This window comes from Chloroflexus sp. MS-CIW-1 (assembly GCF_030444705.1).
Lineage (GTDB): Bacteria > Chloroflexota > Chloroflexia > Chloroflexales > Chloroflexaceae > Chloroflexus.
Genome location: NZ_JAUBWR010000002.1, coordinates 115,344 through 230,686 on the forward strand (window position 1 = coordinate 115,344; position 115,343 = coordinate 230,686).

At 54.2% G+C, this 115,343-nt stretch carries 91 protein-coding genes, 4 tRNA genes, 1 pseudogene and 1 riboswitch (2 of these 97 cut by a window edge); of the genes and pseudogenes, 49 read left to right on the forward strand and 47 right to left on the reverse strand.

Features of this window, described 5'->3' with window-relative positions; genetic code table 11:
• The 5 genes from QTO31_RS13410 to QTO31_RS13430 all read left to right on the forward strand — a co-directional run.
• On the forward strand, nucleotides 1-185 hold the end of the coding sequence (locus QTO31_RS13410; RefSeq protein ID WP_031459600.1) for a hypothetical protein. 1,165 nt of this gene lie to the left of the window's left edge; only the last 185 of its 1,350 coding nucleotides appear in the window; its start codon lies off the left edge, out of view; it ends in the stop codon at nucleotides 183-185.
• Nucleotides 186-833: 648 nt separating this feature from the next.
• Nucleotides 834-923 (forward strand) — tRNA-Leu (locus tag QTO31_RS13415).
• A gap of 7 nt (nucleotides 924-930) precedes the next feature.
• Nucleotides 931-1,005, forward strand: a tRNA-Val gene (locus tag QTO31_RS13420).
• 19 nt (nucleotides 1,006-1,024) lie between these two features.
• A tRNA-Phe gene (locus QTO31_RS13425) sits at nucleotides 1,025-1,100 on the forward strand.
• Between the two features lie 160 nt (nucleotides 1,101-1,260).
• On the forward strand, nucleotides 1,261-1,950 hold the full coding sequence (locus tag QTO31_RS13430) for a CPBP family intramembrane glutamic endopeptidase (protein ID WP_301429562.1): 690 nt from the start codon (nucleotides 1,261-1,263) through the stop codon (nucleotides 1,948-1,950).
• 285 nt (nucleotides 1,951-2,235) lie between these two features.
• On the opposite strand, the gene QTO31_RS13435 is transcribed toward QTO31_RS13430, so the two are convergent.
• The 6 genes from QTO31_RS13435 to QTO31_RS13460 form a co-directional block, all read right to left on the reverse strand.
• Nucleotides 2,236-3,408 (reverse strand): ArsA family ATPase, encoded by a 1,173-nt coding sequence (locus tag QTO31_RS13435; RefSeq protein ID WP_031461130.1) that lies wholly within the window; start codon nucleotides 3,406-3,408, stop codon nucleotides 2,236-2,238.
• Nucleotides 3,409-3,476: 68 nt separating this feature from the next.
• On the reverse strand, nucleotides 3,477-3,863 hold the full coding sequence (locus QTO31_RS13440; RefSeq protein WP_031461129.1) for an FmdB family zinc ribbon protein: 387 nt from the start codon (nucleotides 3,861-3,863) through the stop codon (nucleotides 3,477-3,479).
• A gap of 12 nt (nucleotides 3,864-3,875) precedes the next feature.
• Nucleotides 3,876-5,186 carry a pyrimidine-nucleoside phosphorylase gene (locus QTO31_RS13445; protein ID WP_031461128.1) on the reverse strand — a complete coding sequence of 437 codons (1,311 nt, stop codon included), beginning with the start codon at nucleotides 5,184-5,186 and terminating at the stop codon, nucleotides 3,876-3,878.
• Between the two features lie 35 nt (nucleotides 5,187-5,221).
• Nucleotides 5,222-6,853 carry a bifunctional ADP-dependent NAD(P)H-hydrate dehydratase/NAD(P)H-hydrate epimerase gene (locus tag QTO31_RS13450; protein WP_031461127.1) on the reverse strand — a complete coding sequence of 544 codons (1,632 nt, stop codon included), beginning with the start codon at nucleotides 6,851-6,853 and terminating at the stop codon, nucleotides 5,222-5,224.
• 4 nt (nucleotides 6,854-6,857) lie between these two features.
• A complete protein-coding gene (acpS, locus tag QTO31_RS13455) occupies nucleotides 6,858-7,271 on the reverse strand; it encodes a holo-ACP synthase (protein ID WP_031461126.1) in 414 nt (137 codons plus the stop codon).
• Nucleotides 7,272-7,279: 8 nt separating this feature from the next.
• The gene (locus QTO31_RS13460) at nucleotides 7,280-8,683 is read right to left on the reverse strand and encodes a hypothetical protein (protein WP_301429567.1); all 1,404 of its coding nucleotides are present in this window, start codon (nucleotides 8,681-8,683) and stop codon (nucleotides 7,280-7,282) included.
• A 1,279-nt stretch (nucleotides 8,684-9,962) separates the two neighbouring features.
• Here QTO31_RS13460 and QTO31_RS13465 point away from each other — a divergent pair.
• On the forward strand, nucleotides 9,963-10,541 hold the full coding sequence (locus QTO31_RS13465) for an RNA polymerase sigma factor (RefSeq protein WP_301429569.1): 579 nt from the start codon (nucleotides 9,963-9,965) through the stop codon (nucleotides 10,539-10,541).
• A 376-nt stretch (nucleotides 10,542-10,917) separates the two neighbouring features.
• On the opposite strand, the gene QTO31_RS13470 is transcribed toward QTO31_RS13465, so the two are convergent.
• Entirely contained in the window at nucleotides 10,918-11,280 is a 363-nt protein-coding gene (locus QTO31_RS13470; protein ID WP_367620625.1) for a helix-turn-helix domain-containing protein, read from the reverse strand.
• 278 nt (nucleotides 11,281-11,558) lie between these two features.
• Between QTO31_RS13470 and QTO31_RS13475 the strand changes: the two genes are divergently transcribed.
• Entirely contained in the window at nucleotides 11,559-12,527 is a 969-nt protein-coding gene (locus QTO31_RS13475; protein WP_301430287.1) for a Uma2 family endonuclease, read from the forward strand.
• Between the two features lie 353 nt (nucleotides 12,528-12,880).
• Nucleotides 12,881-13,783 (forward strand): Uma2 family endonuclease, encoded by a 903-nt coding sequence (locus QTO31_RS13480; protein WP_301430289.1) that lies wholly within the window; start codon nucleotides 12,881-12,883, stop codon nucleotides 13,781-13,783.
• A gap of 158 nt (nucleotides 13,784-13,941) precedes the next feature.
• On the opposite strand, the gene QTO31_RS13485 is transcribed toward QTO31_RS13480, so the two are convergent.
• From QTO31_RS13485 to cfa, 3 genes are all read right to left on the reverse strand, one after another.
• On the reverse strand, nucleotides 13,942-14,124 hold the full coding sequence (locus tag QTO31_RS13485; protein ID WP_301429571.1) for a hypothetical protein: 183 nt from the start codon (nucleotides 14,122-14,124) through the stop codon (nucleotides 13,942-13,944).
• Between the two features lie 129 nt (nucleotides 14,125-14,253).
• Nucleotides 14,254-14,328 (reverse strand) — tRNA-Met (locus QTO31_RS13490).
• Between the two features lie 271 nt (nucleotides 14,329-14,599).
• The gene (gene cfa, locus QTO31_RS13495) at nucleotides 14,600-15,730 is read right to left on the reverse strand and encodes a cyclopropane fatty acyl phospholipid synthase (protein ID WP_367620647.1); all 1,131 of its coding nucleotides are present in this window, start codon (nucleotides 15,728-15,730) and stop codon (nucleotides 14,600-14,602) included.
• 212 nt (nucleotides 15,731-15,942) lie between these two features.
• Here cfa and QTO31_RS13500 point away from each other — a divergent pair, with 212 nt between their 5' ends.
• The 11 genes from QTO31_RS13500 to QTO31_RS13550 all read left to right on the forward strand — a co-directional run bounded on the left by QTO31_RS13500 (nucleotide 15,943) and on the right by QTO31_RS13550 (nucleotide 32,639).
• Nucleotides 15,943-16,413, forward strand: coding sequence for a MarR family winged helix-turn-helix transcriptional regulator (locus tag QTO31_RS13500; RefSeq protein ID WP_028459096.1), 471 nt, complete (start codon nucleotides 15,943-15,945; stop codon nucleotides 16,411-16,413).
• 84 nt (nucleotides 16,414-16,497) lie between these two features.
• Nucleotides 16,498-17,976, forward strand: a complete 1,479-nt coding sequence (locus tag QTO31_RS13505) for a ComEC/Rec2 family competence protein (protein ID WP_301429573.1) — start codon at nucleotides 16,498-16,500, stop codon at nucleotides 17,974-17,976.
• 33 nt (nucleotides 17,977-18,009) lie between these two features.
• Entirely contained in the window at nucleotides 18,010-19,899 is a 1,890-nt protein-coding gene (locus tag QTO31_RS13510) for a S9 family peptidase (protein ID WP_301429574.1), read from the forward strand.
• 1,238 nt (nucleotides 19,900-21,137) lie between these two features.
• The gene (locus QTO31_RS13515) at nucleotides 21,138-22,154 is read left to right on the forward strand and encodes a sensor histidine kinase (RefSeq protein WP_301429575.1); all 1,017 of its coding nucleotides are present in this window, start codon (nucleotides 21,138-21,140) and stop codon (nucleotides 22,152-22,154) included.
• 56 nt (nucleotides 22,155-22,210) lie between these two features.
• The gene (locus tag QTO31_RS13520) at nucleotides 22,211-22,921 is read left to right on the forward strand and encodes a response regulator (RefSeq protein ID WP_301429576.1); all 711 of its coding nucleotides are present in this window, start codon (nucleotides 22,211-22,213) and stop codon (nucleotides 22,919-22,921) included.
• A 537-nt stretch (nucleotides 22,922-23,458) separates the two neighbouring features.
• Nucleotides 23,459-24,979, forward strand: a complete 1,521-nt coding sequence (locus QTO31_RS13525) for a GAF domain-containing protein (RefSeq protein WP_301429578.1) — start codon at nucleotides 23,459-23,461, stop codon at nucleotides 24,977-24,979.
• Between the two features lie 30 nt (nucleotides 24,980-25,009).
• The gene (locus QTO31_RS13530) at nucleotides 25,010-26,281 is read left to right on the forward strand and encodes a M16 family metallopeptidase (RefSeq protein WP_301429580.1); all 1,272 of its coding nucleotides are present in this window, start codon (nucleotides 25,010-25,012) and stop codon (nucleotides 26,279-26,281) included.
• Between the two features lie 6 nt (nucleotides 26,282-26,287).
• Nucleotides 26,288-27,322: an NAD(P)/FAD-dependent oxidoreductase gene (locus QTO31_RS13535; protein ID WP_301429582.1), complete on the forward strand. Its 1,035-nt coding sequence runs from the start codon at nucleotides 26,288-26,290 to the stop codon at nucleotides 27,320-27,322.
• A 28-nt stretch (nucleotides 27,323-27,350) separates the two neighbouring features.
• Nucleotides 27,351-28,400 carry a dipeptidase gene (locus tag QTO31_RS13540; RefSeq protein WP_367620648.1) on the forward strand — a complete coding sequence of 350 codons (1,050 nt, stop codon included), beginning with the start codon at nucleotides 27,351-27,353 and terminating at the stop codon, nucleotides 28,398-28,400.
• Between the two features lie 102 nt (nucleotides 28,401-28,502).
• On the forward strand, nucleotides 28,503-31,550 hold the full coding sequence (locus QTO31_RS13545) for a S8 family serine peptidase (protein WP_301429583.1): 3,048 nt from the start codon (nucleotides 28,503-28,505) through the stop codon (nucleotides 31,548-31,550).
• A gap of 384 nt (nucleotides 31,551-31,934) precedes the next feature.
• Complete coding sequence (locus tag QTO31_RS13550; RefSeq protein ID WP_301429584.1) at nucleotides 31,935-32,639, forward strand: hypothetical protein; 705 nt, start codon at nucleotides 31,935-31,937, stop codon at nucleotides 32,637-32,639.
• A gap of 16 nt (nucleotides 32,640-32,655) precedes the next feature.
• Here QTO31_RS13550 and QTO31_RS13555 read toward each other — a convergent pair whose 3' ends face one another.
• From QTO31_RS13555 to QTO31_RS13595, 9 genes are all read right to left on the reverse strand, one after another.
• Nucleotides 32,656-33,447 (reverse strand): DsbA family protein, encoded by a 792-nt coding sequence (locus tag QTO31_RS13555; RefSeq protein ID WP_301429586.1) that lies wholly within the window; start codon nucleotides 33,445-33,447, stop codon nucleotides 32,656-32,658.
• Between the two features lie 2 nt (nucleotides 33,448-33,449).
• On the reverse strand, nucleotides 33,450-35,822 hold the full coding sequence (lon, locus tag QTO31_RS13560) for an endopeptidase La (RefSeq protein WP_301429588.1): 2,373 nt from the start codon (nucleotides 35,820-35,822) through the stop codon (nucleotides 33,450-33,452).
• A 2-nt stretch (nucleotides 35,823-35,824) separates the two neighbouring features.
• Nucleotides 35,825-36,226: an Hsp20/alpha crystallin family protein gene (locus QTO31_RS13565; protein WP_031460411.1), complete on the reverse strand. Its 402-nt coding sequence runs from the start codon at nucleotides 36,224-36,226 to the stop codon at nucleotides 35,825-35,827.
• 18 nt (nucleotides 36,227-36,244) lie between these two features.
• Nucleotides 36,245-36,505, reverse strand: coding sequence for a hypothetical protein (locus QTO31_RS13570; RefSeq protein ID WP_028459083.1), 261 nt, complete (start codon nucleotides 36,503-36,505; stop codon nucleotides 36,245-36,247).
• A gap of 51 nt (nucleotides 36,506-36,556) precedes the next feature.
• The gene (locus QTO31_RS13575; RefSeq protein ID WP_028459082.1) at nucleotides 36,557-36,874 is read right to left on the reverse strand and encodes a chaperone modulator CbpM; all 318 of its coding nucleotides are present in this window, start codon (nucleotides 36,872-36,874) and stop codon (nucleotides 36,557-36,559) included.
• 24 nt (nucleotides 36,875-36,898) lie between these two features.
• A complete protein-coding gene (locus QTO31_RS13580; RefSeq protein ID WP_301429589.1) occupies nucleotides 36,899-38,095 on the reverse strand; it encodes a S1C family serine protease in 1,197 nt (398 codons plus the stop codon).
• Nucleotides 38,096-38,124: 29 nt separating this feature from the next.
• Nucleotides 38,125-39,051, reverse strand: a complete 927-nt coding sequence (locus tag QTO31_RS13585) for a J domain-containing protein (protein WP_301429591.1) — start codon at nucleotides 39,049-39,051, stop codon at nucleotides 38,125-38,127.
• A gap of 105 nt (nucleotides 39,052-39,156) precedes the next feature.
• Nucleotides 39,157-40,338 (reverse strand): VLRF1 family aeRF1-type release factor, encoded by a 1,182-nt coding sequence (locus QTO31_RS13590; protein WP_301429592.1) that lies wholly within the window; start codon nucleotides 40,336-40,338, stop codon nucleotides 39,157-39,159.
• Between the two features lie 20 nt (nucleotides 40,339-40,358).
• Nucleotides 40,359-40,580, reverse strand: coding sequence for a DUF2905 domain-containing protein (locus QTO31_RS13595; RefSeq protein ID WP_031460415.1), 222 nt, complete (start codon nucleotides 40,578-40,580; stop codon nucleotides 40,359-40,361).
• A gap of 311 nt (nucleotides 40,581-40,891) precedes the next feature.
• Between QTO31_RS13595 and QTO31_RS13600 the strand changes: the two genes are divergently transcribed.
• From QTO31_RS13600 to QTO31_RS13620, 5 genes are all read left to right on the forward strand, one after another.
• Complete coding sequence (locus QTO31_RS13600; protein WP_031459621.1) at nucleotides 40,892-41,824, forward strand: prohibitin family protein; 933 nt, start codon at nucleotides 40,892-40,894, stop codon at nucleotides 41,822-41,824.
• A 686-nt stretch (nucleotides 41,825-42,510) separates the two neighbouring features.
• A riboswitch (cobalamin riboswitch) is annotated at nucleotides 42,511-42,654 on the forward strand.
• A 264-nt stretch (nucleotides 42,655-42,918) separates the two neighbouring features.
• On the forward strand, nucleotides 42,919-44,208 hold the full coding sequence (locus QTO31_RS13605; RefSeq protein WP_031459622.1) for an ABC transporter substrate-binding protein: 1,290 nt from the start codon (nucleotides 42,919-42,921) through the stop codon (nucleotides 44,206-44,208).
• A gap of 417 nt (nucleotides 44,209-44,625) precedes the next feature.
• Nucleotides 44,626-45,648 (forward strand): iron chelate uptake ABC transporter family permease subunit, encoded by a 1,023-nt coding sequence (locus QTO31_RS13610; protein WP_411278402.1) that lies wholly within the window; start codon nucleotides 44,626-44,628, stop codon nucleotides 45,646-45,648.
• Nucleotides 45,645-46,676, forward strand: coding sequence for an ABC transporter ATP-binding protein (locus tag QTO31_RS13615; protein ID WP_031459624.1), 1,032 nt, complete (start codon nucleotides 45,645-45,647; stop codon nucleotides 46,674-46,676). Before QTO31_RS13610 ends, QTO31_RS13615 begins: the two co-directional genes overlap by 4 nt.
• A 16-nt stretch (nucleotides 46,677-46,692) precedes the next feature.
• Nucleotides 46,693-47,265, forward strand: coding sequence for a hypothetical protein (locus QTO31_RS13620; protein ID WP_031459625.1), 573 nt, complete (start codon nucleotides 46,693-46,695; stop codon nucleotides 47,263-47,265).
• A gap of 245 nt (nucleotides 47,266-47,510) precedes the next feature.
• Here the strand turns inward: QTO31_RS13620 and QTO31_RS13625 are convergent, their stop codons facing one another.
• The 5 genes from QTO31_RS13625 to QTO31_RS13645 form a co-directional block, all read right to left on the reverse strand.
• The gene (locus QTO31_RS13625) at nucleotides 47,511-47,918 is read right to left on the reverse strand and encodes a hypothetical protein (protein ID WP_031459626.1); all 408 of its coding nucleotides are present in this window, start codon (nucleotides 47,916-47,918) and stop codon (nucleotides 47,511-47,513) included.
• Nucleotides 47,919-48,148: 230 nt separating this feature from the next.
• A complete protein-coding gene (locus tag QTO31_RS13630) occupies nucleotides 48,149-49,252 on the reverse strand; it encodes an ABC transporter ATP-binding protein (RefSeq protein ID WP_051871123.1) in 1,104 nt (367 codons plus the stop codon).
• A gap of 25 nt (nucleotides 49,253-49,277) precedes the next feature.
• A complete protein-coding gene (locus QTO31_RS13635) occupies nucleotides 49,278-50,951 on the reverse strand; it encodes an ABC transporter permease (RefSeq protein ID WP_301429596.1) in 1,674 nt (557 codons plus the stop codon).
• Nucleotides 50,952-51,058: 107 nt separating this feature from the next.
• The gene (locus QTO31_RS13640; protein WP_301429597.1) at nucleotides 51,059-52,057 is read right to left on the reverse strand and encodes a Fe(3+) ABC transporter substrate-binding protein; all 999 of its coding nucleotides are present in this window, start codon (nucleotides 52,055-52,057) and stop codon (nucleotides 51,059-51,061) included.
• A 328-nt stretch (nucleotides 52,058-52,385) separates the two neighbouring features.
• Nucleotides 52,386-53,198, reverse strand: a complete 813-nt coding sequence (locus tag QTO31_RS13645; RefSeq protein WP_301429599.1) for a YwiC-like family protein — start codon at nucleotides 53,196-53,198, stop codon at nucleotides 52,386-52,388.
• A gap of 1,147 nt (nucleotides 53,199-54,345) precedes the next feature.
• Here QTO31_RS13645 and lysS point away from each other — a divergent pair.
• The 8 genes from lysS to argC all read left to right on the forward strand — a co-directional run bounded on the left by lysS (nucleotide 54,346) and on the right by argC (nucleotide 60,782).
• Nucleotides 54,346-55,473, forward strand: a complete 1,128-nt coding sequence (gene lysS, locus QTO31_RS13650) for a homocitrate synthase (protein ID WP_301429601.1) — start codon at nucleotides 54,346-54,348, stop codon at nucleotides 55,471-55,473.
• 21 nt (nucleotides 55,474-55,494) lie between these two features.
• A complete protein-coding gene (locus QTO31_RS13655) occupies nucleotides 55,495-56,745 on the forward strand; it encodes a 3-isopropylmalate dehydratase large subunit (RefSeq protein ID WP_301429602.1) in 1,251 nt (416 codons plus the stop codon).
• A 17-nt stretch (nucleotides 56,746-56,762) separates the two neighbouring features.
• The gene (locus QTO31_RS13660) at nucleotides 56,763-57,266 is read left to right on the forward strand and encodes a homoaconitate hydratase (protein ID WP_031459633.1); all 504 of its coding nucleotides are present in this window, start codon (nucleotides 56,763-56,765) and stop codon (nucleotides 57,264-57,266) included.
• Complete coding sequence (locus tag QTO31_RS13665; protein ID WP_301429604.1) at nucleotides 57,263-58,261, forward strand: isocitrate/isopropylmalate dehydrogenase family protein; 999 nt, start codon at nucleotides 57,263-57,265, stop codon at nucleotides 58,259-58,261. The genes QTO31_RS13660 and QTO31_RS13665 overlap by 4 nt, the downstream gene beginning before the upstream one ends.
• A 14-nt stretch (nucleotides 58,262-58,275) precedes the next feature.
• The gene (lysW, locus tag QTO31_RS13670) at nucleotides 58,276-58,443 is read left to right on the forward strand and encodes a lysine biosynthesis protein LysW (protein ID WP_301429605.1); all 168 of its coding nucleotides are present in this window, start codon (nucleotides 58,276-58,278) and stop codon (nucleotides 58,441-58,443) included.
• A 30-nt stretch (nucleotides 58,444-58,473) separates the two neighbouring features.
• Entirely contained in the window at nucleotides 58,474-58,641 is a 168-nt protein-coding gene (gene lysW, locus QTO31_RS13675; protein WP_301429606.1) for a lysine biosynthesis protein LysW, read from the forward strand.
• A 62-nt stretch (nucleotides 58,642-58,703) separates the two neighbouring features.
• Entirely contained in the window at nucleotides 58,704-59,552 is an 849-nt protein-coding gene (gene lysX / locus QTO31_RS13680; RefSeq protein ID WP_301429607.1) for a lysine biosynthesis protein LysX, read from the forward strand.
• 195 nt (nucleotides 59,553-59,747) lie between these two features.
• Nucleotides 59,748-60,782 (forward strand): N-acetyl-gamma-glutamyl-phosphate reductase, encoded by a 1,035-nt coding sequence (gene argC, locus QTO31_RS13685; protein ID WP_301429608.1) that lies wholly within the window; start codon nucleotides 59,748-59,750, stop codon nucleotides 60,780-60,782.
• A 96-nt stretch (nucleotides 60,783-60,878) separates the two neighbouring features.
• Here the strand turns inward: argC and QTO31_RS13690 are convergent, their stop codons facing one another.
• Nucleotides 60,879-61,145 carry a hypothetical protein gene (locus QTO31_RS13690; RefSeq protein ID WP_031459638.1) on the reverse strand — a complete coding sequence of 89 codons (267 nt, stop codon included), beginning with the start codon at nucleotides 61,143-61,145 and terminating at the stop codon, nucleotides 60,879-60,881.
• Between the two features lie 371 nt (nucleotides 61,146-61,516).
• Here QTO31_RS13690 and trxA point away from each other — a divergent pair, with 371 nt between their 5' ends.
• Both trxA and QTO31_RS13700 read left to right on the forward strand, forming a co-directional pair.
• The gene (gene trxA / locus QTO31_RS13695; RefSeq protein WP_301429610.1) at nucleotides 61,517-62,293 is read left to right on the forward strand and encodes a thioredoxin; all 777 of its coding nucleotides are present in this window, start codon (nucleotides 61,517-61,519) and stop codon (nucleotides 62,291-62,293) included.
• Nucleotides 62,294-62,721: 428 nt separating this feature from the next.
• Nucleotides 62,722-63,156 carry a DUF3592 domain-containing protein gene (locus QTO31_RS13700; RefSeq protein WP_301429612.1) on the forward strand — a complete coding sequence of 145 codons (435 nt, stop codon included), beginning with the start codon at nucleotides 62,722-62,724 and terminating at the stop codon, nucleotides 63,154-63,156.
• A 103-nt stretch (nucleotides 63,157-63,259) separates the two neighbouring features.
• Here the strand turns inward: QTO31_RS13700 and QTO31_RS13705 are convergent, their stop codons facing one another.
• The 6 genes from QTO31_RS13705 to polA all read right to left on the reverse strand — a co-directional run bounded on the left by QTO31_RS13705 (nucleotide 63,260) and on the right by polA (nucleotide 70,659).
• Nucleotides 63,260-64,228: an SPFH domain-containing protein gene (locus tag QTO31_RS13705; RefSeq protein ID WP_301429614.1), complete on the reverse strand. Its 969-nt coding sequence runs from the start codon at nucleotides 64,226-64,228 to the stop codon at nucleotides 63,260-63,262.
• Between the two features lie 39 nt (nucleotides 64,229-64,267).
• Nucleotides 64,268-65,287 carry a glycosyltransferase family 2 protein gene (locus QTO31_RS13710; RefSeq protein ID WP_301429616.1) on the reverse strand — a complete coding sequence of 340 codons (1,020 nt, stop codon included), beginning with the start codon at nucleotides 65,285-65,287 and terminating at the stop codon, nucleotides 64,268-64,270.
• Nucleotides 65,288-65,760: 473 nt separating this feature from the next.
• On the reverse strand, nucleotides 65,761-66,435 hold the full coding sequence (locus QTO31_RS13715; protein WP_301429617.1) for a hypothetical protein: 675 nt from the start codon (nucleotides 66,433-66,435) through the stop codon (nucleotides 65,761-65,763).
• A complete protein-coding gene (locus tag QTO31_RS13720; protein WP_301429618.1) occupies nucleotides 66,432-67,244 on the reverse strand; it encodes a hypothetical protein in 813 nt (270 codons plus the stop codon). The genes QTO31_RS13715 and QTO31_RS13720 overlap by 4 nt, the downstream gene beginning before the upstream one ends.
• A gap of 159 nt (nucleotides 67,245-67,403) precedes the next feature.
• Nucleotides 67,404-67,733 carry a hypothetical protein gene (locus tag QTO31_RS13725; protein WP_301429621.1) on the reverse strand — a complete coding sequence of 110 codons (330 nt, stop codon included), beginning with the start codon at nucleotides 67,731-67,733 and terminating at the stop codon, nucleotides 67,404-67,406.
• Nucleotides 67,734-67,827: 94 nt separating this feature from the next.
• Entirely contained in the window at nucleotides 67,828-70,659 is a 2,832-nt protein-coding gene (gene polA, locus QTO31_RS13730) for a DNA polymerase I (protein WP_301429622.1), read from the reverse strand.
• 149 nt (nucleotides 70,660-70,808) lie between these two features.
• Between polA and QTO31_RS13735 the strand changes: the two genes are divergently transcribed.
• The 4 genes from QTO31_RS13735 to QTO31_RS13750 are packed head-to-tail and all read left to right on the forward strand — an operon-like array spanning nucleotide 70,809 to nucleotide 74,360.
• Nucleotides 70,809-71,867 carry a histone deacetylase gene (locus QTO31_RS13735; RefSeq protein ID WP_301429623.1) on the forward strand — a complete coding sequence of 353 codons (1,059 nt, stop codon included), beginning with the start codon at nucleotides 70,809-70,811 and terminating at the stop codon, nucleotides 71,865-71,867.
• On the forward strand, nucleotides 71,864-72,502 hold the full coding sequence (gene hisH / locus QTO31_RS13740; RefSeq protein ID WP_301429624.1) for an imidazole glycerol phosphate synthase subunit HisH: 639 nt from the start codon (nucleotides 71,864-71,866) through the stop codon (nucleotides 72,500-72,502). The genes QTO31_RS13735 and hisH overlap by 4 nt, the downstream gene beginning before the upstream one ends.
• A 2-nt stretch (nucleotides 72,503-72,504) precedes the next feature.
• Nucleotides 72,505-73,230: a 1-(5-phosphoribosyl)-5-[(5-phosphoribosylamino)methylideneamino]imidazole-4-carboxamide isomerase gene (hisA, locus tag QTO31_RS13745; RefSeq protein WP_301430292.1), complete on the forward strand. Its 726-nt coding sequence runs from the start codon at nucleotides 72,505-72,507 to the stop codon at nucleotides 73,228-73,230.
• 32 nt (nucleotides 73,231-73,262) lie between these two features.
• Complete coding sequence (locus tag QTO31_RS13750; RefSeq protein WP_301429626.1) at nucleotides 73,263-74,360, forward strand: hypothetical protein; 1,098 nt, start codon at nucleotides 73,263-73,265, stop codon at nucleotides 74,358-74,360.
• 8 nt (nucleotides 74,361-74,368) lie between these two features.
• On the opposite strand, the gene QTO31_RS13755 is transcribed toward QTO31_RS13750, so the two are convergent.
• Entirely contained in the window at nucleotides 74,369-75,400 is a 1,032-nt protein-coding gene (locus tag QTO31_RS13755; protein ID WP_301429628.1) for a methyltransferase domain-containing protein, read from the reverse strand.
• Between the two features lie 200 nt (nucleotides 75,401-75,600).
• On the opposite strand from QTO31_RS13755, the gene QTO31_RS13760 reads away from it, so the two are divergent.
• Nucleotides 75,601-76,872: a hypothetical protein gene (locus QTO31_RS13760; protein WP_301429629.1), complete on the forward strand. Its 1,272-nt coding sequence runs from the start codon at nucleotides 75,601-75,603 to the stop codon at nucleotides 76,870-76,872.
• A 773-nt stretch (nucleotides 76,873-77,645) separates the two neighbouring features.
• Here QTO31_RS13760 and QTO31_RS13765 read toward each other — a convergent pair.
• From QTO31_RS13765 to QTO31_RS13775, 3 genes are all read right to left on the reverse strand, one after another.
• Complete coding sequence (locus QTO31_RS13765) at nucleotides 77,646-79,094, reverse strand: aspartate aminotransferase family protein (RefSeq protein ID WP_301429631.1); 1,449 nt, start codon at nucleotides 79,092-79,094, stop codon at nucleotides 77,646-77,648.
• A gap of 334 nt (nucleotides 79,095-79,428) precedes the next feature.
• Nucleotides 79,429-80,133, reverse strand: coding sequence for a PIG-L deacetylase family protein (locus QTO31_RS13770; protein ID WP_031459653.1), 705 nt, complete (start codon nucleotides 80,131-80,133; stop codon nucleotides 79,429-79,431).
• A 643-nt stretch (nucleotides 80,134-80,776) separates the two neighbouring features.
• Nucleotides 80,777-84,436: an SDR family NAD(P)-dependent oxidoreductase gene (locus QTO31_RS13775; RefSeq protein ID WP_031459656.1), complete on the reverse strand. Its 3,660-nt coding sequence runs from the start codon at nucleotides 84,434-84,436 to the stop codon at nucleotides 80,777-80,779.
• A 616-nt stretch (nucleotides 84,437-85,052) separates the two neighbouring features.
• Between QTO31_RS13775 and QTO31_RS13780 the strand changes: the two genes are divergently transcribed.
• The 9 genes from QTO31_RS13780 to QTO31_RS13820 all read left to right on the forward strand — a co-directional run bounded on the left by QTO31_RS13780 (nucleotide 85,053) and on the right by QTO31_RS13820 (nucleotide 100,727).
• Entirely contained in the window at nucleotides 85,053-86,396 is a 1,344-nt protein-coding gene (locus QTO31_RS13780; RefSeq protein WP_031459657.1) for a cytochrome P450, read from the forward strand.
• Between the two features lie 30 nt (nucleotides 86,397-86,426).
• Nucleotides 86,427-87,431, forward strand: a complete 1,005-nt coding sequence (locus QTO31_RS13785) for a YgfZ/GcvT domain-containing protein (RefSeq protein ID WP_301429632.1) — start codon at nucleotides 86,427-86,429, stop codon at nucleotides 87,429-87,431.
• Nucleotides 87,428-91,408, forward strand: a complete 3,981-nt coding sequence (locus tag QTO31_RS13790; protein WP_301429634.1) for a GAF domain-containing protein — start codon at nucleotides 87,428-87,430, stop codon at nucleotides 91,406-91,408. The genes QTO31_RS13785 and QTO31_RS13790 overlap by 4 nt, the downstream gene beginning before the upstream one ends.
• A gap of 534 nt (nucleotides 91,409-91,942) precedes the next feature.
• On the forward strand, nucleotides 91,943-94,660 hold the full coding sequence (locus tag QTO31_RS13795) for a VWA domain-containing protein (protein ID WP_301429635.1): 2,718 nt from the start codon (nucleotides 91,943-91,945) through the stop codon (nucleotides 94,658-94,660).
• A gap of 58 nt (nucleotides 94,661-94,718) precedes the next feature.
• A complete protein-coding gene (locus QTO31_RS13800) occupies nucleotides 94,719-95,042 on the forward strand; it encodes an ATP-dependent Clp protease adaptor ClpS (RefSeq protein ID WP_031459661.1) in 324 nt (107 codons plus the stop codon).
• An 83-nt stretch (nucleotides 95,043-95,125) separates the two neighbouring features.
• Nucleotides 95,126-96,643 carry a serine hydrolase gene (locus QTO31_RS13805; protein ID WP_301429636.1) on the forward strand — a complete coding sequence of 506 codons (1,518 nt, stop codon included), beginning with the start codon at nucleotides 95,126-95,128 and terminating at the stop codon, nucleotides 96,641-96,643.
• Nucleotides 96,640-98,562, forward strand: a complete 1,923-nt coding sequence (locus QTO31_RS13810) for a hypothetical protein (RefSeq protein ID WP_301429637.1) — start codon at nucleotides 96,640-96,642, stop codon at nucleotides 98,560-98,562. Before QTO31_RS13805 ends, QTO31_RS13810 begins: the two co-directional genes overlap by 4 nt.
• 15 nt (nucleotides 98,563-98,577) lie before the next feature.
• Nucleotides 98,578-98,982: a hypothetical protein gene (locus tag QTO31_RS13815; RefSeq protein ID WP_301429639.1), complete on the forward strand. Its 405-nt coding sequence runs from the start codon at nucleotides 98,578-98,580 to the stop codon at nucleotides 98,980-98,982.
• A 428-nt stretch (nucleotides 98,983-99,410) separates the two neighbouring features.
• Nucleotides 99,411-100,727 carry an RtcB family protein gene (locus tag QTO31_RS13820; RefSeq protein ID WP_301429640.1) on the forward strand — a complete coding sequence of 439 codons (1,317 nt, stop codon included), beginning with the start codon at nucleotides 99,411-99,413 and terminating at the stop codon, nucleotides 100,725-100,727.
• Nucleotides 100,728-100,848: 121 nt separating this feature from the next.
• Here QTO31_RS13820 and QTO31_RS13825 read toward each other — a convergent pair whose 3' ends face one another.
• The 4 genes from QTO31_RS13825 to QTO31_RS13840 form a co-directional block, all read right to left on the reverse strand.
• A complete protein-coding gene (locus QTO31_RS13825; RefSeq protein WP_301429641.1) occupies nucleotides 100,849-101,907 on the reverse strand; it encodes a LamG domain-containing protein in 1,059 nt (352 codons plus the stop codon).
• A gap of 619 nt (nucleotides 101,908-102,526) precedes the next feature.
• The gene (locus QTO31_RS13830) at nucleotides 102,527-103,837 is read right to left on the reverse strand and encodes an NAD(P)/FAD-dependent oxidoreductase (protein ID WP_301429642.1); all 1,311 of its coding nucleotides are present in this window, start codon (nucleotides 103,835-103,837) and stop codon (nucleotides 102,527-102,529) included.
• On the reverse strand, nucleotides 103,834-104,877 hold the full coding sequence (locus QTO31_RS13835; protein WP_301429644.1) for a lysylphosphatidylglycerol synthase transmembrane domain-containing protein: 1,044 nt from the start codon (nucleotides 104,875-104,877) through the stop codon (nucleotides 103,834-103,836). Before QTO31_RS13835 ends, QTO31_RS13830 begins: the two co-directional genes overlap by 4 nt.
• A gap of 79 nt (nucleotides 104,878-104,956) precedes the next feature.
• On the reverse strand, nucleotides 104,957-105,796 hold the full coding sequence (locus QTO31_RS13840; RefSeq protein ID WP_301429645.1) for a phosphodiester glycosidase family protein: 840 nt from the start codon (nucleotides 105,794-105,796) through the stop codon (nucleotides 104,957-104,959).
• 43 nt (nucleotides 105,797-105,839) lie between these two features.
• Here QTO31_RS13840 and QTO31_RS19325 point away from each other — a divergent pair.
• Nucleotides 105,840-105,884: pseudogene (locus tag QTO31_RS19325) on the forward strand ((2Fe-2S)-binding protein); the annotation flags it as partial.
• Between the two features lie 168 nt (nucleotides 105,885-106,052).
• On the opposite strand, the gene QTO31_RS13845 reads toward QTO31_RS19325, so the two are convergent.
• The 8 genes from QTO31_RS13845 to QTO31_RS13880 form a co-directional block, all read right to left on the reverse strand.
• Nucleotides 106,053-106,520: a flavin reductase family protein gene (locus QTO31_RS13845; protein WP_031459670.1), complete on the reverse strand. Its 468-nt coding sequence runs from the start codon at nucleotides 106,518-106,520 to the stop codon at nucleotides 106,053-106,055.
• 2 nt (nucleotides 106,521-106,522) lie between these two features.
• A complete protein-coding gene (locus tag QTO31_RS13850; protein WP_301429646.1) occupies nucleotides 106,523-107,023 on the reverse strand; it encodes an acyl-CoA thioesterase in 501 nt (166 codons plus the stop codon).
• A gap of 135 nt (nucleotides 107,024-107,158) precedes the next feature.
• Nucleotides 107,159-108,298 carry an ABC transporter permease gene (locus QTO31_RS13855; protein WP_301429647.1) on the reverse strand — a complete coding sequence of 380 codons (1,140 nt, stop codon included), beginning with the start codon at nucleotides 108,296-108,298 and terminating at the stop codon, nucleotides 107,159-107,161.
• A 143-nt stretch (nucleotides 108,299-108,441) separates the two neighbouring features.
• Complete coding sequence (locus QTO31_RS13860; RefSeq protein ID WP_301429648.1) at nucleotides 108,442-109,995, reverse strand: ABC transporter ATP-binding protein; 1,554 nt, start codon at nucleotides 109,993-109,995, stop codon at nucleotides 108,442-108,444.
• 167 nt (nucleotides 109,996-110,162) lie between these two features.
• Nucleotides 110,163-111,203 carry an adenosine deaminase gene (add, locus tag QTO31_RS13865; RefSeq protein WP_301429649.1) on the reverse strand — a complete coding sequence of 347 codons (1,041 nt, stop codon included), beginning with the start codon at nucleotides 111,201-111,203 and terminating at the stop codon, nucleotides 110,163-110,165.
• 1,257 nt (nucleotides 111,204-112,460) lie between these two features.
• Nucleotides 112,461-113,543, reverse strand: a complete 1,083-nt coding sequence (gene prfA / locus QTO31_RS13870) for a peptide chain release factor 1 (protein ID WP_301429650.1) — start codon at nucleotides 113,541-113,543, stop codon at nucleotides 112,461-112,463.
• Between the two features lie 80 nt (nucleotides 113,544-113,623).
• On the reverse strand, nucleotides 113,624-113,830 hold the full coding sequence (gene rpsU / locus QTO31_RS13875; RefSeq protein WP_028459029.1) for a 30S ribosomal protein S21: 207 nt from the start codon (nucleotides 113,828-113,830) through the stop codon (nucleotides 113,624-113,626).
• Nucleotides 113,831-114,400: 570 nt separating this feature from the next.
• Nucleotides 114,401-115,343, reverse strand: partial view of an alpha-amylase family glycosyl hydrolase gene (locus QTO31_RS13880; RefSeq protein WP_301429651.1) — the 3' portion only. It continues 962 nt past the right edge of the window; only the last 943 of its 1,905 coding nucleotides appear in the window; the start codon falls outside the window, past its right edge; the stop codon is at nucleotides 114,401-114,403.

A 115,343-nucleotide genomic window follows, 5' to 3' on the forward strand; every position in this document is an offset into this window, starting at 1 on the left:
TACAAGTTCGTTTGCTGCCAAACGGTGGCTGGACAGACTGGAAGCTAGGGACAACCGATCTGAGCGCCTGGTTTGGCCCCCACGAAGGAAAACAATTTGCTTTCCGTATCCGTGCTCGAGATTGGGCGGGAAATGTGGAATCGTGGGATGAGGCAGCGACGGCCGATACTACCACACTGCCGTAGGAGACTGAACGTTACGTGCTCAGGGCGGGATTGAAACCCGCCCCAATCATGCGCAACTGGGTATCAGCGGCGAGATTAGGAGCCTATCCGAATACTCGTTCGTCGCCGTACAACCGATAAACACCATCTCCGATTAGCTGAATGCTAACGGAGTCATATGGTGGGGAAAGACTGATGTACGGACACAGCGACGCTGCACCCTGATCGATTTTCTTCTGCGGCAGGATGACTCGGATAGGCGCTAAGAGCCTTTTCCATCCATCATCACCTCACGACAGATGAACCTGGTCAGTAGGGGCGAGGTGACGCCACGTTCCTATCAGTACCCCGCCAACCAGCGCATCGACCGTGCCCACGCTGCCCACGCCGCAGCGCCGCCATCAGGTGCATTTTGTGCTCAGCATCGCAACAGAGCGGCGCTGCACTTCGACCTATCTGCTCATCTCGATAACCCATCCTAATGACTGAAATCGCCCTAAATCCCCCCCTATCAAGGGTTGGTGAGGAGACAGTCGTGCTGCTACGACATACACTGACTTCACGTGAATCGATCATTTTGCGCAAACGTGAAAACATCGAACCCACCAGAACATTCCCATCCCATTTGACAACTCGCTAGCGATTTCGTATAATAGCAAGGCGTTAAGCGCCCAGGTGGCGGAATTGGCAGACGCGCTAGGTTGAGGGCCTAGTGAGCTAACCACGCTCGTAAGGGTTCAAGTCCCTTCCTGGGCACCAGACGTTGGGGCGATTAGCTCAGCGGTAGAGCACCTCGTTTACACCGAGGGTGTCGGCGGTTCAAATCCGTCATCGCCCACCACAACGTTGTATGGCGGCTTGCCAAGATAGCTCAGTTGGTAGAGCATCGCGCTGAAAACGCGAGGGTCGCCGGTTCGAGTCCGGCTCTTGGCACCACAATGCATGATGCCCACTCGAATGATCGAGTGGGCATTGTAGTCTTCCAGTCCGCTATCGTGACCAGATTACAACGTTTGTTGTGTACCATTCTGCCACAATTGCCCTTTCGTCGCATACGATAGGTAAGCTAGCAGCTTACCGAAGCGCGGAGGTGCTTATGCGTGTACCTGCATCTGTACGTCCAACCGGATCGTTGTTCGCCGATCCCCGTATCCGTTGGGGAGGAGGATTAGTGGGAGCAGTCTGGCTCATCGGTATTCTCGGCGGGCTCACGGGCTTGACGGAATGGCCTGCACTCGTGGTTTACGTTATCGGCGGATTGGGAGTTGCCGTTATCTTAGGACGAACCCAAGGCTGGGCAACGCTAGGAGTAACGAAAGCCAACCTGCGTGGAGCAACGCTTTGGGGTGGCGGGATTGGTGTCGGGCTGATGCTCCTGGACTGGATTAACACCTTTTTCTACTATCGCGGTGGTGGTGCACCGATGGAAGCCATGGAGACCATTCTGGTTGGAATGGGCTTCCTGTACCTCTTCCCAGTGTTGGTACTGGCCGAGGAATTTCTCTGGCGTGGTGTACTGCTATTCGGTCTGCGCGATTCAGGTGTGAATGCCCATCTGACGGTTGGCTTGACAACGCTGTTTTACGCACTGAACCACCTGTTTGTAGCGCCGGTGCCACTGTTTGAACGCTGGTTGATGGTGGGAATGGCACTTCCCATTGGTGTAATCGGAGGCTATCTGGTACTACGCACCCGTAATGTTTGGGCAGCAGTGTGGTTACACGGGTTGAGTCTGGTGGCAATGGTCGCTGACATCTTTATCATTCCAGGACTGGCACGCGGATAACTCGGTCTGGTTAGAGCGCTGGTAGTACGATGACCATGTGATGTATCCACATTTTGTGGATACATGTGGATACAGGCCCAATATTTAGTATCTCGTTTGAGAGAGCAAGGTGTTGTTGCAATGACAATGACACCTGCATCATCGGTGGGGCGTAGCATAACTACACCCCACCAGCCCAGAAGGGATCTCCGCGAGTGGGTCAGTAACCCGCTGCTCCTACGGCGGCGGCAGCGATGATCGGCGAGCAATATCGTTGATCATCAAACGCGCCCTGAAACATCCCCATCAGGCAGCCACATCGCGACGGAAGATGACGCGCAATGAAGAGTCTTCAAAAAAGGCATCTTGCGCCCGTAGACGGGCCAGCGATTGGGGCAACACAATTCGGTGGCGATGCCACCCCACCGAGATAAGCAATTCATCATCACTTTGCGCTAGATGCACCTGATCCTCAGAGGCAAACGGCAGCGGGACGATCAGATCGTAGCCATAAGAGGTCTTCTCGACCCGTTGCGTCGGTCCCTGGTAGAGGAAAGTGGTCGGATCGCGATCAGCGAAGAGATGGTCGGCTAATTCATTAAGGAGTTCGGCACCGACGATCTCTTGCGAAAAATGGGGTGCCCGCAGGATTGGCAACGGCTCGAACATCTCTTCAACCAGGGGCGCGTATTGCTGCTGCATCGCACGCCATTGCGCAAAATGGGCATCAACGTCGGGAGGTAAAATCCGATTGACAATAATTGCATCGACCGCATAGCCAAACAAACTGAGGTAAGTCAGTGAGCGCTGGGCTTCGCGAATCACCATCTTTTCCAGGTTCATAACGATGCGGGCCGTGCAAATCTGGTGATTCGTCAACAACTGACGAACATCGATCAGGGCATCAATAGCCTGTTGGGCCGAGGCCAGCACGTCGTCGTCGGCAATCGGCATATCGGTGACTCGTCGTGCAACGGGTCGCACTACGCGGAGCAGCGCACGGGCAATCGGGAAGAGACGGGCGATCCACCAGCGCATCACATCAGGGAGTGACAATAAGCGCAGTGTTTCGCCGGTGGGTGCCGCATCAACGACGATCACATCATACTTCCCTTCGTCATAATGGCGCTTGATCTGGAGTAAGCTAAAAAGTTCTTCCGTACCGGGAATAACCGACAACTCCCCCTGAGCAATTGTCTCGACTCCTTGCCACGCCAGTAGATCGGCCAGATAGCGTGATACGGTACCCCAGCTTGATTCAAGCTCATGAAGGGCATTGATCTCTTGCGCCCACAAATTAGGTGCTACTTGAAGCGGCTCTGCCCGTAGATCAACACCGAGCGAGTCTCCCAACGAGTGGGCTGCATCGGTCGAGAGTACGATTGTTCGATATCCTAGTTGGGCGCAGCGGAGGGCGCTTGCCGCTGCAACACTGGTTTTGCCGACGCCGCCCTTGCCGGTGTAGAAGAGGATTCGCATACTCGACCGTTCATTCTAGGCAACTTTGCTTTATCATAGCGTTAGATTGTCTTTTATGCAAATGGTTATCAGGCCCACCCGAGATCATCGGGCTTATCGCCCGATTTCCGCACATCATCTTCATCCTTCTTCCCACTCAGCTCTTCTTCAAGCATCTGATCAACCATCTCATCCCAATCTTCACCAGCGTCTTCACCCAACTCTTTGCCCAGGCGCTTGGCCCAACGGGCAATCGAACGAGGATCACTCTCGTCCAAACCCATGAAATTTGACGGGTCGGCCAGTGACTCGAGACGTTCATCCTCGGACTTGAGAGTAGCGAAACGCGAGATTGCACGTCGCACTTCGGTATTCCCGCAACGAGGGCAGACTAAGCCGGGTGGATCGCTAAATCCACGTACCAGTTTTTGGAACTGACCATTGCAGGCTGGACAGAAGTATTCATAAATCGGCATGGCAACCCTCTATCAGATGTCACGAATAATGTCCTCGACTAGTGGTAACGATGGTGGTGGTTCATCATGAATAGTATAGGCAAAACGGATACGTTCAGCAATCTGCTCGACATCGACCTGACGGGCTGCGTGAATCGTCAGTAATGGCTCACCGGCGGCGACCTTATCACCGACTTTAGCGTGTAACACCAACCCAACCGCGTGATCGATAATATCTTCTTTACGCGACCGCCCACCGCCCAACGCATTCACAGCCAGACCCAAGACCTGGCCATCAATCGCAGAGACAAAACCGCTACGTGGAGCCGGAAACGCCACCTGCACTGGGGCAGTAGGCAGATGTTCGGGTTCATCGATCACCGATGGATCACCACCCTGGTTAATAACCATCGCTCGAAACTTCTCCCAGGCCGCGCCACTTTGCAGGGCTTCAATGAGCACCGCACGTGCAGCATCAATATCATCGCGCAAACCGGCCATGCGCACCAACTCACTCCCCAGTACCAGTGATAGTTCGACCAAATCGGATGGGCCAGAACCACGCAGTGCAGCGATGGCTTCCCGTACCTCCAGCGCATTCCCTATCGCAAAACCGAGCGGCTGCTGCATACTGCTGAGAACAGCAGTCACTTTCCGTCCGGCCTGACGCCCAATCGCAACCATCGTTCGTGCCAACTGCCGGGCATCGGCGAGCGTCTGCATGAATGCTCCGCGCCCATATTTTACGTCAAGCACAATACAATCCGCACCGGAAGCCAGTTTTTTGCTCATCACGCTGGCAGCAATCAGCGGAATCGACTCAACTGTTGCGGTCACATCGCGAAGGGCGTAAAGTTTTTTATCGGCTGGCGCCAGATCACCGCTCTGCGCAGCAACTACCAATCCCAGTTCACGGACGGCACGCCGAAACTCTGCTGCACTCAGATTGGAGCGAAAGCCAGGAATGCTCTCAAGTTTATCAATAGTACCGCCACTGAAACCGAGACCACGACCACTCATCTTTGCCACCGGCAAGCCTACCGCTGCGACCATCGGCGCCACAACGAGCGTTGTCTTATCACCGACCCCGCCGGTTGAATGCTTATCAACGGTTATCGGGGCGATGTCATGCAGATCGAGTGTATCGCCGCTATTGGCCATTGCAATGGTCAAATCGGCTGTTTCGCGGTCATCCATTCCCCGCAGTACAATAGCCATTGCGAGTGCGGCCATCTGATAATCAGGAATATCACCGGCGACGTAATGTTTGACCACCCACTCGATTTCGGCGGTGGTCAAAGGGCGGCCATCGCGCTTAGCCGCAATTATTTCCACCATTCGCATGACTACTCTTCCTTTCTGCATCCTGGCCCGGTTTCTTAACCGGAGCGTACCTCTTGTATCACTAGCGGTAAGAGCGGCAACAAATCACCGGCAATCACACCGGCATCGCCAAAAGTAGCTCGTGCTCGTGCGCCAGCCGCACCGTGTAGATAGACACCCAACGTTGCAGCAGCGAATGGTGGACAGCCTTGCGCGATCAAACCGGCAATTACTCCAGCCAATACATCACCCGATCCAGCGGTTGCCAATGCCGGATTCGCCCCATCGTGGATCATCGTTCGCCCATCTGGCGACGCGATCACCGTCGTCGCCCCTTTAAGTACAACGGTTTGCCGCCAATGTTGCGCCGCTTCTGCTGCCGTCTGAACCAGATCGGCAGGCAATTCAGCCACACCTAACAGACGCCGCATCTCACCGGGATGTGGCGTAAGAACACAACGCTCAGGTGGTAAACGTTCAAACCATTGTGACGCACCGGCAAGGATATTCAGGCCATCGGCGTCGATCACGGTATGTGGCAATTCAACCGTTTGCTGTGCCGATTCTGGGGTCATTTCACCAATGGCTACAAAGCCGACGCGGGTCCGGCTCCGAGCCTGATCAAGCCCAAACAAACGTAATACCAGCTTGCGGGTGACTTCAGCCTGTCCTAAGCCTGGGCCGATCAGCAATGCCTGATAACGAGGTAAATGTTCGGCCAGATCGTCGATTGCAGCCGGACCAATTGCCCCCCAATCACCTTCGGCGACTGGCAAAAGCGTAACTTCTGGCGGCAAGGTCGCTAGCGATAATACCGTGCGACCGGTAGCCAGAGTCACCAAACCGGCGCCAGCGCGTTGGGCGGCTGCGCATGCCAAAACCGCTGCACCGGGATAATTAATGGAACCGGCCAACACCAGGACCTTACCGAATATACCCTTATGGGCATCAGCCGGACGGGGTGGCAATAAGGCACGTGCATGCGAAGTAGTTAACAATTCGCTCATCGTCAGTGCTCGATCGAGTGCAGATAATCCGATAGGAGCCACAACAATCTTGCCCGCAAACCCACGACCGGGCCAGAGCAATAATCCACGCTTCATCAAACCGGTAGCCACAGTCAGATCGGCTCGAATAGCAACGGTAGGTATCTGTCCATCATCGGCGGCTACCCCGCTCGGTAGATCGATAGCCACTACCCGCAACTCAGGACGGCGAGTACGTGCGGCATTCACTGCCTTAATAATCGTTGCCAGATCGTTCGTTGGCGGTCTCCCGCCGGTCCCTAATAGACCATCAATCACAACAGCCGCCGTCGCCAGCGCCGAAGCAAGCTGAGAACCATCAGAATCGGCAGTCGAATATAGCTCAGGAATATTGCGGGCACGACAGGCCAGGAGATTATCATCTGCACCAGTTCTGCGCCAGATATACAGAACAACCCTAACCCCTGCATCAGCCAGATGGCGTGCCGCAACTAACGCATCGCCACCGTTATTGCCAGGACCGACAAAGACTAATACGTGTCGATCAGCCGGCAATGCAACATGTTGACGCACTGCCAGAGCGACACCGGCGCCAGCCTGTTCCATCAACGCAGCCCACGTCGTTCCCTGCGCAACAGCCGCCTCTTCTGCCGCACGCATCTGACTGGCGGTTACAACAAATGGCAATATCGTTTCACTCATACCTTCAACCTGCCCAACCAACCACGCTAGCGATAGCCAGTTCATTCGTATGCGACAGACTTACGACCAACGCTCGAATACCCAACGCGGAAGCAGTTTCAGCGGCCACCCCTGATAGCCGCAGCAGAGGGCGACCGGTAGCATCACGTATCACTTCGACTTCCTGAAACCCTGCACGTGGTTGATCGGTAACGGCCAACGCCCCCAGACCGCGCAAACCAATCCCCAGCGCTTTGGCACAGGCCTCTTTGGCCGCCCAACGCGCTGCCAGCGCTTCATAACGGATTCCCGCCGGGGCTGCGATACAATCAGCTTGTTCAGTTGCCGTATACACTCGGCACAAAAATCGCTGACCGTAACGCATCACCGCTCGACGAACACGCGCCACCTCTACCAAATCAACCCCGTGATACAGCATACACCAGCCTACTGTGTTCCTATCAGCGAAACTTCAGCCACCCGCGAGTCATAGTCGTGACCGTTGGCATAGATCTCAACACTGCGCAGATAGCGATAATCAGGTAACCAGTTTTCACCACGTAAATCGACCTGAAACCGGCTCCAGGTTGATGGCTCTACTCGCTGATAAAAGACCCCATCTGCACGCACGCGCAACGCATCATCACTGGCAGCAGTGTAGATGCACACAACTCGCTCCTCATCAGGATCGGACGGACTGCTACGACGAGCAATGATCCGAATCATGATCGGGCACTCAGTACCACGATCACCGGCTGCTGGTAATGATTGATAATCTACCCGTGCCCACAGCGAGAAGATGAGCGAGCGGAACTCGGACACGTCAATCCCTGTTCCCTGAACCCCCAACGCCTGACGAATGCTGGTGACAAAGCCGTTAGTCTGACCACCCATACGGTAAAACCAGGCCGCAGTACGAAAATCTTCAATCGGGCAAACGAGCGTATTATTCGGTGGACGACAAATCTGCGCCAACCGAAAGAAGCCGCGTTCGGGAAGAGGCAGACTCGGTGTACCCGAAACCTGCCATGTCGTTGAGCGCGGAAGGGTCGGATCATCGGTACGAGTGGTGTTATTGTACTCAATTTCGGAAAAGCGCGAAAAACCACCGTCACGGATCAATTCCCAGCGTGCCGGTACCGGCAAGCCGGGCATACCTGCTGGATCAACTTCAACCCGCTGCCCAGCCACCAGGTGGATTGGTTGACCAACCATACCTGTCACGATAGCCTGACCACTGCGTACCGCCACATCGGCCACCAGAGCAGGACGACCATCACTACGCATCACACGTCGCTCTGGTGGAGACAGTCCGATACTATAACTGCCACCAGGCAACAGTACAACCTGAGCATCACCAATCGTAACCCTTATATTCACGTTGTGAAAGGGCTGATCGGCTCGCACATCGTAGCGTACATAACCGTTAAGCTGCTCGATGGCAATTTCTAGTGTACCACTATGCCAGCGTGTCGTGCGAAGTGATGTTAGACGCACATCTGTTCCCGCCCAGAGATCGAGTTGACTCCCCTCAAACAAACGTAACGAAGCCACCTGACCATAGCCGGCATTGGGTAAAGCGCGCACTGCGTCGCCTTCATTCAACAGTTGTTGATCACGTACACCCTGAAAAATGGTACGACCGGCTGGTTGCCAGACAATGCTCTCGCTTGTGCCACGGACTACCAACGTTGCCGTCTGCGTATCAGTCGCCGTCAGATACCACTGCCAGACGCTGAACATCACGCAGGTAATGAGAGCCAGAAACAAACCAAAGAAGACGAAAAGGGTCAGCCAGGCAATCCGCAACGTGCGGCGCTGAGCGGCTAATCGGTCATCTGTGAATACCATTGATGTCTTCATATCTGCAATTATACTCGAAGCAATCAAGCGTGTGAGAAGGAGGTGATTCTGAGAGCGTGGTCAGAAACTCGTGGTTTTGATCAGGCGCTCAGCAGGAGTGTGGGCTGAAGGGGTGAGAAACTACGAGACTCATCAGACACTTGGTCTTGTGATGAGGCGCGACCATGACATCTCCAGAACGGTGAGAGGAACAGTGTTGAAAAGTTGAGGATGTAGAGCGATTTCAAGCATTGGGACGGGGTCTCGATAGGCATGGTGATCCTGTCACCGCTTTGAGGCGTAGGTCTCAGGCACAACCACCAGCGGAGCCACCATCACCCGTGCGCAGCACCCAACGCCACGAGTGCATCCCCCACTAGCGCAGGCTGATCTCCCCCTGCGCCACCGACGACCGGGCGGAACCCCCGACGGTTCAGCATTGTCGATCCGCGTGCCGACGGCTCCCATCTACCGCGTGACCACCGCCACCACCAGATCCTGCCCGACAACGGCAGTTGGCCGCGCTGCCCAGCCCAGCCCATCGACGTGCATTGGCGAACGCCCGCTTCGTCCCACGGGCACAGGAGACAGATCGGTCAGCAGCACCCACGGTTCCGCGTGGTCGGCCCTCGCTGCCATCGTCAGCGGACCCGCCATCCGCTGCGGGACGTGCGTGACGGCGCCCCTGGTGCCCTACCCATCCACGTCGCGGTCCGAGTGCCAGGCGCTGCACCGGCTGGCGTGCCTGACCGGTCGGCGCGACGGTCGACTCGCGGCGCACGCACAGGAGGACGATGTCATCCCGTCGATAGGAGGCATCTAGGCCGCGTACCACCGGTTCGCCCGTCCCGTGCGTGTCTATCCAGCAGAGCATGGCGCCGCCGCACGCACGCGGACTGACCACCGGTGGTACCCCTGCCGCAGGTGGGTCGGTGGGGGGCTAAGCCGGGGCAGTGATCCAGGCGTTCCAGGCGTCCGCCCGCGTGCGGCGCGGGCGTTCCCGACGGTGCCGGTGACGGAACCCGCCTAGGAGGTCTGGATTCTGCTGCGGCACGAGCTGTTCCGGAGACGTGCGGACAATTCCTGCTGTGATGCTCTTGCTACCAACGGATTGGTGCGCGTGGGTGGTAGCACGGAATTGCCAAGCGACCTGCCGATCCCTCCTTCCGTTCACCCCATCCCCCCGTGCGCGCAAAACTGTCGCCAAATTGTTACCGTTTTCCCCGCTTATTCCTGCTATTGTAGGTCGTATCAGGATCCGCTTCTTGAACACCGATTGGAGCACACGATGTCATCCCTGCCCCCGCACGACCTGATTGCCGCTATCCGGAATCGTGACCCCCACGCGCTGAGCTGGGTCTACGAAACCTACGGCCCACGCCTGTTCAGCTATCTCCTGCGTCGCCTCGGTGACCCCGACCTCGCCCGCGATGCCCACCACGATGTGTTTGTCCGCTTTTTGGAACGGGCCGATACCTTTGAAGACCGTGGTGTGCCGCTCATTGCCTGGCTCTTCCGCCTCGCCCGCAACCTGAGCATCGATCTGCAGCGACGCCAGGGGCGTACCATTCCATTCAGTGCGATGGTCGTGGCCGATTACAGCGCTGACGACGGCCAGACCCATCTCACCCTCTTGGCCGAGAGCCAGGCGCTGCGGATGGCGCTAGCGAGCCTGCCGCCGACCTACCGCCAGGTGCTGCTCTTGCGCTTTGAGTACCATCTTTCGTTGCCGGAGACCGCCCGCCAGCTCGGACGCACGCTGGGTGCCACCAAAGCCCTCCAGACACGCGCCGTGCAGCTCCTCCGCGAACGGATGGGCAGCGATGACCGGCCCGACGAGCGTCTCCCGTCGCCACCGATGGCGTAGCGCCGGTTCGACATCTCCGGTCACAGCACGCGAGGGGTGGTGCGCGCACCGTCCCTCCGTGGATACCATCAGGTGCTGCCCGACAGCACCCGGCAGGATTGTGGATGTGAGCACGCGGCGAGTCACTCCCGATAGCAGGTGATGGCACTGTTCCGAGGTGCGTCCTGCCTCGGAGGGATACGCCTGGAACAGGGTACACCGTCGGATGTGGTAGGGGCGGGAGCTCGATCCGCCCCAACCACAAGCGGGGGCAGGCAGGCGCTGCACGACGCACGACACCGGGATGGTCAGCGGCATCATGCGTGAACGACGCCCGTCCGTCGCTGCATCGGCAGCCGGTGGCCGCGCAACCCGCCCTCGCGGCGCCCCGCACCCATCAGCACCCCTTGATAAGCACGGCCTGTTGCAACGTCCGGCACATCTCCGGCGAGCCGTTGCTGGCAATCGGTGTCATCGTCAGCCGATAGCCAATCCCGCGCATCGTGTGCACATAGCGCGTCTGCTGCGGATCCGGCTCCAGTTTCCGGCGCAGATAGGGCATCCGGGCTTGCACCAGGCATCTGAGATCAGGGTCACGCCGATGGTACAAGTGGACCGCAAGATCGCGATACCGGCACACCATCCCGTTGTACCGTGCGAGAGACGACAGCAGCCGGGCTTCTAAGAGCCTATCCGGAATACCCTGTCGCAGAAGAAGATCGGTTGGGGCGCAGCGGCGCTGCGTCCGTCCATCGATCAGGTTTCATCCGCTGTACGGTGAGACGATTATTCGGAGCGGCGCTTCGTACCGCTCACACCGGTATGCTCCACACCCGCAATTGCCGTGTTTTTTCGTGTAACTTTTTGGCCGCTCAAACGGTTTTTATATCGAGCACCGTTTTGAGCGCCAGGAAAACACGATGAATGGAACATACCACTACCCGCTGCCCGTTGCGCTGCCACCCTCGCCCCTGCACGCTGCCCAGCGCTATGCTACAATACCGGCAGACCTACCTACCACAGCAAGGAGTAACCGTGATGACCCATCCTACCGTCACCACACCGGCGCCGCCACCGGCCGACGACCCCTTCCGCTACGGCTGGCGCTACGTCCGTCGGCCTACCCCCGACGACCCCGACCACCTCGAACCGGTGCCGCTCACCCTCGAAGATGTGTTGCATCCCGAAGAGGGAGACTTCATCGTGCACAGTGACCGCCACGAAACCGACCGGATGTACCTCACCGCAGTGCTGCGCGCTCGGCTCGAAGTGCACGGGCGGGCCATCGTGCTGAGCGACGTGCGGGTGGCGTGGGACGTGCCTGACCTGCGGCCGCACGGACCGGACGTGATGGTCATTCCGGGACTGCGCGAGCGGCGCGACTGGAGCACGTTTGACGTGGCGGAGGAGGGGGTGCGACCGGCGTTGATGATTGAAATCACCTCGCCGGAGACGCGGGAGAACGACGTGGTGTGGAAGGTGGCGCACTACGCACGGGCGGGAGTGGCGCAGTATGTGATTGTGGACAACATTGGACGGCGAGGAGAGCGGCAGCTCCGGTTGCTCGACTATCGGCTGGTGGGCGACACCTACCGGCTGCAACCGTCGGACGAGCGGGGGTGGGTGTATCTGGAGCTGGCCGACCTGTGGGTGGGGGTGGAAGGCGACCACGTGGTGTGCTACGCCGACGACGGCACGGCGTTTGGCGACTACGCGACGGTGGTACAGCAGGCGGCAGAAGCTGAGGCGCGAGCGCGAGCAGCGGAAGAACAGGCGCAGCGGGAAGCGGCAGCGCGGGCGGAGGCGGAAGCACGAGCGCGAGCAGCGGAAGAACAGGCGCAGCGGGAAGCGGCAGCGCGGGCGGAGGCGGAGGAACAAGCCCGACGCGAAGCGGCAGCGCGGGCCGAGGCGGAGGAACAGGCCCAGCGGGAAGCCGCAGCGCGGGCCGCGCTTGAATCCCGTCTGCGTGAATTGGAAGCCAAGTTGCAGCGGTTACAGGGGACGTAGGCGCAAACACCACAACCGATGCGACGACAACACGCGGAGGTGCCCAACGCAGGTGCCCCTTCGCGTTGGTGTTGCACCCGTGTCTATCTGACCGCAGTGTCCATTCCCTCGCCACTGTCGGTATCTCCGCTACACTCTGTGCCTTCCTTCGCAATTGCCGTGTTTTTTCGTGTAACTTTTTGGCCGCTCAAACGGTTTTTATATCGAGCACCGTTTTGAGCGCCAGGAAAACACGATGAATGGAACATACCACTACCCGCTGCCCGTTGCGCTGCCACCCTCGCCCCTGCACGCTGCCCAGCGCTATGCTACAATACCGGCAGACCTACCTACCACAGCAAGGAGTAACCGTGATGACCCATCCTACCGTCACCACACCGGCGCCGCCACCGGCCGACGACCCCTTCCGCTACGGCTGGCGCTACGTCCGTCGGCCTACCCCCGACGACCCCGACCACCTCGAACCGGTGCCGCTCACCCTCGAAGATGTGTTGCATCCCGAAGAGGGAGACTTCATCGTGCACAGTGACCGCCACGAAACCGACCGGATGTACCTCACCGCAGTGCTGCGCGCTCGGCTCGAAGTGCACGGGCGGGCCATCGTGCTGAGCGACGTGCGGGTGGCGTGGGACGTGCCTGACCTGCGGCCGCACGGACCGGACGTGATGGTCATTCCGGGACTGCGCGAGCGGCGCGACTGGAGCACGTTTGACGTGGCGGAGGAGGGGGTGCGACCGGCGTTGATAATTGAAATCACCTCGCCGGAGACGCGGGAGAACGACGTGGTGTGGAAGGTGGCGCACTACGCACGGGCGGGAGTGGCGCAGTATGTGATTGTGGACAACATTGGACGGCGAGGAGAGCGGCAGCTCCGGTTGCTCGACTATCGGCTGGTGGGCGACACCTACCGGCTGCAACCGTCGGACGAGCGGGGGTGGGTGTATCTGGAGCTGGCCGACCTGTGGGTGGGGGTGGAAGGCGACCACGTGGTGTGCTACGCCGACGACGGCACGGCGTTTGGCGACTACGCGACGGTGGTACAGCAGGCGGCAGAAGCTGAGGCGCGAGCGCGAGCAGCGGAAGAACAGGCGCAGCGGGAAGCGGCAGCGCGGGCCGAGGCGGAGGAACAAGCCCGACGGGAAGCGGCCGCACGGGCGGAGGCGGAGGAACAGGCCCGACGCGAAGCCGCAGCACGGGCCGCGCTTGAAGCCCGTCTGCGTGAGCTAGAGGCCGAGTTGCGGCGGTTGCGTGGATGAGCGGAATGATCAGCGATACGTACAGCAGCGCTCCCCCTATCGCGATGGACGATAAGGGGGCAACATATCCAATCCTCGGTCACCTTACGATACTTAGGATGCGGGCCAGAGGCCCGCGCACCCTGGCAAAGGGGCAACATATCTAATCCTCGGTCGCCTTACGCTACACTGACGAAGGTCTGTGTGTGCGCTGCTTCATCCAGTTCTCGAAGTGTTCCGAACCCGAGCACGTTGAAGAGCTGTCGAGACCGTACATCTTTCACATCAGAAGTCTGCGTCTGAGCATGCGGCATCTTTCCTGGCCGACGATTACCAATGGTAAGCGTGAGGTTGTCTGCCATGACGTTTGCAGGCGCTTATGCGCAAGGTATCAGAGCATCTGCCCGATATACGCGCATCAAGCATGATAAATTGTTGTGTTCTTCAAGACATAAAAAGAGCGATAGAGTATCATAACTCTATCGCTCTATTGGTAGCGGCGGCAGGATTCGAACCTGCGACCTTCGGGTTATGAGCCCGACGAGCTGCCACTGCTCCACGCCGCGTCGGCACTGAATAATATAGCAGTTTTGCTGCGTATTGTCAAGAGAGTTTTCACCAGATTCGCTACAATGTATTGTTGTGCATTCGAGAATGTTCCTGCGCGCACAAGGTTTCAACGTCGTCAGTGTTCGTTCGAGTTCACCAATATACTGTGTACAACACCGGTCACCGGAAAACGCCCGTAAGCACGATGAGGGTGGGTGCCAGACTCGCCCATTTTCTGTGCGCATAACAGAGCGAGTGCTAGACGCCCACCAGTGATAATCCAGTAAGCTACCGCACCGACCGATACCCGCCATTCACTCCACGCGGCGAAAGCACCAGTTGCCAGAGCTGACTGGCCCGCGCCATAAAGCTGCCGGCACTCATAAGCAGGTATAGTCGCCACATACGGTAAAAGCGCTCGTCGTAACGGCTTGCCAGTTGTGGCCACGCACGCTCGAAGTTGGCATGCCAGGCTTTCAAGGTGGTCACGTAGTTTACCCCGAAATTGTGCCAGTCTTCCAGTACAAAGAGACCCTCAAATGCGGCAGTAATGAGGCGCGGCGAGGGGAGCATTGAGTTCGGGAAGATGTAGCGTTCAATCCACGAGTCACGCCCTTGATAGGCAACATTCGTGCCAATCGTGTGCAACAGGAATAGACCGTCGTCGCTTAACAAGCGACGGACGACTTGCATAAATGTTCGATAGTTCCGGTAACCAACATGCTCGAACATACCAACCGAGATGATCCGATCAAATGTCCCCCTGGTCTGGCGGTAATCCTCTAATCTGATTTCAACCGGCAATCCGCAGCAACGCTCACTCGCCAGCCTGGCCTGCTCTTTCGAGACGGTGATGCCTACAACACGCACCCCGTAACGTTCCGCCAGATATTGTGCTGTTCCTCCCCAACCACAACCAATGTCGAGAACGCGCATCCCCGGTTGGAGATCGAGCTTACGGGCGATCAGGTCAAGTTTTGCTTCCTGTGCTTCATCGAGCGTGCGCGCTCCACTGTCCCAGTAGGCACAACTGTAGATCATCCTTCGGTCGAGCATGGCCTCATAGAGGTCATTTCCAATATCGTAATGTCGCTGGCCAATGACGAAGGCGTCCTTGCCACGCTGACGATTGATGAATCGACTGTCGAACCAGAGCGGAAGCTGTACGAACCAGCCAACCGCCTGTGGTGTTTGAACCTTCAGGAGCCGACAGATAAACTCATCAATCGCCGCACAATCCCACCAGCCATCCATGTAGGCTTCACCCAACCCTAATGAGCCGTGGAGCAAACAACGCAGGTATAATCGTTCATCGCGAACCTGAATATCCCAGGGCTGTGAGCCGTTGATTGTTATGCCGGCAGCATCGAGGAGCTGACGTGCATACGCACGCGCCCATTGGTGCAGACGATGGCGCATTGGTTTAGGTGCTTGCGACGCTGTACTCAGAGAAGTCAGTTCATGTTCTGTCATTGTGACATCCTCCCTACACTTACAAGACAATTGAACGTGCTTCTCAACCTTCCTTGCCACAAATTCACCTAAGATGCTACTTCATCACTTGTCACCTTCTTGAAAGAGCAGTATACTGCTTGCAAAGAAAACGGTTGCATATGTGCAGGTTTACTATTATGAAACAACACGAAGCTCGTTCTCATTTGCCACACCAGCTTATCCACGATGTCTATGTGCTGCTGGATGACGGGGATCGTCGTGCATTGGCGCATACGAACCTGACTCCACTTGAGTTTAACCTGTTGTTGCAGTTAGACCTTGAACAGGGTCAGCGACTGACCGATGTCGGAGCGAAGTTGCTATGCGTCAAGAGCACGATTACCCGTCTGGTTGATCGGCTCGAGCGTGAAGGGCTGGTACGGCGTAATCCCGACCCTGATGACCGTCGGGCACAACGATTAATCTTGACACCACGCGGAGCCGCAGTACGAGCTGAGGCGCTGGCAATGCACAATGCCGCTGTCGAACGTCGGATGAGCTTGCTCGATGAGGAGGAACAAGAGCAGTTGACGCGCCTACTTCTGAAGTTACGAGATGGGCTGGCTGCCGATCTGGCTGCGCAGCAGGCCGTTGAGACCGAATCATAGTAAGTTCTCCGCATTTGGGCGTATCCTTGCCTACCTGTAAACGGTATTTTATATAGTACCGTATGTTTAACGATAGGCAAGGATATGAAGCTCATTCAACTGGCAATCGGCTGGCTCATTGGGATAGCGCTCGCCGGATCGCTCAATCCCCCTTTTCACTGGTGGGCTGCGGCAACAGTGCTGGGGTGTGTAGTCTGTTTGTTCGACCGTAGCTTACAACGGTGGATGTCTTTGTCGGTGTTGTGTCTGCTGCTGGGTGGTCTTCGTGTTCTCGTCGCGCAACCTCTCTTTGGTCCCCAACATATCGAGCGGTGGACTGATGACTCCACGCATACCTTGATAGGATACGTGGCTGAAGAACCACGTCGTGATGATTTCGGCCAAAAAGTGGTTGTAGCCATTACGCATGCAGTTACATCAGAACAACTCTCACCGGCAGAAGGTCGAATCCTGGTACGATTCCCTCCCTATCCACAGTATTATCCGGGTGATCGTCTACAAATTGAGGGCCGTTTGAGTAGACCTGCCCTTGCCCAACGAGCAGGTGAATTCGATTATCGTGCTTACCTGGCCCGTCAGAATATCTTTGTCATCATGAACCGTCCAACCGCGATCCGGAAGCTCGATGCACCGACAGTAGACTGGGGCATCTCCGCCATCAGCCGGTTTCGCGAGCATTGTCGGCGGATCGTGTTGCGTCTTCTCCCCGAACCACAGGCAGCATTGGCAATCGGTATCCTGCTGGGGATTCAGGCTGGTTTGCCGGAAACGACTCGGAGTGCTTTTGCTGTCACCGGTACCTCGCATATTTTGGTGGTGTCGGGGTGGAATTTTAGCATCGCCGCCGCTGCACTGACAGCCCTTGCCCGTCTGTTACGATTGCCACCATGGCCGGCGTTCTGGTTGAGTCTAGCGGTCATGTGGGTCTACGCCGGATTTACCGGCGCATCGGCAGCCGTCGTGCGGGCAGCAATGATGGCCAGTCTTGCCCTGCTGGCTCGTACTGTGGAGCGTCAGAGTGAACCCTGGCGTCTCTTACTCGCTGCCTGCTGGTTGCTGACTTTGATAAATCCCTACACGTTGTGGGATTTGGGATTTCAACTGTCAGCACTGGCAACTGCCAGTCTCTTTGCATTTGGCAAGCCGGTTGATGTCTGGCTGGATCAGATGCACTGGCCGACACATCCGATCTCGGCGGCGATGCGTGAGGCGCTCGGTGCTACGCTGGCTGCCCAAGTGCTGACCCTGCCGCTTATGCTTTACCACTTCGGCAATCTCTCACTGATTGCGCCACTGGCGAACATCTTGATCGTGCCGGTCGTACCATTTGCAATGTTGCTCGGTGGTTGTGCGCTGATAGGCGGTCTGATCTGGTTACCCCTGGGCCAATGGCTGGCACTTGGGGCCTGGCTTCCGCTCAGTTGGATCAACAACGTGGCCACAATTCTCTCACAACCAGCCTGGGCCGTTATACCGTTCCCTACATTTTCACTCTGGGTTCTGGTGATCGCCTATACCGCCATTGCCGGTATATGGTGGCGCTGGCTACGCACTGTGGTATGATGAAAGAAACCGCGTCTAATAGGGGAATACGCTATGACCCAGATCGCCCCATACGGCACTTGGCGCTCGCCAATCTCGGCTGCTATGCTGGTCAGTCGGCAAGTTAGTCTGAACTGGCCGCAAATCGACGGTACTGACATCTACTGGGTTGAAGGTCGTCCCCAGGAAGGTGGACGAAACGTGCTGGTACGGCGCACAGTTGATGGCTCGATCAGCGATGTTACACCAGTTGGGATGAATATTCGCACATTAGTGCACGAGTACGGTGGACGCAGCTTCGTCGTTGATCAGGGAGAGGTCTTTTTTGTTGAGTTCAACGATCAGTGCCTTTACCGGCAACGATCTGGTGAAGCACCGGTTGCTCTTGGGACTCCAGCGGGAGTGCGCTTTGCCGAGATGCTGGTGGATCGCCAACGCAACCGACTGATTGCAGTTGCCGAAGATCATCGCGAGGGTGGCGAACCCCAAAACTACCTTGCGGCGGTTGACCTGACCAACGGTACGCTAACACCACTGCTCACCGGACGTGATTTCGTCGCTGCACCGCGCCTCAGTCCTGATGGAGCCTGGCTGGCCTGGTTGGCATGGGATCATCCCAATATGCCGTGGGATGCAGCCGAGCTATGGGTGGCACCGATCCAGACCGACGGCAGCCTTGGCGAGGCCCGCCAGCTTGCTGGTGGACCTGGTGACTCGTGTTTTCAACCTGAATGGACAACCGATGGTCATCTGTTGGTCGTATCCGAACGTACCGGCTGGTGGAATCTCTATCGCCTTGACCTTGCCGGTTATGCTACACCCCTGTACCCGCTCGAGGCTGAATTTGGTCAACCGCTCTGGCAATTAGGGATGCGCACGTATGTGCCGTTGACCGACGGTCGTGTGCTGGCCACGTTCCTCCAGCAAGGTCGCTGGTCTATGGTTGTTATTGACCGTCATGGGCAGCGCCGACCGATTGATCTACCGGTTTCGGTCGTGCATATTGTCAATGGAGCGGATCATCGGATCGTGTTTATTGGTAGTTCACCCACAACACCGACCACGCTGTTTCTCCTTAACCTCGCCGATCAAACACTTTCTCCGATTCGTCGCAGTGGTGATTTGCCGGTTGACCCAGCGTATCTGTCGTTACCAGAGATGATTAGCTTCCCCAGCACCGGCGGTCGTACTGCTTATGGCATTTTCTACCCGCCCCACAATCCCGATTTTATCGCATCAGAAGATGAACAACCACCACTCCTGGTGATGATCCACGGCGGGCCAACGGCCGCTGCTCAACCGACGCTCCGGCTCTCGATCCAATACTGGACGAGTCGCGGAATTGGTGTACTTGATGTGAACTATGGTGGTAGCACTGGATTTGGGCGTGCTTACCGCGAATTACTCAATGGGGCGTGGGGTGTGGTGGATGTCGAAGATTGTATTGCTGGCGCCCAATTTCTTGCAGCCAGCGGTCGGGCCGATCCTGACCGTCTCTTGATAACCGGTGGCAGCGCAGGTGGATTTACTGTATTGGCAGCCTTGGCCTTTCATCGTGTCTTCCGGGCTGGAGCTAGCCACTTTGGGGTTGCTGACCTGGCTGCCCTGGCACGTGACACGCACAAGTTCGAGTCGCGCTATCTCGACCGGCTGATTGGCCCGTACCCCGAGCGGGCCGACCTGTATCAGTCCAGATCACCCCTGTACCATGCTGACCAAATTACTAGTCCGGTCATTTTCTTTCAAGGGTTAGAAGATAAAGTTGTCCCGCCGTCCCAATCGGAAATGATGCACGAAGCTTTACGGTCACGAGGTATCTATACCGAGTATGTACCATTTCCTGGTGAGCAACACGGTTTTCGTAAGGCGGAACATATTATTACGGCTATCGAGCGCGAACTGGCATTCTACGGGAAGGTGCTTGGGTTCACACCGGCCTTGTAAGGGATCGGCTTAACAGAACGGTCGCCTTCCCGCCCCATCGCGGGTTATGTAGGAGGGACGGGTTCTCAACCCGCACACATCACGTGCTCCGCGACAAGCACTGCTTTCCCATCAAGAGGGGAGGGTGCTGAAGAGCTTATCCGGAATACCCTGTCGCAGAAGAAGATCGGTTGGGGTGCAGCGGTGCTGCACCCGTACATCTATCAGGTTTCATCCGCTGTACTGTGAGACAATTATTCGGATAGGCTCTAAGAGCCTGATCAAAAACCCGAATTTCTCATTTGGCACGTACCGTGTCCGTGCGACCATCGCGTGAGGAGGTTCCGACGTTCTTGCGCTCCAGCTCCCCCACGTTCCTCTCCCCGTGGAGGAGAGGAAGGGGAGCAGGGGGAAGGTGAGGAGCCAATGCCGACAACCCGCACGCGCCCGTCTACGCAAGACGGCCGGTGGGCAGGTTAGGAACCTGCCCCTACTGGTACGGGGTGGGCAGGTTGGAAACCTGCCCCTACTGGTACGGTGTGGGCAGGTTGGAAACCTGCCCCTACTGGTGCGGGGTGGGCAGGTTGGAAACCTGCCCCTACTGGTGCGGGGTGGACAGGTTGGAAACCTGCCCCTCCTGGTGCGGGAACGGGAGGGAAGGCGAGGGGGCGATGCTATCCCCCCTTCCTCTCCCCGTGGAGGAGAGGAAGGGGAGCAGGGAAAAAGTGAAGGCCGACGCCGACAACCCGCACGCGCCCGTCTACGCAAGACGGCCGGTGGGCAGGTTAGGAACCTGCCCCTACTGGTACGGCCGGGGGGCAGGTTGGAAACCTGCCCCTACGGTACGGGGTGGGCAGGTTGGAAACCTGCCCCTACTGGTGCGGGGTGGGCAGGTTGGAAACCTGCCCCTACTGGTACGGGATGGGCAGGTTGGAAACCTGCCCCTACTGGTACGGGGTGGGCAGGTTGGAAACCTGCCCCTACTGGTGCGGGGTGGGCAGGTTGGAAACCTGCCCCTACCGGTGCGGGAACGGGAGGGAAGGCGAGGGGGGCAGGGGGAAGGTGAGGGCCACCAGGCGTGCTCCGCAGCACAGGCACTGAAACCGTTGAACCCTTGTGTCAGCGCGAAGAGGAGACGTATGCGTTACCGTTCGCGCATCAAAGCAAGATGACGCTTTGATCATCTTGTGCCCCTTCATTGATGATCGGTTGCGTGCTATACTTAAACCATCAATGAGACCAGACGAGGGAGTACGGCCTTGAGCACGGAGCCAGCCGTCTTGCTTGAACGCGCTACAGCAATTGTCAACGCCCAGCTAACTGAACTTCGCCAGTTATACCAGGCTGCGCTGCAACAACAAGAGAGCCTGGTACAACGAGTACGTCTCCTTTCACGGCAACTCGATGAGGCGGTCATTCAAGAGCAATTTGCCCGTGAACGTGGTCTGTCAACTGTGGCTGCAGCAGCACGAGTTCAACAGTTGCGCAGCGAGCATACGGCGGCTGCGCAAACCGAATCTGAACTGCGCCGGGCACTGCGTCAACTCGATCAACTCATTCGCCAGATTGAGATGAGCAGTACGACCTTAACCCGTCACGCAGAGGGCATCGCAGCCGATCCCTGGGTGCAGGCTCTCCGCGCTCAAATTATTAAAGGGCGTGAAGAAGAGCGGATCCGCCTGGCGCGTGAAGTACACGACGGCCCAGCCCAGGTGCTTGCCAATGCACTGATGGGCGTCGAAGTCTGTCAGAATCTGTTGCAAGAGCAACAACTTGATCGGCTAGGCTCGATCTTAAGTCAGTTGGGTGACAGCGTGCGTGAAGGATTACGCGAAGTACGGAGCTTTATCGCCGATCTCCGTCCTGGAAAACTTGAAGAACAGGGATTGGTAGCCGCACTCCACGAATATATTCGCCGCTACCGGGATACAGTGACCAATCCTGTTCATTTTGAAGCGGATTCGATACCGAGACTCCCCCCTGAAGTCGAAATTGTCCTGTACCGTATCGTGCAGGAAGCGTTGCAAAATGCTCGCAAACACGCCCGTGGTGCGCCAGTACGAGTAACTCTGACGCTACGTAAAGACCGGCTGTATCTATCGATTCGTGATGAAGGGCCGGGCTTTGATCTCCGTGAAGTAAGTCGTCGCGCCGGTCGTGAAAGCTGGGGATTGACCAGTATGCGCGAACGCGCCGAATTGGTCGGCGCACAATTAACGGTCATCACTCGCCGGGGTGCCGGTACCGAAGTGCAGGTGACGATGCCGTTATCGTGATATTCGATTGGTAATGATGTTACCCCTTAAGGGAATGAACAGCAGAGGAGTCGCCTGTGGCAACATCGGCAAAAATAAAAGTATTGGTCATTGACGATCACCCGCTCTTTCGTCAGGGTGTCCGCTGGAGCTTAGAAAGCGCATCTGATATTGAAGTGGTGGGAGAAGCCGAGAATGGGCAGGAAGCGATCAAACTCACGGAACGGCTTTTTCCCGATGTTGTTCTCGTCGATATTAACCTCCCTGGCTTGAATGGCCTGGAAGTGGCACGAGTAATCAAGCGGCGTGAACCGCGAACCGGTATTATTGTGCTCAGTGTCTACGAAGACGATGAACAACTGTTTCAGGCGATCAAGGTCGGCGCTGCGGCTTTTACGTCAAAAGACATCAGCCCTGAAGAGCTGGTTCACATGATCCGTGAGGTCGCACGTGGTCGCTACCTGATCAATGATGCCGTACTGGCACGCCCAAATGTCGCGGCCCGCGTGTTACATCAGTTTCGCGAACTGGCCGCAACAGATGAAGAAGATGGCACGAATCTGTTCGCACCGCTTACCTCACGCGAAATTGAGATTCTCGATTGCATTGCCCGTGGCCTCTCAAATAAAGAGATTGCCAGTGAATTAAGCATTAGCGGTCAAACTGTTAAAAATCATATTACCTCGATTCTCGCTAAGCTACAGGTTAATGATCGAACAATGGCGGTGATTGTTGCGATCAAAAAGGGCTGGATTAAGATGGGGTATTCACAGTCACCAGAGGGGTAGTTGGTGAGAGTGGTGAGCGTGCCTCTGAACGATGCCTCTGTTTCGCGCCATGAAGTGGTCTTGATGGCACCTGCGCCCATCTCAGAGCACGTTATCAGGGGTAGATTGCAACCGCTCTCTCACCTTCCCCCGTCCTCAATCCCATGTGAGAGGAAAGGTGAGAAGACATAGGCGTTGCGAACGTTGAAAATCCCTGCCCCTCCGTAAGGCTTTTCAGCATTCTCAGTTTGTAGCGTGCGCTGGTGAACGTCGTTCGCACCACCACCCATCTCCGACCCACGCGATTTCCTGAACATCCGCATCCATCAGTGAGCGGACAGGAAGCTCTCGTTGATTGGAGCAACACGCTATCGGTGACGAATAGCAACCCTGCCGCTCATTTCCTTCCCCTCTTCCTGTGGGAGCGGAAGGAGAGGATGGGAAAGGTGAGAGGACGCAGATACTACAGAACACCTCACCTCTCAAAAGGCCGCTAACGCCCTGGTCGTGTTATACTACTCCACATGATGAGATAGTGACGTGCACACGAGAACCGCTATGCTGGATGCAGACAATCTTGCTGCGCTGACGGTTGCCGAATTAGTCGCGCATGTGCGTGAATTACGGCAGGCAAATGCCCAACTGCGCCGACAGTTACGTCCGATTGGGCCACCATTGGCAGCCCAGGCGTTGACGGAAGAGCTGATCCGACAGACTGCACTGCTCACGCGGCTCGGTATCGAGTTTCGAGAGGATATTGAACCAACAGCACTCGTGCAGCAGGTTCTCCAGAGCATTACTGTGCACCTGCCGGCTGATGAAGCCACCATCATTCTCGTTGGGCCTGACCAGACTCCACAACATGCGCTCACGGTCTCATTGGGTGCGCCACGCTTGTTGCCGAACGAGCGTGCTGCCGAACTCTTGGCTCACGGGAGTGCAGGTTGGGCCTTGCGCCATGGAAGCAGTGTTATCTTGCTCGATCTTGCCAATGAAACACAGCGGTTTCAGTTACGCGAAACAGGAACCGCAACCGGCTCTGTCGAACCGAGTAGTGGAAGTCTGATCGCTACACCGATCCGCCAATCAGTTGCGACTATTGGGGTGCTCACGGTCTATCGACTGGCGACACACGCTTTTGGCAGCCACGAGCTGATGTTGATCGAAAGTATCGCTGCCCAGATCGGTATAGCCATTGGTGCGGCCCGTTTCCATCAACAACACCGGCTCCGTCAGCAGCATATGTTAACGTTGATCAACTTCGGTCAGATGGCGGGTAGCGCTCAGACAGCGAGTGATGTAGCCGGGCAATGCCATCAGATTGCCAGGGATGTATTTGCTGCCCGCTGGGGCTTGCTTTTCCTGCGCTCAACATCACAGGGACAACCCGAATGGATTGCCCCCACCAATATATCTCTTGAAGCACCTGTAGCGGCAGCGGGTGGCGCCGTCAAGCTGACGGTCGAGAGTCAAAGTGTGGTTACAATGGCGCTCACCGATGAGCAAACCTGTATTGCGATACCACTCATGCACGACGGTCATGCGATTGGGGGGCTGGCTTTAGGCTACAGCGGCACCCAACTAAACCCATCGACGATTGATTGGAATCTGCTAGACTTGTTTGCCCGTCAGACAGCAACCATTTGTGTAACGCTGCAATTAGTGGCCCGCTTACGAGAACAAACCCAGTTGCTGGAAGAGCTGGTTACCGAACGTACCAACCAATTGCAGCGCTCACGTGATCTGCTCCGCATCGTCTTCGACAGCCTGCCAGAAGGGATTGCCCTCTTTGATGAGACTGAGCGGTTGGTCGCTATTAATACTGTGTTCGCCAACCAGATAGTTGGCCGTCATCCACGAGAACTGGTCGGCAAAACATACGCCCAACTGCTACGAATACTGGAACGAGCTGCACCGACAGCGATTGAATTTCTTGCCCAGCGTCAAGAGCACCAGCATCTGCGTATACGACAGGCTTTACCGGAAGGTGAACGTTCGTATCTTATCGAACGATTAGAGATTCCGCCCTCGCATGGGCAGCCTGCATCACGACTCGAACTCTGGCGTCGCGAAGTGTAACCGTTGTTTGTAAACAGACCCATACCTGCAATGCCATACTTGCACATTACACCAAACGGGATTCGTATCCTGATCGAAGAACTGCCACACACATACTCGGTCGCGATCGGTTGTTTCATCGACATCGGTGCCCGGTACGAGCCGACAGAGCTGGCCGGGGCTGCCCATTTTATCGAGCATATGCTCTTCAAGGGAACCAGGGCATACCCGACGGCACACGCTATCTCGCTGGCCATTGAAGGCGTTGGCGGCTATCTCAACGCTTCTACCAGTTATGAAACGACCGTCTTCTATGCAAAAGTTGCGGCAATTCATTTCGCCCGTGCGTTGCATGTGTTGAGCGAAATGGTCCAACGACCACTCTTTGAAGCAAGCGAGTTAGAAAAAGAACGTCGGGTGATTATCGAAGAGATTCGCGGCATTCAAGATAATCCGACTGAGGTAGTTCACGAATTACTACAACATACGATGTGGGGCGATCATCCATTTGGCCGCGATATTACCGGTAGCATTGCCACGGTCAGCGCCATCTCGCGCACTGAACTCTTACAGTTCTTCAGCCAGGGCTATCACGCTGGTAATCTGATCGTGTCAGTTGCCGGCAACGTTCATCACGAAGAGGTTATTCCGGCAATTGAACGGTCATTCGCCGATCTACCAACCGGTCAGCGGCCAACGGCCTTGGCAGCGCCACCATTACCGTCTCAGCCTAGACTCAGTTTACTACCACGCGATATTGAACAGGGGAATTTCTGCCTCGGCATGCCCGGTGTGTCGTATCACGATCCTGATCGACGGGCTGTGCAGGCGCTCGATGCGCTCCTCGGTGGTGGTATGTCGTCACGCCTCTTTCAGAAAATTCGCGAGGAGCATGGCCTGAGCTACAACATCGGTTCGTACCACAACGAGTTTGCCGATACCGGTATGTGGGTCATCTATGCCGGTGTTGAACCAGAAGCACTTCGTGATGCGGTAGCGATGACACGCACGGTACTTCACGATCTGGCAGAGCATGGTCCCACCGAACAAGAACTGGTCACTGTGAAAGAGCAACTCAAGGGAAGTTTATTACTCTCGCTTGAAGACACCTGGTCAATTGCCTCGCGCAACGCCGTCAGTCTGCTGCGTTACCAAACGGTACCGCCGGTCGAACAAATTATCGCCGAGTTCGATGCGCTGACGCTGGCCGATTTGCAACGAGCTGCACAGCGGTTGATCGGTAGCGAACAACAGTGGCTGGCGGTAGTTGGACCGTACAACGATGAGGATCAAGCCGATTTGCAAGCCTTGCTAGAAGGGTAAAGCCCCATGGTTAAGAGGGTAGCAATCGTTGGCGCCGGTGTTGCCGGATTAGCGGCTGCCCGTTCGCTGGTTGATGCTCATACCGATATTGTACCGGTTGTCTTTGAAAAGAGTCGTGGCGTTGGGGGACGAGCTGCTACCCGGCGTATCGGCGATTTCTGCTTCGACCACGGTGCGCAGTATGTTAAGGTACCAACTCCTGCCATCCGCGATTTGATCGTCGCTACTGGCGATGCGGTAACCATTGATCGTCCGGTCTGGACCTTCACTCGCTCAAATACGATTGCACCCGGCGATGTCGCTTTGGCCGATGAACAGAAATGGACCTGGCCGACCGGCATTACCCGACTGGCAAAGTATCTGGCCAGCGGGATTGATGTTCGTATAGAGACCACCGTTGCCAGCTTGAACCGTGAGGGTGACGCCTATCGCTTGTTCGCCGACGATGGTCAGGTATTAGGCAACTTTGCCGCAGTCGTGCTTACGGCGCCTGCACCACAGTCGGCAGCAATCTTGATGGCGGGCAATTTCAGCGAAGCGAACGATCTGGTCGAGGCGTTACAAGCAGTACAATACCGGCGTTCAATCAGTATCACGGTCGCCTTTCCGCAACGACCAGTAGTCCCGTGGTACGCTCTGGTCAACGTTGATCGTCAACATACGATCAGTTGGCTGGCCTGCGAACACGATAAACCAAACCGTGCTCCACCCGATCACGGCCTGTTGATCGCCCAGATGAGCGATGCCTGGGCTACAGCCCACTGGGATGAGTTGCAAAAAGGAACATACACCCTCAGCGATGCTCCATCACCGGTTATCGAGGCACTTGCTGACATCGAGTCGTTGATCGGTGATTTAGGAGCACCATACTGGATTAATGTCCAACGCTGGCGTTACGCGCTGCCCGATACTGCCACCCCCTTGCGAAGCTACGAGCGCATTGTGCTCGCGGGCGATCTGACCGGTGGACAGGGACGGGTCCATCTTGCGATTGAAAGTGGCTGGCAGGCTGCCAACCAGATTCGTGCTCTCTTGTTGTGAGGACGTGCTCATGACAACGACCATGTAGCTGCCAATCTTCGATGGACACAACGACGTGATCCTCGATCTGTATCGACCACGCCCCGGTACCGAGCGGAGCTTTTTCGAGAGTAGCCCACACGGACATCTCGACCTCCCGCGTGCCCGCAAAGGCGGATTCGGTGGTGGATTCTTTGCCATCTATGTTCCACCGCCACCTACCGCTGAGACGCCATCCGACCATTTGCCCGATCCTCCGTATCATTTGCCACTACCACCGGCCCTCAATCACTCTTACGCATTGCAAACAACCCTGGCCATGGCAGCACGCCTCTTTCGATTAACACAGGAATCCAACGGTCAGGTGCGCCTGTGTCGTACAGCCAATGCAATCCATGAATGCCTTACTAACGGTGTCATCGCAGCCGTTTTCCATATCGAGGGCGCTGAAGCGATTGGTCCCGATCTCGATGAACTAGAGGTACTCTACCAGGCCGGATTACGTTCACTAGGGCCGGTCTGGAGTCGGCCAAATATCTTTGGGTACGGCGTTCCCTTTGCCTTTCCCGCCTCACCGGACATCGGGCCGGGGCTGACTGACGCCGGTAAGGCGCTGATCAAAGCCTGTAATCAATTACGCATTCTGATTGATGTTTCTCATCTGAACGAAGCCGGTTTCTGGGACGTGGCTCGACTGAGTGATGCGCCACTGGTGGCAACCCACTCCAATGCACACGCCATCTGTCCAAGCAGTCGTAACCTTACCGATCGTCAGCTTGCTGCCATTCGTGATTCTGATGGAATGGTTGGGTTGAATTTTGCCGTCACATTTTTGCGTCCTGATGGTCATCGTGATGCCAGTATGCCAATTGACGTGATGGTTCGGCACGTGCAGTATTTGGTTGAACGGTTAGGTATAGACCGGGTCGGCTTTGGATCGGATTTCGATGGCGCCCTCATGCCGCAAGCCATTCGTGATGTGAGCGGTTTACCTGTTCTGCTACAGGCGTTAGCCGATGCAGGATTCACACCGGCTGAACTACGGAAATTGGCTTACGAGAACTGGCTGCGCGTGTTGCGCTTGACGTGGGGCGAATAGAACTTGCAGTGCACAATCTGACGGAATTGAAAGACACAAACTATCACCATTATGCTATGATGACCTCCAGCAACAACTCTCGCTGCAATCTGGATTTAGTGTATGAAACGCATCAGCCGGTTTATCTTCACCATCATCGCCTTCCTGATCAGTTTGTTGCTATTCATTCCGCCAGCAGCGGTTTATGCCGATCTACCACGTCTTAGCGTGACGCCGACCAGCCTTTCGGCTACAGTCGAGCTTGGCAGTACCACAACGCTCAACCTCACGATTACCAATACTGACAGTAATCCATCGACGATCCATCTCTACACCGGCTATCCACCACCGGCAGCCCCGGCAATGATGGCCACACCGCTCAGTATTCCGGTGCCGCTACCTCAGCAGCAGGAACCGATCGATCCTGATCTGCAAGCAGAATTGCGCCACGGCACGACACGCTTTCTCGTTTTTTTTGCCGACCGTCCTGATCTGGGACAAGCCTTTCTCATCCGTGATTGGGAAGCGCGTGGGGAGTATGTGTACCAAACGCTTACCAGCCACGCCGAACGGAGTCAACGCAGGGTGCGGGCGATGCTTGACGCCCTCGGCGTTCGCTACCAGCCACTCTGGATTGTGAATGCACTGCTGGTTGAAGGTGACGCAGCACTGGCGCAAGCACTGGCCGCTCACAGCGACGTCGCAATGCTCACCGCCGATCACGAATTGCAGATGACTCCACCGGCCACGACATCGACGGTATCCTGTTCAGCTACCTCCAACAACGTGTGCTGGAATATTGCTCGCATCGGCGCCGATCGAGTCTGGCGTGAGTTTGGTGTCACCGGTAGTGGGATCACCGTCGCCAATATTGATAGTGGGGTAAATTATACCCATCCAGCCCTTGTGAACCAGTACCGTGGCAATCTCGGCGGCGGCAATTTTGATCACAACTACAACTGGTTCGATCCGGTCGGAAACCAACCGGCGCCAGTCGACTCGGGAACTCATGGGACACACGTGATGGGCATCATGGTTGCCGATCCACCTGGTCAACCGGCTATGGGTGTTGCGCCAGGCGCACGCTGGATTGCGGCCCGTGCTTGTAGTGTGACCAATTGCAACGATAGTGATATTATTGCTGCCGCGCAATGGATGTTGGCGCCCACCGACCTCAACGGTAATAACCCGCGTCCCAGCCTGCGGCCCCACGTGCTGAACAATTCATGGGCGTTCGACACGGGCGGCAATCAGGTGTATAGCGGGTATGCCACTGCCTGGCAGGCAGCCGGTATCTTCGTTGTATTTGCCGCTGGCAATATCAATAATAACTTCACCGGCTGTAGTTCAGTTGCTTCACCCGGTGACTATCCGAACGTCGTTGCAGTGGGCGCTACCGGTCAAGATGATCTCGTAACATACTTTAGTCGGATCGGCCCGACCATCAATAACCGGATCAAGCCCGATCTGGTTGCCCCTGGCGCTGGCATCGTTGCTACCGTTTCAAGCTCGAGTCTCTACGGTTCACTCTCTGGCACTTCGATGGCCGCACCACATGTAGCCGGTGCAGTGGCCTTACTCTGGGCAGCAAAACCGCAACTGATCGGCGATTACGATGCGACGTATGCCCTGCTTACCGGCAACGCCCTGCCTATCACCGGAGATAGTCGATACATGGGTTCAGCGCACAGCAACTGCCAACCTACGACTGTGCCAAACAACATCTACGGGTATGGCCGCCTTGACATCTTTAAGGCTGTCGCTGCTGCTCGGGTGACAGTACCGTGGCTGGTTTTACCATCTTCATCATCACCAACGTTGGCCAGCAACGGGAGTCTAGATATCGAGATTACGCTCGATGCCCGCCGCGTAGCAGGTTCAGGTAGATATACTGCCCGACTACTCATATACGACAACGATCTCACGAATCCGCCACTGGTGGTACCAATCACGATGACTGTGCCGAGTCGTGCAACCCATGCAACGATCAGCGGAACAGTGACTGATAGTGAGACGGGTAACCCGCTGCGCGGTACTGTAACGACTGCACATGGCCTGACCGTAACAACCAATGCAACCGGATTCTACAGTATGACAGTACCTGGCGGCGTGACGCAGAACCTGACGATAAGCGCCAGTGGTTTTGCGCCGTACATGCAATCGATCACACCAGCCGCAGGGAGTTCAGTGACGCTTAATGCAGCCCTTGATCCGTTACGGCCCAGGTTGACCGTTGTCCAAGACCTGCTGACCGCAACGGTTGATTTCAATCAGACTGCACCGATCACGTTGCCACTGCGCAACGATGGTAATCTTCCACTCAGTTACACGCTCCAGATTGATCCAGAGCCATACGGCGTCTGGCGAAGTGATGAGCCGGATGGGCCGGTTGGCGGCTGGATCGATCCACCACTTGATGCTCAGGTGCTGAATCTGTTTGATGATGGAACCAGTTCAGGGATAGATCTTGGTTTTGATTTCCCCTTTGGCGGCACGTATTATCGCACGATGTACATTAGCGCGAACGGGATCATTGCCTTTGCCCCGTTTAGTAACTCGACCGTTTACTTTGAACCTAGATGTCTACCCTTGGCCGAAACCACTGCACCAGCCATTGTGCCTCTGCATGTCGATTTCAATAGTGCAGAAGGTGGTCAGATCAACATTGCGCGCATCAGCACCGGTGCGCTTATTACATGGGATAACGTGCCCATCTACGGCACGAACCGTAGGCTGAGTGTGCAGGCACTGCTACAACCGAACGGTATTATTCGCTTCCATTATCGCAACGTTGCCAACCTGCAAAAGAATGACATGGGGGCCATTGGTCTACAGTTAGGAGAAGTGACGCAATCAATTGCTTGCGACATTGCCGGTACCAATCAATTACCACTGACACTCACCGATGGTCTGGTCATCGAGTTGCGACCACAAATCAACCCGCAGGTCTGGTTGAGCATTAGCTCAGCCAGTAGTGGGAATATCAATGTCGGCGAACAGGTGAATGTCCAACTCTCGAGTCGCTGGATTGGGCCACTGTATGCTACACAGCAAGCGAGACTCCGTATCATCAGTAATGATCCGCAGCGCCCGGTAACAGTTGCGCGGATTCGTCTGAACGAGGGTAATCCGGCACCGTATCAGATCATACTGCCAATTATTTATCGGTAATCTGCAACATAACGCTGGTGAATCCAGTCTAAGTGTTTGAGGTATGTTCCTGGTTGCTTAAAGGGGGCGGGCTGCTGGCCTACCTCCGACGATGCGAGGGAGAACTCATCACGCGCTGCATCAACACAATACACCATCGGAGCAGGGTACACCTACTGCCCCCTCTTGCATCCGCCATCCTCACTGCTAGAGAGGGAAACACGTTGAAACCCCCTCCTTTCAGCCGCAGCAGAGCCGGTCTGAAGAGGTAAGATGGTTTCAGAATCGTACAATCAACGACCATAGGGCAAGAGGTCACCTCGACTGCTATACCGGCATATACGTGTTTCTGAGAGAAGCGCACCAGATATGTGAGGACGTAAGATTCGTTTATCTGAATTCGCTATGAACAAACACCAGGATGAGGTCTTTGCGCCGATTGATACCGATCATGTGCTTGAGCGCGTGGCAGGCGGCAACGAGACAGAGGTGTATCGAAGTGACGATTATCGCTTTGTCGTCAAGCTCAAAGGCGAGATGGGGAGTCGCGATGTAGCGGCAGCGCTCGCTGCTGCTCGGCAGATGAAGCAGGCTGCACGACGTTTTGCCGCGTGTCTCGGTGCAGAGCACTCTATCCCCACTTTTTTCATCCTTAGTCGTGACCGGGCTGGTTTCGTACACGTGTTGACAATTCAACCTTACCTTCATAGCGCACAGGTCTTGGCTAACGTAGATTGGAAAGCTGTTCCTCGTGATCAACGGCGTCAGATAGGTCATGACCTGCGACAGATCATCAAACGCGCTATCGGCTGCCTGTTTCGCACTGGTCACTTACCCGATCTCTACGGGCGAGTGAGTACAAACCCCGAAGAACGGCGACAGCGTAAGCAGCTCCGCTACTTACCCGAACGGCTATGGAGTTTTCTCGTCAAGCGTACAATTCTGCGTTCGCAAAACTTAATGCTTACTAACGAGCAACTACCGCGCCTTGTGTTAATCGACTACGATGAAGTTCGACGTCACGCATTGTATCGAGTAATCTACTTCCTGACCCGCCTGGTGCTCTTCATACGCGATCTTGTCATTATCTGGTGGCAATTAGAGCGTTGATCTGTAGAGACGATGGTCAACGCAAATACGAATTGGCAGCAAGCTGCAAGAATTCACGCCAACGTTCAATCGGTTGGGCACCGGCAAGCAGTTGGTTATTGATGAAGAAGACCGGTGTACCGAAGATATGCAGCTCGTGCGCCTCGCTTACATGACGGGCAATCACTTCTTGAGTGGAGGGACGTGCGATACAATCTTGCAATTCTGCGCGATCAAGACCTAGCTCAGCCGCGATGGTCATAATCTGGCGACGCGCATTGACTACATCACCGTACCAAACATCACCGGCAGCGAAGAGGGCATCGTGCATCGTCCAATAGGCCCCTTGTTCGCCAGCACAGATCGCAGCCAACGCCGCCAACTCTCCTTGCGGGCTTGTTACCGGGAACTGTTTGACAACGTAGAATACCTGTCCACTCGTAACGAATTCGTCGACCAGATGGCGAAAGGTAAACTGGTGATGGCGACGGCAAAAGGAGCAACCAAAATCCGTAAACTCAACGATGGTGATCAGTGCATCAGGATCGCCAAGTATCGCATAGGGTTCGGCGCTCAGACCGAGCTGCGCCATCGCAGCAGTGATGACTCCCGCTGTCGAAATAACTGCTGTTGGTACTGGGGTTGCGGTAAAGGTAGGGATTGGGTTTTCGGCCAGTCGTATAATCCTTGAGGTAGGAGTGACTTTAAGGAGGGGTTCAGGAGTCACTGTTGGGAGGCGCGGAATGGTAGGTGGCGGCGGTACCGGCGCCGCCGCTGTACAGCCGATCAGCCAGATCAAGATGCTCAATACAATCCATCGCTGATGCACGATTACTCACTCACTGCTTGCGGGGCAACAACCAGACCCAACTCGCGCAGAACCTCGTCCATGTGCTTCACCAGCACAATCTCTAGTTGCTCTTTGGCCTCAGCAGGAACTTCGCGGAGATCGATTTCATTCTCTTTCGGTAACAGTACCTTCCGCACTCCGGCCCGCTGAGCCGCTAGCAGCTTCTCTTTCACCCCACCGATGGGTAAGATCTTACCACGAAGCGTTACTTCACCGGTCATTGCGATCCGTTTATCAACTTCACGCCCAGTCAGAGCCGAAATCAGCGCACTCGCCATCGTAATTCCGGCTGAAGGCCCATCTTTCGGTACAGCTCCGGCAGGAACGTGAATGTGAATATCACGCTTCTGAAAGATTTCTGGGTCAATCCCCAATTCGTGCGCACGCGAACGCGCATACGTTACCGCCGCCCGGGCCGATTCCTTCATCACATCACCCAATTGACCGGTGAGGATCAATTGCCCATTGCCCGGGATCACGCTCACTTCAACAAAGAGCACATCACCGCCGGTGGGTGTCCAGGCCAGACCGGTAACTACGCCGACCTCATTTTCGCCAAGGATCGTTTCGCTACGGAAGCGCGGCGGTCCTAGCAGCTCATCGAGATCGGAGGCATCAATCTGATCTGGTAACTCCTGACCGCTAGCCAGCCGGGTCGCCATTTTTCGATAAATTGCTCCAATCCGGCGTTCCAGATCACGCACGCCTGCCTCGTGGGTATACTCACGAATCAGACGTTGTAAAGCGGCATCGGTCAATACCGGTCCCCGATCAACCATGCCCTGTTCCTTCCGTTGACGTGGTATCAGATAACGGCGGGCAATCTCGGTCTTCTCTTGCTCGGTATAACCAGCCAGATCGAGTAATTCCATCCGATCAAGCAGCGCAGGCGGGATGGTATCGGCCCGGTTTGCCGTACAAACGAAGAGCACTTTGCTCAAATCAAACGGAACGTCGAGATAGCGATCAACAAAAGCGACATTTTGCTCAGGATCAAGCACTTCGAGCAATGCCGCTGCCGGATCGCCCTGGAAGCCAATACTAAGCTTGTCAACCTCATCAAGCAGCAAAACCGGATTGTTGCTCCCAGCGCGACTCAAGCCTTGGATGATACGACCGGGTAACGCACCGATGTAGGTTCGTCGATGGCCGCGAATTTCGGCCTCATCGCGTACACCGCCAAGGGCAACCCGCACGAACTTACGACCGAGCGCACGGGCAATCGAGGCGCCGAGGCTCGTCTTCCCAACACCGGGCGGCCCAACGAAGCATAAAATCGGACCACGGGCTTCGCCGCCTTGCCCTTCTTCCTGGCGAAGCTTACGCACCGCCAGATATTCGACAATGCGCTCTTTGATGCGCTCAAGATCGAAATGGTCCTCATCAAGTATCTGTCGAGCCTGGACAATATCAAGATTGTCTTCAGTGCTGGTGTGCCACGGCAAATCGAGTAACCAATCGAGATACGTCCGTGCGACCGTATATTCAGCCGCACCGGGTGGCATCCGTTCCAGACGCGACAATTCACGCTCAGCTTCCTGGCGCGCCTCAGCCGGAAGATTGGCCTCTTCGATACGACGCCGCAACTCGGCGATCTCGGCGGCGTGATCATCGGTCTCGCCCAATTCACGCTTAATCGCTTCGAGTTGTTGGCGTAACACATATTCACGTTGATTCTTCGAGACCTCTTCCTGCGCTTTACGCCCAATCAGCAGAATCTCCCGTTCGCGTTCGAGGAAGCGCAAGACCAGTTGCAGTCGCTCGGAGACATCGAAAGTATCAAGCACCGTCTGCTGGTCATCAAGACTCAAATTAAGATTGGCAGCGATCAGATCGGCCAGCATTCCAGGATGCGGTGCATTCGCGGCCGCAATAGCTAGCTCATCGGGTAGATTTGGGCTCTGTTCGACGATCTGCTGGAAGCCAACCAGTGCCGCCCGTGCCAGGCCAGCCGTCTCAATCGAGACATCAACCGGGTCGATAGCAACAGTGATTCGGGCCTGCGGATACGGTTTGGTTGTGATCCACTGCCGTACCTGAATCCGAGCCTGACCCTGCAACAGCAGTTGCACGCCACCCTGTGGGAGGCGCATCATCCGCACGATCAGCGCGGCGGTACCGGTCGAAGCCAGCATTGCCGGTTCAAACTCGGCCCCAGTTTGAACCCGACGAAAGACGCCGATGATCTTTGTTGAGAGCGCTGCTTCATCGACTAAACGCACCCAGGCATCACCACTGACCACTAACGGCAAGAACATGCCTGGGAAAAGCACAGCATTGTTTATCGGTAATACCGGCAATACTTCCGGAATATCCGGTATCGGTAAACGTTGAGGAGAGGCACTTTCGCTCACGATTATTCTCCCTCCAGCACTGGAATAACGACCTGGCGCAGGGTATGTCTGGCAAAGGGCAACCGAATCTCGAGCAGACCGTGAAAGGAACGAGCACTGCTCTGTTCGGGATCAACGGCATGCTCGAATGGTATCTCAAACTGAAACATCCCGGCAGCAATCTCCATTCGGTGCAATCGCCGTAGGCCGGGCGGCAGCGTGAGCTGGCGTACCCCGGCGATTCGCACCCGTTCGGGATAGGCTTCAATCTGCACCGTGGTCGGATCAACACCGGCAAGCTCGATAACCAGGATGATCTCGCGATCAGTCTCGAAGATATTGAGCGGCGGCGACCATGGTCGTATGTCGAACTGAGCATACGGTAGTCGGGTACGTAAAATACGAATATACGATGAGTCGCTCATTGGTTACATCCTTTTCTGCTACGCCTCGATGATAAACGAGCGCTTGAAGAGCTCGTACCGACGTTTAACCTGTCGCACCCGCCAGCCCAGCACCAGTAATACGCTACCAATAGCGATGAAAAAGGCCGCAGCCAGCAGCGCTAAAAGTTCAGGCCAGATGATCACTGCAATCCCCAGAGCGATTAAGGCTAAGCCCTGCGAGAGGTAGAACCACCAGAGCGCCGATAGTTCGGCGGTGAGATAATCGAATGGTCGAAAATCGATAGAATAGACCGGCATAATACACCTCCTAACGGTATATGTTCACGTCAGCCTGTCCAACCCGATCACTTATTCGTACCAATCAGCATCAACCCAGTTCATATCGGGTTGCAGAGCACGTCGGTAAGCCAGTTCCGCACGGAGACGGGCAATTTCGCGTTGCATTGCCAGCATACGGCGACGCATATGCAAAATGACATCAACGGCATCCGACGGTACCCCTAAATCATCGATCAAACGGCGGATCAAACGCAATTCGGCAAACTCTGCCGCCGGCAACTCAGGGATTGGATGAATATACCCGAGATCAACGAGATGCTGCAAAACCGGTACCGGCAAACCCACTGTCAGCGCCAGGTCTTCTAAACTCCTCCGTCGCACCAGCATAGGCGGCGTCTCCTTTATCATTTATCATTGCAACTCAGCCAACGTGACCGGCAACACCTGCTCGCGACCATCACGCAACACCTTGACCTGCACCGTCTCGCCAACTTGGGTTTGCGTTTCGAGATAGACGATTAAATCCTGGCTGGTCGTTATTGGCTGATTGTTAATAGCGACAATGACGTCACCCCCAAGTGGCAGACTGACATTGCCTACCCGAGCCAGACGGTCAGGTCCGCGTAATCCAGCCCGTGCTGCCGGTCCATTCGCAACCAATTCAGCGATCAACAAACCCTGGTCAGGTAATTGCACACCGGCCCGTCTGAACAAGGCAGCCCGCTGAGGCGTCAACTCAATCACCCGCACCCCTAACGATGGATGTGGATAACGACCGTCTCGGATCAAGACCGGCACAACTCGTTGGACAGTACGTGCTGAGATGGCAAATCCAATACCAGCATTAGCGCCACTCGGACTCAGAATAGCCGAATTGACACCTATCACCTGTCCGGTGAGATTGAGCAACGGGCCGCCTGAATTACCAGGATTGATCGCGACATCAGATTGAATAACTTCGCCGATGAAGCGTTGGTTAGGGCTTTCAATGACTCGCCCCAATGCACTGACAATACCGAAGGTAAGAGTGCGTTCCAAACCAAACGGATTGCCGATTGCCAACACAAATTGACCTACGTACACTTGGGTAGAATCACCGATTGGCAAGGGACGGATCGACCCGGCGGGCAGATCAACTTTGATCACCGCCAGATCGTTTGATGGATCACTGCCAACAATCTGGGCGGGAACAGTCTGCCCATCGGCCAGGGTAACCTGTAGTTCATCGGCATCGGCAATCACGTGATAGTTCGTCACAATATGGCCTTGAGTATCGTAGAAAAAACCTGAACCGCTACCCTGACGTGGGATCGGATTGAAGAAGAAATCATAACTGACCGAGCGACTAGTGATATTCACCACGCTCGATCCGGCTTCACGATACACGTCTGCAATTCGAGCCTCAAGGTCGGTCACGGACAGCGGGATCACCGTTGGCCCAACAGTTGGCGCTATCTGCATCGCCGGCGTCGGCGATGGTGAAACTGCAACAGCCGTCGGACGATTGCCAACCAATGCAGCCCAAACAAACGCACCGGCAATCACAGCCAGGAGCGCCAGTTCGAGTAACAGCATGATCCACCGTCCGCGTCCCGATTGACGTTCCATAGAAACCTCTTGTTTAGTGATACAACGTTCTAACGCCTACGACGACGTACCAGATCACGGAGTGTTGCTAGCTCGTCCTCGCTTAGCGGTTCAGGCAAGACCAATTTCACCCGCACAAAGAGATCACCCCGCTCTGACGGATTGTCGAGACGTGGCATGCCCTTACCGCGCAGCCGGAACACCCGGTCAGCCTGGGTTAACGGTGGTATCTTGAGCGTCACGGTCCCATCAATCGTCGGTACCCGCACTTCACCACCCACCGCAGCAGTGAAGGCGTCAACTTCAACTACTGATCGCAGATCATCACCATCACGTTCAAACTGCGGATGCGGCGCCACTTCAACGATCAGGTAGAGATCACCATCAGGTCCACCACCGATACCAGGCGCGCCCTGACCACTCAGACGCACACGGGTACCGGTTTGCACCCCACGCGGAATGCGCGCCTCGATCCGCCGGTTACCGACCTGAAGGGAGCGAGTTGTCCCCGAAAAAGCCTCTTCCAGGGTGATAGTGACCGGAACTTCGAGATCGCGTCCACGCGCACTTCGGCTCGTCCGCCGAAATTGTGGTTGACCGAAAATCGAACTGAAGAAGTCGGAGAAGGGACTGTCGGCGCCAAACAAGTCTTCGAGATCTTCTGGCGACACATTGTAGGTATAGACTTGTTGACCAGGCGCCGCCTGCCACTGGCTCCAGTTGAAATCACCGCGGCCACCGCTGCGCTGCCAGCGCTGATAGTACGACCGCAGCTCGTCGTACTTTCGCCGCCGCTCAGGATCACTCAGCGCCTGATAGGCCTCATTTATTTCTTTAAAGCGCTCCTCAGCCTTTTTGTCACCCGGATTGACATCAGGATGGTACTGCCGCGCCAGCTTGCGATAGGCTTGTTTAATCGCTTGTTCATCAGCATCCGGGCTAAGGCCTAAGATTGCGTAGTAATCCTTGAATTCCATAGTTTCCCACACACGTGATGTTGTAAGATAGCGATGTTACCCGTGTGAGGCACGGATGACCTCTTGACGACCGGTATAACGTCTTACCGGCACATACTGGTACACTTACCAGCGGAAGATTCCGGCCAGACCGTTAAAATCGCGCATCAGCCGCTCTTGAGCAGCACCGGTCACAAACTCTAACCGGGTAGCAAAGGCGGCACAGGCATCGACCAACACATCACGAAGGGCAACCGGTTGCGGATCGCTATCAGGGGCCAGTAAAACGGCCTGTTCACGACTGGCAGCCAATAGCCCTTCAGGGGTCATCCAGACCTGTGCGTCTAGATACCAGGGTGCAATCAGCAGACTCAAGCGACCCTCCTGCAACGCATTCAGAGTTGGATCAACTCCCCACACACCCGGTTGGCGCACAACCTGTTCGAGCAGAGATTGCTCGTGGGTCTGTTCAACCTGTTCTAATACCGGCATGACTTTGGCGAGCACATGAGCCGGTGCTGCATCGGGATGCGGCAGATCGGCAACATGCGCCACAATCATCTGTCGAACAGAACGGGGCAACAGATCGGCAAACTGTTTGGTTGCCTCTTCACGACCAAGTAATACCAGGCGGCGCACCCGCAGATGATCAAGTGCACGTTCAGTTAACTCGGCTAGACGTTGCAGGTAGCGTACCGCAATGTTCTCCATTCGTCGGGCAAATCGGTCGCGATTCCCCATTGCCTGGGCACGCAATGCCTCCCGCAGCCGTCGTGGATCGAACTGTGTTAATTGCTGCCAGAGATCGGACTCAACACTGCGGAACACATCAGTGTGCTCAACGATCTCGCCGAGGAAGACTTCAAAGAAGCGCCAGCCTTCGCCACGCAACCAGACAACGGCAGTGTGCTCGTACTGATCGAGAGCATAGATCAGCGGCGAAATATACGGCTCGCCCCAGCGCGCCTCAACCCGTCCGTTCCGCACATCAACCAAAGGTAAATTGATATGGAGCGGTAACCTCGTTACCGCAACGGTGGTGCTCTTGCGTTCGGCAGCAGGCGCTGCGGCAAACAGCGCCAGCGTGCGCGCCTCCGGCGCAATTTCAGCCTCAAGCGCTGTCAGCACCGCCTGTTCAATCTCTGCCGGTGCTGCGAGTGCCTTTACTGCGTTACGTGCACGCAAAACCCACGCTCGCCGTTCGTTTTCGGGCCTGGTTGGATCAACCTCAACGTACAGCGACAGCACTGGTGGCTGCAATTCACTTAACTCTGCGCGGAGCTGTTGCACTGCTTCCCGATCGATCATACACACTTCCTTTCTGACAATCATCGCCACCAGCGGGCAATCACGTTGGCGATGATCGTCAATATCAGACTCACGACTAACATGGTGCCAAGCGGAATGAAAATCGTCAGGTTGTCGCGTTCGATCAGAATATCACCAGGCAGGCGACCCAACCATGGCAAACGTCCGGCAGCCATCATGACTAGCCCGATCACAACCAGCAGGATACCAACGCCAATTAACCAGCGGCCAATTTCCGTCATACGTACACCTCGATACGGGCACTGAAACAGCCCTTTTCTATCTGCTTGCTATTATGATGGCACGGTATTAGCTGCTGATCAACAGCTTGCTAACAATGTATTAGAATGTCTTTGTAGCAATGACTATGTTTCCCCATCGTCATGATACTCGATCTGAGCAGCGCCGCACCGGATACACCTGAAGAAACCCATTGCAACATGTGGAATTCATCCCCGATGATAGAGCAGCTTTATGAGGTATACTGCATGTAGGAACTTATTTCCTTATCTGTACAGGGTGAGACACTTGTTGAAATAGAAAGTGCAGAACGATGAACCAAAGACGTCAATCTTTTCCTACGCCGACCATGAGCGGATGGTCAATGTCAGCAATATTCTCCATCATTATCCTGGGGATGGTCGCAGTCTTTATTGTGATCAATTCGGTAACGACCATTGAAGCCGGTACCAGAGGTGTACTGAAGACATTCGGCGAAATTACCGGTGTGCTCAACGAAGGGCTTCACTTTCGCCCACCGTTTATTACCTCCGTCACCATCGTGGAAGTACGCACCCAGCGCTATGAGTCCAATTCAAGCGCAGCTTCACGTGACCTGCAAACCGTAACCACCCAGGTGGTCATCAACTACCGGCCTGACGCCAGCCAGGTTGATCGACTGGTACGCGAGATCGGTGTAGACTACGAACGCCGCGTGGTTGATCCCGCCATTCAGGAGGCGCTCAAAGCAGCAACAGCACGCTTTACGGCTGAAGAACTGATCACCCGTCGTCCTGAAGTGTCAGATTTGATCCTAAACATTTTGAGTGAACGCCTAACACCCCGTGGGGTCATCGTTGAAAGTGTCTCGATCACCGACTTCAATTTCAGTCCTGAGTTTGCCCGTGCTATCGAAGCGAAGCAGGTTGCCGAGCAAGACGCACTACGGGCCGCACGCGAGCTTGAACGGGCGCGGATCGAGGCCCAACAGCAAGTCGCTCGTGCTGAAGCTGAGGCAAAGGCTCGCCTCGAAATTGCTCGCGCTGAAGCCGAATCGCTCCGCCTGCTCGGTGAAGTCGTTTCTCCGCAATTGCTCCAATTGCGCTTTATCGAACGCTGGGATGGTGTCTTGCCGCGCTTGGTAAGTGGCGATAATGGCCTGTTGACCATGCTGAGCATTCCAAGCGACGGTATGCTAGGTGATACACCGGCGGCAACCAGACCACGCGATGGTGAGCCGGTGACCGGAACTGCAGGTGGTGAGTAGAGTTGAAGACCGTTTCGTTGGAATGGGTAAATACGGCTGCACTTTGTCATCGATCTGGTGCAATCCCACCTTGAGATGGAGAGGTACGGTATCTCGTGCCTCTCCCTAGTAGTGACACTGCGTGCGGTACATCGTTGTTGAGACGACGGATTCTGCAACACAGAGACACGGAAAATACAGAGATGAATGAAACACCAATGATGAGCCGTCATCGCTCACTGTCACGATTTCCAAATGAGAACGTCTCACACGTGTGCAGAATGACTTACCCCGATAATGGCCATCGGTTCTGAAAAACACGCTGACCAGGGCCTTTCAAGGTCTTCATCTTTTGGTATCACGAGAGCCACTTCGCTGTAACCGAATGGGGAGACATGCACGATGCATGTCATCCATGCGCGAGACGATCCCCGACTCGCGCGATTGCCCTTGGAGCGCGGGCCTCCGGCCTGCATCCTCCGGCGTGAAGCTGAAATCCGTCGTTTATCCCATCAACAAGCCATCAGGAGCGGGTTCCAATCCCACCTCACCCTCCCCCTTCCGCTCCCACAAAGGGAGCGGAAGGGGGTTGGGGAGAAGGTGAGGGGTGTTAGGCGCACGTCGCCGCACAACGTTGAAAACCCCTACACGCTGACAGGGAACAGTTGCAAAATCGTGTCAGTTGTGCTAGTATATGGGCAATATTGACAAGCTTATATCGTCGCGGTGACCCGTAGGCCCGGATGCCAGGGCGTAAAGGTGGAAGCTGGTGCAAGTCCAGCGCTGTGCCGCAACTGTAACCGGTTCTAATACCGGAAGCCAGGATGCCTGCCGCGATGCGATGATGTTCGGCCCTTCTCGAGCTAAGGAGGAGAACATGCCTGCCGTAGTTTACCCCACTGAACGGGCAGTGTTTATATCCCCAGCTCTCGGAAGAGACTGGGGATGTTTTGTTGATGGTTATCATCAACAGCACCATCTGCCCACTACGCCAATTTCCGACAAACAATAGTGACTATTCGTTGAGCAGATCGCTCGTTCCCAGTACCCGATAGCATTTTCTGCTAGCGGCGAAGGATCTCTTGCATTATTTTTTGCATTTTTGGAGGAAAACTATGTATCGTTTAGCACATTACATGCTTTCGTTTTTCTTCGTCATCTTCTTTATTGGGTGTGGAAATCAGACTGCGACCAGACCTGTGCCAACCGCTGTTCCAACAACGGCATTAGGAGCTATAGGTACACCAATCCCGACTGCTGTACCTACGGCTACTCCAGACATGCTCACACCACCGCTTACCAACCTTACCGATGAGTGTGTTACTGAGTTCGATCCGGAAGTCGATTACTTCCCAGAGAAAGTTACTCTGGAAGAGGCAACTGGTTGGAAGATTGAGTATTTCAACCATTACAAGATCATCACTGTGCTCAATCCGTGGCGCGACGCTGATGTTCAATTCCGGTATGTCCTGCTTCAGTGCGGCACTCCGCCACCTGATCTAAAAGATAATACGCTACTGATCGAAATTCCGGTACAGCGTGTGGTGGCAATGTCAACCACACAACTGCCCCATCTCGACGAACTTGGCCTGCTTGATAGGTTAGTCGGTGTCGATAGCTTCCTGTACATCAACAACGAGACCGTGCGTCAGAAGATCGCTGCCGGAGAGCTGGTGGAAATCGGGAGTGGAGGCCAGGTGAATGTTGAACAAGCTCTCGATCTCAATCCCGATCTGATCATGACGTATGGGGTTGGTAATCCTGAGTTCGACGCCCATCCTAAGTTACTCGAGGCTGGTCTAAAGGTTGTCTTGAACAGCGAATACATGGAAAGCACACCGCTCGGTCGCGCTGAATGGATTAAATTCACCGCAGCATTCTTCAACCAGGAAATGGCAGCCAATAAAGCCTACGCCGCTATCGCTAACCGCTATCGCGAGATAGCCGCTAAAGCCCGCGAAGTAGCCAACAAACCTACTGTCTTTGCTAATGCTCCGTTTCGGGGAACATGGTATATGCCCGGTGGTAAAAGCTATGTGGCCCAACTTCTAGCCGATGCCGGTGCAACCTACCTCTGGGCTGACGATACATCGAGCGGAAGTCAACCACTGAGCTTTGAAGAGGTTTTTGAACGCGCCCAGAATGCCGATTTCTGGCTGAACCCTGGTAGTGCGAAGAGTTTGAGCGAATTGCAGCAAATAGACGAACGCTTTTCGCAGTTTACCGCCTTTCAGAAAGGCAACGTCTTCAACAACAACAAGCGATTGAACGAGAACGGCGGCAATGATTATTGGGAAACCGGTGTTACTAACCCTCATCTCATTCTGGCCGACTTGATCAAGATATTGCACCCAGAATTACTACCTGATCACGAACTCTTCTTTTACCAACAGCTTGCACCATAGAGGACGGTATGACTAAACCCCATATGAACCCATATTCTCGCCATATCTTTATCTGTACTGGACACTATTGCGATCCAGACGGCAAAGCAGCACAATTGTACTCACAATTAGCCCACCTGCTTGGGCCGTTAGGGGATTACCAGAATCCGAACAGAGTCAAGCGGGGCACGACGCCGTGTCTTGGTGTCTGCTCCGCCGGTCCTATTGTCGTGGTATACCCTGAAGGCATCTGGTACCACCACGTTGACCAAGTAGTAATTAGACGAATTATTCATGAACATCTGATACATAATAGCCCTGTGGAAGAATATATTTTTCATCGGTTAAAACGATAACTTCAATCAGTACGAAAATTGTATGGGGAAAATATTCGCTACCACAAACAAATCATCTGTACATTTACACCAACACCTACAGATGGTTATCCTCATCGTCATGTCTGGTATTACTCTAGTGAGTTTCTTATTAAGCCTCAGTGCAGGATCAGTACCCATTCCATTGGAACAGGTTCTAACAATCCTCTTCCACAAGGAAGCTGAACGAGCGACGTGGGTAACGATCATATACGACTTTCGCATACCTAAAGCACTCACCGCGGCGCTAGCCGGAGCCGCACTCGGCGTGAGCGGCCTACAAATGCAAACCCTCTTCCGCAACCCGCTAGCCGATCCATTTATTCTTGGCATCAGTTCAGGGGCCAGCCTTGGGGTTGCCATCGTTGTGTTAAGCGTTGGTACTGCCAACACAAGTTTGTTGGCTGTTACCGGACTGTTGAGTAATATTAGCCTGGTAGTCGCCGCCAGTTTCGGTGCCGGTATCGTGATGATTCTTGTTATCTTTATAGCTCAACAAGTGCGGAGCAGCATTACTCTTCTTATCTTAGGGCTTATGATCAGTTATGTTACCAGTGCTGTGGTAAGTCTGCTGTTGTACTTTAGTATTGCCGAGCGCATTCATGCATACATTGCCTGGAGCTTTGGCAATTTCGGTGGTGTAACCTGGAGTCAACTGTGGGTTCTAGGGCCAACCATCGGTATTGGGTTGTTCTTGGCTTTCCTTCTGACCAAAGCTCTTAATGCGTTACTGCTCGGTGAGACATACGCACGCAGTATGGGTATGAACATCCAAATGACTAGAAGTGGGATTGTCCTGAGCAGTGCCGTACTTGCTGGAGCAGTAACCGCCTTTTGTGGTCCAATAGCTTTTCTTGGGGTTGCGGTGCCTCACCTCTGTCGAGCACTGCTGCGAACGTCAGATCATAATGTGCTGATCCCGGCATGTATATGGGTTGGAGCAACGACAGCCCTTGTCGGCGATCTGATAGCTCAAGCACCAGGGTTTAGTATTGTCCTCCCCTTAAATGCCATTACATCGCTCGTTGGGGCGCCTATTGTCATCTGGGTTATCCTCCAGCGGTATCGGGGAACCTTTAGCTTATGAACGAACCAGTTTTAACCACTGAGAACTTGCGCATTGGTTACTCTGGCAGAGGCGGGGTACGGCGTATCATTGCCGATCACCTCAATTTAACGCTTCGTAGCGGTGAAGTTGTTTGCTTAATGGGACCAAACGGCGTCGGTAAATCAACCCTCCTACGAACCCTGATCGGTATGCAACCGCCATTAGCCGGACGAGTGTTCCTTGATAAGACTGATCTGGCGACGCTCAAACCGCGTGAGATTGCTCGCCGGATTAGTGTTGTTCTCACCGAACGCATTGAGGTTGGTCAGCTTTCGGTGTACAACCTAGTTGCCCTTGGGCGCTATCCATACACGAATTGGTTTGGGCGATTAACACCTCACGATGAAGCAATCGTGCAAACGGCAATTGCAGCGACTCAGGCAGAACACCTCGCTAGACGCTATATCCACGAATTGAGTGACGGTGAACGGCAACGAGTCATGGTAGCACGTGCCCTGGCTCAAGAGCCGCAGGTTATGGTGCTCGATGAACCAACCGCTTTCCTCGATCTGTCACACCGGGTAGCGATGATGCAACTCCTACGCAGACTGGCCCACGACACGCAACGAGCCGTCATTCTTTCAACCCACGATCTTGATCTCGCTTTACGTAGTGCCGATATAGTATGGTTGATGACAACTGATGGTACGGTATATTCCGGTGCACCAGAAGATCTTGTGTTGAGCGGAGCATTTGAAAAGGCTTTCGCCAATTGCGAGATTACCTTTGATCGCTATCACGGCCAATTTCGCTTTCACTATTCTTCAGTGCATCGGGCAACACTTCTTGGTGAAGGTCTTATTCGCAAATGGACATCTCATGCGCTTGAACGAATCGGATATCTGACTAGTTCAACAGATAATCCGACAGCGCTACGTATTACCATTAGTGGCACTGAACAACAACCTTGCTGGCATATCCAGGCGAAAGGACATCCCGAACGATGTGTGTATTCACTTCACGATCTCGTGACACTGGTACGCGAAATGTCGCCGAGTGGCAACTGACAGGAGGTTATTTTTTATGACAACACCATCCTCTTATATCGTTGAAGAACCAGGGAATGGGACACTCGAAATCTTTCCACTCGAACCAGAAGAGTCAGTACTTACCACGCTGATGACCGAACTGTTTCGTGATCATTGGGACAAGATATATTTTGGTCCACTTATTCAGGGTTCAGTATTCGAGATCAAAGTTACTCAGCCACCACAGCGAATTGGTATGCTCGATGGGTACCTGACCGTTGATTTCGGAGTCTGGCACTTTCATCTGTGCATCGGTGAGCATAAAGGCAGCAAGCAGAAACCTGTCGATCCGGAACTTGCCCGCCATCGGCGAACAGGACGAGCTGAATTTTACCGTCGGCTAAACCCTGATGGAACGGTAGGCAGTTGGGGATTACGGCTATTCAATGGTAAGGGTGAGAACCAGATTTATATCTTCTTCCCCAATCCATTTCTCACCGACGACATGAAGTTCCGCAAGGAGCCTGACTGGTCACGACTGGCATTGTGGGATGATTTACGTCAGCGATATTTAGGACTACCACCCGATCCAAAAGACCGCAGTGGGAAGACGATGTACCATGACTAAGCGCAGGGTTAAGAGCACCTGAAAGACGTTCCTTTTCGCCGTCATTGCGCATCTCTGGCTTTCGTGCCGATGTAAGCAAAGTGGAATCTTGCTGAGCTGTTGCCTGACTATACGCCTTGGCGTGTACTGCCCACAGCCTTAGGTGGCGATCATCTTTACCCAACCTTCTTCGCCCACAAAGTGGAAGAGCAGGAAAAACACCACATAGACATCCTCATCATCTCTTCATTCCGCCAACGAAGACCTCAATTCCGCCATTCAGGACGTGGCAGAACACAAGTCACCGGACGACTCGATTCTAGGGTATGACTCAGCGGCGTTAACGGTTCAGGGCCAAAAAGTTTCAAACGGGCTGCAGCGTGCCAGAGAAGAGCAGCCAGATCGTACAGATCACTTTGGCTCAAATGCACACCTATCTCGCGGTACCAGAGCTGCAATGAGCCATCAAGCCGCCGGACAATGCAAAATGGTTCGCTCCGCGCCTCTTCGAAGTCTGGCTTCCAACACTGAATCAGCGCGAGCAGAGGGAGCAGCTCGGCTGGATGCAGAAAGAGCGCCGCCCGTGCCCAATAGAGATGGATTGTTCCATGCTCGCACTGAGCGATGATGCGGTTGGCGCTATCGCGAGCCAGGATAGTCAACTTATGACACATCGTCTTCTCCTTCCAATTGTCTAGCTTAAACAGAGATTAGGCCGACAGCATTACTTGTTGGTTGAATCGCTATATCTTGCCGCAATCATAGTTCACACTCCGGTAAGCATTCCCGCTTTTGCAAAAATCCCGTACCATCCGACCAATACACTACACTGCGGTCGGCTGCGCAATAGAGAAATGAAGATAAGTTTTATGACTTGCGAAAAGATTTAAATTGCTGCTTTCGGTCAATAAACAAAATGATGATCAGCTATTCTCGAACCTTTAGCGGACATGGATCGGTTGTTCGGAAAACAAACCAGATCGTGACCTGGCCGTAACTCAACCCGTACTCGCGTACCAGGTGCATAGACAGACGTATGCGGCATCAGGCTGTAGACAGTATGGCCTGACGGTAAAGCGATCTGATACATACAGTGCATCCCTTGAAAACCAGCACGAACGATATACGCCGTACCTTCCTCGTCTGGATACACCGACAGATCATCGGGACGAACCAGGATATTCACTTCAGAACCCGGAGCAAGCGAGAGACGTTGCGATAAAAAGCCAAGCTCGGTTTCCAATCCAGCAGACGTTACGTGACCCGAAATAAATGCCGTATAGCCGAAAAACTCGGCAACGAAGTAGGTCGCAGGCTGGTGAAAAACTTGCTCAGGTGTACCTACCTGCTCGATCTGACCCTGGTTCATAACAGCCACTCGGTCGCCCAGCAGGAGAGCCTCTTCCTGATCGTGGGTAACGAAGAAGGTCGTAATGTTGATGCCTTTCAGCAGACGCTGGATATGTTCGCGCATTGTTGTGCGTAACCCAGCATCCAGGTTTGAAAAAGGCTCATCGAGCAGCAGGATATCGGGTCGCGGTGCCAGCGCACGGGCCAAAGCCACCCGCTGTCGTTCACCACCAGACAACTCATGAGGGTAGCGGTCTGCCAGATGAGCAAGTTGTACCATATCAAGCATTTCGTACACACGCTGTCTGACATCTGCTTTAGACCAGCGGTGAAGGCCAAAAGCTACATTTTTGGCAATCGTCATGTGTGGGAAGAGTGCATAATCCTGGAATACCAGTCCCACGCGACGTTTTTCTGGTGGCACGAAGACGCCGTTCCCACTTACAATCCGGTTCTGTATCGTAATGCTTCCTTCGTCTTGCACGTCTAAACCCGCAACCAGACGAAGCAGCGTCGTCTTGCCACAACCACTCGGCCCGACAATGACAAGGAATTCACCCTGTGACACCTCTAAAGAGATGTCGTTCACCGCTACAATGCTGCCATACCGGCGGGTGACATGGTGTAATTGAAGTCCGGGTTCGGTGCTACGAAGCATCGGAATATCTCCTCTAGCCAAATCTCTAGTGTGCCCTGAAGCGCAGGGTTGCCGACCGAATAAGAATTCCCACCACCAGCAAGTCTGTAACAACAATCGTTAACGCCGGTAAAGCCGCTTCGCCCCACAAAGACTCAGCGACATTCTGCCATATCCAGAGAGCCAGTGTATCGTATCCAAAAGGCCGCAGCAGCAGGGTGATGGGAAGTTCCTTCATTACATCAACAAAGACGAGTACCGCACCGGTCAACATACCTGTCCGGATAAGGGGCAGATGAATGCGAAACAATACGCGCACCGGACTAGCGCCCAACGTGCGTGCCGCTGCTTCAATACTGGGTGAGACTTTCTCTAGACTGGCCTCGACGCTAGAATAAGCGACGGCCATAAAGCGAACGACATACGCATAGATGAGACCGGTTATCGAGCCTGTAAAAATTAATCCTGGGAGAACTCCCCACCATTGATACGTAAGATCGTTCAACGTGTGGTCTAGCCAGGCCAGGGGGATAAGAACGCCCAACCCGATTACTGCACCAGGAATAGCATAACCAAGCATTGCACCACGTGCAGCTAGGCGGGTGATTGGAGAGCGGCTCAGGTGGACACCGTATGCCAACAACACTGCCACTAACACAGAGATAGCGGCGCCGGTTCCAGCCAACATGAGCGTAGCGCGTGCATGCCGCCAGTAAACGGCCAGCAAACCTTCGGGCATTCGCTGCTGCAACTCGTAAACGCTCCACAGTATTAACTGCGAAATAGGGAGCAAGAATGCAGTTGCCAACACGAAGAAGCATAGCAGCGTTGCCATCAGAGCACGCCAACCTGTTAACGGAACTTTCACAAGACCGTGGCCGCGTGAACCCTCTTGAACATATCGGGCACGCCCACGAGTCAGGCGTTCGAGAAGCAATGCTGCGAAGGCGAATAACAGCAGTACTGCGGCTGATTGCAGTGCCGCATCCCGATCCATCATGCCGTGCCAGATCCGAAAAATACCATCACTCAAGGTAGGGAAATTCAGAAAGCGCACTGTTCCCACATCGGTCAGCGCTTCCATTAACACCAGTGAAAGCCCGGCAACCAACGATGGTCTTGCCATCGGAAGGACAACCCGGAAAAAGGCTTGCAGACGGGTGGCGCCAAGTGTACGAGCAACCTCAAACGTTCCCAATGCATGTTCATGAAATGCCGCACGAGTGAGCAAGTAAACGTATGGATAGAGAGTCAGGCTCATCACAAATACGGCACCGCCGCCCGATCGAATAGATGGAAACCACACACTACTGCCGAACCAGTCACGCAGCGCTTTTTGCACTGGGCCAGTATAGTCGAATGTCGCCATGAAAACAAACGCCAGCACATACGAAGGCACCGCCATTGGCAACATTAATGCCCAGTCAAACAATCGTTGACCGGGAAAGCGGTACGCAGTTACCAACCAGGCAAGACCGGTTCCCAACAGCACTGTACCAGTCCCCACCCCAACGAGGAGGATCACGGTGTTGGTCAGAAATTCTGCCAGCCGCGTCGCCCAGAGATGTTGCCATACATCAGGCGCCGGTAACAGAAGCATCCGCAGGATGATCGCGATAGGCAAAAGTGCCAGACCGGCAATCAATAACGCGATGATACTCCAACGATCTAGCGAAGGGAAAGACCAACTTGTTGCCAGCTGTTTTTGTCTGATCAGCATAATAAAGATACACCTACGACCGTAATATACCTGAGAATCAACGGGAGAGCCGGTGTACCGTCACTCCCGTTGATTCGCGAGGAAACGTCTACCGGATATTGACCAACTTACTGATAACCAGCCTCATTCATAAGTTTGACTGCATCAGCCTGCAAACTTCCGATCTCACTTATCTGAACAGTGTCACGCTTGAACTCACCCCAGCTCTTGATAAGTTCGTGCGGTGTCACAGCAGGGTTAGCCGGATACTCGAAATTACTATCAGCAAACAGCCGCTGACCGCGCTCGGTGCTTAACCACTCGAGCAAACGAATCGCATTCTCTGGATGACGAGCATACGTTGTTACCCCAGCGCCGCTTGCATTCACATGCACGCCCCGATCATCCTGATTAGCCCAAAGGAGCTTCACCGGGAAGTTAGCGTCCTTATCGAGGAGACGGGCGAGATAATAATGGTTGACCACACCAACATCACACCCTCCTGCCGCAATTGCCTCGAGAATTTTCGTGTCGCTGTCAATGTATTCTTTGCTATTCTTCGCCCAACCTGACACAATTTCCTTCGCCTTATCGTAGCCATGGTGGACGATCAGGCTGGCCACGAGCGACTGGGTATACGACTTGGTAGAAGGACGCCAGCAGATGCGACCTGCCCATTTTGAATCGGCTAGCGATTCGTAGGTAGAGATTTCTGCCGGATTGACTCGATCGGGATGGTAGGCGATAGTTCGTATTCGCAAGGAGAGAGCATACCATTGGTTGCTTGGATCCTGCAAGTAATCAGGGATATTGCTCTCTAGCACGTCTGAATTAATCGGGCGTAAGAGACCCTCTTGCCCAGCCAACCAGAGATTTGCCGCATCAACAGTGAACAGCACATCAGCAGGGGTGAAACGTCCCTCGGCCTTCAAACGCTCACGTAGCTCTGCATCGCTACCAAACGTAAATCGGACTTCAATGCCTGTTTCCTTCGTAAATTCGGCAAATGCCGTTTCCATCTGACCATAATGACGGGCAGAGTATACGTAGACAATTGGCTCCTCCACCGGAACTTCAACCGTCTCGCGCACAACAACCGTTTCCCGAACTGGAACTTCTTGAGTCACAACAACAGTCTCGCGGACAGTCTGTGTTGCGCTCTGGTTTGTACAGGCTCCCAGAGAGAGCAAAAGAAGCATCACACCGATAAAGGTAAGTCCGACTGTTTTCCTTCGTATGGAGAGCATGTGTTTCCTCCCTACTTATAAGAACCTCATTGACGAGGTTAGCATACACTAATAAATCAAGTTTGTCAACTAAATACCTATAAAAATAAAACCGACATCCCCCAGTAACCGACGGTATCCTGTATTGGTTCCTTGTCAGCGTCTTGTGCTTTTAATCATCACTACAGAAGAGTCAGCGGAGGGGAAGCATCGCTACAACTGATTGTTATCACACGCCAAACCTGATCCCAGTCACCGTCACCAGGCTTACGACCAACTCTTGCACACCAACCAGTGGTGTTGGTGTGGCAAGACTATGCGGCAACAATCCTAACCAGCACCGTACTATCAAGAAAGCAAAAACGAGTGGAACTGGCCAGCTTACCCAACCCATTAGCAAAAATCCAATAACGACGACTAGCATCACACTATGGATCAGAAGAGCCGGTGTACGTTGAGCCGGTTGGTTGCGCGCCAATCGCAAACGAACGCGCACGTAAATGATTGCAGCAACCGTTTGCATTGCCAGCAGCAACCAGATGAAGAGTGCTGGCAATAGCGACCAGCCGGCAGCCATGACAATAGCTGACACTAAAGCACTCATTGCAACCGAACCGCACAATTCGGCAGCCAACTGACGGCTTTGTTTTCGCAGATCGTAATACAATAGACCGATGGCAAAAGGGATCGCTAGTACAATTGGTTGCCAGAAGGGAGCTATCGCTTGCCAGAAGGCCATCACACTCGCAACGAGGGCAATCACACTGTAGCCGAGCAAAAATCGCTCTGCCCATGCCGTTCTCAGGTAGCGCTTGCCCTGCCGATAGTCACTCACGACGAGCTTGAGCGGTTGACGAACAAGGAAGATACCCAGTGCGGCAAGACTCAACCAGAACCCGGCTGGTGATGGGGCTAACCACAATCCCAACAGTATCGGTGCACCTAACATCCCCCAGCCGCCGTGTTCAACCGGTAAAGCAACGAGCCGCAGACGTACCGATGCTGATGGCGCCGCAGTAGTATTGTTGTGAGGCATACGCATAAGATACCTGCGTCAATCGTGATCTATCGTGTGCCGCGTGAACATAGTAAGCGTATCCCACTTCGGTGTGTGCTAGCAGGTTTAGCGCCTATCCAGAATACCCTATCGCAGAAGAAGATCGGGTTGGGGCACAGCGGCGCTGTGCCCGTGCATGTATCAGGTTTCATCCGCCGTACTGTGAGACGATTATTCAAGTTATGAGAAGAATGCTTCCGAACAATCAGGTTTAACATACGACTTGACGAAAACAGACCGTGACACGGTAAGGAACCAAAACATCAGATGGGCGATGTCGCCACTGCGAACCGGCTAACATTGTGCGCAAGTATATGCTAATATAAAAAATTTGTCAACATAAATCTTTCTAAATTCAAGAGTGTATTCATACCATTTCGTTATAAAAGACATCACCGCGGCGCTATGAACGTCTGTCTGAAAAACTATTTTCATCCCTACCCGGCTGTGTTGACACCAAGAGATGGCGAGTCGTGCCGATCATAGCCATCACCGCAGGGTACGAGCGGGTTCCGATTGCTACGCACCACGCAACCTGAGCTGGCTACGCACACGGCTGGGAAAACTGCAAGAATCGTTGTGAGGGTATGAAAGACACTCTATCAAAAACTGAGAGCGTGACCAGAAACTCGTGGTTTTGATCAGGCGCTCAGCAGGCTGGTGCCACCCTCACCTTCCCCCTAGCCCCTCTGTCTCTCACACGAGGCGAGGAAGGGGGGACGTGGGATGACTGATGTTGGCCCCTCTCACGCAATGGTTGCGCGGGCACGGTATGTTCCCAATTCCGGGTTTTTGCTCAGGCTCTGAGGACATTGAACAGCCATCTCTTCGACATACCACACTTGACACAACCCCCGACTCCTGGTATAGTCGTAGCGCTATGAGTGACGTAACCTTTTTCACCAAGCAGAGCAAGCGTGCAAAAAAGCCGGACGAAAGGTCTGGTTAGCTACGCTTGTCTGCTGTGCGTAAGAGACAAGACCCGGCTCACCAGACCAACGGTGCGCCGGGTCAATGGTTTGTATGGAGGGAACTATGAAACGGTACGTAACTGTCAGCCCAGTCGCTTACACGCCACGCTATTGCCGACCAGAACTCTTTGGCTCATGTCAAGTGAGAGAGGTGCTCCGCTATGTCACTGCCTGAGCGCTTATTTTTCGTTGATACGACTTTGCGCGAAGGCGAGCAATTCGCCAGCGCTCGTTTTACCTCAGCCCAACGCCTGGCTATCGCCGAAATGCTTGATGCCTTTGGCGTCGAGTATATTGAACTCACTTCCCCCGCTGCATCACCACAAAGTGCTCGCGATCTGGCAACGATTGCCCGGCATGGCTTCCGTGCTCGTATCCTCACCCACATCCGCTGTCACATGGCTGATGCCCGGCTTGCCGTTGAACACGGCGCTCAGGGTGCGAACCTGCTGTTTGCCACGTCTGAACCTTTACGCGCAGTCAGTCACGGTCGCAGCCTGAGCGAAATTCTGGCTGAAGCTGAACAAGTGATTACGTACCTCCGTGATCACGATGTTGAGGTGCGCTTTTCGTGTGAAGATAGCTTTCGCACCGACCTCGCTGACCTAATCCGTATTTACCGCGCAGTCGAAACAATGGGTGTACAACGTATTGGCCTTGCCGATACAGTAGGGATTGCCACTCCACGTCAGGTCTACGATGTCGTTCGTGCGGTGCGCGCTGAAGTGACATGCGACATCGAGTTTCACGGTCATAACGATAGCGGTTGCGCCATTGCTAATACCTTTACAGCGTATGAAGCCGGTGCTACGCATCTCGATGTCACCGTGCTCGGTATCGGTGAGCGTAACGGGATCGCCAGTTTGAGCGGCATGATTGCCCGGATCGCAAGCATCGATCCGGCCCGTGTCCAACGATACCGCCTCGATCTCCTGCCCAAAATCGACGAGACGGTAGCGACGATGCTCGGCATCGAGATTCCGTTTAACCAGTGCATTACCAGCCCCACTGCGTTCCACCATAAGGCCGGTATGCACACCAAAGCCGTGCTGGCCGATCCGCGTAGCTATGAAGTGCTCGATCCAAATCTATTTGGTCGCCAACGCACGATTGCGATTGCCCATCGGTTGGTGGGCTGGCATGCAGTAGCTGAACGTGCCCGCGAATTAGGGATTACGCTCAGTGAAGCACAGGCGCGTGCTGCTGCGGCCCGTATCAAGGCACTTGGTGATGAACACGACCTCGATGGCGCGATGATCGATGAGATTCTGTACAGCTACGCCGAGTAAACGTAAACGGAGGATACATATATGCCAACAATGAGTGAGCAGATTTTAAGCCGTGTCGCCGGAAGACCGGTACGTGCTGGCGATGTGGTGACGGCAAATGTCGATCTGGTGATGGTTCACGATAGTCTTGCCCCGGGGATCATTCGCATCTTGCACAATGAATTGGGAGCCGACCGGGTATGGGACGCTCAACGGGTAGCTGTTGTGATCGACCACGTTGCCCCGGCGGCCAGTGTCCAGACAGCCGAGAAGCAGCAAGAGGTGCGACGCTGGGTTCGTGCTCAGGGTATTCCGAACCTGTTTGATGTCGGTCGCGGCATTTCGCATCCAGTGTTAGTGGAAGAGGGCCTGGCTCAACCAGGGATGCTCATTTTGGGTAGTGACAGTCACAGTACTGCCTACGGTTGTATCGGCGCATTCGGTACTGGTATGGGCAGTACCGATATTGCCCTGGCGCTTGCGACCGGTAAGACCTGGCTACGAGTTCCTGAAACAATTGTAGTGCGCGCTCACGGAACGTTTGGCTTTGGAGTCGGTCCCAAAGACCTGGCGCTCCGCGCTGCCCGTATCTTACGCGCTGACGGAGCAACGTATGCTGCAATTGAGTGGCACGGTGTCGAGCATTTAAGTGTGATGGAGCGAATGACACTGGCGACCCTTTCGATTGAAATGGGGGCGAAAGCGGGCATTGTGCCACCTACTGGTTTAAATGTGACCGGCCCGCTTGTCCCGACAGTCGATGCTGACGCTCAGTATCAAGAGGTGGTCGACATCGATCTAAGCCGACTCGAGCCACAGGTTTCGGCGCCGCATTATGTTGACAATGTTGTCGATCTGAGCGATCTGGGGCAGGTAGCCGTTGATGTCGTCTATCTTGGCACCTGCACCAACGGTCACTATGAAGACATGGCTGTTGCTGCCCAGATTTTAGCCGGACGTCGGCTGGCCCCTGGAGTGCGGATGATTGTCGTCCCGGCCAGTGCCCAGGCATTACAACGTGCCGCGTCTGACGGCACCCTTGCCACGCTGCTGGCGGCAGGGGCAACCATCGGAACACCGGGATGCGGTGCGTGTATCGGTCGCCACATGGGTGTGCTAGCTCCCGGTGAGGTGTGTGTCTTTACAGGTAATCGCAACTTCCGGGGGCGAATGGGTAGCCCTGAAGCGCAGATTTATCTGGCATCACCGGCAGTGGCCGCTGCAACTGCGCTTACCGGTTATTTGACCGATCCACGCACGGTGATGGATAGGTCGCCGGCTGTCGCTCATTAAAGAAAGAGAGGTATCCAATGGCTCGTGTCTGGCTTTTTGGCTCCGATGTAAATACCGACCAGATTGTTCCCGGTCGCTATGCGCCGTATATGCTCAAAGACGAGAGTGAATTGCGTCGGTATCCGTTTATCGAACATCGCCCCGATTTTGCTCCCAATGTACGCCCTGGTGATATTATCGTCGCCGGAAAAAATTTCGGTTGCGGTAGCTCGCGCGAATACGCACCTTTGGCCCTCCGTATGGTCGGCATTGGCGCGATTATCGCCCCGCTCTTTGCGCGCATTTTCTTCCGCAACGCGCTGAATCTCGGCATTCCTTGTTTTACCGCCGATTTAACCGGCGAACTCGCCGATGGTGATGAGGTCGAACTCGATCTGGAGCAAGGTCACATCACAACGGCTGATGGGAGAGTGATCCATTTGCCGCCACCACCACTCTTTCTGCGTGAAGTCTGGGCGGCTGGCGGCATTGTCCCCTTCTACCGTCAGTATGGTCGCTTCCCCGGAGAGGTCGTGCAATGAACATCTGCGTCATTCCTGGTGATGGGATCGGCCCGGAAGTGATGGCCGTTGCAACAGATGCTCTTCGGCGGTTAGCCCCCGACCTGACGCTCGTTGAAGCCGAAGCCGGATGGGGTGTTTTTCAGCGCACCGGAACGGCACTCCCTGAGACCACGCTCGCGATAGCCCGTCAGGCAACGGCAATCCTCTTTGGCGCCGTCGCTTCACCTAGCTATCCGGTACCTGGTTACCGCAGTCCCATCGTCGAATTACGTCGCACCCTCGATCTCTACGCGAATATCCGACCTACCACTGGCCCAGGGGTTGATCTGGTCATCGTGCGCGAAAATACCGAAGACCTGTACAGTGGCCGGGAACGACTCGAAGACGACGGCAATACCGCTATCGCTGAACGAGTCATTACCCGCAATGCATCGGCCCGTATTGTTCGTACCGCCTGCGAACTGGCCCGCACACGCCAGACGACCGGTCATCCCGGCAAAGTGACTATCGTCCATAAAGCCAATGTGCTGCGAGTCAGTGATGGTCTGTTCCGCACCGTAGCGTTTGAGATCGCTGCCGACTACCCTGAACTGAGCTTTGAAGAACGACTGGTTGATGTGGCAGCGATGCAACTGGCAGCCCAACCACAACGCTTTGATGTCATCGTCACCACAAACCTGTTTGGCGATATTCTGTCGGATATTGCCTGCATTCACGGCGGTGGTTTGGGTGTTGCCGCCAGCAGCAACCTTGGTCAAGATCGGGCACTCTTTGAACCGGTACACGGTGCAGCACCCGACATTGCCGGACGCGGAATTGCCAATCCAACCGCAGCTCTCAACTGTGTGGTGATGTTGCTCGATTGGCTCAATCGGCCACAAGCTGCCGATCACCTGCAGCGAGCGATCGCTGCCGTGGCTACCGCAGGAATTTGTACCCCTGATGTTGGTGGTGAGGCTACCACCCGTGAAGTTGCTGATGCCATTCTTGAACAGTTGACGATCCAACCCTGAAAGGAGAACTTGCAATGCATGCCGAATGCCCTGAATGTGTCGCACTCATCACTCTGCCGGCCAACACCCTTGAGAGCGAGATCATTGCCTGCCCTGATTGTGGTGCTGAGCTAGAGGTTATCAGTCTCAGTCCACCGACCCTTGCCCTGGCGCCTGAGGTCGAAGAGGATTGGGGTGAGTAAGCACATAGAGAATTGAAAGGAGCAACCCCTATGCATGCCGAATGCCCGGAATGTGGCGCCCAGATTGCTCTACCCGATGGTACGCTCACCAACGAAATCATTGCCTGTCCTGATTGCGGCGCCGAACTGGAAGTTGTGAGTCTCGATCCACCGACCCTTGTCCTGGCGCCTGAGGTCGAAGAGGATTGGGGTGAGTAGAGCCAACAGATAGAGCGGAGCTGCAACTATCGGCTCCGCCCGTTTCAAGGGAGAAACCAACTATGCGCATTGCCGTCCTTTGTTCGCGCATTCGCGCCGAAGAAAAACTGCTCTTCCAGGAGCTTGAACGTCGTGGTCTCGATTATGTCAAAATTGATGACCGCGAGCAGGTTTTTGACCTGCACACAACCACCTATCCGTTTGACGTCATTCTCGAACGGTGTATCCAGCATAGTCGTGCACTCTATATGCTCAAAATCTTCAACGATGCTGGGATACCGACTGTTAATACCTACCACGTTGCCCTCACCTGTGGCGACAAATTTCTCACTACGCAGGCCCTTATTCACGCCGGTGTACCCACACCACGCTGTTTGCTAGCCTTTACGCCAGAAAGTGCGCTGGAAGCAATTGAACAGCTCGGATACCCGGTGGTGCTCAAACCGGTTATTGGCTCGTGGGGGCGAATGGTGAGTAAAATCAACGACCGGGATGCGGCTGAAGCAATCTTAGAGCACCGTGATGTCCTGGGAAACTATCAGCACTCTATCTTCTACATTCAACAGTACATCAACAAACCGGGGCGCGATATTCGTAGTTTCGTGATCGGCGACGAGTGCATTGCGGCAATCTACCGTACCAGCCCACACTGGATCACGAACACAGCGCGCGGTGGAGTTGCAACAAACTGCCCGGTAACCCCTGAGCTGGCCGATATTAGCGTGCGCGCCGCGCATGCCGTTGGAGGCGGTGTGCTCGCTATCGATATTCTGGAAACACCTGAAGGAGAATTACTGGTTAACGAAGTAAACTACACGATGGAGTTTCGGAATAGCATCGACACAACTGGCGTTGACATTCCGGCCCGTATTATCGACTATGTCCTTGATGTTGGGCGTGGTCGTAGGTAGATGAGCAATCGTTCTACAGCCACACTCAATGCCACCATACTGGTAGGGGCGGGTTTCCAGCCCGCCCAGACATCACAAGATGTATTTTGGAGAAAGGCTGTAAAATCTTGTCGGCACAGGCAGGGACGGGTGCTAAACGTATCCCCGCCAGCTAGCATATCTTAAACGTCTCTCTTTTTTCTTACGAGGCAAGCAATGACACTGCGCGTAAGCATTGTAGGCGCGAGCGGTTATGTAGGCGGTGAACTCCTGCGTCTCTTGCTCGATCATCCTCATGTCTCAATTCTCCAGGCCACGAGTGCCCGGAATGCAGGACGTTATCTGTATCAGGTACACCCAAACCTACGTGGGCGTACTAACCTTCAGTTTGTTCACCCCGATCAACTGCAACCGTGCGATCTGCTTTTCTTAGCCCTTCCCCACGGCGAAGCCGCCCAGTCAATAGAACGATACGCCAGCCTGGCTGAACGAATCATTGATTGTTCGGCAGACTTTCGCCTACGTGATCCGGCGGTCTACCAGCAATGGTACGGGAGTGCGCATCCGGCGCCAGAGTGGCTTGAGCGCTTTGTGTACGGCCTCCCAGAAGTAAACCGACAGGCCCTCACCGGTGCTCGCTATGCCAGTGGTGTTGGCTGTAACGCCACTGCCACCAACCTCGCCCTTTTACCGCTGGTTCAGGCCGATCTTATCGATCGGGATCGGCCCATCATTGCCGACGTCAAGGTCGGTTCATCGGAAGGCGGCGCAACCGTCAGTGAAGCTAGCCATCACCCAGAACGATCCGGCGCTGTGCGCTCCTTTGCACCAGTCGGTCATCGTCATCAGGCCGAAATCGAACAGGTAACCGGTTTGCGCAACGTGCATCTATCAATCACTGCCATTGAGCTGGTTCGTGGTGCGCTGGCGACCGTGCACGTCTTCGCCAGCCGCGATCTGAGCGAGAAGGATCTCTGGCAAGCCTACCGTGCCTTTGCGCGCGAACAACCGTTCATCCGCATCGTGAAAGAGCGACAAGGCATTTATCGCTACCCTGAACCAAAAATTGTGGCCGGGACCAATTATGCTGACATTGGCTTCGCCTACGAACCAGCGTCACGTCGGATCGTCAGCATCTGTGCAATTGATAACTTGATGAAGGGAGCGGCAGGGAGTGCCGTACAGTGCATGAACCTGATGTGTGGATTTGCCGAGACAACAGCTCTGACGTTTACCGGTTTACATCCGTAGGTCGAGCAGCAGCACCAGATCAGACCTGATTCATCACTCGACCGCAGACTGTTATGCTGATGTGGGGGTAGATGCCAGGTCTGCCCCCACTATGCTCTATTCGTGTTCGGTCAACTGCTGATCGGCAAGCTCAGCCTGCAACGATTGAATAGCAATCAGCAGATGGCGCTCGCGATCAGCCAGTGTAGCGGCCATTGCCCGAGCTGCCGAAAGTTGTGCAGCGCGGGCCAATGCAGTAGCCCCTGCCGGAACAGATTCGTTTTCCAGGCGTGTCACCGACTGCCGTGCCCGTTCCAGACTCGCACGGAGATTGTCCAGACGTGCCGTTAGAACTTCGATGCGCTGACGAAAGTAGGTTTGCATTGAATCTCTCCACACATTTTCGCCGGGCGCAACAAAAAGCGCCGCAGCAACAATGACCAGAGCGGCCCCGTCGCCGCGACTTCTGCGTCTAGTATAGCGTGTTTGCAAGATTTTTGCAAATAGTTTGCATCTTGATTGCACTGAAAGGTTTACAAAGGGAAATGGCACGGATCACCCATCATATCGGTGGTGTAACAGCGGCAGATACAGAGATTGCCGCCAAAATGTGTTATCGCAGGCAAGAGCCTGATTGTTCAGCAACTCTCTCCAAGCGGTTCTGACATGACATTAATAAATCTTTAATGACCAGTATTATCCATACAGCGTACATTCAACATAGCAACATATTGGACTTACTAGCGAGGGTAACTATGGTCTTTTCAACTCCAATCCGAACGAGCGAACAGAGCATCGACCGCGTGCTAAGGGCCGGCTTACCCGTACTCCTGATCTTCGAGCGCCGGAACTGTCCGACCTGCCAGCAGCTCGACCCAACACTCGAACGACTGGCCCAACGCTTCGCCGGAAAGGCATTGCTCGCACGGATCGATGCTGATGATAATCCGCGATTAGTACAGAAATACAACATTACCGATTTGCCGGGTCTGGTCTTTATCAGCAACGGCGCAACGGTAGCGCAGACACATGGTGTAGTGTCTGAATCCGCATTGCAGACGTGGTTACAGTATCTGAGTGATGGTGGATCGCAGCCGCCATTACCGAAAGGGCCGAGTGTACCACTTCAATCATCAGCGGCTACAGCAAATGGTACAACTCATTCCAAACCATCGACGCACGGCTCAACGACTGAGCGACATCAACAGGTTGGGCCGGTGGTGCTCAGTGATGCCACTTTCGATCAGATCGTTGGGCAGAGCAAGCAACCGGTGTTAGTCGATTTCTGGGCACCGTGGTGCGGGCCATGCCGTGCAGTTGCCCCGGCAGTCGAGCGACTGGCGCACGAGTTTGCCGGACGCGCTGTGGTCGCCAAGCTCAATGTAGACGAAAACCCATATACGGCACAGCGGTTTGGCATTACCGGTATCCCGGCGCTGTACATTTTCAAGGATGGGCGAGTTGTTGAACGTTTAGTGGGCGCTCAGCCATATCAGGTCTTGTATCAGGCGCTGGCCCGGCATGCGATGTGAGATTGGGAGAGAAGAGAGCGGGGAAGGTTGCAAACCTCCCCGCCATAGGATGCTGATGTAGCCCGAAACTAGGAGTGGCCTCTGATCGTTTCGACGACGCATAAACGTTACTGCAATCCTCCCAGGATTACGCTCGCGTAGAGAACCAGATCGCCCACGGATGGAATGACGAAATTACCGTGAGTACGAACCCGTATCGGTATGGCGACAATGCTCTACTGTGATAGCAAGGCGAGTGGATCAGTTGCCTATGCCGACAATGACAGATTAGGTCGAGGGAAATATCGTCTTATCCGTATTTGAAGTGACTCTTGATCATCGCAACCAGGAAAAGGAGTGATCAGGTATCCTTACAGAAGCAAGCAATGACCTGTTCTGACAATTCCTTGTCTCTTGATCAACAAAATATCGCGAATACGGAGTGCATAATGAAACCTTTTCTGGCTGGATTGTTCTTGCTCGCCCTCGGCATATTTCTGTCGGCATTAGGATGGCAAGCGTATGCCAATATCACCCAAACACTGAAAACGATGATCCCGACGAGCGGCAAAGTGGTTGACATGAACCCTCGCATTATCAACACCAACAGCGGCGACAAAACCTTCTACTATCCCATTGTGGAATTTCAGACTGCTGCTGGCGAGACCATTCGATTCGAGAACGAACAGGGAGGCAACCCTCCGGCATACCAGATAGGCGATCAGGTAGATGTCAGGTATAATCCACAGCGTCCACAAGTGGCAATGGTTACTTCGTGGGAAATCTGGTTGCCGACAGCACTATTTGGTTTCGCTGGCGGACTACTCATCTTGATCGGTGGTCTCATCTTCGTCACGACAGTCGCATCATTACTCAAACAGTAAGGATACTCTAACCAGGAGCCGTAAAACAGCATACGAGGAGGTCAGACTATTTGCGTGACCTCCTCAACCAGGAACAAACCGTTTGTTGTCCTTGTGTCAAACCCTACGGCGTAACCGACGGTGCAGGCTGTGCTGGCTGTGGGATCACCAATGCCTGACCATCGGCAGCCTGATTATTAAGCAGAATAGTCAGATTGGTATTCGGATCAACAAACCAGATATTCCCTTTACTCATCATCTCGACCAGTAATTCACGTTTGCGCAGCTCAAACAGCTCGGGATTTTCGCGCCAGTAGCGACCCTCAATCGCCCGTATCTGAGCTTCGCGGTTAGCTGCCTCAAGCGCAGCCGCTGTGATACCACGCTCGCGCGTGAGTGCCACCAGTGCTTCTTGCTCGGCCTGAAACAGATTATTCGCTTGCTGGGCCTCAATTTGCTGCCGTCGCTTCTGTTCAGTCTCAATCTGTACTTCGAGATTGGCCTTTTCGGCCAGCAACTGCGCATACGTCTCACCAACCTTAATATCGAGTACCTTCACTGCTTCAATCGTGATGTAAAGCTGATCGACCGGCGCCCGCTGCCCATCACCGGGAGAAGTGGTGAGAAAGCGGCGGATCCGTTCGGCAAATGCACCCCGGTCAGAGAGTGCTTCATCGAGAGTAAACTGGGTACTGGCACTCTTGAGTGCATCGTTAATGAACCCATCGAGGAATTCGTTCAACTGCTGGTCACTGACACCAATTTCAGCATACGCCGCTCTGAGTGCATCTTCGTTAGGTAAACGCCGAAAATCAACCTGAATGTCAATGTCGTACAACTGCTTATCACTACTGGCGACATTCTGTGAAATCTGACGGGTTTGCCGACGAATATTTACGAGCTGTATCTCGGTGAAAGGCGCAAACGGACGGAAGATCGGTCCTGGCCCATGGACAGCGACAATCCGACCCTGCACCAATTCAATCGCGGCTTGGCCCTCATCGACCTGTACGTACTTCATTGTGCTTAGACCAACACCGGCAATAATCAACAACAAAACAAACCCACTTACGAATGTTAAACGCGAATTCATAGCTCCTCCTTTTGGCATACGTTGACTCATCGTATCATCCTACTCTATTACCGGTGATTGTTCCTTATGAGTAGTACGCATATTACCCGCCGATGTTGCAGCTGTTTCATCAATACCTAATGTCTCGGCAACAATGTACAGAGGTCGCCCCTTCACCTCGTCATAAATGCGTCCGACATATTCACCGATAATCCCGAGTGAAATGAGCTGCACGGCACCCAGGAAGAGCACACTGGCCAGCGTACTGGCCTGACCGTAGAACGCCGGTTCAGTTGCTGCCGGATTGGAAAGCCGCATCACGAACACCACAAACAAAAAGATGATGCTGATGGCAGCCACAATGAACCCAACATAGGTTGCCAGTTGGAGCGGTAAATACGAAAAGCTGGTAATACCGTCAAGCGCGAAGCGCAGCATTTTTCGCAGCGGATATTTGGTAGTACCAGCAGCACGGGCATGACGACGGTAGAGCACACCGGTTTGCCGAAAACCAACCCACGCCGACAGACCACGCATAAAACGGTGATGCTCGCGCATGCGTTTCAGGGCATCGACCACCTTACGATCCATCAGGCGAAAATCACCGGTATCAACCGGGATATTGACATTCGTAATCCGCACAATCAGTCGGTAGAAGATCGCTGCGGTCGTCTTCTTAAACCAGGTCTCACCCTGACGTTCTTCGCGCACGCCATAGACAACCTGATACCCTTCGCGCCAACGGGCTATCAGATCAGGAATGACTTCGGGCGGGTCTTGCAAGTCGGAGTCGATCACGATGACGGCCCGACCGGTAGCATAGTCGGTACCGGCCGTAATCGCGATCTGATGACCAAAATTGCGCGAAAAATTGATCACTTTGATCCGCGGATCACGTTGATGCAATTCACGCATAATATCTGGTGAACGATCGCGACAGCCGTCATTCACCAGAATCAACTCAAACGGCTCACCAAGCGGTTCAAGCGCCGCGATCACCCGACGGCAAAACTCGGCAATCAGTTGTTCTTCGTTATACACCGGTGCGACGACGGAAAAGGTCGGTGGTTGGGTATCCATACTTCCTCCACACCATCAATGGTGATGGTCAGCTATGCTATTGTGTTGATCATAACAAATCTGGCAATCTATGTGATCATCCTCGTAATACGAAATATGTTACGTTGGCTGACAATTCATCTCGCTGCTGCAAAGAGCCTCGGCGATGGATACAATCCGATACACGAGGAGGGGTGAGGTGACGCCTCGCTTTCCTTGATAGGTTTCAATCTCGATAGATCCAATTCTGTACCAGTTTTTGATAACCGGTTTCCGTAACGCTTGCCGTGATTGTTCGAGGACTCATCTCCGCTCGACCAGAGAAACTCTAGTCACTGCTCTGTAGCCGGGCTTCCCTAACGGCAACAAAACGAAATAGCCGTGGCGTTGTGTCATGAGGACGGTTACTATCAAATATAAATACCATGAGACATTCTCCGGATTATGCCAACATACAAAGCTTCTACACCTTGCGATTGAGCTTATCGATGACGTTACCAACGCACTGTACCGTATCCCAATAACTCTGTTTCAGCTAGAGCTAAATGAAAAAGTATCCAAACAATTAATCCGACTAAGAAGATGAATGATACTCTGTTCCAATATCGCCCCATACTTTGAAAGCGATTATGTATTGTGAACAGAAATACAAGTACAAATAGTACTAGCAATGGTATGATCGGAAGAAAAAAACGTGTTTTATTGGCAGTCAATGCAACAGCAGCAATATATATCCCTATCCGGATCAGCATCAGGCTATACCGCTTATCGTAAGACTGGGTGATTACAATCGTTATACCGGCAAAAGCAAGTAATCCAAGAGGCCAAATAAGTAGATAATGAATTGTTTTCAGGCTAAACTGGATAATATTTTCCACCGAATGCCGAAAGAGCGCTGTAGGGTCATAATTTACAATAAACCACATTTGTGCTAAGCTTGTCCCTTCTGGCAGAGGATCAGTACGTTCGTAAGCGAACAACCAGATATTAATGTACTGTCTGTTGAAGAAAGGATAGCCCGTATCACGAATATCCAAAACCCATTGTGGAGCAGTTGTCACTATAAAAGCTAAGAGAAACAAGAACGGTTTAAACCACCATTTATCATGAGGAAACCAGACAAAACTCCTCGAAAGGGGGACAATTGGTTGAAAAGCCAGCCAGATCATCGTTGCAGGAAGGAAAAGCATAGCCTGGTAACGAAAGAGATAAGCACATCCAAGAAAAAACCGGCGAGAATAACGTGATAAACTGTCAGACTTGGGTTCCAGCAGAGTACTAGAAGTGCTGCTATAGCGAAAGCAACCATCGGTGCGTCCGTACTTGCTAGTACCCCATAGGCTACGACAATTGGCGATCCCAGCAATAGCAATCCAGCATACCACGCAAAAGCACGACCTTGAAGGCGATAGGCCAGGGCCATTGTTAATCCTATGGTGAATAATGTCGAAACCGTACCAAGGATTCGTCCGAAGAGAAGTGCTTGATTGCCGGCCAACTGACCAAGCCACAATACTAAAGGAAACCCAAAAGGATAAAAATCATGTGCCCGGAAAACTCGCTCCCACGAGCCACCATGGTTGAGATGCCAGCCGTAATCAGGTCCTTCAACCATCCAGTAAAGCTGTAATGTCACTAATAACGCTAAAGCAATAAGAAAAACAGTACCAGATACAACAAATACGCCTTTTCGAGAATCCCAACTATAGCGAATGAACAGAAGACCTATCAAAACGAAAGTCAGCAGTTCTGGGAGCCACCAAAAGGGTAACCAGGTATAATTAGTTGTTGGTGGATGCCAGACAAGCAATTCATAAAGTATAGGGAGGGAAAGAGCAGTTACAATATAGATGAAGAGTTGCTTCCCACGGAATGGCCACAGTAACCCTGTCAGGCTAATGATGCTAAGACTAACCAGGATAAATGGTTCTAGTGAAACACTATATCCATCTACCTCCCGAAAGATTATTCTGTTCACTGCAATCCCAAGAAGACGGTCATCTGGAGGAAACGATCTGGGTTGAGACAGGATAGTTAATTGACGAGCACCTAACCCTCCAAACCAGGAGCTGGTAAGCGGCGAGGACCAAATCACCTGATATGTACGAAATCCAGTTTGGGCTTCTATTGAACTGACCTAACGTTCACGATCTCTCAGTTCAAAATCATATGATACACCAGGCCCAATATTCGCCCGAATTGCAACCAGATATCCGGTACGGAGCCATGGAACATTCACTATTGCTGACCCATTCGTCCAGCGAAAGGGTACGTTATCAATGGAAACTTCTTTCGTGTAAAAACCTGTACCCAGGAAAGCCGAGTCGTGAGTACCAACCGGAATCTGTATTTGCCATGAACGCTCTACGAAAATCTGGGTAATAGTCAATGCGATGATAAGGGTTGTCACTGAAACAATTACTCTTGCGAACACCTGATTTGATGATCGCTTCATTTCATTGGGCATTTCCATCTTCCTCTAGGTTGATAACCTGCTTTGTATGATTGGACAAGTTCTCTATGCGTTTTGGTCAACCTTGACGCCCATCGCCCATTTTCCCTTATTCCACCACTATCGGACTCATCTCTTCCCAATTAGGGCCGGTTTCAAGATTGACACTAAGTGGTACTTTTAGTTCGTAAACACCACTCATCACTTCACGCAGAAGCTGCGCAGCCGCTGTCACTTCTGATTCAGGCGCTTCGGCGATCAATTCATCGTGTACCTGTAGAAGCAGGCGGGTGCGCAACCCACGCTCACGCAGCGCCCGATGAACATTGACCATTGCCATCTTCATCAGATCGGCAGCCGTTCCCTGAATCGGTGCATTGATCGCTTCTCGTTCGGCAGCAGCCCGACGGGCACCACTGGCTCGCAGATCTTCCATGATGCGACGACGGCCAAAGAGCGTTTGCACATAGCCGTTTTGACGACCAAAGGCAAGCGTTTGATCGATGTAGTGCCGAATACCGGGGAACTGGGTAAACAGGTTATCGATCAATTGGCGAGCCAACTCGCGCTCGATGCCCAACCGCTGCGCCAGGCCAAATGGGCTAATGCCGTAGATCACGCCAAATACCACAGTCTTGGCAACCCGACGCTGGTTCTTATCGACGGCTGTCGGCTCTACACCAAAGAGCCGACTCGCAGTCGCGGCATGAATGTCAAGTCCTTGCTCGAATGCAGCAATCAGATTTTCATCACCACTGATATGAGCCAGGACACGCAACTCGATCTGGGAATAGTCGGCCGCAACAAAACGGTGACCCGGCGCTGCCACAAAAGCACGCCGAATTTCGCGTCCTTCTTCAGTGCGTACCGGAATGTTTTGCAGATTGGGGTTATTTGACGATAAACGGCCCGTGGCAGCACCAAGCTGATTGTACGAGGTGTGAATGCGCCCGGTACGCGGATTGACCAGTTCGGGAAGCGCATCAATGTACGTACTCTTGAGCTTGGTTAACTGGCGATAGGTTAGAATATCGGCCGCAATAGGATAGAGTTGAGCCAGCTCTTCCAGCACCTCGGCAGTGATCGAGTAGCCGCCACTTTTGAGCTTGCTTAGTCCATGTGCACGGGGATCAATGCCTATGCGTTCAAACAATACTTCATTAAGTTGCTGCCCCGAATTGATATTAAATGGACTGCCGGCCTGCTGATAAATACGTTCGGCCACTTCATTGATGCGTCGGGCGAAACGTTCACCCAACTCGCGCAGATACATCTGATCGAGCAAGATGCCGGTCAATTCCATCTCGGTCAGCACCTCAATCAGAGGTAGCTCAACCCGGTAGTAGAGATCGCGCAGCGCCGTATCAGTCTCTAACTGGCTGCGTAATCGTTCGGTCAGGTGCAGGGTATACAGTGCATCAGCACCGGCATATGGCGCAGCCTGTTCAATGGGAACTGCTGCAAAACTTATCTGCTTCCTTCCCCGACCGATCATATCCTCGATAGTTGCCGGCGGCTCAGGCAATTTTAATTCGTAGAAGGCGAGGTCTTTCAAACCTTGCCGCTTCCCTAACATTGCTGCCGCAATCATCGTATCGAACGATAAACCCACCACCCGAATCCCAGCCCCGGCCAGCACCTCTATATCAAACTTGGCATTGTGGGCAAATTTCGGTTTTTGCGGATCGGCAAAAAATGGCGCCAGGGCAGAAATCACCTCGCTGCGCGGTGCTTGTTCACCATCTTGGTGAGCAACCGGTACATACCAGACATCACCGGGGGCAAGCGCAATCGAGATCCCAACCAAATCACTCATAACTGGTTGAAGACTGGTACATTCGGTGTCGAACGCGAAGGCAGGCGCTGCGCGCAATCGTGCCACCAGTTCTGATAATGCTCTCGTATCGCGGACAATCGTCACCGGTGGTGGCTCTGCGGTTGGCAACCTGGGTGCAGAGTCACTGTCACCGTTAAAGAGTGCCAGTTGCGTCGGCCCATCAGCATGCGGCGTGGCTGGAAGTTCAGCGGGAAGTGGTGCCAATGTTGGCGATTGAACGACCGGTGGGAGTTTCTTAATCAAGTTGGAGGCAACGCCAAACTCTAGCTCCTGAAAGAGTGCCATAACTGCTGCCCGGTCGTAGGTGCCCAACCGACAAGAATGCAGGTCGAGTTGAATCGGAACATCGGTCACGATGGTCGCCAGTTGACGCGAAAAACGGGCATCCTCACCTTGCTCACGCAACAGAGCCTGATACCGCTTCGGGGCCTCATCGATATGCGCGAGCAAATGATCGAGCGAACCAAACTGCTTGAGTAAGGCAATTGCACCCTTTTCACCAATCCCACGCACACCCGGGATATTGTCAGAGGAATCACCCTTCAAGCCGCGCAGATCGGCCAACTGCGCCGGTTCGAGTCCATCGTAACGCTTGCGCACCTGCTCAACATCGTACAAGGTGACACTTGTCTTACCACCATAGGGATTTGCCAGCGCAACCCGCACGTGCTCATCAACCAGTTGTAAAACGTCGGAATCGCCGGTAAGAATAATAGTATCGATCCCCTGAGCAGAAGCCTGACGAGCCAGCGTCCCGATCACATCGTCAGCCTCATACCCCTCGGCAGTGTAGATCGGGATGTTGAGCGCCTGTACCAGTTGTTTCATCCGCTCAAACTGTGGATAAAACTCTTCTGGCGTTTCGGCGCGCCCGGCCTTGTATTCAGCATACAGATCATCACGAAACGTGCGACCGACATCAAAGGCAACCGCAGCGTAATCGGGTCGATAATCGGCCAGCGTCGTCAACAGAATCTGGGCAAAGCCAAAAACGGCATACGTTGGCTCGCCGCGTGATGAACGTAAGCCACTCTCACGTAACGCGAAAAATGCCCGATACGCCAGGGCATGACCGTCAACCAAAATCAAAAGCGGACGCGACATAGACTGTCTCCATTCGCACAGATTTGCGAGTGGATTATACCATTTGTGGAGCGTTCGTTGAACCAGTGGTGATAGCCGTCGTGGTACAATGGAGAAAATGACGGCGGTGAATGGATCATACAGCTTGCCATCACGGTACAGAAGAGGTTATGACCACAGCTATTTTAACCGATCAGCGATTTGATCTTCACACGTGGCATGGTCACGTCGAACAGGCTGCACGACTACACGCTATTCGACGGGCAATCGAGGCTGACGGTTTGTTACCCCATCTCGTTCAATTGCCAATCCGGCCGGCTACCGAGACTGAGTTGCTGGCGGTACACAACGCACAGATGCTGCATCGTGTACGGCAACTCGCCAGTTATGGCGGTGGTCAGATTGACAGTGACACCTACGTTACGGCTGACTCATGGGATGTGGCCCTACTGGCAGCGGGAGCAACGATTTGTATGGCTGAAGCACTAGTGGAAGGACGTTGCCACAACGCCTTTGCGCTGGTGCGACCACCGGGACATCACGCAACTGATTTTCGCTCAATGGGTTTCTGTCTTTTCAATAACATCGCGGTTGCGGCCAGGTTTCTGTTAGACCGCTACCAGCTTCAACGGATCGCGATCATTGATTTCGATGTTCATCACGGCAACGGTACGCAAGACATCTTTTACCGCGATGGACGAGTATTCTTCTGTTCAACGCATGCCACACCCCTCTACCCAGGCACCGGCGCCGCTTACGAGATGGGTGATCCACGGACAGCGGCTGGCACGACGCTCAATGTCCCTCTTCCTTATGGCACCGGCGATAGGGGCTATGATCGCGTCTTCCGGCAGCTCATCGGGCCAGCGCTCCGCAGATTCCAACCGGAAATTATCTTGGTGTCGGCAGGGTTTGATGCCCACTGGAGCGATCCCATTGGGCCGATGGCCCTTTCGGTCAAAGGTTTTGCCCAGATCGTACAACATCTGCTCGACTGGGCCAACGAGTTGTGTCAGGGTCGGATTGGATTTGTCCTTGAAGGCGGATATAGTCTCTCTGCCCTGGCTGCCAGCGTTGTTGCAACCTTACGGCTGCTGCTTGGCAAGGCACCCGGCCATGACCCCATGGGTGGCGGAGATGTCCCCGAACCTAACATTGATCACATCATTACGACGTTACAAAATCAGCATCCGTTGTTAATGCATGCCGGGTATCAAGGAGTGTCATGATTGCAGTGATTAATTACGGCGCCGGCAACCTGCCAAACGTTGTGCGCGCATTACAACGTGTCGGTGCTCCGCTTGTAGTGACCGATGATCCAAATGTTATTCGCTCGGCGCAGGCCGTTGTCTTGCCTGGTGTTGGCGCGACCGCCGATACGATGGCGAGCCTGCGCCACCTGGGCATTGCTGAGGTGCTACCGGCCATTATCGCTGCTGGAACACCCTTTCTAGGCATTTGTGTCGGTATGCAAGTCTTACTGAGTGAAAGTGAAGAGTTTGGTCTCCATTCCTGTCTTAACATCATTCAGGGTACCGTGCGCCGTCTTCCCGAAAGCGCTGGCAAGATTCCCCAGATCGGTTGGAATCAAATTCATATCACACCGCCTTTCCGTGACCACCCTCTCTTCGATGGCGTTCCCGACGGTGCTGATGTCTACTTTGTGCATTCGTACTACTGTGCCGTCGCCGACGAATCGGTAATTGCTGCGCGCACCGATTACGGTCTCGCTTTCCCCAGCGTTATCATTCGCAATCGCCTTGCGGCTGTGCAATTTCATCCTGAAAAGAGCGGCGATTATGGCCTCCGCCTGCTGGCCAATTTTGTGCGCTGGAGCGGTGTTTCACATTCAATCGGAGCATAATGATGGAGATTATTCCTGCTATTGATATCAAAGATGGTCGCTGTGTTAGACTATATCAGGGCGACTTTGCGCAGATGACCATATATGCCGATGATCCGGTTGCGGTGGCCCGTCATTGGGAAGCACAAGGTGCCGGTCGGTTACATCTGGTCGATCTTGACGGCGCCCGTACCGGTCGCCCCCAGAACGTAGACGTCATCCTCGCCATTACTCAGGCTGTGCAGATTCCGGTGCAACTTGGGGGCGGCCTGCGTCGTGAGGCAGATGTAGAAGCGGCGCTCGCGTTGGGGGTTGAACGAGTCATCATCGGCACGGCGGCCATCGTTGAAATTGAACTGGTTGCTCGTTTGCTCAATCGCTTCGGAGAGCAGATCGTGATCGGGATTGATGCCCGCAACGGCCTGGTTGCGACCGATGGCTGGACAGTTACGTCAACGGTGAAGGCAACCGCTCTGGCCGAACAGATGGCTGGCCTTGGTGCGCGCCGGATCATTTATACTGACATCAGCCGCGATGGTGCACTCAGTGGGCCAAATTTTACCGCCCTGGCCGAGCTGATCTCTCCCACTGGCCCGGCAATTATCGCCAGTGGTGGCATCGCCAGCCTCGAACACGTGCGTCGCCTTGCGCAACTTGGCGTCGAAGGGGCCATCATTGGGAAAGCGCTTTACGTCGGCTCGGTGAAATTACCTGAAGCGATTGCCATTGCCCAGACAACGACCGTGTAAAAATACTAAACCCATACCAACCAGGAGAGAGTATGTCAAATCCAGACCTGACCGCACGCTACGAAGAAGAGCGGCTCCGAGCCCAGGAACAATCGCAACTCGTCTACCTGCAAGGTCAGATTGACGAGCTTCGCCGCTTGTTGAAAGACCAGACCAACAAGTATCAATGGGCAATGGAACAGGTTCGCAAAAACGAAGGGGCAATTGCACAAATACAGAGCCTCTTTGATCGACACACTGGCGACGTTGCGCAGGCCAATGAAATCGTGCGCCGTGATGTCATCGCACTACGCCGCGAGGTTGCCGCTGCCCTCGTTAAAATCGAAGATGGCTTGCGTCCAATCCGTGATATGCAAGCTCAGATACAACAGATTGCCGAAGCGCGCAAACAAGACCGCGATTTCCTGGCGGGCTGGATCAACCGTATCGAGCAAGTGGAACGGCAAGTTGCTGCACTCGCGTCACAGATCAAAGAGCTTGATGAGCGGCAGCGACAATTAGCCCTCCAACTTGAACGATTGCGTGAAGCTGACGCTGCGGTTATGCAAGAAGTACGGCGGTTTGGTGATGATTTACAGATTGAAAAACAACACATACGCCGAATGGCGGTAGAATCACAGCAACTGCTTGCCGATCTGCGTCCACTAATCGATGACATGCAAACCCGAATTGCTCGCCTGGAAGAGATTCGACAGCAGATTGATCTGTTTGCTGAAATGTTACCGGCGCAAATAAAAGAGTTAGCCGCCAAACTTCCTGACATCAATGCCGAGATCAAGCGGATTGAACGACTCTCGACCGAGCGTTTTCTGATGAATCAGGAGCGCCTCGAAGAGTTGCGCCAGATGGCCGACGAACGTATGAGCGCCTTACAAGAGACCGACGAGCAATACCTGCGGCAACTCACCTCCTGGCTTGAGCGCGTAGATAGCTGGTTGCGCGAACTCGAGCAACGTCTGTCGCGTACCACTGATCGGATCGAGTTAGAACAGAAAGCTCATCTCTTACGCATTATGGCGCTCGAACGGCGCGAGATTGATACACTTGGTGCTCAATTAGATATGCTACGTCAACGGCTGGAAGTTGTGCGTGCTGCCCAGATCGAGACAGGGGGCAGTAGCGAAGGGTAGAGACCAGTTTATGATGAGCTGCGTCGTAACACAAAGATGCGCGGGTAAAGCCCACGGAGATTAACGCGCAATTGCTGTTCGACGCACCATCCTGGGAGTTCAGCTAACAATCGTTCCATCAATCGTACTTCGTGACTGATCAGCACTGCCCGCCCACCAGGACGGGTCACGCGAGCCGCTTCGGCCAGTAGTGCCGGGTAGAGCGTCAGATTGGTTGCATGTGAACCAACCAGATGACCAAAGGGAAGATCGGCCAGCACAACATCGATGCTCGCTGAAGGTAACGGCAGAGAGCAAGCATCCCAATCGTATAGCTCGACCCGATTGCTGAAACCGGCGGCGGCCAGGTTCTGCTGCGCGCAGGCCAGCGCTTCTGAATCGGTATCGCAACCAACAACTCGCGCTGCCGGTCCAGCAAATAACCGCTCGATTATCAGCGATCCCGAACCACATCCGACATTGAGAACCCTATCGTTATCGCGTGGCTTACTTAATACTGCCATAGCATAGGCAACCGGGCCACTGAGTGCACCTTCACGATTACACACTCGCCACAAGCGGGTCGCCAATGGTCTTGGTGTAAGGCGAACTAATACTTCCCATCCATCGCGATCAGGCGCTGGCCGTAACCGGATCAGCAAATCTCCATCTTCTCCACCAGGCATAAGACCGAGCCGGGTACAGAGTTCATGCTTGAAACGCTGTAACACGCTGCTCTCAGCACCGGCTGCGCTGAGAAACAGAGTCTGAAAGGTCCCGGCAGGATGCAGCCGACGCACCATCTCGATAGTGGCTAAGACAGCTCGCAAGTGCTCGTCACCGAGTAGTGCGCGTGGGCGCGGGATGGCAAAGCGACGTACTGCATAAATTGATGTGACGCACCGTAGCTGAAAGAGTGCCTGCAACGCACCGTACATCGTGGCGCCGATCACCCCATCTTTGTGAACTGGATCGAGCCGTAATCCGGTAATCCGTTGCATTTCGGTACGGGCCAACGCTTCAAGTCCGGCAGGTACGACGATTTCAATGCGCTGAGACATTCTAATCCTATACTCCTATCGCCATTCTGTAGTAAGCGTTATACTATAATGGAATATGTACCTGCTGTCGATACATTGGCAGCCAAAGACGATGCCGGTTCCATCATAGCAGATGATTTACCCTGTGGCGCGGCCTAATCTCATAAGCGCCATATCTGCAATGCCGGGTTAGAGATGGAACAAGACAAGCACAAACGCTTATGAACATCGGAATCAACATCTGGCCACCAATGCCAGCGCGTCCGCAAGCGCTGGCGGCAAGCTGGTCGATCTTCGACCATGGTGCTTTACGCGAGTTTTTACAGCGTGCTCGCGATGTTGGTATCAAACAGGTACGGTTTGAACTGCGCTGGGCTGAAGTACAGCCAGGGCCTCAGCGAATCTCGGTTGCTACCCTTAATGGCTTTCAGCGAGGGCTTGATCTGGCCCAATCTAATCATCTACAGGTGGTTGTCTCTCTTATGAGTGCAACGCTGGGGCCGACCCTGCATTTGCCTGATTGGGCACTCGGGATTCCACCCCAGGCCTTGACTACTCAGTCGGTGCAGGCCTTGCTGACCGTACCACCGTTGACCATTCTCGACAATTCCTTTTACCGTCACGAACCGGTACGTGATCTCTATGCCGACCCTGACATGCGGTCAGCACAACGATACCTGTTACGGGAGGTCGTCGGCAACTTTGCCGATCATCCTGCGATCACCGGTTGGCTGCTGGCCGCCGGTTTCGAGCGCGTGCGTGCACCAACCGATCATCGCGATATGGCAGCCTGGTGGGCCGATCTGGCTGAACAAGCCCGCGCATATGGTGCCAACCAGCTCTTCGGGTATGTCGATGCCACCACCCTAAGCAATCGCGCCAGCCTGCGCCCTTACGATATCGCGATGGCCGGTGGCGCGGTAGTTGTCAGTGTGGGACCATGGCCGCCTCTCGGCGGTGGATCACCAGCCCGTGGTGAGGCTGCCTGTTTCCTCCATGCGATTGTCGCCGGTCTACTGGCCGAAGAAATTAACGACACGGCTGCGGCTCAAGTAGTTGTTGCCGACCTGGGGTGGCCGACGGCTCCGGTCAGCAACCTGATCGGCTGGCAGGCCGATCACATCTTTGCGCAACCGACTCAGACCTTTCTTGCGCACGAAGAAGCGGCTGCAACCGCCTTGCAAGAGTCGCTCGTCAATCTGGCCCGCGCCGGCGCAGCCACTGTCTGGCTGGCTGGCATGGTTGATCCACCTGAAGATCATTGGAACGTCCCCCCCTTCGACAGCAGTTGGATAGCACGCACCTGGGGGTTATGGACGGCAAACGGACGCCCGAAGGCCGCATGGGATGCCTTGCGCGAAGTGATCAACCGATTGCCGACGACAAAGACGTTACCTGCGTTACCGATTGATCCCGAACGCTACTGGCGTGATCCGGCTACCGAATTACGACGTCTCTGGCATGAATACCGCAGTGAAGCAGCTTCGGTATGAGGCAGGACCTTGGCTCAGAGGGGGTTCAGCATTCTCTGCTGCGAGTCATCGATGTACCAGCAGCGGAATACCGACGACGATCCTGTCCCCGTTGCCGATAACTCCTGATCCACGCACGCACCTGGGGGCGCGGGCCAGCGGCCCGCCTAAGACCACTGCGCCAATGAGCAGGTGTGTGACACACCCCTACACGCACCTGGATGCGCGGGCCTCTGGCCCGCCTAAGACCACTGCGCCGACGAGCAGGTGGGTGATACCACCTCGCACGCACCTGGGGGCGTGGGCCTCTGGCCCGCCTAAGACCACTGCGCCGACGAGCAGGTTCGCGATACCACCCCGCACGCACCTGGGGGCGTGGGCCTCTGGCCCGCCTAAGACCACTGCGCCGATGAGCAGGTTCGCGATACCACCCTGCACGCACCTGGGTGCGCGGGCATCTGGCCCGCAGGTATGGTGGAGACAAGCCCCCATCGGGAAGCACATCAGCGCCCCATCATCCTTAGACCTCCAGCCCCCCGCTCGCGGGGAGGTGGGGGAAGCGGCAGAACCTACCTTCGGCCACACAGATGCGGTTCAGATACCCTCACACCAGAATACACGATGCTCGTGGACAGGATTGGCATTAGAAACTACATCCACGTGGCGAATACGCACAAGAGATGGTGTGCTCTGGACACGCTGATCGCTGATGGATTTAATCCTACCCCTTCCTTCCCCATTTCACGAAAGGAAGGGGATACTACAGTCCAACCGTTCAGTAGCTTTCCCGGTCGTTAATCAGCCGCTGCCGCAGTCGTCTTTTCCAGCGCAAGGGGAGCAGTGCCGAGCGCGATCACCGTTGGCGTGCTACCTACTCGTCGGCCAAGGGCATGGATGGTTTCCGCTACGATCCTGACACAACGATCAGCCTCATCTCTGGTAAGGATCAACGGCGGGGCCAGTTGGATCACCGGTTCAAGCCGATCATCAGCTCGACAGATCAGGCCGCGCTGCTTCAACTGATCACTCAGCCAGACCATCAGGCGTTCTTCGTCCAGAGACTCTCGTGTCGTGCGGTCACGAACTAGCTCAACCGCCATAAACATCCCCATCCCACGCACCTCACCGACATTAGGATGATCACCAACGGCAGCGATCAACTCGCGCATCAAGTAAGCCCCCATCTCACGTGCACGCTCAAGCAGATGTTCTCGCTCGATAATCGCCAGATTGGCTAACGCCGCTGCACAACTAGCAACGTGTCCGCCAAAGGTGATGCCATGCATGAACTTATCGGCATCATTCTCAGAAACGAAAACATCGGCAATCGTATCGCGTACAATAGCTGCTCCGAGTGGCGCATAACCACTGGTAATACCTTTTGCGCAGGTGATGATGTCAGGGCTTACCCCCATTGCAGTCGAACCAAACCAGTCACCAACCCGGCCAAAGCCGCAGATCACCTCGTCCATGATCATCACGATACCGTAGTGATCGCAGATCTGGCGAATACGTTGCAGGTAACCCGGAGGTGAAACAATTGCACCACCACTGTTTTGGACCGGTTCCATAATAATAGCGGCAATTGTTTCAGGACCTTCAAACTCGATCAGGCGTTCCACCTCATCAACGCAAACACCCCGGCAAGCACTATGTTCCGCACAATAGTCGCAGCGGAAGCGATACGGTAGCGGGACATGGCGTGCACCGGGCACGAGCGGACCAAAGCCGTTGCGGATCGAGGTCACACCATTGACCGAGAGGGCACCCATCGAGGTACCGTGATAACTGACACGGCGGGCAATAATCTTCGTCCGGTCGGCGAAGCCACGGCGACGCTGGTACACCTTCGCTATTTTCAGCGCCGTCTCGACGGCATCGGAGCCACCGGTTGTCAGGAATACTCGTGACCGGGGGCCGGTTGGACTGATTGCTGCCAGGCGGGCAGACAGATCGATCAGGGGAAGACTGGGGAAGCTAAAGGGACTGACGTAAGCAATGTCGCTCAATTGCGCACTGATAGCCTCGATGATCTCGCGACGACCATAACCTACATTTACCGTGAATAAACCAGAGAGACCGTCAATGTACTCGTTACCGTCTTGATCCCATACGCGCGACCCTTCACCTCGCACCAGTATCGTGGGCCGCGCGTTGGTACTGGAAAAGTGGCCCATTTGGAAAAAGTGCAGCCAAACGTTATCACTGAGGGCCTGATGTCGATTGTTTGTGATGGTACTCATATAAACTCCTGGCTACGTCCGCAACCGTGATCTCTGACGCGCAGTATGCGCGGCTGCAACACCGCAGCAGGTTCATGAAAGGAGACCACATCGTGGGCACATACCCCGACGCTGGCGCGGACACGACGAACAGGGCTACACGCCGGTCTATGCAACCGGTGTGACCGAGATGCGGGCGGCCCTGACACGCACGCACCTCATGCCAATCAATCTGCCAATGTTATTCCTTTCTAGCCGATATTTCGGCAGCAATAAAATACAAACCGGCGCGTACACCAAACCCTCCGCGAACAGCTATTTGCTGTTCGTGAAGGAAAGGTCTGGTGTCGCGAGGTTAATTATCGACGAGGCGAATAACCCGGAATACTTCGGCGTAAGCAACGCCAATCTGTGCGCCGTTCTCGGCATCCCACTTGCGCACCCAATCGGCAACATCGGGGCCGAGTTGTGAACGATGGCAGAGCAGACTTTCAATTTTCTGCTCGATCCGATCGCTGATGTCGAGGTAGAGATCAGGGGCAGCCGGGAACATCAGATAGAGTTCGCGCACTTTGTGCGGTTCATACCCTTCGGCCAGCAATTCCGGGAAGATCGGGCGCGTTTCAGCGCTCGGGAAAACAGCGTAGATCGCAGCTTCACCGGCGGCACGGTGATCGGGATGGTTGATGTAAGTGCTACCGGCAAAGACAAGCGTTGGGTCCTGACAAAGGACACGGAAGGGGCGGACAGCGCGAATAAGGCGGGTTAGTTCGCGTCGTAGCTCGAGTGTTGGCTGGAGGATACCATCACGGTAACCAAGGAAGCGCACATCCTGCACCCCAAGGACGTGCGCTGCTGCACGTTGTTCGTCCTGGCGACGCTTGATCAAGTCTGCCGCAAGTGTCCCTGGTTCGTTCGAGCCAGCCGACCCATCAGTGATGATGCAGTACGTGATGGGATAGCCTTCCGCTGCCCAGCCGGCAATCGTTCCGGCAGCGGCAAACTCAATATCGTCGGCATGTGCAGCAATGACCAGGATTGGCTCGCGTGAGACGTGCATAGAACCTCCTGTATCTTAGTTTACAGAAAGAGCTGGCATTTGTCTAGGGGGGCTTGATGTCTTACTTAGAGCATGATCAAAAAACTTAGACTTTTGATGAGGCTCGATTATGGCATCTCCATAATCGTCAGGGGAACGTTGGCTGGCAACGTATGCGTCTCCGCGACACACTGGAACAGAGTTGCAACGATGTCAGCGCCTGTACTGCCGAGCACGCCTGGCTCCCCTCACCTTCCCCCTGGCCCCCTTCCTCTCCCACACGGGGAGAGGAAGGGGGAACGTGGGGACTGGAGAGAAAGAACGTTGGCCCCCCTCACGGCAGGCCTTCAGAGTTTTTTCCTAGTCAACAGTGGCGAGGTGAAGAGATAAGAAATAGGAAAGAGGAGTGAGAGGAAGGGGTAGGTACTAACCCACCCCCCCCCCATTTTTCCGTTCTCTCATCTGCTGAGAGAGGAAGGAGGACAGGGAGAAAGTGAGGCGTGTCAGCCTCGCCTCCATTTTTCCCGTCCTCTCTCCTAGGTGAGAGAAGTGTCAGCCACCTCCATTTCCCCCGTCCTCTCACCTGGTGAGAGAGGACAGGGGCGAGTTAGCAGGTGTTGGAAAGGAATTTTTCAGACACATATGAGAACAATTTGCACATTTCTCACACAGTAATCGCTCTCCCACGATGGATTCGGCCAGCGTAGCGCGTATCTGATTCGGGTGGAAGTGGCGCGGTCACCAACAGTACCGCTTCGATGAAGCGTTCGAGTTCTTGTTGGCGTTCATGCGGATCGCGTGGCTCTTCAGCACGTGCGCGACGGGTCAGGTCTACCTGATTGATCAGAATACGCTGCGCAGTACGTTCACTTTCGACGCCGACGGTCGCGGTGAAGGCATGTAAAGTTGTTTTGACAAAGTTCGCCAACGCAAATTGTTCGGTACTCGACGTAGCAGTCGTTTCTGGTGTGACCAGCGCCAGGCTAGCACCGTCGCACAAGGCAATTTTGCGCGCCACCCGGAAGTGGTGAGTCAGTTGGTGTTCACACAAATCAGCAAATTCGGCTTCACTTAGCACTGTACTCCAGTCGCTATCTTTACGGCCAACCAGTGGTGCAGTGGGCAGAGGACGGAAAGGCGTACAGACTACCGGCCCAGGGCGACCATAGTGCGCAATTGCCCGATCAATCGCTGCTTCAATCTGATCGCTGGCAACAATCGTCATAAGCCGACCGGCCTCAACATGATCATGGAGCAAGCGACGCATAGTCTCTGCACCGGCTTCTGTCTCTACGATCATCACGACTTGGCGCGCACCGTAGCGTTCGAGATAAGCCCGTGCAAGGAGATTCAGATGCTCGGTAAGATGTTCGCCAATGAGGTACACGGTTGTACCGACCAACTCGGCCAGCCGTTCCGGAGCAGGCATGCCAAACAGCTCACCGCCGGTAGGAGTGCGTTCGTAGCGCAACCCTCCCGAGGGGTGGAAGGTCTCGCCGCTGACATTGCGGTCGGCGAGATAGTAAACCGTAGCCATCGCCACATCAAACTCGGTTGGCATCCGTTGTAGATAGAGCATTCCCATGATACCATCGCGCACCTTGCGCGCCTCACGGTCGATCTGAGCACGGGTGAAGAATGGATCGGGCGGAAGAGGCAGATGCGCAAACATATCGGCAGGTAGCTCGTAGCCACCGTTTATCAAGCGGGCGAGGAGCTTTGCCGCAATCGAGCGGTTAAGCAGTGCGCTACTCGAAGAAGCTGCTGGATCACCTTCGCTACGAATACGTTTGGCCAGTTCACGTAAGGCTTGCGGCGTCGCGGGATTCTGCTCTAGCGCGACCACATCGTTCGGTAATAGCAGTTCCACCAGCTCACGCATCGGACGTGCATCGGTACGGGCAGTGGTTATTAGTGCCGCGTGCAGTTCATTAAGCCGCTTGTTTTCTAAAATGAGCCGTGCGCGACGGGCAAACAGACCAGGACGTTCACCCGTGCCACGCAAACGATCGCCTTCAACCGGCCCCGGCGCAATCGCGTTGATCTGCACTTCTGGCCCCAGAAAGCGGGCAAAGACCTCGGCCATTGCCCGCTGACCAGCCTTTGAAACGGCATAGTCAGCCCGATTGGGATAGGGAATGGCAGCCTCTTTTTCACCGCCAAAGTAGGAGGAAACGTTCAAGATATAGCCACTACCTTGTTTCTTCATCAAGGGCGCCAGTTTACGCATTAGCGAGTAGTTGCTGATCAGGTTAGCGTACAGTGTGTTCCGCCAGCCCTCTACCGGCATGTCTATAACCATTTCTTCGACACCAGCGATGCCAGCGTTGTTAATGAGATAGTCCACGGTGCCAAACGTAGCCAGGGTACGTTCGACAAGATCAACAAGCTGTTCTTCACTACTGACATCGCAACCAGGTGCGATGTGTACCCGATCTTCGACATCAGTGTAACCCACTTCAGCCAGTTCGGCCCGAATCATCGCCTGCATCTGCTCTAGTTTATGACGGTCGCGGGCTGCCAGCATCACTCGTGCACCGCTGAGCGCCAGTAGCCGACCGATCTGGCCGCCGATGCCGGCACTACCACCGGTGATGAGCGCAACCTTGCCCAGGTGTAAGCCGATCAGACTTTCGGCCCAACCCACTGACGCACTACGCGCACCGGTAGTAGCGCTAACGTTAGCAGGAATATTGAGAGTAATTTCGCTGATCCGGCGTTGGCTGTGTAGTAACTGAGCCGTCCACGCACAGGCAAATTCTAACCCTTCAGGGCTGCGATTATCGAAGCGCACAATCTGATTTGTCCATACCGCCGGTAACACCCGCTCACCATTGGCAGTCACACGGGCATAATCGAGTTCGGCCTCGTGACGCCATACCCGAATCAACTGCTCGATAGCCGCACTTTGAATGCGACCGTACACGTTCCCTGCGGCATTCGCTCCATTCGAGAGGAAGATAACCTGTGGACTACGGGCACGGGCGCCCGGCGTCAGACGCTGAGATTGCCAATAACGGGCCAAGCGACTGGCAATCACAATCGTACCAACAATCTCATCGGCCAGAAATTGCATGACGTGGGCATCATCAACCTCAATCACCTGGTTAGCCGGTTCACGGCTAGAAGCAGGGAGAATAATTGCTGCGTGAATGCCACCGGTATTCTCTCCCGCCCAGTCGAAGATCGCATCGATTGTGGTTGGATCACGGGGATCGAGTGGTAACGCAATTGGTGGGGTAAAGGTTGCACCCGCTAAATGACGACTTTCACTCACTGCTTGCTCGAACTGAGCCAGAGCAGTGGCCGAACGGAAGCCGATAATGACTTCACTGCCACACGTGCGTAACATACCGGCCAGCGCCATCACCTCTTCGATCTGATCACCGGCACAGATCAGCGTCGTCCGACCACTCGCATCGATCGTGCGCAGGTCGGTGCGCGCCAGTAAGCTGGTTTCGCTGCGCAGCGGAAGTTCCATGCCATGGGTAACAGCAATGGTTTCCCCAGCAAGGGCTGCTGCCTCATCACTGGCCAGAAAGACCGCCGCATCGGCCACATCACCAACCGTTGGGAAGCGGCGCTCGAGATTCCCCTGGTCGTTGGTCCGCCATAATCGCATCGTTGCTAAAAATTGCTGCGCCGTATCACCTTCCGCACGACCTTTCAACTGATCCATGCGCTGGAAGACCGTGTGAATTCGTTCGCTCTCAATCGGGCCGGGAAAGATGGTATTCACGCGAATACCACGTGCACCCAGTTCGCGGGCTGCGATCTGCGAGAGCGCATTGAGAGCAGCTTTCGGGGTGACATACGGGATACGTCCATAGTATTCAGCATACGAAAAGATAGTTGAAACATTGATGATAGCGCCGCCTGGCGGTATATGTGGTGCCGCGATCCGCATCAAATGCCACGGCATACCAAGTAAATTGGCAACGCTCGTAGTCAACGTTTCCTCGGCGCCAGGACCGAGTTCGGCATCGGTAAGCGGAATATCAGCCAACCGTCGTTGGGCGCCTGCGCTGCCAGCATTGTTCACTAAAATATCAATCTTGCCATGACGGGCCACGATCGCCTCAATACCAGCACGCACATCTGCCGGATTGCTCCCATCCATCACTTCGAGGTCGATCCGCTTCGCTGGAACTCCAGCCTCTGACCGCATCTGTTCGGCCAGGGCAGTGAGTTTGGCGCCATTACGCCCACTAATGATAACTGTTGCTCCTTCAGCTAGAAAACGTTTTGTCAGTTCGCTACCAATGTTGCCAGCACCGCCGGTAATGAGCGCAATCTTTCCTGCCAGTCGCCCTGTTACACTCATGGACTCCCCCGTCATCAACGAATCATTGTTGTGCGATCATTTAGTTGAAGGTTCACCGATAGCTGTAGTATACCATGATGTTGTTCTAAATTTCACGGACGGTTAACGCTTTGCGACATGGAATGAACATCTGACAAGCGTGGTATGATGTTGATACGTGCCCGTGATACGCTGAATGTTTGAAACGGATGCGGGTCAATGCACTGTTGTCCTTTTTTCCCGACATCGGGGAAGACTTGCTATCAGACGCATTGTGATGCGGAAAGAGCGATTTTGCCAGTCGAGGCGCCGATGAAGGGGCTTCCTACAATTTGCGGCTACCGTATCAATATCGTTCCTGCATAGTATCTATCACGATTTGACATTGATTACCGGAACGGCGTTGTGTATCGTCAACGCTGATCATCCTGAACAACACTCCTGGCGGTTCGGAAGATTAAGGACGGTATACCCATTACGTTTCCCCAGCAGCGAAGATAATCTCTGGTGACAAGCTGAGGAAATGCCAGGTATTGCAACCCTCTCACATCGGGATGCGGACCAGCGTGCCATCGGCAGAAAACAGGAGTATTCTCTTGAGCATACGCTGGGTAATTATGAATCAAGGTGGTGTAGGATGCTAATCCATGTTCCTTCTCCTGTATCGATCCGGAATCTTCAGCGGTTGCGTCGTGATCCCCTAACGTTACTGACCGATCTGGCAATGCGCGGTGATGTGGTGGAATTTTGGGCCGGACCACAACGCATGGTACTGGTGAATCATCCTGACTGCATTCGCGAGGTGCTGGTCACTAAAAATCGGGCTTTTGTGAAGGGGCGCGTGCTCGAACGGGCCAAGCGATTGCTCGGCGAAGGATTGCTCACCAGCGAAGGTGAAACGCACCTTCGTCAACGACGGCTGATTCAGCCAGCTTTTCACCGTCAACGACTCGCGTCCTATGGCCCAGCCATGGTGGCTGCGGCTGAGGAACGGAGTAGCCACTGGCAAGATGGCGCCGTGCTGGATATGAGTCGTGAGTTGATGGCAATCACGCTGCGGATTGTCGGGGTAACACTCTTTTCCGCCGATACCGAGGCTGATGCTGATCAAGTATTCACCGCAATGCATGATCTGGTGGCTATGTTTGATCTGGCGGTGTTACCGTTCGCCGACTGGTTGATGGCTTTACCACTACCACCGGTGCGGCGATTTCAGCAGGCGAAAATGCGCCTCGATACGATTATCTACCGGATCATCGCTGCCCGTCGTGCCAATCCCGGTAATCGTGACGATCTGCTTTCACTGTTGTTAGCAGCAGTCGATGACGAGGGAGATGGGTATCGCATGACTGACACTCAATTGCGCGACGAGTTGATGACACTCTTCCTGGCCGGTCATGAGACCACCGCAAATGCGTTGACGTGGGCGCTTTATTTGTTGGCTACGCATCCAACAATTGCGGCAACGTTACATAGCGAACTTGATACCGTACTTGGTGAACGTGCACCAACGGTAGCCGATCTGCCATCGTTGTCCTATACCCACTGGCTCTTTGCCGAAGCCTTACGTCTTTATCCACCGGCCTGGATCATTGGCCGACGAGCAATCGCGCCGGTGACGATTGGTGATGTACCGATCAAACCAGATACGATTGTTCTGATGAGTCCCTGGCTGATGCATCACGATAGTCGTTTCTTTCCCGATCCATACCGTTGTGAGCCACTTCGTCATACACCAGCCGCACAAGCTACACGACCAAAATTTGCTTTTTTTCCCTTTGGTGGCGGGCCGCGTAATTGCATCGGCGAACCGTTTGCCTGGATGGAGGGGGTGTTAGTACTGGCTACTCTGGCACAGCGGTGGCATGTGCTACCGGTACCCGATCATCCGATTGCCTTGCAGACAGGCATTACGTTACGTCCTCGTTACGGCATGCAACTTCAACTCAAGCTCCGTCGGCCAGTCTTGCAAGTGCCGTGATACAATAAAATATATGACAGGCACGTACTCATGACATCAAAACGTATGGAAGATGTTACATCGGCAAGCTATAACGCTATCTACAGCACTGCCGCAATCCTCGACGAATCAGATCGTGGACGGCTCTGGATGCGTGGTCGTGATCGGGCTGCGTTGCTCCATCGTCTCTCGACCAACGCTATTGAGCCGTTACAACCCGGACAGGGTACCCTCACGGTCTTGACGACCCCCATCGGGCGAATGATCGATCTGCTGCGAGTATATGTACTGCCTGATGCCTTATTGCTTGAAACGGGTTCTGGGCATGGAGCAGCCATTTTACGCCATTTGCGAAAGAATATCTTTTTCAACGATCAGGTAACGGTCGCTGATGCTAGCCTCGAATTGGGGCAGATCGGTGTGTATGGGCCGCAGGCGAGTCAGGTACTCCGGACAATCGGGTTGCCCACCGATATACCCCGCTATGGTATTACGTCAGCTCAGTGGGCTGAACATCAAATCTTCGTTGCCCGGTGTGAGCCAATGGGAGGCGACGGCTATACCCTCTACCCACACCCTACGCAGGTCATGGCCTTTATGACAGCCCTGACCAACGCCGGCGCGGTCGAGCTTGATAAGAACACCGCCGAAATAGTTCGGGTTGAACACGGCTATCCGCGTTTCAAGCACGAAATCACACTGGATTACATTCCGCTCGAAGCCGATTTGTGGCGAGCAGTCAGTTTTCACAAAGGCTGTTACGTTGGTCAAGAGATCATTGCCCGTATGGAGAGCCGTGGTCGAATTGCCAAACTGTTGCGCGGTTTACGCCTATCGGCGGCACCCGAATCATTACCGGCAAAGGTCATGGCTGATGGCAAAGAGGTTGGTGATCTGACCAGTGCTGTCTGTTCGCCACGCTTCGGTTGGATTGGGCTGGCGTATTTGCGGCGGGTATACGCTGAACCCGGCACGACCGTAACCGTGTTTGATCGTCCGGCAACGGTTTGTACACTGCCGTTTGAGATGCACGAAGCGACAGGAATGAAGGAATGACCCGTACAGCTCGTCGGCGTCAATTGATCGGCGATCTCCAGCGACAGCGCGATGCGTTGCGTCGACAACAAGAGCGCGATCAGCGCATTCTGGCGTCATTGTACGCGATTGGATTGGTAGCACGTCATCGACCACCGCTACGCACATTGTTTGAGACAGTTGTGCGTGAATTGCACCACATCTTCGATTTTGATTCCTGTTATCTTGCTTTTTGTGATGAGCGACCAGAACTGTTCAAAGCCGCTCTACTCTACGATGAAGGTCAGATTGAGTTTCTCGAAAATCGTGAATACGGCTATCTGACCGGATTGATCGTCCGTCGCCGTGAGCCACTGCTCTTCCGCGATCTGTTGACCGAACGCGACGCCAGTTTGCCGCCAGTACCGTTTGGTAACACTGCTAAACGCTCACGTTCGTGGATCGGTGTGCCACTGATGATCAGCGAATCGGTGGTTGGAGTCATCTCTCTGCAAAGCTACCAACCCGGCCTGTACAATCACGAAACCCTTGAACTCCTTCAGCAAATAGCCAACGTGATTGCATTGGCACTCGAAAATGTGGTGCTGGTAGAAGAGCAAGATCGACTGAGTCGCGAGTTGACTGAACAGTTGACAGCACGCCGCGAAGAGTTAGCTGCATTAAGTACACTGGCTGCGACGCTGGTTGATACCCGTTCATTTGATAATGTGCTCGATCAGGCATTGGAAATTGCCGTCACGACACTCCATTTTGATGCCGGTAATGTGCGTTTGCTCGATGAAACCGGTACGCTGCTCGTGCTACACGCCTGTCGTGGGTTCAGCCAGGAATACATTGAACAGACCCGCCAGATTCCACTTGAGATCAGTCCACTGCGCGAGGTAGTTACCCTGCTGCAACCACGGGTGATTCACCGCGATTGGCAGTCACACTACGATCCGGCAACGTTTCCCCTCCATCTCTTCCCACCATTTGAGTCAACTATCAATTTACCGCTCTTTGTTGGGCGGCGGGTACTGGGTACGTTAAGTCTGTTCGGTTTTACGCCACGCGAGCCAGCGCCGCACGAGCTGGCACTGGCCCAGTCGGTTGCCAACCAGATTGCTATTCTGATCGAACATAGTCGCCTCACAGCGGAACGCGAGCGCCAGATTGCTGAACTGCGGGCCTTGCGTGAGATTAGTCTGGCCGCCTCAACGGCGCAAACGACTCGTGAGTTACTGCAACGAGCAGCCTTCGGTTTACAAAACTGTATTGATTTGGACGCCTTTTCAATGGTGATTTACGATCCAGAACGACATTTGATTACGGATGGTATCACCCTTGACGATGGACAAATCTACGATTTTTGGATTAACCAACCGCCACCAGCAAACTCCCTCACCGCCCACATTCTGCGTGAGTGTGAACCGTTGTTTCTCTGCGACTTGCCCGACGAGATTCGAGCCTTTCCCGATGTAGAGATTGTTGTTATCGGTGCTGAACGGATCGCACGCTCTTGGATGGGGTGGCCGCTGCTTGATCGCGATGGACGACCGATTGGGGTCGTGTCGGTGCAAAGCTACCGTTCGTATGCCTTTACTCCGCGTGATATGGAGTTTCTCGGCAATATTGCCGCCCAACTTACCCTGCACGTGAAGAATGTGACATTGCATGCGCAACGAACTCGACAAATCGCTGAACTACAGGCGATCAATCAGATCGGCACGCTGGTGGCAGCATCGTATGATCTGAATCGCATTTTGCATGAGACACAGCGGATTGTAATTGATCTGACGGCAGCTTCTGTCTTCTATCTGATGCTATGCGATCCGGATTCACGCCAGATTGAATATGCTATCTTTGTTGAACACAATCATCAATTAGACCACAACCTGATTGGGCGGCATGTACCATCAGCCTCGTTTTCCGAATGGTTACTCACCCATCGCCAGCCACTACGCTTTGATGATCTCCTGACCGATGCGCAGCAGGTGAAGGCCATGGGTATCCAACCGTATTCGATAGGGGCAGCACACCTGATGCGTTCATGGATCGGTGTACCAATCCTTGCGCAGCACGAAGTGGCAATTGGGGTACTGGTACTACAAGATGAACGCCCATACTGTTATGACGACAATACCATCGATGTGCTGGCGCAAATTGCCAGTTTGATCAGTCTGGCCGTACAGAAGGTACAATTACTCACCGAACGTGAGCAGCAGGCACGCGAGAATGCCCATCTCTTTCAAGCAGCGCAAGCACATGCACTTGCTGCTGAGCGCCAGGCAGCCCGTATGGCGCTTGTAAATCGGATTGCCGGTTTGCTGGCTGCTCACCTTGATCAACAAGAAATCCTTGACATCGCCACCCGCGAGTTAGTTCAACTCTTCTGGGCTGATCACACCGGTCTGGTGTTGTTTCGTGACGACAAAACCGGTTTCGTTGCCGCAGAATATCCATCTACCGGCATGGTCGGTACGGTCATCGACCTTCAGCATAATCCATTGGTCGATGTTCTCCGCACGACACGCCGACCACAGGTTATTCTGGATATTGAAAACGATCCACGAGCATTGTCATCACGTGACCGCTGGCGTGAAATGGGATTGCGTTCACTGGTAGTCGTGCCATTGATCAGCCGTGATCGGGTGTTTGGATCGATCTCATTTGATAGTTTTGGTGAGCCGCGCTCCTATGATGAAGATGAATTAGAGTTAATGATGACAGTGACGACCTCAGTCGCGACGGCTTACGAAAACGCGCTGCTCTTTGCCGCTGAACAAGAGCAACGGCGTACTGCTGAGACACTGCGTGAGGTCGCCCGTGTGTTAAGTTCAAGTTTTGACCCCAACGAAGTGCTCCAGCTCGTGTTAGCCGAACTGCGCAAGGTCATAAACTACGATACATCAACGATTATGTTGCTAGATGGACCGATCTTGCGCATCGCAGCGGCAAGCGGTTGGTCACCAGACGAAATTCCTTTAGGGCGCACCCTGCCGGTTGCTACGAGTGGCGCCGGTCAGGTTGTACGTGAACGACGACCGATCTTACTGGTCGCTCCGCCTGGGCAAACGATCTGGCCGCCCGGTGATATGGGGGAACGTATCCTGACCTGGCTGGGAGTACCACTGATTGCCAAAGGACGAGTGCTTGGAGTGTTGAACATCGATGCGTATCGGCGGCATGCCTTCAGTGAACGTAATCTGGAGGTTGCCCTGGCCTTCGCCAACCACGCGGCACTGGCTATCGAAAATGCACAACTTTACCAGGAATCGGTGACGCGCGTCGAACAGGAGATGGCGATTGCACGCCAGATCCAGCTAAACCTCTTTCCGCACGAGTTACCAGTGTGTGCAGGCTTGCAGGTGGCTGCACGGTGTTTGCCAGCTCGTGAGACGGGGGGTGATTTCTACGATGTGATTGCGCTCGGTTCCCGACTAGGAGTCATTATCGGTGATGTGAGTGGCAAATCGCTGCCAGCGGCAATGCTAATGGCAGTAGCCCGTTCGACTGTTCGTTCGGAAGCTCGTAATCACGAATTTCCCCGACTGGTACTGACCGAGACGAATCGCTGGCTAGTCGATGATGTGCCACGGAATACCTTTGTTGCACTTGGGTATGCACTGATTGATCCGATTGAGCAACGATTGATCCTGGCCAACGCCGGTCAGTTGTCGCCACTGTTACGACACGCCGATGGCCGCACAACATTTCTGGAAACTGCTGGCGCTTTACCGTTAGGAATACAACGTGATGCACGTTACAATCAACTAGAACTCGATCTGGCGCCTGGCGATACGCTGGTATTCTACACCGATGGGGTTGTTGAAGCACAAAATCATCAGCGTGAATTGTTTGGTTTTGATCGCCTTGAGCATCTGGTGCGCCACTGGGGGTACCTCCCGCCAGAAGAACTTCTTGAACGTTTGCTGTCAGCCGTGCAAACGTTCAGTGAAGGCCGCAGCCCTCACGACGATATAACGCTGGTGGTGGTACAGGTGGAGAACCATCTCTAACCACTACGGCGACGGCAGGTTCACTTCGCTTCACAATCGCTCGGTTGTGTGATCATACAGTTCACTGCATAGGAATGCTATGCTGGATGAACAGGATTGGATACCGTCACCATTAATACGGTGTAGAGCTTTGTTCCGGGTATCACATCCATAGCCCACGAGCGTTTGCATGTCCTCACCAGATATGGTAGGGCGCAACAAGAAATGGCAAAAAGAAACGTGACGCGACAACATTGCTCAAATGTTACCCGGTTGTTGATGATGCCCAACTGGCGAAGTGAGTGGAAGCATTCCTCATGCACCTGTGGTATACCGTTCAGGCATGATGACGGCCCATCATCTGCTTCGGCTCAACCCATTTCATACGGTATCGGTACACTGTGGGAGGTGGATTGAGAACCTACCTCTACCAGCGCAGTGACGGTCAGATTGGCGAGAAACACTATCGATCATCGGTGATACCCACTCGGCACTGTGTTTCATCGCTAAGCTAACCCACCATATCTGCGCTTCTACACTAGAGGGAGCAAGATTGTGTTGAGTGTGATTGAGCCGGCAGCATTGTGGTTATTTGTTCTTGCTGTTCCCCTCATCGGTACACTATGGTTGAATCGAGCTGAGCTTCTTCGTCGGCTTAGTCGGCTCCGGCTATGGCTGCTCCTGGTAGTACGGTTGCTGATGCTGGCGGCTCTGGTGTTAGCGATAGCAGGTCTCCAACTTGGCCGACCAGTGCAGGCAACGGCGACCGTTTTTCTCCTCGATGTTAGCGATTCGGTGGCACCGAGTCAGCGCCTCGCAGCGCTCGATTATATCAAACAGGCCGTGGCTACAGCCGATCCAGACGATCGCATGGCGGTTGTTGTCTTTGGAGCGCGTGCCCAGGTTGAACGAGTAGCCGAACCGCCACGTCCACTTGATCGGATCGATGGGCTGGTCGCCGGCTCCCGAACCAACATCGAAGATGCTATCCAGTTGGCGCTGGCAATCTTACCCGGTGCTATGCACCAACGTCTGGTACTGCTATCGGATGGAGGCGAGAATGTGGGGCAAGCGCTGAACGCTGCTCGCCTGGCAGCGGCGCGAGGAGTATCGCTTGACGTTGTTCCCCTGGTATCCGATCGCGGTCCTGACGCACTGATTGCAGCACTGAACGCTCCATCCAGCGCGAGTGTTGATCAGCTCATCCCCCTGACCGTTCTGATCGAGAGCGAGATGAGCGGCTCAGCAACGGTGCAATTACTCGTTGATGGTCAGTTGCGCATTGAACAACCGGTTACATTAACGACCGGTCTCAACCAGTTTTCGTTGACGGTACCGGCTGGTGAGCGAGGTTTTCGACGATTTGAAGCGTATCTGATGGCCCCTTTCGATACCCAGGCGGCAAATAATCGGGCGGTAGCATTCACGTTTGTTTCCGGTCCACCCCGTATCCTTGTGTTGACCGTTGCTGTCGAAAAGGTGGCAGCTCTGGTTAACGCCTGGCGGGCGAGTGGGTTCGATGTAACCGTACAGGAACCAATCCAGGCTCCCGTCCGTCCGCTCGATTTACGTGTATTCGACGTGGTGGCACTTGTTGATACGCCCGCCAGTGCTGTTCCAACGACACTTCAGCGCGCACTGACCACATACGTGCGTGATCTTGGTGGTGGACTGTTGATGATCGGTGGGCCGCAATCGTTTGGAGCCGGTGGCTGGCGACGGTCACCTCTTGAACCACTGCTTCCCGTCTCGCTTGATCCACCAGTGATTGAAGAGCGCTTCGATCTGGCATTGGTATTGGTGATCGACCGCAGTGGGAGTATGAATGAATTGGTTGATGGCTCCCGCACACAGCTTGATCTGGCCCGTGAGGCAGCATTTCAGGCCAGTCGAGGTCTGACCCAGCGCGATCAACTTGCTATCATCGCATTCGACAGTTTGGCCGAAACCCTGCTCCCATTGCAGCCGCTTCCCGATCTGTTTACGATTGAAGGTGCACTGAGTCGGCTAACGGCTGGAGGAGGTACGAACATTCGGAGCGGTATCGCAATGGCTGCTGAGACCATCACAACGGCTGACGCCCGGATCAAGCATGTGATCCTCTTAACCGATGGCATATCTGAAACCGAATATGCCGATATGGTTTCCGATCTCTATGCGCAGGGCGTAACCGTTAGCACAGTAGCGATTGGGCGTAATACTGATCCGGCGCTCGAACGAGTTGCTCGTATTGGTGGAGGGAAATACTATGCTGTTCAGCAGGTGACTGAACTGCCGCAAATTTTTCTAGAAGAAACGGTACGTGTTGCCAATCGTGATTTGATAGAAGAGCCATTCGTGCCGATTCTAGCCCTACCCACACCTTGGCTCCGTGATGTTGGCGCATTGCCGCCGCTCCAGGGTCGCAATGTCGTTGCCAACCGAGCGACCGGGCGCATGGTGCTTGCAGCGCCTGATGGCTCGCCATTGCTGGCAACAGCCCAAATGGGATTAGGGCGCGTGCTAGCATGGGCAAGCGATCTAACCGGCCGTTGGGCTATTGACTGGGTGTCGTGGGCAGAGTTTCCGCGCTTTACTGCCAATCTGGTCACAGAAGTGCTGCCACTGAGCAACAGTGATCGTCTATCGCTGACAGCTACAGTTATTGCCGATCAGGTTGAGATTGAGCTGACAGCACGTGATGCGGGCGGTTTACCAATCGAGCTGAACGACATTCGTAGTTGGATGAGTGGCCTGGCGCTTGAACGTGATCTGGTATTTACTCAGATTGCCCCCGGACGCTACCGGACTGTCACAACAATTGATCAAGTCGGTGCTTACCTAATACAGGTATATGCTACCGATCAGGCAGGTCAGCCGCTTGGCAATGCCAGTATCGGTGTGACAGTCAACTATTCACCGGAATATGGACGAATGGCCGATAATCCAGGGCTGTTGGAAGAATTGGCTGCATTCACCGGTGGGCGAGTTAATCCGCCACCTACCACAATCTTTACACCGACAGAACGCACCGTATACGAGGTGTGGTCCGTTACGATCCCGTTACTCTGGTTGGCATTGGCACTGTTGCCAATCGATGTTGCCCTCCGGCGGCTCTTCGTTCCGTTCCCTGATTGGCAAGCGAAGATGCTACCCTACACCCGGCGCAAGGTATCAGGCTCCACAGAAACACCGTCATCGTTACCAGACAAGCCGCCTGCACCACCATTAAGTGAAGAAGAGCGTATTGCAGCCTTATTAACAGCAAAACGCCGGCAACATCGGGAAGAGTGACACTTTATGTTATACTGCCAGCAGAAGATGGTATGTACGTTTAGCGACGGAGTAGCCCATGTCTACTGAACAACCTACAGTTGCCGTGCGGCCTACCGTCTCATTCGCGGTTGCCAGTGATGAAGAACTCGAACGTCCATATCGCGTTATTGTGCAGAATGACGACGTAACGCCGATGGACTTTGTTGTTATGGTCTTGCAAGTATTCTTCGAGCTTGACTATCGACGGGCTGAACAGGTTATGCTGACCGCTCACTATGAAGGACGTGCGCTGGTGACGGTATTACCTTTTCAGGAAGCCCAGGAACGAGTCTATCAGGCTCATCACGCTGCCCGTGAGGCTGGTTATCCGTTGACATTTTATCTTGAGCCTGACGAGTAATATCGTCTGTGCTATAAGTAAATATCTGGTAGGAATGATCTCCATCTGTCGCCTGCACTGTAACAATGGAGTTTTGTACAGCTATGAACTTCCGGCCACGTTTGTTTGCCATTGCCCTGATCTGCATGGCAATTCTCGCCGGGTGTACGCCAGCACCCCGTTCGACCTTATCGTATGAACCGGCGCTTGCAGCAGAATCAACCCCGGTTTCAGTTCCGCCACTGCCAACACCACTACCGGTTTACGCGCCTGGAACCGAGGTCGCCAATGTGCCAATTGGTGGGCTGACCGCTACCGAAGCAGAAGCGGTCTTAGCTGCTGCCCTAACAGCAAACGTTGTTCCGTTAAAACTAGTTGCTGGTGGATATACATACACCATCGACCCGGCCACACTTCAACTCCGCCCTGATCTGACAACGTTGCTTTCTGAAGCGGCGCCGGCGCTGGGCAGTAACACGCCGGTCAACGTTCCACTTCAGCTCATCTTCAATGAGGATACTCTCCACGAGCAGATGCGTGCCTTTGCCGACGAGACGGCCATTCCGCCCCAGGTAACGGTTATCTCTTCAACAGAGGTGCTCTCACGTAGCTTCGCCTATCTGCCCGGACGGGCAATCGATCTCGACCGCTCGGTCGCAATCGTTAGCGGTTTACTCCGTCGTGGTCGGATAACTACTCCCATTGCGCTCACGCTCTGGCCAACGAATGATCAACCCCGTATTTCGACTGCTCAGCTTGCTGAACAGCTTGAGCAAATGGCCGAGGTATGGGATGGTGTCGCCGGAATCTATCTCTACGATCTGGCGACCGGCGCCGAGGTGGCTGTCAACGCCCGCACGGTGTTTCCAGGGGCAAGCACGATCAAAACTGCGATTATGCTCTACGGTTATACAAAGCTCGAAACGTTTACCGAAGAGCAGTGGCAGAAAATGCGTCTCATGATCATCGAAAGTGATAACCTAGCGGCCAACGATATTTTAGCCGCCGGTGCCGGTGGTATCGGTACCGACATCGCATTTCGCGGTGCGGTTGAGATGAGCGAAATGCTCGCCGATCTTGGTCTGGAACACCTCTACCTCTACATTCCTTTTGAAGCTGTTGATTACATTAAACTCTACAACATCAAATACCGTTGTGGGCCTCAAGACCCGGTTGGCGAACCACCATACACCGAGACCGGCTGTGCACTGCGGGCAACTCCTTATGCGATAGGGCAGCTCTACCGTATGATTGATGAGTGTGCCCGTGGTAAAGGTGTTTTGTTAGAAAAATTCGCTCTGCTTCGTCCAGATCGTTGCCAGGAGATGCTCGATCTGCTGGCTGAAAATGCCGATCGTACCCGTATGGTTGCTGGCATTCCAGAGGGAATACGGGTTGAGCATAAATCGGGCTGGATCGAGCATACGCAGGCCGATGCCGGCATCGTTCGCTCGCCAGGTGGTGACTATGTGTTGGCTGTGTATATCTACAAACCGCTTGGCAATAACCTGTCCTGGTCAGATTCTCTCCTGGGTGGTGCCATTGCCGATTTTAGTCGTCTCGTGTACACTGCCTACAACCCGATCCGTCTTCAGTCGGTTGCGCAAGGAGAGACTCCATGACAGGTCTGCCCATCAAGCGAATAGTGCTCTATAAGCACGGTGTGGGCTATTTCGAGCGTCGTGGAACGTTTAGCGGTGAAGTTTTGACCCTTAGCTTCCCACTGAGCGCAATGGATGACGTGCTTAAGAGCCTGGTCGTGATTGATCGCAGCGGGCAGGTACGCAATATCGACTTCGCTACACCTGAAGATCGCGCTTCGTTGCTGTCTCGCGGGAGTATTCACCTCTCAGACCAACGCAGTCTCCTCGACTTACTACGCGATCTGCGCGGACGTACTGTTCGCTTGATGTTGACCGGTAAACAGGGCGAGATCGTAAGTGGTCAGGTTGTTGGCGTTGACGTAGAAGATGAACGACCACTCCGCCGGGCACTGGTGAGCCTCTACGACAGTAAAGAGCGAACTGTCCGGCCAATTGCGCTCGAAGAGATTGTGCGCATTGAGCTACTCGACGACAAGGCACATCACGATCTCACCTTCTTTTTGCGCGCAGCTCAAAACGATGAACGTAATCGCACGGCGACCATTCATCTCACACCCGGCGAGCACGATCTGCTGATCGGGTATGTTGCACCCGCTCCGGCATGGCGGGTAAGTTATCGCCTGCTTTTCGAAGAGAGTGCCGATGATACGTCACGTTGTTTCTTACAGGGATGGGGATTGTTCGATAATCAGTTGGAAGAAGATTTGATCGATGTTGAAGTAACGCTCGTTGCCGGGCAACCGGTCTCGTTTCGTTACCGCTTGTACGAACCACAAACCCCCGACCGCCCCTTCCTTCAAGATCAACCACGCCCACAACCAAAGCTGGCAACCCGCATGCGTGCTATGGTCGCAGAGATGGCCGCGCCAGAACATTTCAACGACGATGGAGGACTACTTGCAGCAACATCGCCATCACCAGCATTTACCATTGATACCTTGACAGAAAGTGTGCGCTCTGTAGCCATTGGTGAGGACCAGGGAGCACTCTTTGCGTACCGGGTCACGCAGCCGGTAAGCGTTGGTCGTGGGCAGTCGGCAATGGCGCCGATTGTAGGTGCCCAGCTTTCTGCTCAGCGAGAACTGGTCTACAACCGTCGGCGCTTGGAACGTCACCCTCTGGCCGCACTCCGCCTCGTTAACGAGACAGGGCTTACCCTTGAACAAGGGCCAACAACAGTGTTGATCAATGGCGAGTACGCCGGCGAGTCGGTGCTGCCATTCACCCGCGCTGGCGCGCAGTTTGTCATCTTTCACGCTGTTGAGTTAGGAGTGACAGTCACTGAGGCGACACACCAGACCCGTTATCTGAGCGGGATTCGGCTTCACGAAAGCGATCTGCTCCTTGACGAGTATCTCCTCACCTTTCAGCAATATACCATTATCAGCTCACTGGCAACCCCCTGTACGGTCATAATAGAGTATCAGCGCACCGAGCAGACGGAACTGATCGATACACCATCACCCCTCCGTGAAGATGGTCAACTGGCTTGTTGGGCTGTACGTGTACCCGCTAACGGACAGATGACCTTCACAGTTTGCGAGCGACGCCTACTCTCGCGTCGCCAGACCATCAGTAGTCTTACCGGCGAGCAGTTACAGAACTTTCTACGTGATAAAGTCCTCGATGACCGGACGTTCCAGCGGCTGAAGGGTGTGATCAATCTGTTTCACCAGATTGAAGCAGCCCGGCAGACGATGAAGCAACACGAAGCTGAGCAAAAGCGGATTGTTGAGCGTCAACAACAATTACGGCAAAAGATCGAACCGCTCCGCAGCGACGGCGAGGAAGGGATGTTACGTCAACGCTACATCGCATCGTTGGCCCAGCTTGAAGATCAGCTTGAGCGGCTCGATACCGCTATTGCCGAACAACAAGCGCTCATTCAGAAGCTGACCACACAGGTCGAACGCCGTCTGCGACGTCTCCACGAATGAAAAAGAATTGTACCCATGGTCCGTGATAGACGAACATTCTTATCGATCGTTCTGACAACGCTCAGCGGTTGGATCATTGCATGGGTGGTATACACACTGGTCGGATCTAACCGTACCCCCGAAGTGCTCCGTTGGCTGGGGCTGGTGATCTTTATCACACCACTAACCAGTTTCATCGGCTGGATCGGTGCCCGACCTCACGAATGGCGCCTAGCTGCCGCTTCTTGTGGCGCGCTCTATTTCTTCACTCCCTTCATTGCAGCGCGCATCGAGACCATCATTGCGCCTGAGGCCGCCTACCAAACGGTAGGGCTGCACACCGTCTATTTCGTCAGCGTATTAATCTGCCACTTGCTGGGGGCAATCGTATTCGCATGGTGGCGAGGGCGATCCTGGAATGTTGCCGGAAAAACCCGGTAGGTACGCAACTCCCAGCCTACCCGGTGACAAAAACAGGCAGCAGCCCTGCTCTGCGATAGACAAGGAATACGTGCCTGTCTGAATCTCCTGTGCCGTGCGATGAAGGTTAGCGCAGATCGTTCCCAGTGATCGGTATGCTATTCGACATCGTGGATACTTATCGTGACGAGGTGCATCAGTCGTCGTGAAATGAATGATCCGGATCGGTGCTTCGTGCCCGTCCGCAATACCCTGTTGCGGGATGAAGGGCAGTTCGCGAACCGCTCCTTCGGCAAGGCGGGGTCTTGTCTCTCTACGTGAACCTATACGGCATCAGGCTGATCGCCCATCGTCCCCGACTTGAAGATCAACAGCGTTTAGAGTAAAATTGACACTAACCATAGTCATTGTGTCTCGTATCAACATCTCGCAATGTGAAAGGCAAGACGATGAAAGCAGCCCAACTATTAGCCGATTATGTAGACCATCCGGCATTTCGCGAGATGTGTCGGGCTGCCAAACAGATGTTAAAGGAGGGAATTGAACCGCAGGTGATACGGCAGCAGATCGCTGCACGCTACGGCCAACCTCCGGTCGAGCTGCGACTCCGCGATCAACCGCAGCCGCTCAAAATTATTGGTGAGCATCTGGTGGAACCAGGGGCCATTGACCAGATCAAAACCGCTCTGCGCTTGCCGCCAGCCATCCGTGGTGCCTTGATGCCTGATGCGCATCAAGGCTACGCCCTGCCGGTTGGTGGGGTCATCGCCTATGATCGCGCAGTCGCTCCGTATCAGGTGGGAGTGGATATTGGCTGCCGGATGCATCTCTCGATCTTTGCCGGAATAACTCCCGACGATGCCCGTCGTGACCGGCACCACCTGCTCGATACGATCACGAAGGTGACGGTCTTTGGCATCGGATCGCCGAAAAAGCCGGTTGCCGACCATCCGGTGCTTACCGACTCGCGCTGGCAGGCAACGAAGCTGCTCCGCACCCTGCACGAGATAGCGAAACTCCAGATTGGCACCTCAGGTGGCGGCAACCACTTCGCCGAAATCGTGATCGGTGAATGGCTTGATACGCACCAACCATTTGTTGGTCTGCTCACCCATAGCGGGAGCCGCGGTGTTGGCGCCCAGATTGCCCGCCACTACGCCGAAATAGCCGACCGTGAGACAGCAGCGATTGCGCGCGGCATCCCGAAAACGTATGGCTGGCTAAGTACTGAAACCGAAGCCGGTCAAGAATATCTGCATGCCATGCGCCTCGCCGGTGACTTCGCCCGCGCCAACCACGAGGTGATCCATGCCCGCTTCGCGAAGGCATTGGGCCTGACCGTCGAGCGCGTCATCGAGAATCATCATAACTTTGCCTGGGAACAACCTGACGGGACGGTGATCCATCGCAAAGGGGCAACGCCAGCAGAAGCTGGTGTCCTGGGAATTATTCCCGGCTCAATGGCGACTGCCAGCTATATCGTCGAAGGGTTAGGTGATAAGGCATCGCTGTCGAGTGCTGCCCACGGCGCCGGTCGTCGATTTAGCCGCTCAGAGGCACGTCGCACCATCACTCCGGCAATGGCAGCCGCTGTCGTTCGTGAGGCGGGAGTCCTTGTGCGCGGTCTGGCCGTTGACGAATCGCCGCTGGCGTACAAAGACATCGAGACGGTGATGCAGGTCCAAATTGCGGCCGGTCTTATCCGCCCTGTTGCCAAAATGCGACCACTGGTGGTTGTGATGTCAGGGACAGAGGGAGAAGATTAGGCCATGCCGGAACGGTCGCTATCACCATCGCAGCAGGAAGCTATGCCTTTCCCTCGTTTCCTCTCTCCATGCGGTAAGCGTATCGTGGGGATGGTGAGCGTGAAGACCATCCCCATGACACCTAACTGCGCACAATAAATGGAATGTACGCCCGCGGGGTGAGCAGTACGCCATTGGCATTGAAAGGCGTATCGCTCGACCAGTGATCTGCACCACCGGTTCGTGGCTTCAGCTCGCCAGGACTCTGATTCCCAGGCGTGCTGTCATTGATCGTCGTGCCGCTTCCTTCATCAAACCGGTACAGCGCAATTGTGTTGCTATCTAGGGTATGCGGAGCAGTGGGGCGAGAAAAAGACCCAGAATAGCGGACCACATTCGACAATCGCATATCGTCAAGCCAACCGTTGTAGTAACGACTGCCAGGATAATCATGCTTCTCTGCGCCCAAAACGAGATAGGGATCGCTGTTGGGATAACTAGTTGAGCGGTTAAGCCGATAATCGATCCGTCCTGATGGCCCCGGCATCTCATTATCAAGCTGCCCATCAATGTAGAGACGCACTAGGCCACTGTTTGCACGGGTAACAGCAACATGATGCCATTGACCGTCAGTCACTGTTACATGACCTTTGAGAAGACGATCATCACTACCTACACTAAAACCAACAACCAGTTTGCCATCACAAATCGCAACGCCATAATCACCATAGTCGCCATTACCGAATATATCCCGGTCGATGATAATATTCCCATAGTACCATCCATCACAATTTGGCGCATCATTGTCACCTGGATTAGCCTTCATCCAGAACTCTAGCGTCATATCACCACTGACATTAACCGGACGCGAGCTGGTGAGTTCGCCATTGCTATTGATGTTCCCCAGCGGGATTTTAATTCGATCACTGTCAGGTGCCTCATGATCACTGTTATGAAAGCCGTAAAAGCGGATAGAGAAACCACTGGTAGTAGCCGGTGCTGCTGAAGATGAAGATAAGGTTGATACACCGGTAGATGGCAGTGTTGGCTGAGTATCAGGTGCGCGATCGGGCGTAACCGATGGCGCTGCGGTCACATCACGCACCGATTCCGAAGTAAGCGGTGTTCCACTCGCGCCGCAGGCGATCAGGATCAGACAAATCCATCCACTCAACCATCGCGTATGCCACTGGCGTCCCATGCCATCCTCCGCTCGCCGCTGGCTATCTCGCTACCAAACCGCGATCTGCTCGTAACGTTGCCAATGAAACACGACACAGAACAGTCATTCCCTGTTGATAGCTGCGTTTCCGGTAACGAATGCCTCCCATACCGATACATGCGGTTCTTAATACTCCCTGCAACACGCGCCAGCAGTCTCCGCTTCAGGCAAACAATTCGTGAACCACCCAGTTGCCTGGTACACATCTACCTCTGCCTATGATGGCTAGAACCCAGTAGTGTTCTGAGTTCATCCATCAAATTTTTGCTACTACGCAATACATATTCACGGTACCACATTAGCAAAGGATGACACAATAGCCAGAAAGTACCACTAGGATGTTCAGGGTTCTTGCCCTTCCCGGTAGTGGTAATAGCAGAGGGGTGACAGGTTCATCCCTTCCGGCAGAAATGCAGTGAAGAGAGGATAGAGAAACGTAGACAAGATGGCTTCCCAACCCGATTGTAACCATACCCTCTCCCTTGCCTCGCCCGGTCAGCAAAGGGGTACCCCGAAGCTGAGCATGTTAAAACCACTGGATGCAGGTGAAGGTAGCTAACGCACTCCGCAACCCGAAAACAGCAAATACTACCCATCCCTAAAGTACCGCATACCGATGCTGATCGGCATATTCATGAATGATACGAGCGGCCCGTCTCCCTAATTCAACCGCATAATTCGTCCCACGATCCCAAGGGTAGACCTGACTCATACTCGCCCAGTACAAACCAGGAAGCGGGGTTGTAATCGGCGGAATGTTACGGCTATGGTTGACCGGCACTATCGGCTGGGCATACGTTTCGCGATGGAGCCAGAAGGCGCGTATCCAATCCGGTTGAAAAGCAGGATTAATCTGGCGTAGAGCCGGCAAAAATCGTTCGAGCAACGTTTGCGCATCAAGCCGAAAGTACTCGTGATCGGGATCGAGATAGTCGCCACAATAAATGAGGTGGTCACCGCCATAATGCACCGGTTCAATAAAGTTGGTATGCTCGACCAGCGCCAGAAACGGAAATTCATCTTTAGGCAGATTGAGCCAGTAGATACCGTTGGTTAGTGGACGACGAAGAGCAATTGTCATGACGACTGCCCCCATCGAATGTAGTCGGCGCAATTGCCCAAGATACTCACCAGGGAGTGAGGGAACCAGGCGGGCTAGCAATCCCGGCGCTCCGGTCACCAGCAACGCATCATATTCGACCGGTAGTGACTGAGAAGCAATAATTTGCCATCCGTTTGTTGTCTGGGTAACTATATTGACCGGTGTCTGAAGGAAAATTTGCACTCCACGGCGGCAGCATGCAGTCCCCAGTTCATCAGCGAAAGCTTGAAACCCACCCCGAAAATAGCCCAGCTTAAAGCTGCGTGCGCGCAGACGCGCCCAGAGCCAGGCCATGTTTACTTCATCAGCATGTGGGCCAAATTTACCTTCCAACAACGGCCGCCAGATAACCTGCGCCACCCGCTGCCCTGCAAAACGCTCAGTCCAGGACATCGCTGTAACCCGTTCGAGCTTTTGCCAGTTCCGGGTCACAAACTTCAGATAAAAGGCAGTGAGTCCGAAACGCAGCCGGTCAATGAACGGTAAGCCAGGGAAACGCAACACCGGCAGGACACCATCGAGGGCATAACCGCACCCCCGCCACCACTGAGCCGTGACCGGCGCCCGAAAGAAGAGACGGTCACGCATCCCAATTTCATTGGTCAGATTGATAATCGCATGATCGGTTGTAAAGATATGGTGGTAAAACCGCTCAAGCGGCCATTCCCAACCTGCATCGCGAAAGCCGCTGGCTAACCCGCCCAATTGTGCGCTTGCTTCATAAACAGTGACTGAGTGACCCTGACCGGCGAGATCGTAGGCCGCGCTGAGACCGGCAATACCGCCACCAATGACAGCAATCTTCATGGCAGCACCTTCTGCGAATTTGCCGGTTCAGCAATGTCGCTCTCGACTGTGTCCGATGCACGCAGTTCCGCCGCCCGATCCATATCACGCCAGGTCAAACTCTGGCGCAACATATACCAGGCGCCAAGCAGCGTCACCGGCAACCACAAGGCAACATGCAGCACCAGCGTATAACCGGCAGCAACGGCATGCACAACGCCAAATTGGGTCAAGATAGCAATTCCCGGCGCATCAAAGGTGCCCACATACCCCGGTGTTGAGGGAATTGTCGTAAACAGATTGACCACCGCCGTCATCAGCATCAGCACCAGAAAAGAGACCTCAAAGGGGAAAGCATGCATCACAAACCAGTACTTCAGCGTCTCTCCCAACCAGATCAGGGTCGATGTCAACAGAATTACGATCATTTCACGTGGACTACGCAGTGATTGCAAACCAATGATAAAGCGATCAAAGAGGCCATGAATGTGTGGCCGCAACCGGTCTGGTGCAAAGCGATCAACCAGCATCGTATAGAAACGACTCATACGCTGCGGACGGGCAGCCAACCAAATAAATCCGATCAACGCGACCAGAAAAATGCCACTGAACCCTATCACCAACGAGCGAAACATTGGTGGTAACGGTGCAAAAGGCAGGGTAACTGCAACAAACAGCAGCATGACCAGGCCATCGAATAGCCGCTCGAGCACCACCGTCGCCAAAGAAGCACTCATCGCGATACCACAGTTTCGTCGGAGCACATAACTACGGAGCACTTCCCCCGCTCGTACTGGATAGACGTTGTTTCCCATGTAACCAATCACGACAATTGGGAACAGCGTGCGCAACGGCACTGAGGCAATATGGTTGAGCATCGACTGCCAGCGCCAGGTTCGTATCCAGACCGTGATGAAATAGACAACAACTCCTGGTATCAACCACCAATAATTTGCCTCACGCAATGCCTCCCAGAAATGAGCCAGATCGAGGCCATAGAGCGCAACAGCGAGAAAAATGAGACTAATGATCAGGCCAAGCCATAGTTTCCAGTGCCGCACCGATGTTCCTTTAGCTTTAATGACAGAGCTATCGCGATTCAATCACCTTTGTGCATCTTACCCTTGCTATTGCCGAATGTCAAAGCGGTAGGATCAAGAGCGCGAAGGGGAGCGGTACGAATGGGTCGACACGGACACCACCTTGATGCCCCTGTGCTATCAAACCACTCGAAGAACCACCATCAAGGTTAACTGCAACCTCAATGGCTAGATCAACCGTCGCCAGGAACTGTGACCATTCGGCAAGGCTAAAGCTGGCGCCAGGGGCAACAATCAACAAGACCCGACCGGCCTGATCAAGCGCAATCGCGCTTCGCCGCGCACGCTGATCGTCAGCTACCGTGTAAGCAGCCTCTCCCTGCCTTCTGACCAGGAGTGGCCATCCCTGAATAGCTTGTGCAAAGGGCTTCCCATCGTAAGGTTGTTCGGCCAGCGACCAGAGATGGGGCCTGCCTTGCGCATCAATGGCAAACATCCCGCCTTGATCGACATAGCTGGTTCCAATCACCCGTTGATCGCTGATCAGGAGTGCAACCGGCTCTCCATACTGATCGAAAAATCCACCATTAATCGCGGCTACAGCACCGTACTGCACTGCCCATGCCTGCAAGGTACGGGGCTTAGTCGGATCATAGGCAACAACAAACCGTACTTGCGTTGGATCGATCCGCACGATTTGTACCGGTAATCCCGGTGCTTCGATCTGGCGAATTTCGACTCCCGATGCTATCAAACGCCAGGTAGCATCAGTATCAGGAGGTGTGGGAGTTGATAGAAGCGTTGGAACGATAACCGGACTGTCAACCTTGATCGGCGCCATCGTACAAGCCGCCAGGTAGATCGTCACTCCCAGCAGAATGAGCATCGGCACAACGTGCCGATAGGAGGCGCTCGTTGGTTGGCGGTGATAAACGCTCACTTACGCACCTCTTGATGTAGATTGTCGCCAATGACACGTAACCCGTTTGTGCTGCCTCTATTACCGCTTGCCATCGAGAGAAGAGTAGAAGGTTAGGAAAGGGTAAGAGTCGAACAGCAATTGCACAACCACGCTCGTAAGTATAGCGGAAGACCCCATTCTCGGAAGACGGAGAAGATGAACGTTGTCTTATACTCGTCGAAGCTACGCTCTTACCCTAGACGCAAACTAACTATGGTATGCTTTGACCCGCCACTTACCCCAACTGATGGTAGCCTGATCGGTAATAGAGCAGCGGTCTGCCCCCAAAGACCCGTGCCGCGATCACTTCGCCCACGAAGATTGTATGATCGCCACCGGGTAGCTTGTCGTAGAGCCGACACTCGATCTGTGCCAATACTCCGTTGAGCAACGGTAGCCCATTGGGTGACATCGTAAAGCTATGTGGCGTAAATTTTGCCCCGTCGTGCATTGCAAATCGCCGCGAGAGATATTCCTGATCTTCAGCCAGGATGTTCACCGCAAACTGACCGGCAGCGGCAATAACATCATGACTGGCAGCATTATGGTCAATGCAAATCAGCACCAGCGGTGGGTTAAGCGATAATGAAGCAAACGAACTGACCGTCAGACCGGCCAGGCGATCACCAAGGGCAGTGGTGACCACAGTTACTCCCGAGGCAAAGTGACTCATGGTCTGGCGAAAGAGTGATTCATCAATCATGGTTATCCTGTGGTTCGTTTACTACGTCGTGCAGCGATTGCAGCGTGAATCTCAGCCCCAATAGCATGTTCTGCCCGCGCCTCATCATCGAGGAGTAGCAATTGCGGTACAACCGGCGCTGGACCACCTTCGCGGTTAATAGCCACCATACTGAAGTAGCCGGTTGTGCATAGTCGGCGATCACCGATTAAGGGATGCTCGGCAAAGAGATGCACCCGCACCACCATCGAGCTGCGACCTACGTAAATAACTCGCGAGAACGCTTCAACAATTTCTCCCTGACCGATTGGAGTGCGAAAATCAATCCGTTCAGTCGAGGCAGTAACGACCGGTAAGCGGCAGAAACGCAGCGCAGCGATGGCCGCAGCTTTATCCATCAAAGCCATCACATCACCGCCAAACATCGTTCCGTACCCATTCGTTTGATGCGGCAGGATGATCTCGGCCATCCGCTCTTCATTGGCAGCCCGTGCCGGTCGATGTTGCAACGACATGTCGTTCATATCGTTTGATCCTGAAGGTACAAAACGGCGCTCTGCCGAGCGCCGTCGCTGGCTACACGCAAACTCGTTGTGGGTATGAGCAAAGGGTTTTCTCGCCTGTCCTCATGCCAGTTCTGAACAGACAAGCGACACCATTTACCCACCCCATCCCTTTGAGAGTTGGGTCTCCTCACCAGGCTTACGCTTCGGCAAGCGGTAGATAAAGCGCACAATCTGATCGGCGGCCACGAACATAATAATTAGTGCCTGCACAATTTTAATCACATCGATAGAGAGGCTAGCGCGTACCTGCATCAGCCGTGCACCGGTCAGCAGCCCTCCCCACAGCAATCCCGAAAAGATGATCCCAACCGGATTAGCACGGGCCAACAGAGCTACTGCAATCGCATCAAAACCCAACCCCGAAAAAAAGTCTGCACTGAGCGCACCGCGCACGCCAATAACCTCAATCGCACCGGCGATACCGGCTAGACTACCGGCAATTGCCATCGCCAGAATAATCGTGCGTGGCACATTGATACCGGCATAGCGCGCTGCATTCGGATTAGTACCGGCAGTTCGCATCTCGAAGCCGAGCGTTGTTCGATACAATAACCAGGCTACAACGAAGACCAGTACCAGCGCCAGAGGAATTCCCAGATGAAGAATGGTAGAGCTACCAACCTGAATCCCCGGTAAGCGCGCTGTTTCAGCTATCAGACGCGAGCGAGCACCCGTGGTATCGGCGGGATCACCAAGAATATATGGCGTTTTGCTCCGGATCAGCCAATCTGTCATGCGCAACGCGATATAGTTGAGCATAATCGTATTGATCACTTCGTGAGCACCGGTACGGGCTTTCAGAAAACCGGCAATCGCCGCCCAGGCTGCGCCACCCAGCGCTCCTGCAATCAGTGCTGCCGGAATATGAAAAATGGCTGGCATTTGTAATGTGGTGCCGATCACAACTGAGGCAACCGCACCGGCGTAAAGCTGTCCTTCGGCCCCGATGTTGAAAAGACCGGCCTTGAAGGCCAGGGCAACGCACAACCCACAGATGATGAACGGCGTTGAACGAACCACCGTGTCGGCAAATGCCCGTGGCGAACCAAAGGCACCTTCCCAGAGGCCAATATATGCCGCCTGCCAGTCAGCACCGGTTACACCGATAATGAATGCACCCACTACGAGCGCCGTAAAGACGGCCAAAATCGGCACTAAAACCCCTGACCAGCGATCCCAAAATAGACGGAGCGCAGATGGGCGAATTCCTGTTTCAGTAGCTGCCTGCGCCATGCTTCTCCCCCTGACTACGTCCGAGTAGTCACCTTGTGCAATCTTGTCTGAATCGGCTTACCCCTTCCCACGTCTTTACCATCTGGTCAGGCAGGCAAAGGACGGACAAGGAAGGTGAATAGCGTGCTCGTTTAAACACGATCTCAGACTTCAATCGAGACTGAACGATCCAACGTCGCACCGGCCATCAGCAAACCAAGCTCCTCGCGCGAGAGTTCGCCATTTCTCACAGTCGCAACGATCTGGCCGTGATACATCACCGCAATGCGGTCGGCCAACGAGAGGATTTCATCGAGTTCAGCCGAGACCAGCAAAACTGCAACCCCTTCGTCACGCTTTTTAACAATCTGATTGTGAATAAACTCAATTGATCCGACATCGATGCCACGGGTCGGTTGGGCAGCAATCAACAACTTAAGCTGACGACTGAACTCGCGGGCAACGATCAGTTTTTGCTGATTACCACCACTGAGCGAGCTGGCCGGCACGGTAATTCCAGGGGTGCGTACATCAAACTCTTTGACCAGTCGGGCGCAGTGTTCGTTAATTGCCTGATCGTTCCGCACAATCCCACGGGCAAAAGGCGGGAGGTAGTACAACTCTAACACCGAATTATCTGTCAGCGGGTACGAAGCTACCAATCCATCACGCTGACGATCTTCGGGAATGTGAGCAACACCCAGTTCACTGATTTGACGCGGTGTTGCGTTCGTCACATCAACCCCATCAATGCGGATAGTACCTGCTTCGCTGGGGCGAAGACCGGTCAGCGCCGCAACCAACTCCGTTTGCCCATTACCCTGAACACCAGCAATCCCCAGAATCTCACCAGCACGTACTTCGAGATCGACCCCTTTGACCGCCAGTAGTTGCCGGTCATCGCGTACCCGTAATCCACGCACTTCAAGCACTATTGCACCAGGACGGGCGGGTTGCTTTTCGACCTTCAAAATAACTTCACGCCCAACCATCATCGCCGCCAGACTGGCTTCTGTCGCCTGAGCCGGTGTTGTTTCGCCAACGACTTTACCACCACGTAACACAATGATCCGGTCAGCTACCTCCAGCACTTCACGCAGTTTGTGGGTAATGAAGATGATCGATGTACCCTGAGCAGTCAATGTACGCATCACCCGTACCAGGTCATCAGCTTCCTGCGGCGTTAATACGGCAGTTGGTTCATCGAGAATGAGAATATCGGCGTTGCGGTAAAGTGCTTTAATGATCTCAACCCGTTGTTGCGCGCCAACATCAAGGTCGGCGACCAGGGCATCGGGATCGACGGCTAGATTGTACTGCGCAGAAATAGCACGGATACGCTCGGCAGCCTGTTTGCGGTTGAGGAAGGGGCCACGAGTGACTTCATTGCCAAGAATGATGTTTTCGGTGACGGTCATCACCGGCACCAGTTGAAAGTGCTGGTGTACCATCCCGATACCGCGTGCAATCGACTCGTGCGGGTTGGTAATCCTGACCAGCTCACCTTTAACAAAAATTTCGCCCTCGTCCTGATGGTAGAGGCCGTAAAGGATATTCATCAGGGTTGATTTACCGGCGCCGTTTTCACCAAGGAGGGCCAGCACTTCACCCTTATACAGTTTGAGCGAAACATTATCGTTAGCGACGACACCGGGGAAACGTTTGGTAATATTGCGCGCTTCCAGTACAACCGGGCGTTCCTGGCCATTTTGCGTCACAGGCGACCTCTATTCAGATGTACCACATTACAATCTTACGCAGATATATCATATTGTAGCATATTCTGACGGTTTCGCTGATAACCATTTCCACCTTTGTTTTCAGCGCGGCCTGCGCGGCGTCGGCCTTGGGTATCCCGCAAATAACAGAAAAGCAGTGTTGAGTGCTATATACCTAGCTCTGACCGCAGATTGCGCTGAAGAGTCTCGATCGTTGTCACCAGCGTCGCACGTTCTGCTGACGGTAAGAACGTGGCCTGAGCAGCGTTGCGCGTCATGGTGCAAAGATCATCGACGGTAAAACCCAGATGAATAGCAGCCCGACGAAACTCCTCGCTGATCGTCGTCTCAAAAAAGGTTGGATCGTCGGAATTGATCGTTACCAATACGCCAGCATCGTACAGTTGTCGCAACGGATGCGTTTGCCAGGAAGTGACAGCTTTTGTACGTACATTACTGCTTGGACAAACATCGAGCACAATGTCACGCTCGATAAGGGTCGCTACCAGAGTTGGGTCTTCGATACTGCGAATACCGTGACCGATTCGGCTAACCCCCAAGACATCAATCGCCCCCCACACACTGGCCGGCCCCACAACTTCACCGGCATGGGCCATCACACCCAACCCAGCCTGACGCGCCGTTGCAAATAACGCAGCAAATTCTTCCGGCGGGTGACCAATCTCGTTGCCACCAATCGACCATCCCACCACTCCCAGCGCCCGACAGTCAATAGCTACTTCGAGGATTGGCCAGGCCGCTTCGGCACCGTATTGGCGGCCATAATCAAAGACGATCCCCACTAACGGCCCACCCTGCTCTCTGGCTTGCGCAAAACCCGCCGCCGCACCAGCCACTACCTCACGGAGATCGATCCCCCGCCGCACGTGCTGCATTGGCGAAATCATCACTTCGGCATAGAGTACCTGCTGCGCTGCCAGTTCTTTCCCCAACTCGTAAGCGAGCAGCGCAAAATCTTCACCAGAAACGATTGTTTCGGCTAAGACCATAAACGTGTCGAGGAAATGCTGAAAGTCGTCGTATTGGAAGAGCGCAGCTAATTCTGCTTCATGCTGTACCGGCAGTGCAACACCATTGCGCTGACTCAACTGCAAAAAGGTGCGCGGTGAAACGGCGCCTTCAAGATGGAGATGCAGTTCAACTTTGGGCATGCGCTCAATGAAGGTTGCAAGGGCCGGTGGCAACATGACGCTCTCCTGCTTGATGCCAACAGTACGATCAGGTATCGTTACTAGTGGCGTACATTGTACCCGATAATTGGGAGATTCCCGCACGGGATAGACAAGAACGAACGCACAGCGGCCACCTCCAAACACACCGACTACGACAACACTTGCATGGCTGGCGCGGAGCCATTATTGTTTCTTGTTGATCTGCCACGTGCGCCTGACACCAATTCTACCAGGCAGAACCGGATCACACCAATCCTATTTACACATCATATTCCGTACACTGACGCATACGCCTGGTAAGATCGGACACGGGTTGCCACAGCAAGAATTGGTGTAAGTGCCTATCCGCATAACCGTCTCACGGTATAACGGATGCAACCCATCGATGGATGTAGGGGCACAGTGACCATCGTCGTGGACACCGGTAGGGGCAAAGGGGTGCCTCGCCCCTCCTCGTGAATCTCGTGCATTGCATGACAGACTTCACTGCAAGAAGGTGATCTTCTCACCATAGAGACCAAAGATAATTTTATCTTTCATTGAACATAGGATTGTGAAAAATTTTTCTTACATACGCCCAATGATCAAAAATTATCCTTTTATTCATAAATCTTAGAGAGTGTCTGAAATGTATCTAGTCGAGGGTTTTGATGGATACGTGATGGTATGAACGAACAGATCAGACGAACATCATATCCTACCGACCTTGGAGATTGGCAACAACAGCGATAAGGCACGTATGCAGGATCAGGACGATCCCCAGACAATGGGTTACAAAAGGGGGGTAGAGCGATTCCAGGTATTGGGACGGGGTATCGAGATGCAACAGGTTCAGTTCGCACTTCTGCCCCCTCCCCCAACCTCCCGACCCGCCAGTGCGCGGGGAGAGGTCTGCGTGCCAGAGGTGCAGCGGCACTGCATCAGGCGCTTCTTCCATTCCCTGAGCGTGTAGCTGAATATGCCCTTGCTGAACAGGGATTGAAGGAATGATTGGCTTGCTGAAGTCAAGTCTCAGTGTTGTACATAACTCAACATTTTTTCAGACAGGTAATGATTACGCGGGTACGGTACGTGCTCCACGAGAAAGCTGGGTGTTTGGTCAGGCTCTAAGCGATGTCTCATTCGTATGATCAGAATGCCTGCCGTACAGTGAGGAGACACGCGCTGCTGCACGCAGTCAAATAATTGCTGAGAGCAGCTATATCCGCTCACCTCAGGAGTGCGGGCCAGAAGCTCACACTCCCAGGTGCAAGACGTGGATCGGATACACACTCAGTTGCTGATGCCACTGGCCCGCAACCGTTCGGCGTTATCGTAGATGATCAACGCCTCAATAATTTTATCAAGTTCACCGTCAAGAACTGCCGGCAAGTTCGAGAAGTTCTGTCCAATCCGGTGGTCGGTAATACGATCTTGCGGAAAGTTATAGGTCCGAATCTTCTCGGCCCGTTCACCAGTTCCCACCTGAGCAAGCCGAGATGCGCCGATTTCGCGTTGACGCTTCTCCTGTTCACGAGCGTACAGACGTGCACGCAGCACAGCCATCGCTCGCTCACGGTTTTGTATTTGCGACCGGCCATCCTGACAGGTGACAACAATTTCTTCCGGTGTACCGGGCTTATAGACGATCCGTACTGCCGAGTCGGTTGTATTCACCCCTTGCCCACCGTGACCAGCGCTCCGAAAGACATCAATGCGCAAGTCTTCCGGCTTGATCTCAATCTCAGTATCTTCGACTTCAGGGAGCACAGCTACAGTGGCCGTCGATGTGTGGATACGACCACGCGCTTCGGTGGCCGGTACACGCTGCACGCGATGAACACCACCCTCGTACTTCAACTGGCTGTAAGCCCCTCGACCGTGAATCTGGAAAATCACCTCTTTGATGCCACCGATGCCGTTTTCGGTCAGGCTATCCACTTCAACTTTCCAACCACGCGACTCGGCGAACCGGGTGTACATACGAAAGAGATCGGCGGCAAAGAGCGCTGCTTCGTCACCACCTTCGCCCTGCCGGATCTCCATAATGACATCCTTTTCGTCGTTGGGATCACGTGGCAGCAGGAGCAGCTTCAACTGCTCTTCGAGCTTGAGTAACCGCTTTCGCTGCGTCTCAAGCTCTTCCTGGGCCAGTGCCCGCAATTCCGGATCGCTATCGTCGAGCATCGCTTCCGCTTCGTCAATTGCACGTTGGGTAGCCTGATATTCACGATACGTAGCAACAATGTCTTCCAGTTCGCGCTGTTCACGGGCATACTGCTGCAAGAGGGACGCATTTGTTGCTACCTCTGGCTTCGCCATCAATTCGGTTAATTCATCGTAGCGTGCGGCAACGGCAGCCAGTTTATCAAACATAATCTTATCTTCCGCTACTCAAGATGGTCGATGGCACAATACGTGCTTTACGCTGCAACGTATGTGCCATCGAAGGTTTTTCAATTCAGACCAAGCGCAGCAGCTTTGGCCAGTTTCTTTCGACGATTCCGCTCGGCGCGACGACGCTTCTCTTTGCGCTGCTCACTCTTCGAGATAAAGTGCATTTTCTCGCGATAGGTTTTGGTGATTCGCTCAGCGACAACACCTTTATTAAAGCGGCGAATGAGCTGTTCTACGGTTTCGCCTTCTCGACGTTCAACTCGCATAGCGCTGCCGGATCAACGGTACCTAGTTGTGATAGAGAATCGTGACCTGGCGCGGGGCAACGCCCGATTTCTCTGGTGTTACCGTGATCCTCCTCTATCACCTCCTTCGCTGTAGATTTGGTGCGCCCCTGTGCAGCGACATGCGCCGTTATCGTACACCGAAAATACAGTATACCTGATCGTTCATTAATGCGCAACCGTCACCCCTTTCGTTAGAAGTTTTTAGCTTCGGGTCTCCTTTCAGGTACGCGGGCCTCCGGCCCGCCTCAGACAGGCATACGGGAGACGGCGGGCGGATTGCGAAGCCACCCCGACATCATCGTCTAGGTACGCGGGCCTCCGGCCCGCCTCAGACAGGCATACGGGAGACGGCGGGAGGCTTGAGAAACCGCCCCAACCATACACTAACGAATATGATCAACGAGCGAAGAGTGGCTTGGGAAGACTGCTAACGGAACAGGAAGCTGAGCAACGCTACGTACTGGGGAGAAGTTAGCAATCCGCCTCTGCTGCTCCCGTTTCTCTCTCCTCTCAGCACCTCTGCCAGGTAGAGGAAAAGTTTGAAAAGCCCTAGATTCGCCGCAACACAGCTCCACCATACGCCGGTAACGCTACCCGTCCACCAATGATGTCGGCTGATTGGGTAGCCAGAACGACCTCCCAACGTCCTGACGGTAATGGGATCATACCGGCATGCGGTGCCTGCTGAAGGGCTACCAGCCAGGTCTCGCCGTTGGCAGTACAGGTATATGCCAGTTGGCCATACTGGTCATCGATGTGAATGAATTGCCGTTCACCACGCCAGATTGCTGTGGTTGCCCGACGCAATGATCCAAGTCGCCGGTAAAACTCGAGCAGTTCGCGATCTTGATCCTCGTCCCACAACATCGGCAATCGCGACTCTTCAGGATGGCCGCTACCATCGGCATGACGTACATCGAGCCGCTGACTTAGCCCAACTTCCGTGCCGTAGTAGAGGATTGGTGGATGAGGTAAGGTGTACTGACACAGAGCAGCCAGGCGCAAACGACGAGTATCACCGCGCACAATCCACAGAAAGCGGTTCATATCGTGATTATCGAGAAAACTGGGCAGGTAGAAGCCAGGTGGAAAGTAGTGTAAATGCCGGTTAAGAAACACCGCAAATTGACTGGCACTCATCTCATCGAAGGCAAAGAAGCGTCGGATGGCCTGAAGTAACAGGAAGTCTAGACAACCGTCGAGCCGACCAACATACGAGCGAAGCACCTCAGCCGTATCAACTGCCTCGCCCAACAGCACACAATCTGGCTTGACAGTTCGTAGGACTGCCCGAAACATCGTCCAGAAATCGTGTGAAGGTCCTATCGTGTAATCGAGCCGATACCCGTCAATCCCCTGTTCTAACCAGTAGCGTGCGGCATCGATCATAAACTGGCGTGCTGGTGGGTGATCCAGGTCAAGCTGTGGCAGTTCAGCAACCCCAAAGAATGAGACGTATCGATCTGGATAGCGGGTAAAGGTAAACCATTCC

Bases quoted from the DNA above. Each gene is read 5' to 3' on its own strand.
- QTO31_RS13525 (WP_301429578.1), top strand. From the start codon at position 23,459: ATGCTGGATGCAGACAATCTTGCTGCGCTGACGGTTGCCGAATTAGTC.
- QTO31_RS13480 (WP_301430289.1), top strand. From the start codon at position 12,881: ATGACCCATCCTACCGTCACCACACCGGCGCCGCCACCGGCCGACGAC.
- QTO31_RS13590 (WP_301429592.1), bottom strand. From the start codon at position 40,338: ATGATCGATCGGGAAGCAGTGCAACAGCTCCGCGCAGAGTTAAGTGAA.
- hisA (WP_301430292.1), top strand. From the start codon at position 72,505: ATGGAGATTATTCCTGCTATTGATATCAAAGATGGTCGCTGTGTTAGA.
- QTO31_RS13710 (WP_301429616.1), bottom strand. From the start codon at position 65,287: ATGGATACCCAACCACCGACCTTTTCCGTCGTCGCACCGGTGTATAAC.
- QTO31_RS13605 (WP_031459622.1), top strand. From the start codon at position 42,919: ATGTATCGTTTAGCACATTACATGCTTTCGTTTTTCTTCGTCATCTTC.
- cfa (WP_367620647.1), bottom strand. From the start codon at position 15,730: ATGCGCCATCGTCTGCACCAATGGGCGCGTGCGTATGCACGTCAGCTC.
- QTO31_RS13845 (WP_031459670.1), bottom strand. From the start codon at position 106,520: ATGATTGATGAATCACTCTTTCGCCAGACCATGAGTCACTTTGCCTCG.
- QTO31_RS13790 (WP_301429634.1), top strand. From the start codon at position 87,428: ATGACCCGTACAGCTCGTCGGCGTCAATTGATCGGCGATCTCCAGCGA.
- QTO31_RS13595 (WP_031460415.1), bottom strand. From the start codon at position 40,580: ATGACGGAAATTGGCCGCTGGTTAATTGGCGTTGGTATCCTGCTGGTT.
- QTO31_RS13610 (WP_411278402.1), top strand. From the start codon at position 44,626: ATGGTTATCCTCATCGTCATGTCTGGTATTACTCTAGTGAGTTTCTTA.
- QTO31_RS13800 (WP_031459661.1), top strand. From the start codon at position 94,719: ATGTCTACTGAACAACCTACAGTTGCCGTGCGGCCTACCGTCTCATTC.
- QTO31_RS13460 (WP_301429567.1), bottom strand. From the start codon at position 8,683: ATGGTATTCACAGATGACCGATTAGCCGCTCAGCGCCGCACGTTGCGG.
- QTO31_RS13630 (WP_051871123.1), bottom strand. From the start codon at position 49,252: ATGCTTCGTAGCACCGAACCCGGACTTCAATTACACCATGTCACCCGC.
- QTO31_RS13810 (WP_301429637.1), top strand. From the start codon at position 96,640: ATGACAGGTCTGCCCATCAAGCGAATAGTGCTCTATAAGCACGGTGTG.
- QTO31_RS13830 (WP_301429642.1), bottom strand. From the start codon at position 103,837: ATGAAGATTGCTGTCATTGGTGGCGGTATTGCCGGTCTCAGCGCGGCC.
- QTO31_RS13430 (WP_301429562.1), top strand. From the start codon at position 1,261: ATGCGTGTACCTGCATCTGTACGTCCAACCGGATCGTTGTTCGCCGAT.
- prfA (WP_301429650.1), bottom strand. From the start codon at position 113,543: ATGTTTGATAAACTGGCTGCCGTTGCCGCACGCTACGATGAATTAACC.
- QTO31_RS13750 (WP_301429626.1), top strand. From the start codon at position 73,263: ATGTCAAATCCAGACCTGACCGCACGCTACGAAGAAGAGCGGCTCCGA.
- QTO31_RS13855 (WP_301429647.1), bottom strand. From the start codon at position 108,298: ATGGCGCAGGCAGCTACTGAAACAGGAATTCGCCCATCTGCGCTCCGT.
- lysW (WP_301429605.1), top strand. From the start codon at position 58,276: ATGCATGCCGAATGCCCTGAATGTGTCGCACTCATCACTCTGCCGGCC.
- QTO31_RS13780 (WP_031459657.1), top strand. From the start codon at position 85,053: ATGCTAATCCATGTTCCTTCTCCTGTATCGATCCGGAATCTTCAGCGG.
- rpsU (WP_028459029.1), bottom strand. From the start codon at position 113,830: ATGCGAGTTGAACGTCGAGAAGGCGAAACCGTAGAACAGCTCATTCGC.
- QTO31_RS13440 (WP_031461129.1), bottom strand. From the start codon at position 3,863: ATGCCGATTTATGAATACTTCTGTCCAGCCTGCAATGGTCAGTTCCAA.
- QTO31_RS13850 (WP_301429646.1), bottom strand. From the start codon at position 107,023: ATGAACGACATGTCGTTGCAACATCGACCGGCACGGGCTGCCAATGAA.
- QTO31_RS13450 (WP_031461127.1), bottom strand. From the start codon at position 6,853: ATGAGTGAAACGATATTGCCATTTGTTGTAACCGCCAGTCAGATGCGT.
- QTO31_RS13545 (WP_301429583.1), top strand. From the start codon at position 28,503: ATGAAACGCATCAGCCGGTTTATCTTCACCATCATCGCCTTCCTGATC.
- QTO31_RS13760 (WP_301429629.1), top strand. From the start codon at position 75,601: ATGAACATCGGAATCAACATCTGGCCACCAATGCCAGCGCGTCCGCAA.
- QTO31_RS13775 (WP_031459656.1), bottom strand. From the start codon at position 84,436: ATGAGTGTAACAGGGCGACTGGCAGGAAAGATTGCGCTCATTACCGGC.
- QTO31_RS13575 (WP_028459082.1), bottom strand. From the start codon at position 36,874: ATGCTGGTGCGACGGAGGAGTTTAGAAGACCTGGCGCTGACAGTGGGT.
- QTO31_RS13655 (WP_301429602.1), top strand. From the start codon at position 55,495: ATGCCAACAATGAGTGAGCAGATTTTAAGCCGTGTCGCCGGAAGACCG.
- QTO31_RS13785 (WP_301429632.1), top strand. From the start codon at position 86,427: ATGACATCAAAACGTATGGAAGATGTTACATCGGCAAGCTATAACGCT.
- trxA (WP_301429610.1), top strand. From the start codon at position 61,517: ATGGTCTTTTCAACTCCAATCCGAACGAGCGAACAGAGCATCGACCGC.
- argC (WP_301429608.1), top strand. From the start codon at position 59,748: ATGACACTGCGCGTAAGCATTGTAGGCGCGAGCGGTTATGTAGGCGGT.
- QTO31_RS13815 (WP_301429639.1), top strand. From the start codon at position 98,578: ATGGTCCGTGATAGACGAACATTCTTATCGATCGTTCTGACAACGCTC.
- QTO31_RS13435 (WP_031461130.1), bottom strand. From the start codon at position 3,408: ATGCGAATCCTCTTCTACACCGGCAAGGGCGGCGTCGGCAAAACCAGT.
- add (WP_301429649.1), bottom strand. From the start codon at position 111,203: ATGTTGCCACCGGCCCTTGCAACCTTCATTGAGCGCATGCCCAAAGTT.
- QTO31_RS13445 (WP_031461128.1), bottom strand. From the start codon at position 5,186: ATGCGAATGGTGGAAATAATTGCGGCTAAGCGCGATGGCCGCCCTTTG.
- QTO31_RS13625 (WP_031459626.1), bottom strand. From the start codon at position 47,918: ATGTGTCATAAGTTGACTATCCTGGCTCGCGATAGCGCCAACCGCATC.
- QTO31_RS13700 (WP_301429612.1), top strand. From the start codon at position 62,722: ATGAAACCTTTTCTGGCTGGATTGTTCTTGCTCGCCCTCGGCATATTT.
- QTO31_RS13530 (WP_301429580.1), top strand. From the start codon at position 25,010: ATGCCATACTTGCACATTACACCAAACGGGATTCGTATCCTGATCGAA.
- QTO31_RS13500 (WP_028459096.1), top strand. From the start codon at position 15,943: ATGAAACAACACGAAGCTCGTTCTCATTTGCCACACCAGCTTATCCAC.
- QTO31_RS13550 (WP_301429584.1), top strand. From the start codon at position 31,935: ATGAACAAACACCAGGATGAGGTCTTTGCGCCGATTGATACCGATCAT.
- QTO31_RS13755 (WP_301429628.1), bottom strand. From the start codon at position 75,400: ATGTCTCAGCGCATTGAAATCGTCGTACCTGCCGGACTTGAAGCGTTG.
- QTO31_RS13620 (WP_031459625.1), top strand. From the start codon at position 46,693: ATGACAACACCATCCTCTTATATCGTTGAAGAACCAGGGAATGGGACA.
- QTO31_RS13565 (WP_031460411.1), bottom strand. From the start codon at position 36,226: ATGAGCGACTCATCGTATATTCGTATTTTACGTACCCGACTACCGTAT.
- QTO31_RS13820 (WP_301429640.1), top strand. From the start codon at position 99,411: ATGAAAGCAGCCCAACTATTAGCCGATTATGTAGACCATCCGGCATTT.
- QTO31_RS13570 (WP_028459083.1), bottom strand. From the start codon at position 36,505: ATGCCGGTCTATTCTATCGATTTTCGACCATTCGATTATCTCACCGCC.
- QTO31_RS13585 (WP_301429591.1), bottom strand. From the start codon at position 39,051: ATGGAATTCAAGGATTACTACGCAATCTTAGGCCTTAGCCCGGATGCT.
- QTO31_RS13505 (WP_301429573.1), top strand. From the start codon at position 16,498: ATGAAGCTCATTCAACTGGCAATCGGCTGGCTCATTGGGATAGCGCTC.
- QTO31_RS13805 (WP_301429636.1), top strand. From the start codon at position 95,126: ATGAACTTCCGGCCACGTTTGTTTGCCATTGCCCTGATCTGCATGGCA.
- QTO31_RS13580 (WP_301429589.1), bottom strand. From the start codon at position 38,095: ATGGAACGTCAATCGGGACGCGGACGGTGGATCATGCTGTTACTCGAA.
- QTO31_RS13635 (WP_301429596.1), bottom strand. From the start codon at position 50,951: ATGCTGATCAGACAAAAACAGCTGGCAACAAGTTGGTCTTTCCCTTCG.
- QTO31_RS13770 (WP_031459653.1), bottom strand. From the start codon at position 80,133: ATGCACGTCTCACGCGAGCCAATCCTGGTCATTGCTGCACATGCCGAC.
- lysS (WP_301429601.1), top strand. From the start codon at position 54,346: ATGTCACTGCCTGAGCGCTTATTTTTCGTTGATACGACTTTGCGCGAA.
- lysW (WP_301429606.1), top strand. From the start codon at position 58,474: ATGCATGCCGAATGCCCGGAATGTGGCGCCCAGATTGCTCTACCCGAT.
- lysX (WP_301429607.1), top strand. From the start codon at position 58,704: ATGCGCATTGCCGTCCTTTGTTCGCGCATTCGCGCCGAAGAAAAACTG.
- QTO31_RS13485 (WP_301429571.1), bottom strand. From the start codon at position 14,124: ATGGCAGACAACCTCACGCTTACCATTGGTAATCGTCGGCCAGGAAAG.
- QTO31_RS13735 (WP_301429623.1), top strand. From the start codon at position 70,809: ATGACCACAGCTATTTTAACCGATCAGCGATTTGATCTTCACACGTGG.
- QTO31_RS13825 (WP_301429641.1), bottom strand. From the start codon at position 101,907: ATGGGACGCCAGTGGCATACGCGATGGTTGAGTGGATGGATTTGTCTG.
- QTO31_RS13465 (WP_301429569.1), top strand. From the start codon at position 9,963: ATGTCATCCCTGCCCCCGCACGACCTGATTGCCGCTATCCGGAATCGT.
- QTO31_RS13600 (WP_031459621.1), top strand. From the start codon at position 40,892: ATGAACCAAAGACGTCAATCTTTTCCTACGCCGACCATGAGCGGATGG.
- QTO31_RS13535 (WP_301429582.1), top strand. From the start codon at position 26,288: ATGGTTAAGAGGGTAGCAATCGTTGGCGCCGGTGTTGCCGGATTAGCG.
- QTO31_RS13475 (WP_301430287.1), top strand. From the start codon at position 11,559: ATGACCCATCCTACCGTCACCACACCGGCGCCGCCACCGGCCGACGAC.
- QTO31_RS13765 (WP_301429631.1), bottom strand. From the start codon at position 79,094: ATGAGTACCATCACAAACAATCGACATCAGGCCCTCAGTGATAACGTT.
- QTO31_RS13715 (WP_301429617.1), bottom strand. From the start codon at position 66,435: ATGATCTGGCTGGCTTTTCAACCAATTGTCCCCCTTTCGAGGAGTTTT.
- QTO31_RS13645 (WP_301429599.1), bottom strand. From the start codon at position 53,198: ATGCGTATGCCTCACAACAATACTACTGCGGCGCCATCAGCATCGGTA.
- QTO31_RS13660 (WP_031459633.1), top strand. From the start codon at position 56,763: ATGGCTCGTGTCTGGCTTTTTGGCTCCGATGTAAATACCGACCAGATT.
- QTO31_RS13510 (WP_301429574.1), top strand. From the start codon at position 18,010: ATGACCCAGATCGCCCCATACGGCACTTGGCGCTCGCCAATCTCGGCT.
- QTO31_RS13705 (WP_301429614.1), bottom strand. From the start codon at position 64,228: ATGAATTCGCGTTTAACATTCGTAAGTGGGTTTGTTTTGTTGTTGATT.
- hisH (WP_301429624.1), top strand. From the start codon at position 71,864: ATGATTGCAGTGATTAATTACGGCGCCGGCAACCTGCCAAACGTTGTG.
- QTO31_RS13615 (WP_031459624.1), top strand. From the start codon at position 45,645: ATGAACGAACCAGTTTTAACCACTGAGAACTTGCGCATTGGTTACTCT.
- acpS (WP_031461126.1), bottom strand. From the start codon at position 7,271: ATGCTGTATCACGGGGTTGATTTGGTAGAGGTGGCGCGTGTTCGTCGA.
- polA (WP_301429622.1), bottom strand. From the start codon at position 70,659: ATGTCGCGTCCGCTTTTGATTTTGGTTGACGGTCATGCCCTGGCGTAT.
- QTO31_RS13690 (WP_031459638.1), bottom strand. From the start codon at position 61,145: ATGCAAACCTACTTTCGTCAGCGCATCGAAGTTCTAACGGCACGTCTG.
- QTO31_RS13665 (WP_301429604.1), top strand. From the start codon at position 57,263: ATGAACATCTGCGTCATTCCTGGTGATGGGATCGGCCCGGAAGTGATG.
- QTO31_RS13725 (WP_301429621.1), bottom strand. From the start codon at position 67,733: ATGCCCAATGAAATGAAGCGATCATCAAATCAGGTGTTCGCAAGAGTA.